91 protein-coding genes (1 of these 91 only partly in view) are annotated in these 107061 nt (G+C 66.2%); 55 read left to right on the forward strand and 36 right to left on the reverse strand.

Annotated elements, in window-relative coordinates; genetic code table 11:
• The 3 genes in view from AC07M7_RS01990 to AC07M7_RS02000 are tightly spaced (at most 19 nt apart) and all read left to right on the forward strand, a layout consistent with a single transcriptional unit that may run on beyond the window.
• Positions 1-805, forward strand: the 3' portion of a protein-coding gene (locus tag AC07M7_RS01990; RefSeq protein ID WP_495206628.1) for a Gfo/Idh/MocA family protein. 359 nt of this gene lie to the left of the window's left edge; the window shows 805 of its 1164 coding nt (coding positions 360-1164); its start codon lies off the left edge, out of view; it ends in the stop codon at positions 803-805.
• Complete coding sequence (locus tag AC07M7_RS01995; protein ID WP_495206629.1) at positions 786-1649, forward strand: sugar phosphate isomerase/epimerase family protein; 864 nt, start codon at positions 786-788, stop codon at positions 1647-1649. Before AC07M7_RS01990 ends, AC07M7_RS01995 begins: the two co-directional genes overlap by 20 nt.
• Positions 1650-1668: 19 nt before the next feature.
• Positions 1669-1965, forward strand: coding sequence for a c-type cytochrome (locus AC07M7_RS02000; protein ID WP_495206630.1), 297 nt, complete (start codon positions 1669-1671; stop codon positions 1963-1965).
• Positions 1966-1995: 30 nt separating this feature from the next.
• On the opposite strand, the gene AC07M7_RS02005 is transcribed toward AC07M7_RS02000, so the two are convergent.
• The 10 genes from AC07M7_RS02005 to AC07M7_RS02050 form a co-directional block, all read right to left on the reverse strand.
• The gene (locus AC07M7_RS02005) at positions 1996-2739 is read right to left on the reverse strand and encodes a 3-keto-disaccharide hydrolase (protein WP_495206631.1); all 744 of its coding nucleotides are present in this window, start codon (positions 2737-2739) and stop codon (positions 1996-1998) included.
• A 14-nt stretch (positions 2740-2753) separates the two neighbouring features.
• Entirely contained in the window at positions 2754-3329 is a 576-nt protein-coding gene (locus tag AC07M7_RS02010) for a gluconate 2-dehydrogenase subunit 3 family protein (RefSeq protein ID WP_295377407.1), read from the reverse strand.
• Positions 3329-5014, reverse strand: coding sequence for a GMC oxidoreductase (locus tag AC07M7_RS02015; protein ID WP_046985709.1), 1686 nt, complete (start codon positions 5012-5014; stop codon positions 3329-3331). Before AC07M7_RS02015 ends, AC07M7_RS02010 begins: the two co-directional genes overlap by 1 nt.
• A 27-nt stretch (positions 5015-5041) precedes the next feature.
• The gene (locus tag AC07M7_RS02020; RefSeq protein ID WP_211195185.1) at positions 5042-5938 is read right to left on the reverse strand and encodes a hydroxypyruvate isomerase family protein; all 897 of its coding nucleotides are present in this window, start codon (positions 5936-5938) and stop codon (positions 5042-5044) included.
• 200 nt (positions 5939-6138) lie between these two features.
• Positions 6139-6723: a single-stranded DNA-binding protein gene (locus AC07M7_RS02025; RefSeq protein ID WP_426354060.1), complete on the reverse strand. Its 585-nt coding sequence runs from the start codon at positions 6721-6723 to the stop codon at positions 6139-6141.
• Between the two features lie 192 nt (positions 6724-6915).
• Positions 6916-7464, reverse strand: coding sequence for a toxin-activating lysine-acyltransferase (locus tag AC07M7_RS02030; RefSeq protein ID WP_136638394.1), 549 nt, complete (start codon positions 7462-7464; stop codon positions 6916-6918).
• Positions 7461-17582, reverse strand: coding sequence for an SPM autocatalytic domain-containing protein (locus tag AC07M7_RS02035; protein WP_495206632.1), 10122 nt, complete (start codon positions 17580-17582; stop codon positions 7461-7463). The genes AC07M7_RS02030 and AC07M7_RS02035 overlap by 4 nt, the downstream gene beginning before the upstream one ends.
• 2414 nt (positions 17583-19996) lie before the next feature.
• Complete coding sequence (locus AC07M7_RS02040) at positions 19997-20569, reverse strand: hypothetical protein (RefSeq protein WP_478474901.1); 573 nt, start codon at positions 20567-20569, stop codon at positions 19997-19999.
• Positions 20566-21960 carry an HlyD family type I secretion periplasmic adaptor subunit gene (locus AC07M7_RS02045; protein WP_046985704.1) on the reverse strand — a complete coding sequence of 465 codons (1395 nt, stop codon included), beginning with the start codon at positions 21958-21960 and terminating at the stop codon, positions 20566-20568. The genes AC07M7_RS02040 and AC07M7_RS02045 overlap by 4 nt, the downstream gene beginning before the upstream one ends.
• 30 nt (positions 21961-21990) lie before the next feature.
• Positions 21991-24174: a type I secretion system permease/ATPase gene (locus tag AC07M7_RS02050; RefSeq protein WP_282568112.1), complete on the reverse strand. Its 2184-nt coding sequence runs from the start codon at positions 24172-24174 to the stop codon at positions 21991-21993.
• Between the two features lie 213 nt (positions 24175-24387).
• On the opposite strand from AC07M7_RS02050, the gene AC07M7_RS02055 reads away from it, so the two are divergent.
• A complete protein-coding gene (locus AC07M7_RS02055; protein WP_495206633.1) occupies positions 24388-25419 on the forward strand; it encodes a LacI family DNA-binding transcriptional regulator in 1032 nt (343 codons plus the stop codon).
• A gap of 96 nt (positions 25420-25515) precedes the next feature.
• On the opposite strand, the gene AC07M7_RS02060 is transcribed toward AC07M7_RS02055, so the two are convergent.
• Both AC07M7_RS02060 and AC07M7_RS02065 read right to left on the reverse strand, forming a co-directional pair.
• Positions 25516-27585 carry a PAS domain-containing protein gene (locus AC07M7_RS02060; RefSeq protein WP_495206634.1) on the reverse strand — a complete coding sequence of 690 codons (2070 nt, stop codon included), beginning with the start codon at positions 27583-27585 and terminating at the stop codon, positions 25516-25518.
• A complete protein-coding gene (locus AC07M7_RS02065) occupies positions 27575-29071 on the reverse strand; it encodes an ATPase domain-containing protein (RefSeq protein ID WP_046985701.1) in 1497 nt (498 codons plus the stop codon). Before AC07M7_RS02065 ends, AC07M7_RS02060 begins: the two co-directional genes overlap by 11 nt.
• 274 nt (positions 29072-29345) lie before the next feature.
• On the opposite strand from AC07M7_RS02065, the gene AC07M7_RS02070 reads away from it, so the two are divergent.
• Both AC07M7_RS02070 and AC07M7_RS02075 read left to right on the forward strand, forming a co-directional pair.
• Entirely contained in the window at positions 29346-30248 is a 903-nt protein-coding gene (locus AC07M7_RS02070; RefSeq protein WP_426354070.1) for an ABC transporter ATP-binding protein, read from the forward strand.
• A gap of 12 nt (positions 30249-30260) precedes the next feature.
• Positions 30261-33845 (forward strand): ABC transporter permease/M1 family aminopeptidase, encoded by a 3585-nt coding sequence (locus tag AC07M7_RS02075; RefSeq protein WP_495206635.1) that lies wholly within the window; start codon positions 30261-30263, stop codon positions 33843-33845.
• Positions 33846-33921: 76 nt separating this feature from the next.
• Here the strand turns inward: AC07M7_RS02075 and AC07M7_RS02080 are convergent, their stop codons facing one another.
• The 6 genes from AC07M7_RS02080 to AC07M7_RS02105 all read right to left on the reverse strand — a co-directional run bounded on the left by AC07M7_RS02080 (position 33922) and on the right by AC07M7_RS02105 (position 40705).
• The gene (locus tag AC07M7_RS02080; RefSeq protein ID WP_253078465.1) at positions 33922-34215 is read right to left on the reverse strand and encodes a hypothetical protein; all 294 of its coding nucleotides are present in this window, start codon (positions 34213-34215) and stop codon (positions 33922-33924) included.
• The gene (locus AC07M7_RS02085; protein ID WP_495206636.1) at positions 34212-34676 is read right to left on the reverse strand and encodes a GNAT family N-acetyltransferase; all 465 of its coding nucleotides are present in this window, start codon (positions 34674-34676) and stop codon (positions 34212-34214) included. Before AC07M7_RS02085 ends, AC07M7_RS02080 begins: the two co-directional genes overlap by 4 nt.
• Positions 34677-34785: 109 nt before the next feature.
• Entirely contained in the window at positions 34786-35172 is a 387-nt protein-coding gene (locus AC07M7_RS02090) for an SseB family protein (RefSeq protein ID WP_046985696.1), read from the reverse strand.
• 141 nt (positions 35173-35313) lie between these two features.
• The gene (locus tag AC07M7_RS02095; protein WP_482997561.1) at positions 35314-37029 is read right to left on the reverse strand and encodes an alpha-amylase family glycosyl hydrolase; all 1716 of its coding nucleotides are present in this window, start codon (positions 37027-37029) and stop codon (positions 35314-35316) included.
• Positions 37029-38516, reverse strand: a complete 1488-nt coding sequence (locus tag AC07M7_RS02100; RefSeq protein WP_495206637.1) for an MFS transporter — start codon at positions 38514-38516, stop codon at positions 37029-37031. Before AC07M7_RS02100 ends, AC07M7_RS02095 begins: the two co-directional genes overlap by 1 nt.
• The gene (locus tag AC07M7_RS02105; protein WP_495206638.1) at positions 38513-40705 is read right to left on the reverse strand and encodes a glucosidase family protein; all 2193 of its coding nucleotides are present in this window, start codon (positions 40703-40705) and stop codon (positions 38513-38515) included. Before AC07M7_RS02105 ends, AC07M7_RS02100 begins: the two co-directional genes overlap by 4 nt.
• A gap of 236 nt (positions 40706-40941) precedes the next feature.
• Here AC07M7_RS02105 and AC07M7_RS02110 point away from each other — a divergent pair, with 236 nt between their 5' ends.
• Entirely contained in the window at positions 40942-42993 is a 2052-nt protein-coding gene (locus AC07M7_RS02110; protein WP_495206639.1) for a glycoside hydrolase family 97 protein, read from the forward strand.
• A gap of 216 nt (positions 42994-43209) precedes the next feature.
• Positions 43210-45966, forward strand: coding sequence for a TonB-dependent receptor (locus tag AC07M7_RS02115; RefSeq protein ID WP_495206640.1), 2757 nt, complete (start codon positions 43210-43212; stop codon positions 45964-45966).
• Positions 45967-46164: 198 nt separating this feature from the next.
• Here the strand turns inward: AC07M7_RS02115 and AC07M7_RS02120 are convergent, their stop codons facing one another.
• A complete protein-coding gene (locus AC07M7_RS02120) occupies positions 46165-47778 on the reverse strand; it encodes an alpha-glucosidase family protein (RefSeq protein ID WP_495206641.1) in 1614 nt (537 codons plus the stop codon).
• A gap of 214 nt (positions 47779-47992) precedes the next feature.
• Between AC07M7_RS02120 and AC07M7_RS02125 the strand changes: the two genes are divergently transcribed.
• Positions 47993-48991, forward strand: coding sequence for a polyprenyl synthetase family protein (locus AC07M7_RS02125; RefSeq protein WP_495206642.1), 999 nt, complete (start codon positions 47993-47995; stop codon positions 48989-48991).
• A gap of 110 nt (positions 48992-49101) precedes the next feature.
• Here the strand turns inward: AC07M7_RS02125 and AC07M7_RS02130 are convergent, their stop codons facing one another.
• Positions 49102-49893 (reverse strand): dienelactone hydrolase family protein, encoded by a 792-nt coding sequence (locus AC07M7_RS02130; protein WP_136638383.1) that lies wholly within the window; start codon positions 49891-49893, stop codon positions 49102-49104.
• Positions 49894-50025: 132 nt separating this feature from the next.
• On the opposite strand from AC07M7_RS02130, the gene AC07M7_RS02135 reads away from it, so the two are divergent.
• The gene (locus AC07M7_RS02135) at positions 50026-50619 is read left to right on the forward strand and encodes an SMI1/KNR4 family protein (protein WP_046985688.1); all 594 of its coding nucleotides are present in this window, start codon (positions 50026-50028) and stop codon (positions 50617-50619) included.
• Between the two features lie 123 nt (positions 50620-50742).
• On the opposite strand, the gene murD is transcribed toward AC07M7_RS02135, so the two are convergent.
• From murD to AC07M7_RS02150, 3 genes are all read right to left on the reverse strand, one after another.
• The gene (gene murD / locus AC07M7_RS02140) at positions 50743-52152 is read right to left on the reverse strand and encodes a UDP-N-acetylmuramoyl-L-alanine--D-glutamate ligase (RefSeq protein WP_495206643.1); all 1410 of its coding nucleotides are present in this window, start codon (positions 52150-52152) and stop codon (positions 50743-50745) included.
• Complete coding sequence (gene murL / locus AC07M7_RS02145; protein ID WP_495206644.1) at positions 52133-53485, reverse strand: UDP-N-acetyl-alpha-D-muramoyl-L-alanyl-L-glutamate epimerase; 1353 nt, start codon at positions 53483-53485, stop codon at positions 52133-52135. Before murL ends, murD begins: the two co-directional genes overlap by 20 nt.
• Positions 53486-53564: 79 nt before the next feature.
• The gene (locus AC07M7_RS02150; RefSeq protein WP_046985685.1) at positions 53565-56159 is read right to left on the reverse strand and encodes a bifunctional aspartate kinase/diaminopimelate decarboxylase; all 2595 of its coding nucleotides are present in this window, start codon (positions 56157-56159) and stop codon (positions 53565-53567) included.
• Positions 56160-56234: 75 nt separating this feature from the next.
• Here AC07M7_RS02150 and AC07M7_RS02155 point away from each other — a divergent pair, with 75 nt between their 5' ends.
• Positions 56235-57107, forward strand: coding sequence for a PhzF family phenazine biosynthesis protein (locus AC07M7_RS02155; RefSeq protein WP_495206645.1), 873 nt, complete (start codon positions 56235-56237; stop codon positions 57105-57107).
• Between the two features lie 95 nt (positions 57108-57202).
• Positions 57203-58081, forward strand: coding sequence for a PhzF family phenazine biosynthesis protein (locus tag AC07M7_RS02160; protein ID WP_253079405.1), 879 nt, complete (start codon positions 57203-57205; stop codon positions 58079-58081).
• A 46-nt stretch (positions 58082-58127) separates the two neighbouring features.
• Here the strand turns inward: AC07M7_RS02160 and AC07M7_RS02165 are convergent, their stop codons facing one another.
• Positions 58128-58559 carry an OsmC family protein gene (locus AC07M7_RS02165; protein WP_014646276.1) on the reverse strand — a complete coding sequence of 144 codons (432 nt, stop codon included), beginning with the start codon at positions 58557-58559 and terminating at the stop codon, positions 58128-58130.
• A gap of 371 nt (positions 58560-58930) precedes the next feature.
• Here AC07M7_RS02165 and AC07M7_RS02170 point away from each other — a divergent pair, with 371 nt between their 5' ends.
• From AC07M7_RS02170 to AC07M7_RS02185, 4 genes are all read left to right on the forward strand, one after another.
• A complete protein-coding gene (locus tag AC07M7_RS02170; protein ID WP_012510328.1) occupies positions 58931-59329 on the forward strand; it encodes an HU family DNA-binding protein in 399 nt (132 codons plus the stop codon).
• A gap of 252 nt (positions 59330-59581) precedes the next feature.
• Complete coding sequence (locus AC07M7_RS02175; protein WP_046985682.1) at positions 59582-59890, forward strand: DUF3861 family protein; 309 nt, start codon at positions 59582-59584, stop codon at positions 59888-59890.
• Positions 59891-59946: 56 nt separating this feature from the next.
• Positions 59947-60477 carry a hypothetical protein gene (locus AC07M7_RS02180; RefSeq protein ID WP_046985681.1) on the forward strand — a complete coding sequence of 177 codons (531 nt, stop codon included), beginning with the start codon at positions 59947-59949 and terminating at the stop codon, positions 60475-60477.
• 82 nt (positions 60478-60559) lie between these two features.
• The gene (locus AC07M7_RS02185; protein ID WP_495206646.1) at positions 60560-61156 is read left to right on the forward strand and encodes a YceB family lipoprotein; all 597 of its coding nucleotides are present in this window, start codon (positions 60560-60562) and stop codon (positions 61154-61156) included.
• 72 nt (positions 61157-61228) lie between these two features.
• On the opposite strand, the gene AC07M7_RS02190 is transcribed toward AC07M7_RS02185, so the two are convergent.
• A complete protein-coding gene (locus tag AC07M7_RS02190) occupies positions 61229-61696 on the reverse strand; it encodes an SET domain-containing protein (protein WP_010483549.1) in 468 nt (155 codons plus the stop codon).
• A 212-nt stretch (positions 61697-61908) separates the two neighbouring features.
• Here AC07M7_RS02190 and AC07M7_RS02195 point away from each other — a divergent pair, with 212 nt between their 5' ends.
• The 5 genes from AC07M7_RS02195 (at position 61909) to AC07M7_RS02215 (ending at position 67210) form a co-directional block, all read left to right on the forward strand.
• The gene (locus AC07M7_RS02195) at positions 61909-62364 is read left to right on the forward strand and encodes an SUF system Fe-S cluster assembly regulator (RefSeq protein WP_046985679.1); all 456 of its coding nucleotides are present in this window, start codon (positions 61909-61911) and stop codon (positions 62362-62364) included.
• A gap of 18 nt (positions 62365-62382) precedes the next feature.
• Positions 62383-63858: a Fe-S cluster assembly protein SufB gene (gene sufB, locus AC07M7_RS02200; RefSeq protein ID WP_046985678.1), complete on the forward strand. Its 1476-nt coding sequence runs from the start codon at positions 62383-62385 to the stop codon at positions 63856-63858.
• Positions 63859-63930: 72 nt separating this feature from the next.
• On the forward strand, positions 63931-64695 hold the full coding sequence (gene sufC / locus AC07M7_RS02205) for a Fe-S cluster assembly ATPase SufC (RefSeq protein ID WP_004147524.1): 765 nt from the start codon (positions 63931-63933) through the stop codon (positions 64693-64695).
• Positions 64695-65957: a Fe-S cluster assembly protein SufD gene (gene sufD, locus AC07M7_RS02210; RefSeq protein ID WP_136638379.1), complete on the forward strand. Its 1263-nt coding sequence runs from the start codon at positions 64695-64697 to the stop codon at positions 65955-65957. Before sufC ends, sufD begins: the two co-directional genes overlap by 1 nt.
• Positions 65954-67210, forward strand: coding sequence for a cysteine desulfurase (locus AC07M7_RS02215; protein ID WP_136638378.1), 1257 nt, complete (start codon positions 65954-65956; stop codon positions 67208-67210). The genes sufD and AC07M7_RS02215 overlap by 4 nt, the downstream gene beginning before the upstream one ends.
• A gap of 15 nt (positions 67211-67225) precedes the next feature.
• Here the strand turns inward: AC07M7_RS02215 and AC07M7_RS02220 are convergent, their stop codons facing one another.
• A complete protein-coding gene (locus tag AC07M7_RS02220; RefSeq protein ID WP_495206647.1) occupies positions 67226-67876 on the reverse strand; it encodes a transposase in 651 nt (216 codons plus the stop codon).
• 208 nt (positions 67877-68084) lie between these two features.
• Here AC07M7_RS02220 and AC07M7_RS02225 point away from each other — a divergent pair, with 208 nt between their 5' ends.
• From AC07M7_RS02225 to AC07M7_RS02285, 13 genes are all read left to right on the forward strand, one after another.
• A complete protein-coding gene (locus AC07M7_RS02225; protein ID WP_046987137.1) occupies positions 68085-68624 on the forward strand; it encodes a GNAT family N-acetyltransferase in 540 nt (179 codons plus the stop codon).
• Positions 68621-68953 carry a non-heme iron oxygenase ferredoxin subunit gene (locus AC07M7_RS02230; protein ID WP_010483575.1) on the forward strand — a complete coding sequence of 111 codons (333 nt, stop codon included), beginning with the start codon at positions 68621-68623 and terminating at the stop codon, positions 68951-68953. Before AC07M7_RS02225 ends, AC07M7_RS02230 begins: the two co-directional genes overlap by 4 nt.
• A gap of 201 nt (positions 68954-69154) precedes the next feature.
• The gene (locus AC07M7_RS02235) at positions 69155-69559 is read left to right on the forward strand and encodes a hypothetical protein (protein ID WP_046987136.1); all 405 of its coding nucleotides are present in this window, start codon (positions 69155-69157) and stop codon (positions 69557-69559) included.
• A gap of 165 nt (positions 69560-69724) precedes the next feature.
• A complete protein-coding gene (locus AC07M7_RS02240; RefSeq protein WP_136638376.1) occupies positions 69725-72028 on the forward strand; it encodes a TonB-dependent receptor in 2304 nt (767 codons plus the stop codon).
• Positions 72029-72097: 69 nt separating this feature from the next.
• A complete protein-coding gene (locus AC07M7_RS02245; protein ID WP_495206648.1) occupies positions 72098-72817 on the forward strand; it encodes a tetratricopeptide repeat protein in 720 nt (239 codons plus the stop codon).
• Positions 72818-72827: 10 nt separating this feature from the next.
• Positions 72828-73505 (forward strand): Fe2+-dependent dioxygenase, encoded by a 678-nt coding sequence (locus AC07M7_RS02250; protein ID WP_046987134.1) that lies wholly within the window; start codon positions 72828-72830, stop codon positions 73503-73505.
• 164 nt (positions 73506-73669) lie between these two features.
• On the forward strand, positions 73670-74071 hold the full coding sequence (locus AC07M7_RS02255) for a hypothetical protein (protein ID WP_136638373.1): 402 nt from the start codon (positions 73670-73672) through the stop codon (positions 74069-74071).
• Between the two features lie 145 nt (positions 74072-74216).
• On the forward strand, positions 74217-76637 hold the full coding sequence (locus AC07M7_RS02260) for a TonB-dependent receptor domain-containing protein (RefSeq protein WP_136638372.1): 2421 nt from the start codon (positions 74217-74219) through the stop codon (positions 76635-76637).
• A gap of 202 nt (positions 76638-76839) precedes the next feature.
• Entirely contained in the window at positions 76840-77478 is a 639-nt protein-coding gene (locus AC07M7_RS02265; protein WP_495206649.1) for a PepSY-associated TM helix domain-containing protein, read from the forward strand.
• A gap of 40 nt (positions 77479-77518) precedes the next feature.
• Complete coding sequence (locus tag AC07M7_RS02270) at positions 77519-78037, forward strand: DUF2271 domain-containing protein (protein ID WP_032975835.1); 519 nt, start codon at positions 77519-77521, stop codon at positions 78035-78037.
• A 71-nt stretch (positions 78038-78108) separates the two neighbouring features.
• On the forward strand, positions 78109-78912 hold the full coding sequence (locus AC07M7_RS02275; RefSeq protein WP_447780937.1) for a DUF4198 domain-containing protein: 804 nt from the start codon (positions 78109-78111) through the stop codon (positions 78910-78912).
• Positions 78913-78967: 55 nt separating this feature from the next.
• On the forward strand, positions 78968-79939 hold the full coding sequence (locus AC07M7_RS02280; protein WP_495206650.1) for an FAD:protein FMN transferase: 972 nt from the start codon (positions 78968-78970) through the stop codon (positions 79937-79939).
• Positions 79936-81540 carry a sulfite reductase subunit alpha gene (locus tag AC07M7_RS02285; RefSeq protein WP_495206651.1) on the forward strand — a complete coding sequence of 535 codons (1605 nt, stop codon included), beginning with the start codon at positions 79936-79938 and terminating at the stop codon, positions 81538-81540. The genes AC07M7_RS02280 and AC07M7_RS02285 overlap by 4 nt, the downstream gene beginning before the upstream one ends.
• An 89-nt stretch (positions 81541-81629) precedes the next feature.
• On the opposite strand, the gene AC07M7_RS02290 is transcribed toward AC07M7_RS02285, so the two are convergent.
• From AC07M7_RS02290 to AC07M7_RS02305, 4 genes are all read right to left on the reverse strand, one after another.
• Entirely contained in the window at positions 81630-82241 is a 612-nt protein-coding gene (locus AC07M7_RS02290; RefSeq protein ID WP_295377295.1) for a HutD/Ves family protein, read from the reverse strand.
• Between the two features lie 34 nt (positions 82242-82275).
• Positions 82276-83001 (reverse strand): murein L,D-transpeptidase catalytic domain family protein, encoded by a 726-nt coding sequence (locus AC07M7_RS02295; protein WP_012510304.1) that lies wholly within the window; start codon positions 82999-83001, stop codon positions 82276-82278.
• Positions 83002-83019: 18 nt separating this feature from the next.
• Entirely contained in the window at positions 83020-84105 is a 1086-nt protein-coding gene (locus AC07M7_RS02300) for a L,D-transpeptidase (RefSeq protein ID WP_495206652.1), read from the reverse strand.
• Positions 84106-84457: 352 nt separating this feature from the next.
• On the reverse strand, positions 84458-84784 hold the full coding sequence (locus AC07M7_RS02305) for a ComEA family DNA-binding protein (protein WP_253079414.1): 327 nt from the start codon (positions 84782-84784) through the stop codon (positions 84458-84460).
• Between the two features lie 199 nt (positions 84785-84983).
• On the opposite strand from AC07M7_RS02305, the gene AC07M7_RS02310 reads away from it, so the two are divergent.
• From AC07M7_RS02310 to murU, 4 genes are all read left to right on the forward strand, one after another.
• Complete coding sequence (locus AC07M7_RS02310) at positions 84984-86477, forward strand: M20 family metallopeptidase (RefSeq protein ID WP_126928499.1); 1494 nt, start codon at positions 84984-84986, stop codon at positions 86475-86477.
• A gap of 70 nt (positions 86478-86547) precedes the next feature.
• A complete protein-coding gene (locus AC07M7_RS02315) occupies positions 86548-86817 on the forward strand; it encodes a GlsB/YeaQ/YmgE family stress response membrane protein (protein WP_088024918.1) in 270 nt (89 codons plus the stop codon).
• A 64-nt stretch (positions 86818-86881) separates the two neighbouring features.
• Positions 86882-87907 (forward strand): aminoglycoside phosphotransferase family protein, encoded by a 1026-nt coding sequence (locus AC07M7_RS02320; RefSeq protein ID WP_253079415.1) that lies wholly within the window; start codon positions 86882-86884, stop codon positions 87905-87907.
• A complete protein-coding gene (gene murU / locus AC07M7_RS02325) occupies positions 87904-88614 on the forward strand; it encodes an N-acetylmuramate alpha-1-phosphate uridylyltransferase MurU (protein ID WP_495206653.1) in 711 nt (236 codons plus the stop codon). The genes AC07M7_RS02320 and murU overlap by 4 nt, the downstream gene beginning before the upstream one ends.
• Positions 88615-89129: 515 nt before the next feature.
• On the opposite strand, the gene hda is transcribed toward murU, so the two are convergent.
• The 3 genes from hda to AC07M7_RS02340 are packed head-to-tail and all read right to left on the reverse strand — an operon-like array spanning position 89130 to position 92142.
• On the reverse strand, positions 89130-89837 hold the full coding sequence (gene hda, locus AC07M7_RS02330) for a DnaA regulatory inactivator Hda (protein ID WP_032130359.1): 708 nt from the start codon (positions 89835-89837) through the stop codon (positions 89130-89132).
• Positions 89837-91006: an AI-2E family transporter gene (locus AC07M7_RS02335; RefSeq protein WP_495206654.1), complete on the reverse strand. Its 1170-nt coding sequence runs from the start codon at positions 91004-91006 to the stop codon at positions 89837-89839. Before AC07M7_RS02335 ends, hda begins: the two co-directional genes overlap by 1 nt.
• Positions 91003-92142 (reverse strand): DUF2066 domain-containing protein, encoded by a 1140-nt coding sequence (locus AC07M7_RS02340; RefSeq protein WP_046982521.1) that lies wholly within the window; start codon positions 92140-92142, stop codon positions 91003-91005. The genes AC07M7_RS02335 and AC07M7_RS02340 overlap by 4 nt, the downstream gene beginning before the upstream one ends.
• A 99-nt stretch (positions 92143-92241) precedes the next feature.
• On the opposite strand from AC07M7_RS02340, the gene purM reads away from it, so the two are divergent.
• The 7 genes from purM to AC07M7_RS02375 all read left to right on the forward strand — a co-directional run bounded on the left by purM (position 92242) and on the right by AC07M7_RS02375 (position 97163).
• A complete protein-coding gene (gene purM, locus AC07M7_RS02345; protein ID WP_136640043.1) occupies positions 92242-93300 on the forward strand; it encodes a phosphoribosylformylglycinamidine cyclo-ligase in 1059 nt (352 codons plus the stop codon).
• A gap of 22 nt (positions 93301-93322) precedes the next feature.
• The gene (locus AC07M7_RS02350; RefSeq protein WP_495206655.1) at positions 93323-93811 is read left to right on the forward strand and encodes a hypothetical protein; all 489 of its coding nucleotides are present in this window, start codon (positions 93323-93325) and stop codon (positions 93809-93811) included.
• Positions 93808-94230 carry a hypothetical protein gene (locus AC07M7_RS02355; RefSeq protein ID WP_426354131.1) on the forward strand — a complete coding sequence of 141 codons (423 nt, stop codon included), beginning with the start codon at positions 93808-93810 and terminating at the stop codon, positions 94228-94230. Before AC07M7_RS02350 ends, AC07M7_RS02355 begins: the two co-directional genes overlap by 4 nt.
• A 39-nt stretch (positions 94231-94269) precedes the next feature.
• The gene (locus AC07M7_RS02360; RefSeq protein WP_426354133.1) at positions 94270-94932 is read left to right on the forward strand and encodes a DUF2238 domain-containing protein; all 663 of its coding nucleotides are present in this window, start codon (positions 94270-94272) and stop codon (positions 94930-94932) included.
• Positions 94929-95588, forward strand: a complete 660-nt coding sequence (gene purN / locus AC07M7_RS02365; protein ID WP_426354135.1) for a phosphoribosylglycinamide formyltransferase — start codon at positions 94929-94931, stop codon at positions 95586-95588. Before AC07M7_RS02360 ends, purN begins: the two co-directional genes overlap by 4 nt.
• Positions 95589-95655: 67 nt before the next feature.
• Positions 95656-96477 carry a DUF3108 domain-containing protein gene (locus tag AC07M7_RS02370; protein WP_426354137.1) on the forward strand — a complete coding sequence of 274 codons (822 nt, stop codon included), beginning with the start codon at positions 95656-95658 and terminating at the stop codon, positions 96475-96477.
• A 2-nt stretch (positions 96478-96479) separates the two neighbouring features.
• The gene (locus AC07M7_RS02375) at positions 96480-97163 is read left to right on the forward strand and encodes a DUF3108 domain-containing protein (protein ID WP_495206656.1); all 684 of its coding nucleotides are present in this window, start codon (positions 96480-96482) and stop codon (positions 97161-97163) included.
• A gap of 131 nt (positions 97164-97294) precedes the next feature.
• Here AC07M7_RS02375 and AC07M7_RS02380 read toward each other — a convergent pair whose 3' ends face one another.
• The 3 genes from AC07M7_RS02380 to AC07M7_RS02390 are packed head-to-tail and all read right to left on the reverse strand — an operon-like array spanning position 97295 to position 99144.
• Entirely contained in the window at positions 97295-97624 is a 330-nt protein-coding gene (locus tag AC07M7_RS02380) for an EF-hand domain-containing protein (RefSeq protein ID WP_426354141.1), read from the reverse strand.
• Positions 97621-98892, reverse strand: a complete 1272-nt coding sequence (murA, locus tag AC07M7_RS02385) for a UDP-N-acetylglucosamine 1-carboxyvinyltransferase (RefSeq protein WP_253079798.1) — start codon at positions 98890-98892, stop codon at positions 97621-97623. Before murA ends, AC07M7_RS02380 begins: the two co-directional genes overlap by 4 nt.
• Positions 98893-98913: 21 nt before the next feature.
• Positions 98914-99144, reverse strand: coding sequence for a BolA family protein (locus AC07M7_RS02390; protein WP_012510288.1), 231 nt, complete (start codon positions 99142-99144; stop codon positions 98914-98916).
• Positions 99145-99198: 54 nt separating this feature from the next.
• Here AC07M7_RS02390 and AC07M7_RS02395 point away from each other — a divergent pair, with 54 nt between their 5' ends.
• The 10 genes from AC07M7_RS02395 to rapZ all read left to right on the forward strand — a co-directional run bounded on the left by AC07M7_RS02395 (position 99199) and on the right by rapZ (position 106936).
• On the forward strand, positions 99199-100200 hold the full coding sequence (locus AC07M7_RS02395) for a KpsF/GutQ family sugar-phosphate isomerase (protein WP_136640036.1): 1002 nt from the start codon (positions 99199-99201) through the stop codon (positions 100198-100200).
• A 66-nt stretch (positions 100201-100266) separates the two neighbouring features.
• A complete protein-coding gene (locus AC07M7_RS02400) occupies positions 100267-100815 on the forward strand; it encodes a KdsC family phosphatase (RefSeq protein WP_136640035.1) in 549 nt (182 codons plus the stop codon).
• The gene (lptC, locus tag AC07M7_RS02405) at positions 100812-101387 is read left to right on the forward strand and encodes an LPS export ABC transporter periplasmic protein LptC (protein ID WP_004147322.1); all 576 of its coding nucleotides are present in this window, start codon (positions 100812-100814) and stop codon (positions 101385-101387) included. The genes AC07M7_RS02400 and lptC overlap by 4 nt, the downstream gene beginning before the upstream one ends.
• Before the next feature lie 104 nt (positions 101388-101491).
• Entirely contained in the window at positions 101492-102043 is a 552-nt protein-coding gene (gene lptA, locus AC07M7_RS02410; RefSeq protein ID WP_004147320.1) for a lipopolysaccharide transport periplasmic protein LptA, read from the forward strand.
• The gene (lptB, locus tag AC07M7_RS02415; RefSeq protein ID WP_004147318.1) at positions 102043-102762 is read left to right on the forward strand and encodes an LPS export ABC transporter ATP-binding protein; all 720 of its coding nucleotides are present in this window, start codon (positions 102043-102045) and stop codon (positions 102760-102762) included. The genes lptA and lptB overlap by 1 nt, the downstream gene beginning before the upstream one ends.
• 40 nt (positions 102763-102802) lie before the next feature.
• Positions 102803-104227, forward strand: coding sequence for an RNA polymerase factor sigma-54 (locus tag AC07M7_RS02420; protein WP_136638885.1), 1425 nt, complete (start codon positions 102803-102805; stop codon positions 104225-104227).
• 58 nt (positions 104228-104285) lie between these two features.
• Positions 104286-104603 carry a ribosome hibernation-promoting factor, HPF/YfiA family gene (gene hpf, locus AC07M7_RS02425; protein WP_004147311.1) on the forward strand — a complete coding sequence of 106 codons (318 nt, stop codon included), beginning with the start codon at positions 104286-104288 and terminating at the stop codon, positions 104601-104603.
• Positions 104604-104624: 21 nt separating this feature from the next.
• On the forward strand, positions 104625-105077 hold the full coding sequence (locus AC07M7_RS02430; RefSeq protein ID WP_136638886.1) for a PTS sugar transporter subunit IIA: 453 nt from the start codon (positions 104625-104627) through the stop codon (positions 105075-105077).
• Positions 105074-106024, forward strand: coding sequence for an HPr(Ser) kinase/phosphatase (gene hprK / locus AC07M7_RS02435; protein ID WP_004147299.1), 951 nt, complete (start codon positions 105074-105076; stop codon positions 106022-106024). Before AC07M7_RS02430 ends, hprK begins: the two co-directional genes overlap by 4 nt.
• Positions 106025-106051: 27 nt before the next feature.
• Entirely contained in the window at positions 106052-106936 is an 885-nt protein-coding gene (gene rapZ, locus AC07M7_RS02440; protein WP_136638887.1) for an RNase adapter RapZ, read from the forward strand.
• The last annotated feature ends 125 nt before the right edge of the window (positions 106937-107061 follow it).

A 107061-nucleotide genomic window follows, 5' to 3' on the forward strand; every position in this document is an offset into this window, starting at 1 on the left:
GCCCTTCGTCTACCGCTACCACCCGGTGGTGCGCGAGGCGCGCGCACGCATCGCCCAAGGCGATCTGGGGCCGCTGCATCTGATCCACGGCAGCTACCTGCAGGACTGGCTGCTGGACCCTGCCAGCAACAACTGGCGCGTGGACCCGGCGCTGGGTGGCGCATCGCGCGTGTTCGCCGACATCGGCTCACACTGGTGCGACCTGGTGGAATGGGTCAGCGGCGAGCGCTTCACCGAAGTCAGCGCCGCGTTCGATACCGTGATCGCCGAACGTGGCACCGACACCGGCCAGAGCTTCAGCACGCCGACGGGGGGCAGCCCGATGCAGGCGGTGACGAGCGAGGATGTGGCGGCGGCAATGTTCAGAACCGGCGCCGGTACGCTGGCGTCGCTGACGGTCAGCCAGGTCTCGGCCGGACGCCGCAATCGCCTCTGGTTCGAGATCGACGGCGCCAACGCCAGCGTGGCTTTCAACCAGGAAGACGCCGAGCGGCTGTGGATCGGCCTGCCCGACCAGCGCGAGGAAATCTTCGTGCGTGGGCCCGGCGCCGGCAGTGCCGAGCAACGCCGGCTGTCGGTGTTGCCGGCCGGTCACGCGCAGGGCTACGCGCAGTGTTTCGAAGCATTTGTTGCCGACACCTATCGCGCCATCAACGGCGAGCGCCCGCAGGGACTGCCGACCTTCGAAGATGGGCTGCGCTCGGCGCAGATCGTCGATCGTGTCATTGCATCGGCCAGGTCGCGCGCCTGGACCACCATCGGTTGGAACCCGGGAGGATCTGTTGATGAAAGCCCTTGTCCGTAGAACTGCAAGTCTCATCCTGCTGCTCACTGCCCTGCCCGCTTTTTCAGTCGAAGCCGCCAGCACGCAGCAGCCGATCGCGGTGCAGATGTACACTTTGCGCGATGCCGGCTCGCTCGAGCGGCAGTTGAAGATCGTCCACGACGCAGGCGTCCATGCGGTGGAGACTGTCGGCACCCAGAACACCAGCGCGACGGAACTCAAGCAGCTGCTGGACCGGTATTCGATCAAGGCGATCTCATCGCACGTGCCGTTGGCCGAGTTGCGCAGCAACCTGGACGGTGTGATCGCCTTCAACCGATCAATCGGCAACACGACGCTTGTGGTGCCATACCTGGACAAGAAGGATCGCCCGGCCGACGCGGCGGGCTGGATCGCGCTGGGCCAGGAACTGGGAGGTATCGCCAAGCAGGTGCGGGCCAAGGGCATGCGTCTGGCCTACCACAACCACGACTTCGAGCTGGTCGACTTCAACGGCAGGACGGGCCTGGAACTGCTGTTCGCCGCGGCCGGCCCCGACCTGCAGACCGAGCTGGACCTGGCCTGGGTCGCGCGTGCGGGCTTGGATCCGGCGGTGATGCTGGGAAAATTCCGCGGCCACATGTTCGCCGTGCATGCCAAGGACAATGCGCCGAAGGACCAGGCCGAAGACGAAGGCGGATTCGCTGCGGTGGGCCAGGGCGTGCTGGACTGGAACGCGATCCTGCCTGCTGCTGCGGCCGCTGGCGTGCACTGGTACATCATCGAGCACGACCAGCCACGCGATCCGGCCAAGGTCATCCAGACCGGCGCGGATTACCTGCGTGAACACCTGCTCGCCAACGTGCCCGCCCGTGCGCAGCGCTGACGCATCAAGGAGTCCCCACATGAAAATGATCCTGGCAATGGCCGTGGCCCTGGGCGGCATGAGCCTTGCGACAGCAGCATGGTGCAAGGATGACCCGGCCGCCGGTGCAAAGCTCTACACCGCGAACTGCGTGGCCTGCCATGGTGCGGATCGCGCGGGCATGCCGGGCGCATTCCCGGCGCTCACCGATATCGGCAAGCGCATGGCACCCGCGCAGATCAAGGAAAAGATCAGCAAGGGCGGCGGGCTGATGCCGCCCTTCTCCCAGCTGTCGCAGCAGGAAATCGATGACATCGCCAGCTACCTGGCGAAGTAAGCGGCCGGCAACCACGCCGGCCGCGTGCCACTACAGCTCGCGCACCCAGATGTTGCGGTAGCTGACCCTGGAGTCGTGCTCCTGCAGGTAGAGCGGCGCACACCCATGTGGCGCGTAGGAAGGCGCACCGATGTATTCGGTCTTGCCTGCCAGCACGGTGTCGTCCTGCACCAGCACGCCGTTGTGCAGCACCGTGATGCGCGCGGGCGACGCAAGGCCGCCGCCCGCCGAGAAGCGCGGTGCTTTCCAGAGGATGTCGTAGGCCTGCCACTCACCCGGTGCGCGCGAGACGTTCACCAACGGCATCGCCTGTTTGTAGACCGAGCCTGCCTGGCCGTTGGCATAGGTCGGGTTGTTGTAGCTGTCGAGCACCTGCAGCTCATACAGCTCCTGCAGGAAGATGCCGCTGTTGCCCCGGTTCTGTCCGTCGAAGCCCTTCGTGTCGGCGGGTGTGCGCCACTCGACATGCAGTTGGACATCGCAGAAGCGTTGCCTGGTGCGAATACCCTTGCTGCCGGGCACGACGGTCATGGCGCCATCGGCAACCTTCCAGGGCACGCGTCCGCCCTGCTCCGCCTCCCACGCGGAGACATCCTTGCCATCGAACAGCACGATTGCGTCGGACGGGGCCCTGCCTGGCGGCGTGGCCACGGTCGCAGGCACCGGCGTCCACACCTCGGTCTTCTTCGGATCGCGTGCAGCGTCGGCACCGTTCTGCGCGAAGGCGGGTGCGGCAACCAGCACGGTCACCGCGATCAGCAGCGGCTTGATCATCCTTTTGCGCTCCATCAGCTGGTCCCCCACGCCGGCGTGCCGGGAACATAGGCGAGGTCGCCATCGTAGCGCCCCGGCACCGCAACGTACTGCAGCACCCCGGTCGCGCCGACTTTGGAGGTAAAGAATCCGAAGATGGCCAGCTGCTTGAGCATCGTGAAGTAGTGTGGCATCGCCTCGCCCTCTTCAGGCGTACCGGTTTCGGTCACATCGGCATGACGTGCCTTGGCTTCCGCATCGAGCGTGCGCAGCAATTCGGTGCGGGCTACCGGTGTGAGCGATACGAACCGGCCACCCGCGCGCTTGTCGATATCGGCCAGCCCGGCGCGGAACGTCGCCTGCTGTCGGGCGGTATAGCAGTCGCTGACGAACGTCGCCATGAACAGTCCGGCGCCGGCATCCTTCGCGCCTGGCGTCCGGGTCCGCGGCAGGATGGTCTCGGCTATCTCGTCCAGCGTGCCGACATCGGCGTCGGAGAAATGGATCTTCGCAGTGGCGGCCGGGGCCTGCCCCTGCACGAGCGCAGGCAGGCCGACCATGGCCGCACCGGTGGCGGCGACGATCATTTTCAACAGTTCACGGCGATCCATCAGAGGTTCCCCGCTTTCAGTTCGCGCACCGCATGGTCGGCGGCCCGGGCCGTCAGCGCCATGTAGGTCAGCGAAGGATTCACGCAGGCGCTGGAGGTCATGCAGGCACCGTCGGTGACATACACGTTGGGCGCATCCCAGACCTGGTTGTGCTGGTTCAGCACCGAGCTCTTCCGATCACGTCCCATCCGCGCGGTTCCCATCTCGTGGATGCCCTTGCCCGGGGCATAGTCGTTGTCATGCATCTTCACGTCCTTGACGCCGGCCGCTTCCAGCATCTCTGCGGCATCGGCGGCCATGTCCTTGCGCATCGCCAGTTCGTTGGCGCGCATGGCAACGTCCATCGCCAGTACCGGCAGCCCCCACTTGTCCTTGCGCTCCCGGTCCAAGCGGATCGTATTGTCGTGGTGCGGCAGCATTTCGCCGAAGCCGGTCATGCCGATACGCCAGTCGCCCGGCACGGTCAGCGCTTCCTTAAGGTCGGCACCGATGTTGAGCTCGGCGATCTCGCGCGACCACCCCGTGCGGCTGGCACCGCCCTGGTAGCCGAAGCCGCGCAGGTAGCCGCGTTTGTCGGCCGCGACGTTGCGGAACCGCGGAATGTAGAAACCGCACGGACGACGGCCGAAGTAGTACTTGTCTTCGTATCCCTCGACGCGGCCGGAGGCACCCGCACCGAAATGATGGTCCATCACGTTGTGCCCCAACTCGCCCGACGAGGAGCCCAGCCCGCCGTCCCAGACATCGGTGGCCGAGTTCATCAACAGCCACGTCGAGTTGAACGACGAGGCGTTGAGGAAGATGACCTTGGCGGTGTACTGGTAGGTCTGGCCGGTCTCGGCGTCGATGACCTCCACGCCGCGGGCACGCTTGCGGTCCTTGTCGTAGAGCACTTCCTTGACGATCGAGAACGGCCGCAAGGTCAGGTTGCCGGTCTTCATCGCCGCCGGCAGTGTCGCTGCCTGGGTGGAAAAGTAAGCGCCGAAGGGGCAACCCAGGATGCACTTGTTGCGGTACTGGCAGTTGACGCGGCCCTGCTCGGGCATGGGCTTGGTGATGTTGGCAGTGCGCGAGTGGATCATGTGCCGGGTGCCGCCGAATGCCTTTTTGATCCGTGCGGCCACGTCCTTCTCGACGATGTTCAATGGGATAGGCGGCAGGAACTCGCCATCCGGCAACACGTCCAGCCCTTCACGCGTACCAGCAATACCGGCGAACTTCTCCACATGGTCGTACCACGGCGCGATATCGGCGTAGCGGATCGGCCAATCGGCCGCGATGCCGTCCTTGAGGTTCGCCTCGAAGTCCAGGTCGGAGAAGCGATAGCTCTGCCGGCCCCATAACAATGAGCGGCCGCCGACGTGGTAACCACGGAACCAGTCGAAGCGCTTGGTCTCGACGTAGGGCGAGTCCTGCTCGTTGGCCCACATTCCTTCCAGGTTTTCGGCCAGCCCGTAGTCGCGCATCAGCACCGGGAAATCGGCTTTCATCGCCTGGGTGGGCCGGTTTCGATGCGGGAAATCCCATGCCTCCTTCATCGCATTGACGTAGTCCTTGACGTGCTCGATGTTGCGTCCGCGTTCCAGCATCAGGACCTTCAGGCCCTTTTCGGTCAGCTCCTTCGCTGCCCAACCGCCACTGATTCCCGAGCCAACAACAATGGCGTCGTAGTGATTATCTGCCATGGGTTTCTCACCTGGGTGGATATCGTTTCAGACGTCGCAGAGGCGGATTGCCTCGCGCAATGAGCCAACGGGATCGGGCGCTGCAGGCATGAACTCCTGCGCCAGATATCCCTTGAAACCGGTGTCGCGGATTGCGCGGCAGATGGCCGGATAGTGGAGCTCCTGCTGGTCTCCGATCTCGTTCCGGCCGGGCACGCCCGCGGTGTGGTAATGCTTGAAGCAGGCATGATGCTTGCCGATGGTGGCGATGATGTCGCCTTCCATGATCTGCATGTGGTAGATGTCGTAGAGCAGGCCGAAGTTGTCCGAGCCGAGCCGCTGGCACAGCTCCACACCCCATGCGGAGTGGTCGCACAGGTAGTCGCGATGATCGACCTTGGAGTTCAACAGCTCCATCACCAGCACCACACCGCGCTTCTCGGCGTGCCCGAGGATGCGCTTGAGGCCGGCCTCTGCATTGGCCAGACCTTCCTTCGGGTCCATGCCGTTGCGGTTGCCGGAGAAGCAGATCAGGTTGCGATAACCGGCATCGGCGACCAGATCGATGTGCCGCGTGTAGCGTTCCACCAACTGGTCATGGAACTGGCGGCCAGCAAAGCCCTTGGTCAGGCCCAGCTCCGCGCCGTTGCACATCGAGCTGTACACGCCGTTGGCCTTCAGCGTCGGCCAGTCCTCCGGACCGACCAGGTCGATCGCGGCAAAACCGATGTCCTTCACTGTCGTGCAGAGCTGGGCGACCGACAGCTGCGGGAAGGTCCAGCGGGCGACGGAATGCTTCAGGTTGCCCTTGAGTTGCGCAGTGGCGGCGAATGCGGGGAGCATGCCTGCCGCCCCCAAGCCAATGCTGCCGGCAACTGCGAGACGCAGCGCATCGCGCCGCGTGAGGCCCGTCGCCGGGGCCGGTCTGATCGAATGGATGGACATCCACCTGCCGGCCTCCCAACCGGTATCAAACGCAACGATTCACAGCAATGCAATCGATTGCACCATAGGGGAGGAAATTGTCTGTTTGCAAGTCGCGGTGCACGAAAACCGATGCTGCGGGGCACAACTCCGAATGGATTCCGGAAAAAGAAAAGCCCCGCATCGCGGGGCTTTCTTTTCTGCTGCAGGCGACCGTTCGATCAGAACGGAATATCGTCATCAGCGAAGTCGTCCATCGGCGGCGCCTGCTGCGGCTGCGGGCGCTGGTTGCCACCCTGGTTGCCGTAGCCGCCGCCCTGGTTGCCGCCCTGGTTGCCATAGCCACCACCCTGGCCTCCGCGCTGGCCACCGCCGCCGCCGCCGCCGTACTCCTGGCGCGGCGCCTGCTGGCGCTGCGGGCGCTCACCGCCGCCGTAATTGCCGCCACCACCACCACCACCGCCGCCTTCACCGCGGCCGCCCAGCATCTGCATCTCGTCGGCGATGATGTCGGTGGAGTACTTCTCCACGCCGTCCTGGCCGGTGTACTTGTCGTAGCGCAGGCTGCCTTCGACATACACCGAGCTGCCCTTGCGCAGGTACTCGCCGGCGATTTCGCCGAGCTTGCCGAAGAACACCACGCGGTGCCATTCGGTACGTTCCTGCTGGTTGCCATCCTTGTCCTTGCGGACGCTGGTGGTGGCCAGGCTGATGCGGGTGATCGCCATGCCACCCTGGGTGTACTTCACGTCCGGGTCGTTGCCGAGGTTGCCGACCAGGATGACTTTGTTGATGCCGCGCGCCATAGGTAAGTGATTCCATTGTCCGGGGGCTGGTGCCTGTCATAGCACACAGCCGGAGTTGCCGATACCCGGCCGCCCATGGGTGGGCACTGCCAGAAACCCGGCATTCTATCATCGAGCCCCAGCCCACCGGGCTTGCCGCTGTTCCCCCGACCGCCAGAGTGGCGGCCGGGGCGGACGTTCACCCTTCCCGGATCAGGCCGCCTGCGACGGCACGCCGCCCAGGGTCACCTTGTCACGCCGGCCGGTGGCCGGATCGGTCCGGTGCATGGACAGGCTGCGCCCCGCGAACGGCCCGGTCAGCAGATCGCCCAGCATGGCCTCGGCCAGGCCGTTGCCGGGCTGGGCGAAGGGGGTGATGAACTCGATCAGCCACAGGCGATCGCCACTGTTCCAGTCGTCCAGTTCCAGCCGCTCGCCCTGCTCCAGCTTCTGCTCGGCCTGCTCGGACAGGTTCGCCCAGATCGCAACGCCCAGCGGCAGCTGCTCCAGCGCCTGCTGGGTCAACCCGGCGAAGGCCGCACCGGCTTCCTGCATGCCCGGCAGCGGCGGCAGTGTGCCGAAACGGAACACCCGGAACTGCTCCTTCAGCAGCGGCGGCATGAACGACCATTCCAGGTCCTTGAGCTGCATCTCACGGTGCAGCGGCGATTGCGAAAGCAGCCAGACGATCTGGCCCAGAGCCTCGGCAACAGTGCGCGGTGCCCCTTCGGCGGCGGCGGTGTCTGTCGTGGAAGTGATCATGAACGGGAAATCCTGTAGTCGGGAATGGCGGTCAACAGTTCCATGGTGGCCGGATCGCGCGCGGCCGTGCTGATGCCCTGGGCATAGGGCTGGGCGTCGAACGTGGACATCGCTTCGATCATCTGGAAGCGCTTCTTCTGCGCCAGCGCCAGATTGTCATGCAAGGCTGAGCGCTGTGTAGCCGGGCCGGACGGAATGCTTTCGTCGATGGGGGCACGCTGTTCCGACCGAGCCGATTGCTGCATACGCTCGGCGGCGGTGGGCTCAACGCCACCGAAGCGATCCCGGGATTCTGCCGCCGCCAGTTCCGCCGGGGCCTGCGACAGGTCAGCTGCAGGCGCGAAGCGTGGATCGCCGCCTCGGCGGTTGACCCGGCCGGAGGCGGCATCACCGCTGCCCAGGTCACGTCCGCCCTTGCCGGCGCCAGCGTTGAGATTCAAGCCGTCCCCGTCAGCGTCCTCCTCCCGCTCTCCAAATGCGAAGAACATGTCCGACAAGGCCGCCTGGGTGCCATCGGTACGGGTGTACTGACCGTTGGCGTAGGTGGTGTTGTCCGGCGATGTACCGGGCATCTGCCCGGTGCGGCGCGCATCAAGATTGATCGACGCCACGCCCGCCTGTTGCAACGTCAACAGTTCACCGACCTGGCTGATGCCATCGCGGTTCGCGTCGCGCCAGACCTGGAACTCTGCAAAGCGAGCGTCGTTGGCATCCAGGCGCCGGTCACCATTGCTGTCATAGGCAGCCAGGCCTTCAAGGTCGGAATGGGCCCCCTCCAGATCCATCGTGAACGAGATTTCGGCGCCGGAATCGATCGTGCCGTTGCGGTTGCGGTCCAGGACAAGCAGGCCATCGTGTGGCCCGACCCAGCCTGTCAGGTCACGCACGCCATCACCATTCATGTCGAAGCGCGTGGCGCTTTGCGCCCAGCCCACGGTCTCGACGCCGTCGCCATCCAAATCAAGTACGACTGGGCCCAGGCGCCCGCCCCACTGGTTGACGACAAACTTCAAAGGATCACTCCACAGGCCTGCAGAATCCACCGCTTGGACGACGATCTCATACCATGTGTCGTAGTAGGTCTCCTGGAAGTAGCCCGCGCCGCTACCTCGCGGATCGCCCCAGTCCCCAGATGTCTCCGTTCGGCGGCCGCCACGGCCCACAATGCGCGAATCGAAGATGTTGCTTCCGTAAGGAGTCAGGAAACCATCACCCGAGATACCGCGCGTTGTGGTACCTCCATCGAACGTGTAGGTGTCACCCGAGTAAGTATCCCAATACTGGCCGGAGACGCCAGTGAACTCCACTGCACTGGTGACATGCATGATGGCGTAGAAGTCCTCCTGGTCATTCGCAGCAAGCACCTGGTAGAAATTTCCATCCTGCCAGGTCGCGATCGTCGGCCGCTCATTGACGTTCTGCACATTGATCGTCACCCAGGTACTGCTGGACAGGCCCCCGCGATCGGTGACGGTCACCTGGATCTGGTGGCTCTGTGCGGTTTCATAGTCCAGCTGCCCGTGCAATGCGATCTGCCCGGTGGTGGCATTGATGCCGAACAGATTGCTGGCGCCGCCGGTAATGGCAAAACGGTGGTCGCGGTTGTACCACTGGCTGTCGGGGTCGGACCAGTTGGTGAACTGGAACACGGTCTGCCCTGCACCCGGCGACGATTCAGCCAGCGTCAGGCTCTGGCCCCAGGTTGTCGGCGCTTCGTTGACGTCTTCGATGCGTACCGTGATCTCGCGGTTGCCCGACACCAGCGCACCATCCGTGGCACGGACCGTGACGTTGTAGTAAGCCTCCAGCTGGCCGTCGCCGTCGCCGTCAATCAGCTGCAGGTACGGTGCAACCGCTTCGAAATCGAAGCCGCTGACGTTGTACTTGAGCTGGTTTCCGGAAATGACGAACCAGGCAAAGGGGTCGTTGATGATCTGATACGAGGGTGTGGTCCCGTCCGGATCAGACGAGGACAGCGTGGCTACCACCTGCCCGGACACGCCGGTGTTCTCGGAGGTGAGGGCCACGTGCTGCACGACGTCCGGCGTTCGTGGTGCTTCGTTGACGTTGGACACGCCCACTTGGAACACTTGGTCGCGGGTCGCGCCGTGGGTGTCGGTCACCCTCACTGTAATTGCATGCGAAGTGGCTGCCTCGTAGTCCAGCAGCCCACCATTGGCGACGCTCAGTACACCAGCAGCAGTGATGGCAAAGCGGCCGCCGGCATTGTTGACCAGGGTGAAGGTCAGGCCGTCGGTGGCATCTTGGTCCTGGCCGCTGAACCTGCCGACCTCGGTGCCGTTGCCCGTGTTCTCGGCAATGCTGAGCGAGCGGTCGGCAGTGATACCATGAGGCGCGTCGTTGACGTCCTCCAGGCGCACGGTAATGGTGCGCGCACCTGCCGAGGTCAATCCACCGGATACCGCTTTCACCGACACCGAGTACACCACCTCCTGGCGGCCATCGCTGTCAGCATCGCTCAGTGTCATGCCGGCGGCCTTCAGCGCCTCGAAATCCAGCACCAGGCCGTCACGGAACTTCAGCTGGTTACCGACCAGGGTGAACCAGCCGCGCGAGTCTCCCTCCAGCACATAGCTGTAGCTGCCATTGCCGCCGCTGGAAGCCAGGTTGGCAATCACCACACCGCCCAACGCGGCATTTTCGGCAGCGATGGCCACCGGCTGGCTGGACACGGTCGGTATCGCCGGAGCTTCATCGACGTTGGTCACCGCCACGGTGAAGGTCTTGTCGCGGGTGAGGCCACCGGCGTCGGTCACGCGCACCACGATCTGATGCGATGTGTTGGTCTCGTAGTCGAGCAGGCTGGCATTGGCCACCGTCAGTACACCCGCCGCGGAAATCGCAAAGCGGCCACCGGCATTGTCGGTCAGGCTGAAGGTGAAGCCATCGTTGTCCGCGTCGACGCGGGCGAAGTTGCCCAGCACCGTGCCATTGGCCACCGGCGCATCCGCCGTGGATTCGACCGTGCTCAACGCGCGGTCGACCGTGATGTCGGTCGGACGCGCGTTGATGGAGACCGACAGGGTCTGCGTCTTGCTGCTGGTCAGGCCGGTGGCGGTCTCCTTGGCGATGGCGGTCACGGTCAGCGCCGCAGTGCCGGTCAGATCGGCCGACCACGTGGCCGGGCCGACCAGCGCCAGACCGGCCAGCTGCGCCGGCGTCAGCGACCACACGCCGTTGCCCAGGTTCGTTCCCTTGTTCAGGGTCAGCCCGGTCGGAAGGTTGGAGATGCGGATCTCCAGCGTTTCCGACCCGTCGGTGTCGGTGAGGGCAGCCTGCACGTCCAGCGTCAGCGTTCCGCCATCAAGCGTCTTGCCGACCTGCACGGCACGGGTAATCACCGGCGCGTCCACTACCGGCGCCACATTCATGAAGAACACGCGCTCGGTCACCAGCCCACCGGCATCGGTTGCGATCAGCTTGATCGCAACGCGTCCGCTGGTGTTGCCCTTCGGCACCAGCGTCACCGTGCGCTCGCCGTTGGCTCCCGCAGTGATGGTCGGAGTATTCATCCAGGCAACCACCGTCGTGAGGTCAGTCGCATCCACCGCCACGGCACGCACGGTGACCCCGGATGCCGGGGTCAGGTCATCACCGACGGTGAACTGCAGGGCGACCTGGCCATCCTCGTTGATCGACTGATCCGGTACGATGCTGATCGACGGCAGGCCGTTGCCATCCCAATAGTGCCGCCACTGGTTCTCGAACGTGCCGTCGGCATGCAATGCCTGATAGGCCGCGACCGTGACGGGCTTGGTGCGGCCGGCCATCAGCGCGACCAGTGCCTCTGCATTGATCGTGCTGCTGGCGTGCTCGCCGGCCAGGAAGAAATCGATCTTGTAGTTGGCGCGATCATTGGCGTTGGTGGTGGTGTACCAGCCCTTGATCGTGGTCACCACGCTGGTACCGATCACCGAGATCACCAGGTCATCGCCGGTGCGGCTGAACCACAGATCATTCCGACTGATGTCGCGGTAGCCGATGACGTCGATGTCGTCGCCACTGGAATCGTAATTGCGGATCTCATCCGCACCCGAATCGCGATCGATCAGATAGACGTCACTGTCATCGCCACCGATCAGAATGTCGCTGCCGGCGCCGCCATACAGCGTATCGTTGCCGGCCTGCGCATCCAGCAGATCATCACCGTCACCACCATAGAGCGTGTCATTGCCGGCCCCACCGTAGAGCGTGTCATTGCCGGCACCGCCCTCGATGTAGTCATCACCCGCGCTACCGGTGATGGTGTCGTTGAATGCACTGCCGATGATCCGCTCGAATGCATCTTCAAGCACGTCACCGGCCGCTGCGCCGCCATGGGTTCCCGTCGCCAGGTTCAGCACCACGCCGGCCGTTGCCGATGCATAGGTCAGCGTATCGACACCGGCGCCTCCGGACAGGGTGTCGGCACCGGCACCGCCATCGAGGATATCGTCGCCATCGCCACCGCGCAGGATGTCGTTGCCGACGCCGCCGCGCAGCGTGTCATTGCCGATGGCCCCTTCCAGCAGGTCATTGCCGGCACCGCCATCGAGGATGTCATTGCCGGCGTCGCCGTACAGGCGATCATCACCGTCTTCGCCATACAGGTTGTCATCGCCATCACCGCCACGCAGCTCGTCGACGCCTGCGCCACCGTACAGCGTGTCTCGACCCAGCTCGCCCCACAGTTTGTCGTCGCCAGCCTCACCGCGCAGATTGTCATCGCCATCGCCGCCGTACAGGTCGTCGTTGCCACCGCCGCCGTTGATGATGTCGTTGCCGCCGAGCCCCTGGATCACGTCCCGGTTGGCCTGGCCGACCAGCGTTTCTCCAGCGGCAGTGCCGTACAGGTAGTCATCGCGGTTGACCACGGTGAAGACCAACTGCTTGCTGACGCTCAACCCGGCGCCGCCGCGATCGGTCGCGGTGACCGTCACGGTGACGTTGCTTCCCGCTTCATAGTCAACGATCGCACCGGCCTTCAGGCGCAGCTGGTTGCCGTTGATGATCTCGAAGCGGCTGTCGGACACGCTGTACACCATCGTGGCGAAATCACTGCCTGCCGTGGTGTCTGGATCGGTGGCCGACAGCGTGCCGAGCAGGATCGCCGGCAGCGCAGTTCCGGTGGGAACCCGATCGGTTTCGCTGAGGCTGGTGGTGGTGGCCGCGAACACCACCGCCGTCGGTGCTTCATTCTCGTCTTCGATGGCATAGGTGAAGCTGAGCGTCGAAGCAGATGCCAGGCTGCCGTCGTACGCCCTCACGCTTGCGGTCAGCAGCACCTCCTTGATGCCGTCGCCATCCAGATCGACCAAGGTCGCGCCCTGGGCGGCGGCCAGCGTCTCGAAGTCGATCGCAACGCCCGCACGCACGCGTACCTGGTTACCCACAACCTCCAGCAGACCGCCCGGGTTGGTCACCAGCTGCAGGGTCGGCGTTGTCTTGTCAGGATCCCCGATCACGAAGGTGCCCACCAGCGTACCGGCGCCCGTCTTTTCACCGGCCAGTACGGGCGCGGTGTTCGGTGGCCGCGTCGGCGTGAACGGCGCCTCGTTGATGTTGCGTATGTCGATCGTGAAGTCCTTCTCGAACCACGCGCCGGCACCGTCGGTCACGCGCACCCGGATGGTGTGCGCGGTGGCGGTTTCATAGTCCAGCTTGGTGCCATCACGAACGCTCAGCGTGCCATTGGCCGCAATCTGGAAGCGGCCACCGCCGTCATTGACGAGGGTAAAGGTGGCTGTGTCCTCGGCGCCGTCACGGTCGACATGGCCAAAGCGGCCCAACGAAAGATTGTTGGCAGCGTTCTCGTCCACCGCCAGCGGCCCCGGCGCGAGGATGTCGCTGGGAGCGTCGTTGACCGAGCGCACCACCAGATCGACGATCTGGTCGGCGGTATTGCCGTCGGCATCGGTCACCCGGACCACGAAGCGGTCGGTGCCGTGGCGGTCTGCCGCCGGCGTATAGACCCAGGCACCCGTGGCCGCATTGAGGGCAACGGTCCCCATACCGGGTGCGGTGATCACCGTGTACCCGGTGATGTTCCCGTCATGGTCGACGGCATTGACGCTGCCATTGAGCGGCACGTCCTCATCGGTGGCCAGGTACTGCGTTTCGACCAGCGGTGCCGGCTTGCTCGAGTTCTGCCAGTAGCTGCCGAGCAGGCCCTGCAAGCTGGAGGACATCCCGGCCGGCACGGACGCCGACTCTGCCGCCATTGCCGCAAGCAGCGGCTCGGCGTGGGCGAGGAACAGCGAGCCTGCACCGGTCGCGATCTCGGTGATCCGGCTGGCGCCGGAGTAGTAGCCCGCGATGGTGATCCGGGTGCTGCCTCCGATCACGCTGACCAGCAGATCGTTGCCCACCTTCTGCAGCCAGACCTCGTGGTTGGCCACGTTCTGCAGCACGATGCGATTGACGCCCAGTGCGTCTTCGATGCGGTCGTTGCCACCCTCCCGATCGAACAGGTAGGTGTCATTGCCATCACCGCCCCGCAGCAGGTCGTGGCCGGCCTCACCGGCCAGGGTGTCGTTGCCGGTGCCGCCATCCAGCAGGTCGTCGCCTGCGCCACCCACCAGGGTATCGTTGCCGGCCTCGCCGTAGAGCTGATCGTCTCCGTCCTGGCCCCCCAGGGTGTCATTGCCCTCGCCGCCCCAGGCCTTGTCGTTGCCTACATCGCCGCTGATCTGGTCGTCGCCCAGCCCACCGTAAAGCTCGTCAGCACCCGCGCCACCGGCCAGCACATCGTTGCCCGCGCCACCTTCAAGTCGGTCATCGCCGGCATCGCCGGACAACGCATCGTTGCCGTCGCCGCCCATCAGGGTGTCATTGCCGTCACCACCGATGAGCACGTCGTCGTCGCCCCGCCCATCCAGCCAGTCGTTGCCACCCAGCCCGATCAAGCGATTCGCGCGTGAATCACCACTGATCGTATCGGCGAAGCCGTCGCTGCCAACTACGTTCTCCAGCGTGCTGACGCCGTTGACTGCAACCAGGGTATCGCCATCGGCGTGCCCGCCCGACAGAGTACCCGCAGCCAGGTCCAGCACCAGCGACGCAGTGGAGGTCACATATCGGACGGTATCGCCATAGGCTTCACCCGCCACCGCGGCCTGGCCGAGGCTGATGCGATCGCTGCCGCCGTCGAGGATGTCGGCACCGGCGCCGCCCTCCAGCGTGTCATCGCCGTCGCCGCCCCGCAGCGTGTCATTGCCATCTCCACCCGCCAGCACGTCGTGACCTGCAAGACCCGTAAGCGTGTCCGCGCCATCGGACCCGAACAATACATCGTCACTCGCGCTACCGCCTTGGGAAAGCTGGCGGAACTGGCGCAGATCCAGCACCAGTCCGTCCTTCAACTGCATGAACTCGACGCGACGCTGGGCATTCGTGTGATTGGCGAGCTTGATCGTACCGTTCTGTGCGGCGAAGACATCCACCTGGAGCGTCGTCCCGCTCAGCGCCAACCGAAGATTTGAGAGGCTGAGCCCTGCTCCCAGTACCAGCGTATCCAGGCCCCCGTCGGTGGCCTGGAACACTTCGCGCACGATCTGTTGCCCATTTGGCCCGTTTCGCCAGGTCGACGAACGGAACTGCCCCTGCGCCGATGGCCACGTGGTGGAGGCTGGCGCGTTCGCCACTGGGGCGTCAAACAGGAAGTCCACCTTGTCCACGCTCTGGTAGACAACGGTGCCGGATGCGATCTCCTTGACCGTCAAACGATACTGATGCTTGTTGCCCGCCGTTGTCTCGCCAAGGCCCAGATACTCCCAGGACGCCGTGTAGGCTGATCCAAACGTCCCTGAGCTGGACATCACCTCATCCAGATAGAAGGCGCCTTCATAGATGACATCACTACCGTCGCCGACGTTGTACTCATAGGCATCGTCGCCCTCACCGCCGTACAGCGCATCCGCGCCACCGCCACCACGCAGCACATCCGCGCCGATGCTGCCGCCGAGGCGATCGGCGCCGGCGCCGCCCTCGATGCCTTCGATGCTGCTGTAGGCGTCGCCCTTGGCATCGCCGGTATTGGCGAACGTGCCTTCCAGGTAGACGCGCACCGCCGCACTGCCCGCGTAGGACGCGATGTCCACGCCACCGCCGCCGAACAGGGTGTCCGCGCCGGCACCGCCGTGTAGCAGATCATCGCCCTGGCCGCCGTACAGGATGTCGTCACCCGTACCGCCACGCAGCGTATCGTCGCCCTCGTTGCCCATCAGCAAGTCGTTGCCCGCACCACCGTCGATGACGTCATCGCCACCGTTGCCGGTCAACCAGTCCTTGCCAGCCGTTCCGGTAATCGTGTCATTGCCATCGCCGCCCCCCAGCAGGGTCATGTCGGTGAGCGCATGGCGGCCGGTCGCGGCAAACACCATGTTCTCGATCGATCCACCGAGTGCGTACCAGTCCTTGATCGTGATCCGGTCACTGGACGCCGAGAGGCGCTCCTTCTCACCATCGCGGCCGATCACCAGGCGCAGGTCATTGCCATCGCGCTGCAACATCACATCCTGGATGTCGATGCCAACGCCAAACTCCAGCGAATCAACACCCGCGTTGCGCGCAATCTGGCCATTGAGCGCGCCCTTGTGCCGGCGCAGCACCTGCGCCTCATCATTCCAGTCGTTGTGGCTGATCCAGGTGGAACCGTCGAAATAGACCACACCGTCCTTGCTGACAGTGCCATCGGCGTTGCGCACATAGCCGTTTACGTAGGCGCCCTTTTCCCAGACCAGATCCCAGTTGTCGACATAGTCGTCCATGACGATGTCATCGCCATCACCCCGCTGGTAGCGGAAGACATCATCGCCTTCGCCGCCCACCACTTCGTCGTTGCCACGGCCGCCGACCACCAGGTCCGAACCCGTACCGCCATACACCCGGTCATTGCCATCATCGCCAAACACCGTGTCATTGCCCGCGCCGCCCAGCACCTGGTCATTGCCGGAGCCGCCCATCACCCAGTCCTGGTCGCCATCGCCAGCAACGAAATCGTCGCCCGAGCCACCATTGCCGAAGTCATTGCCGGCCAGACCGCGGATCTCGTCATCGCCGGCGCCGCCATACAGGAAGTCCGCGCCGTAGGTGCCCAGGATCACATCCGAGCCACCCGTGCCGATGATGTACGAGGTCATGTCGCCGATGCGGATGTCCTCACCGTCGGCAAACCGCAGCCACTCCACGCGATGCGAGGATTCGAACCAATCCTTGATGGTCAGCTCATCACCGGTCAAGGTCGCGTTGCCGGCGGCGTCATAGCTGACCAGGGCAATGATCAGGTCGTTGCCGGCACCGCTGGCCGAGGAGCGACGCATCTGGATGTTCTGCAGCGACAGGCCGGTGCCGAACACGATCGCGTCCTCACCCCCCTTCACCGAGCCGTTGACCTCGTACTCGCCACCACCGGCCCAGTTGCGCGCCAGCTGTCCATTGGCGATCTTGGCGAGGCGGTCATTCAAGCTGTCGCCACTGCCGCGGATGGCCCCCGCCCCCTCTTCGTCGTAGACCACATCGCGGCCGTCACCGAGCCGGAACAGGTACTGGTCCGCGCCGCCCCCACCGAACAGGCGCGCTTCGCCATTGGCACCGCGATCATCGCCGGCGCCACCGCCGATGATGTCACCACCCTCGCCACCCACCAGCAGGTCGTTGCCGGCGCCACCTTCCAGCCAGTCCGAACCGGTGCTGCCATACAGGCGATCATCGCCGGCACCGCCGTCGAGATAGTTGCCGTTGCCACCACGCACAGCGATCGCCAGCGCCTGTGCGCCGGCATCACCGATGGCGAAGTTCACATTGGTGACATTGCCGGCGAACAGCACGTCATTGCCGTCACCGCCAAACAGCCAGTCATCGAGCAGGCCGCCCACCAGGGTATCGTTGCCGCTGCCTCCGAGCAGATCGTTGCCGAGGTCTCCACCCCGGACCAGATCGTCGCCTGCACCGGCATCGATGACGGCCGCGATCTCGATGCGATGCGTGGCCGAAGGGGTCTTGCCGTTGATCAGCAGGCCGGTGGTACTGGACAACGTTGCACCGTTGACGATGATGCTGTCGTTGCCGGCACTGCCGAGGATGCGATCCTTGTCTGCGGTAACGATGGTGTCGCCCAACGAGTGAACCTCGTCTCCAGTCCAGCTGACCAAAGTGCGCTTTCGTCCTCCATCGGGATCGAGCGCCAATGTCATATTGGAGGCAATCAGACCAATACCATCCACAACGCCATCTGCCAGCTGATCAAGCCACGCGGCGAACCCTCCCGTCCAATCAGATGCGGCACGCCGGTTGAGCCCAAGCTCTTCGACACGGACAAGTGTAATGGCCCACTGCGCGGCGAATCCGCTCTCGGGCGCTCCCGCAATCAGAGTGTTGATTTCCCACGGAGAGGCAATATATCTCGCATAGTCGGTAGCAACGGCCATGTCACCAAATAGATTGGTCGGACTGAAACTTGTCGGTGCATCCAGGCTGACAAGGTTCTTTCCAATGGCACGCTTGATGTATACATCTCCACCAATCATCCGATCGAGAAGATTGGACAGCGCCCGCACCGTACCGTAGGAAATTACATCCTCGGCCTTGGAGGTCGTGAATGACGGCTCCGACCAGTAGCGATACTTCTTGCCATACGTTCCATAGGTACCGCCATCTACCGTCGCGCCTGTTGCCAACCGGCTCCCGGATATCTCCAGAACCGCGTTCATGGTGCCTGCGACCTGATTGGCAAGCAGCGTAGCTCCGATACTCACGCCGCCTGAACGGGCGCGAACACCAGAGACGGCGAAGGTCGAATTCGCCTCGTCCCAGGTGACCGATGCCCAGGAGCGCGGCTTTCCGCTGGAGAACAGACTTCCGATCAATCCTCCGAATATGTACCCTACCAACGCACCAATGGCAGCGCCGATGGGGCCCGCATAGGTGGTGCCAACGGCCTGCAGCAGAGCACTCCAGGTTTGCGCCATCGTCGCACCAACATAGGCGCCCACGGCGGAGCCGATCTGAGCGCCTAGCTGTCCACCCACCGTTTCGAACTGGACGAGACTGGCGCCCAGGCGAGCGCCAATATATCCACCGATTGCGGTAAAGACCTGACCCGTTGACAAGCCATCTGTGATGCTGATCGTGGCGCCATCAGCAATCTTGATCGCGTTCTCAATGATCTGGCTGAGCGAGCTTGCAGCAACGCTCTGTCCGACCTCACCCAACGTTCCCTTGATGCCAAGCGAACTGATCAGCTCAGCCGTCAGATAGGCAGAAACCGTGCCAGCGGCGGCCCCTTGGAGGCTTGCTCGAAACTCCTCCGGGATATCAGAAAGCAGATCCAGGACGCCCGCCCGCGTCACGACCTTCGTTCCACCTGCAGCTGCAATCTCGGCCAGGTTCTTACCTACCGTCTTCAACGTGGCTGAAGCAAGCACCTTCCACAGCGGATCGTTGATCTTCAACGCAGAGGCGATCGCGCCGCCAATGGACCCGCCCAATCCCCCAGCCATGGTGATTCGCTGCAAGGTTTCACTGTCAACGGGGAGCTGCAACTGTGATGGGCTCCGCGGCTTCTGCGAAGCGTCACCCTTCCTATTGAAGACTCGCAATGGCCCACGGCCATCTGAGAAAATGAACTGGCTATCTCTTCCGCTGAAGTACAAGCCGTCTGCCTCAAGCGCCGATGCATTGCCGCCTATCGCCTCGAGATCAATCCGAACGTCACCAGGCTGGTTTCCCGCAGGCATCTGCCGCTGCATCTGCAGCTCGACTTCGATGATGTACTCCAGCTGGGGACCCAGGTAATAGTTCGGGTAATTGAGCCCCCCGGACTGGCCAAGCCCGGCGCCCGTGCCATCGTAGTAGCAGACTCCGAATCCCTCGACGTTCGGCGAAGTCCTGCTGGACTCAATGGAGTAGTTGCTGCGCATGGTGATGCCCTGTGCGAGCTTGTAACTACCATTGGGTTCCTTGACGATACATCCCGGTGGCATCGCCTGATACATCCTGGCCAGGAACGACTGCTGGTCGATGCCATTGTTGGAATTGAGCACGGCTCGTCCCCAAACCGCGTTCCACCCCCCGATCATCGCAATCGCTTCGTTTCGACGCGTGGCCTTAAGGTAAGCGTCCAAGATGGGCGTATAGTCTCTGACACCCTTCACGACCGAGAGTGCGTATACCTGCTGTCGGAATGTTTCAAGCGCTTTGGCGTTCTCAACTTCATAGATGCTATGTGCGGTTTCATGGCCGAGCACGAATGCCAGCGCATCCAACGCAGCTTCACCTCCAGCAGTGAACCGATCGCGACTTATGCGGATGACTCCGGATCCTGCGCTGTAGTGTCCTCCCTCTGTCGCACCGGAGGGAAGCAGTTCAATTCCCTTCAGGGTCCCATTCTTGGCGGATACGTTCAAACGAATCATGAGTTCGGGTGAACTCTCGATTGTCCGCCGAATGGTCTGCTCGGCCCTGGAGAACTGCCCCCCCTTTTGACGGAGACTCTGCAGTACGGCTTCAAGCTCATTGTTGATCGATGGCATGTTCAGAACTCCCGGGGACCGATGCTGATCGTTTCAACGCACTGATGGCGCTGACCATTGGTAGTGCTTGTGTATGTCCGGACCGCAACTTCCACGTTTCTGGCGCCGAGGTACCAGGTCTCGGGAAGCAGCGTTGATCTGACTGGCCCGCCCGTCATCCCGATGGCCCTGAGCCTCCGGGCAAACTGATCGGCATTGAACGTGCAGGTGTTCCTTGGCGTGGCAACGTAGGTGTCGAGAAGTGTTTGATAGCGACCGTTGCGAAACTCGGTTTGCATCCAGAAGGACCAGCCTTCGACAGTAATCCCTTCCCCTCTGCCGGAAGAGGGCAAGCCTTCTCCACGCCGCCATCTGACCCTCATTGCCTGTTCCAGCGCACTCGGCGGGATGCCCTTCCAGTGTTCCCCGCCCTGATGGGAGAGCAGTGCAACCAGGCGCTCCTGCAGATCCACCGACCTCACCGGGGCATGATCTCGTGCCTGTAGATGCCACGGGAGAAGAGCCAGTACAAGAATCAGACCAAGGAGCCGCATGGTTATACGGTCGCCATTTGAGACTTGAACACCGTTCTTCATCGCTCCCTCCCCGCCTCCTGCACACGCCGCGACAGCGGCGACAGCAGGTATTCAATGATGCGGCGATCACCGGTCTTGATCTCCGCCGTAGCGGCCAGGCCCGGCGCCAGCGCGCGACGCCTTCCATCCACCTCGATCCAGGGCTGCAGCAGGCGCACGCGGGCCGGGTAGCGCAACCCTTCCTTCTCGGTCTGTACCGCATCGCGGCCCACAGTCTCGACCACGCCATCCACCACACCGTAGCGGGTGAACGGATAGGCCTCCAGCTTCACCTCCACCGGCTGCCCGTCGCGGACGAAGCCGGCATCGCGATTGGGCAGCATCGCATCGACCACCAGCTCGCCGTCATGCGGCACCAGCACCATCAGCGCATCGGCCGGCTTCACCACACCGCCGATGGTGTGCACCTGCAGCTGCTGCACCACGCCGGTCACCGGTGCGCGCAGCACCGTGTGGCCGGCCTTGTCATGGGCCTTCTTCAATTCTTCGCCACGCAGCGCGCGCGCCGCTTCGGCCTCGGTCAGGGCATCCAATGCTTCGCGTGCGAACTCGCTGCGGCTCTTGCTCATCTGCTGGCTGGCCGCCAGTTGCGCTGCGGTCGCTTTGCGCTGCTCTTCGCGACGGATCGCCAGGTCTTGGCGCATGCCGACAACACGCTCCTTCACTTCGGCCACCTGCAGTCGCGGCACATAGTTGTCGCGGCTCAGTTCCTCCAGCTTGTTCAACTGATCGGTGGCCAGCGGCAGCTGCTCTTCCAACTTGGCGATCTCGGCCAGGATCATGCCGTGCTCGCCATCGCGCTGGCTACGCTCCTGCTGCAGCCCGCCCACGGTGGAATCGAACTCGCGCTGCTTGGCGGCCACCAGTGCCTGCTGGATGGCAACGATGCTGTCAGGCGTTCCCTCCGGTGCGATGAAGCGACCGGCCCGGCCAGCAACGTGGTCAACCACGGCCTGCGCCCGTGCCACATCGATCTGCGCGGTCAGCAACGCCTGGCGCGCCTGCTCGACTTCGGCATGGCTGACCGTCGGGTCCAGTTCGAGCAGCGGCGTGCCGGCCCTCACCGACTGCCCTTCGACCACATGGATCGCACGGACCACACCCTGGTCCGCGGCCTGGATCACCTTCACGTTGCCGCGCGGAATCACCTTGCCTTCGGCCACGGCGACCATGTCCAGGCGGCCAAGGCACGACCAGATCAATGCAATGGCCAGAAAGGCGATCAGCAACCAGAGAACGGTGCGGCCGATCGGGTTCGGTGGCTTTTCCAGGATCTCCAGCGCCGCCGGCAGGAAGTCCGGCGCCGCCGAATCGCGTTGGTCCGGCTGCGCACGCTCCGCGCGCAGGCTCTCGCGCAGGATGCCCAGGTGGTGCCTCAGTCCCTTCAACATGCGTGCTGTCCTTGGCTGGGCGCGTGGTGGTCAGTTCAGCGGGGCCGCCACGGCGGGCAGGCCCATCTGTTTGGTGTAGAGCAGTGAGTAACGGCCTCCCGCGCGCAGCAGATCCTCGTGCGTGCCGGTCTCGGTGATGCGGCCACGTTCGAGGGTCACGATGCGGTTGGCCTGGCGTACCGCCGACAGACGATGCGCGATGATGATCACGGTGCGGCCGGCGGACATCCGCTTGAGGTTGTCCTGGATGACTTCCTCGCTCTCCGCATCCAGCGCCGAGGTCGCCTCGTCGAAGATCAGGATCTTCGGATCGATCGCCAATGCACGCGCGATTGCCAGACGCTGCCGTTGGCCGCCGGAGAGATTGCCTCCACGCTCGTCGATGCGTGTGTCGTAGGCCTCGGGCAGCTCCAGGATGAAATCGTGCGCACCAGCCAGCTTGGCCACTTCCACCACCCGGCTCATCGGCATCGCCGGGTCTGCCATGGCGATGTTCTCGCGCACGCTGCGGTTGAACAGCAGGTTTTCCTGCAGTACCACACCCACCTGCCGCCGCAGCCACGCCGGATCCACCATGGACAGATCGACACCATCCACCAGCACACGGCCACGCTCCGGGGTGTGCAGGCGCTGGATCAGCTTGGTCAGGGTCGACTTGCCGGACCCCGAGGGGCCGACCACGCCGAGGATCTCACCCGGAGCGATCTCCAGACTGACCGACGACAACACTTCCTGTCCCTCAGGCCGATAGCGGAACGACACATGCTCCAGCGCGATGCGGCCATCTACTGCCGGCAGGCTGGCACGCGAGGGTGAGCTGGCCGGTTCGGTAGGGGAGTTGAGGATGTCGCCCAGCCGCTCCACGGCAATGCGCGCCTGCTGGAAGTCCTGCGCCAACTGCGCCAGGCGCAGCACCGGTCCGGCAACCTGCCCGGCAAGCATGTTGAACGCCACCAGCTCGCCCACGGTCAGCTTGCCGTCAATCACCAGCCGCGCGCCGAAGAACAGCAGCGCCACCGTGGCCAGCTTGTGGATCAGCTGCACCGCCTGCGAACCCCAGTTGGCCAGCATGCTGGCGCGGAAGCTGGCCTGGATGTAGCCCGCCAGCTGCTTGTCCCAGCGGTTCTGCGCCTGCGGCTCGACCGCCAGCGCCTTGATGGTTTCCACACCGGTTACTGCTTCGACCAGGAACGACTGATTCTCGGCACCGCGCACGAACTTCTCATCCAGGCGGCGCCGCAGCATCGGCCCGACCACCATCACCACCACGGCGTACAACGGCAGCGTGATCAGCACGATCAACAGCAATGCAGGGCTGTACAGCCACATCACGGCCAGGAACACGATGGCAAAGAACAGGTCCAGCACCACGGTCTGCGCCGAAGATGTGAGGAACTCGCGGATGGTCTCCAGTTCGCGCACGCGCGCCACCGAATCACCGACACGGCGCGCCTGGAAGTAGGCCAGCGGCAGATGGGTGAGGTGCGAAAACAGCTTCGAGCCCAGCTCAGCATCCACACGGCTGGTCGTATGCGAGAACAGGTAAGTGCGCAGCCCGCCCATCACCACTTCAAACACCGAAACCACCAGCAGGCCCAGGGCGAGCACTTCCAGGGTGGTGATGCCCTTGTGCACCAGTACCTTGTCGATTACCACCTGGAAGAACAGCGGCGTGATCAGTGCCATCAACTGCAGGAAGAACGAGGCTACCAGCACGTCACGCAGCAGGCGGCGATACTTCACCAGGGCAGGAATGAACCAACCGACATCGAAGCGCCTCGCGGCGCCGGCCACGCTTTCACGCGTGGTCATCAGCAACAGGCGGCCATCGAACTCCTGCGAGAACTCGCCAAGGGACAGCGTGACCGGGCGTCCGTCGGCCGCCGCGTCGAAGCACAACACGTTCTCGGCGTCGGCCTTGAGCACGAGCGTATAGCGTCCGTCGGCCAGGCAGGCGATGGCGGGCAGCGGATGATCGCGCAGCGCGGTAACCCGCGCCTGTACCACGCGTGCCTTGACGTCCATCCGCTTGGCCAGGCGCAACAGATCCTGTGTATCGATACGGCCTTCGGGGTGGCCCAGCTGGTGCCGGAGCTGGTCGGGGTCGGCAGGCCGATCCAGAAACCCCAACAGGGCGACAAAGCACGCCAGCGCGCCTCCATCGTCCACGCACAGCGACTCCTGCAGATCGATCCCTGATCCGTTGCTGCCCACGTCAACTGCCTTGTTGTCCCCTGGTGCGCGGACTCTATGGCCATGCCATGGCAGCTGTCCATCTGCTGAATGCGCTTTTGTGCAAATCAGGTCAAAGTGACAAATTGGTCACATTTTTTAACATCAATCCCGTTCATTCAGACAGGAGCGCACCTGCAAGCAGGGGGCCGGCCTCATGGCATCATGATCGCTGCACGTTCCCTATCAGTTCCCATGACAATCAAAGGCAAAGCCACCTCCCTGGACATCGCCCACCTGGCCGGGGTCTCCCAGCCCACCGTGTCGCGGGCCCTGCGTGGCAGCCCGATGGTCAATGCCGAGACCCGCGAGCGCATCCTGCGCATCGCCCGCGAGCTGAACTACAAGGTCGACAAGAACGCCTCCAGCCTGCGCCTGCGCAATGCCGGCACGCTGGCCCTGCTGTTCTTCGAAGACCCGACCAACGACGACTCGCTGATCAACCCGTTCTTCCATTCGATGCTGGGCTCGATCACCCGCGCCTGCGCCCTGCACGGGCAGGACCTGCTGGTTTCGTTCCAGCAGCTGTCCACCGACTGGCAGGCAGATTACGAGGACAGCAACAAGGCCGACGGCATCATCCTGCTCGGCTACGGCGACTACCACGAATCGCGCGACCGCCTGCAACGGCTGGTCGAACAGGGTACGCACTTCGTGCGCTGGGGCGCCGCCCTGCCCGGCCAACCCGGCGTGTCGATCGGCAGCGACAATTTCCAGGGCGGGCACGACATCACCACCCACCTGCTGCAGCAGGGCTGCCGCCGCATCGCCTTCCTCGGCCATGCTTCCAGCCACTACCCCGAATTCCAGGAACGCTACCGCGGCCATGTCGCGGCCCTGCGGGAACACGGCCTGGCTGCCGAGGCGGCGCTGCAGCACGATGCGATCACCACCGAAGCCTCCGGCCAGGAGGCCTGCCAGGCACTGCTGGCGCGCGGCGAGCCGATCGATGCGATCTGCGCGGCCAGCGACCTGATCGCCATCGGCGCGATGCGGGCCCTGCGCGAAGCCGGCCTGCGGGTGCCGCAGGACGTGGCGGTGACCGGCTTCGACGACATCCCCTTGGCAGCATCGGTATCTCCCGCGCTGACCACCGTGCAGCAGGACACCAAGCAGGCCGGGCAACTGCTGGTGGAGCGCCTGCTGGCACTGATCGGCCGGCAGGCAGTGGACAGCCAGAGCATCCCGGTAAAGCTGGTGGTGCGGGAATCATCGCAGCGCGGGTAGTGTCGAGCTCGCTCGACAAGCGGATGCGACTCCCGTCGGGAAAGATCAGCCGAGCATGGATCGGCTCTGCACAAAAACAGTCGAGCAGGCCCGGCTCTACGGATTGCCGCCTGCCGTTTCAGGCATCGCGGTGCGAACCGCTGCGCTGAACTCGTCAAGCAGGAACGGCTTGGCGATCATCGCCATGCCCGCATCGAGGAAGGACGAGCGCTCCTGCGCCTTCTCCGCGTAGCCGGTCATGAACAGCACTGGCAAAGTCGGCCGCGAGTGACGGGCTATTTCGGCGAGCTGGCGGCCATTGAGCCCAGGCAGGCCGACGTCAGTGATCAACAGATCGATGCACTGGTCCGAAGTCAGGATCGGAAGCGCGGCGTCCGCATCGCCCACCACCTGGGCCTGGTACCCCAGGTCCTCGAGCACCACCGTGACCAGCATGCGCACCTGCTCATCATCCTCGACCACCAGGATCGACTGGCCAGCGCCGAGCCGGATGGCTTTGGCCTGAGCGGCCACCGCTTCGCTGGTCGCGGCCTCCACCAGTGGAATGAACAGGGAAATGGTGGTGCCCTCACCGAGGCGCGATTCGATCGCTATGTGACCACCGGACTGCTGCATGAAGCCATACACCATCGACATGCCCAGCCCGGTTCCCTTGCCGATGGGCTTGGTGGTGAAGAAAGGCTCGAATGCGCGCTCGACCACTTCCGGCGCCATGCCGGCGCCCGTGTCGGCGACTGCCACCACCGCATAGTGCCCTGCCGGCACTGCCGGATACTGGCCTGCATGCACATCTGCTTCCGCAGTGCGCAGGATCAGCTCGCCGCCATCAGGCATCGCGTCGCGTGCATTGATGGCCAGGTTCAGCACCGCACTTTCGAACTGGTTGGCATCCAGCGTGGCGTGCAGCGGCACCGGGCAGGTTTCGGTACGCAGCCGCACCGTTTCCCCGATCGTGCTGTGCAACAGGTGCTGCACCGATACCAGCAACGTGTTGATCTCCACCGGCCGCGCGTCCAGCGACTGCCTGCGCGAGAACGCGAGCAGGCGCTGGGTCAATGCGGCGGCACGCTGCGCCGAGGTGGTGGCCGTATCCAGGAAACGCTCCAGATCATCCACCCGCCCCATGTCCAGGCGCAGGCGCACGATGTCCAGCGCGGACAGGATGCCAGTCAGCATGTTGTTGAAATCGTGCGCGATGCCACCGGTCAACTGGCCGATCGCTTCCATCTTCTGCGACTGCCGCAGGGCGGCCTCGCTGGCCTCGCGTGCAGCCATCTGCGCTTCCAGCTCACGCGTGCGCTCGGCCACCATGGCCTCCAGTGCATGTGCGTGCTGCTGGCTGTTGCTCAGGGCCAGCTTGGCGGCGGTGATATCGGTAACGAAGACGTGGAATCCGTCCACCCGGCCCTCGGTATCGGTGCGCGGCGAGTAACGCACTTCGCAGTCGCGCCGGCCGCGTAGTGGATGCGGCCAGGTGATCTCGAAGAGCGCCGCTTGGCCATCCAGCGCGCGCTCCATCGCCGCCCTGCGCTGCTGCCATACGGATTCGCCGATCACCTCGCGAACGTGCCTGCCGATCACCTCGCCGGTGGCGAGATCGAACCAGGTCTCATAGGCTCGGTTGGCGAAACGGAAGCACATCGAACGATCAACAAAGGCGATCAGGACCGGCATCGCATCGGCGATCAGGCGCAACTCGGTTTCACTGCGGGACAGTGCGGCCCGCCCGTCCGCCAATGCCGCCATCTGATCACGCACGAGGAACTGCTTGTCACGGGCCCGCAGTGCGCCCTGGACGGCACTGATCAGGGACATGCTGCCAAGCGGCCGGTCCATCTCCACCACGTTGATCGAAGCTGGCAACAGTGCCTCGCGGGTGGAACGGCGGTACGACCGCGCCGAGCGCAGCAGGATGAATGGAATATCCGACCAGGCCGGTTGCTGCTGCAATGCAGGCAGCATACCGTCGGCACCGCGCACCAACGCTTCCTGGGTCACCACCACCAGGCCGGTGCGATCATCCAGATGCTCGGCCAGCTCCTCCAGGTTGCCGGCGATGCGCGTTGCCAGCCCTACCCCCTCCAGTACCGCGGCAATGCTGTCGGCATCGCGTCCGAAGGGCGCCACGATGCGGACGACCGTGCAGCCTTCGTCCCTATCGGACATCGGACTGGCCCAGCAGCGCTGCGCTGTCACCCACGAATTCGGGCGTGCCGGTCAGGATGCCCTGGAAGTCTGCCAATGGCGCACTGACGGTGATGCCACGCCCGTCGATCTTCAGCTCACGGATGGTGTCTTCGTGCGCACCGCCGCGGTTCTTGATTACCGAAACGGCTTTGCGGATGCGCCCCTTGGCCTCGAAGAAACGGAACAGCACCACCGCATCGGCGATGTAGGACACATTGAGGCTGCCGGTGGACATGGTGCCCACCAGGCCATGCTGCGGATTGATCAGGAACGTCGCTACGCCCTTCTGGTTGAGATAGGACAACATCTCGTGCAGCTGCAGCATCAGCTGCTTTTCCTGTGGCATTGCCGTGACATAGCCATTCAGGCTGTCGATCACCAGCACGCTGCAGTTGCGCTGCTCGACCGCCTTGCGCAGGTTCCAGGAAAACTCACCCGGCGACACCTCGGCCGGATCCATCTGCAGGATCTCCAGCAGGCCCGAGTGCAGATGCTTGTCCAGGTCGATGTCCAGTGCCGATGCACGCGCCAGCAAGGTACCAACCCGCTCGTCGAACTCGAAGATGCAGCAGCGTTCGCCACGTTCGCAGGCCGCCCACACGTACTGCAGGGCGACGTTGGTCTTGCCGCTGCCAGCGGGACCGGTCAACAGGGTCGAGGTTCCGCGCAGGGGGCCCCCGCCCAGCAGGCGATCGATCTCGTCGACGCCACTGCTCACCGGCGAACCCACGAACCGGTCGTGGTGCTCGGAGGCGATCAAGCGGGGGAAAATCTCGAGTCCTCCACGACGGATCACCATATCGTGGTAGCCCGCAATGAAATCCACGCCGCGCAGCTTCTGTACCTGCATGCGGCGCCGGGCCGGGCCGAAATCCAGGGTCAGGCGTTCCAGCGACAGCACGCCGTGGCACAGGCTGTGCAACTGCCCATCGCGCTCTTCGCCGGTAGAGGTCAGGTCATCGACCAGGATTACCGTAGCGCTCTTGGGCGCGAAGAACTGCTTCAACGCAAGGATCTGGCGCCGGTAGCGCAGAGAGTCCTGGGCCAGCAGGCGCAGTTCGGACAACGAATCGAACACCACGCGGGTGGGCCCGATGCTGTCCACCTTGGACATGATCAGATTGACCGTCTCGTCCAGCTCCATTTCCCACGAATGCAGCACCGACTGCAGGCGACCGTTGCCCATTGCGCCTTCAGCCGATCCCAGTTCGAACAGGTGCAGGCCATCCAGCGACCAGCCATGGGCAGCGGCGACTTCGCGCAGTTCCTCGGCGGTCTCGGACAACGTGATGTACAGGCAGCGTTCGCCGCGCCGCAGGCCTTCCAGCAGGAACTGAAGCGACAACGTGGTCTTGCCGGAACCCGGTGGCCCTTCCAGCAGATACAGCCGCGCCTGCGGAAGTCCGCCGCCAAGAATGCTGTCCAGTCCCTCTACTCCGGTAACAGTCCGCATGTACGCCTGCATGGCAATGGCCCTGAGAGGCGCAAAGACTATCGGTGCCCCTGTCGACGTCCTGTGTGATCCGGCCGACCTTCCCCAACGCATTCAGGAAGACTTCACAGGCTGGCCCCCTGCCGCCCTGGCGAAGCCCCACGCACTGGAAGCCGCCCCTGCCGCGCCCTTCAACGGTGGGGTGCCCTCACCTGCTACCCGCACGGCACCATGACCAACGGCGCATGACGCCAGCCCGGTTGCGGGTGATAAACAGCGCGATCACACACGGAAAGGTGTACGTCGCATGCTGAAGATAGATTCGCTGTCCAAGACGTACGCCAACGGCGTGCACGCTCTCAACAATGTCAGCCTGGACATCCCGCGCGGCATGTTCGGCCTGCTCGGGCCGAACGGCGCCGGCAAGTCTTCGCTGATGCGTACGCTGTCCACCCTGCAGGAGGCCGACAGCGGTTCGGCCATCCTCACCATTCCCGGCGAAGCGCCGATCGACGTACTGCGCGACAAGGACGCGGTGCGCCGCCGGCTGGGCTACCTGCCGCAGGATTTCGGCGTGTACCCGAAGGTCAGCGCGCTGGACCTGCTGGAACATTTCGCGGTGCTCAAGGGGCTGACCCAGCGCGCGCAGCGCCGCGAGGTGGTCGATGGTCTTCTGCAGCAGGTGAATCTGTGGGACGCGCGCAAGCGCAAGCTCGGCACGTACTCCGGCGGCATGCGCCAGCGCTTCGGCATTGCCCAGGCACTGCTCGGCGACCCGCGGCTGGTGATCGTCGACGAGCCCACCGCCGGCCTCGACCCCGAGGAACGCAATCGCTTCCTCAACCTGCTGGCAGCCATTGGCGAGAACGTGGCGGTGATCCTGTCCACCCACATCGTCGAGGACGTGACCGACCTGTGCCCCACCATGGCGATCATGAACAAGGGCCAGGTGCTGCTGACCGGGCGCCCCGCCGAAGCCATCGATGCTCTGCAGCAGCAGGTCTGGCGCAAGCAGGTCGATCCTTCGGAACTGGCCGACCATGAAGCACGCTACGTAGTGCTGTCGACCCGTCTGGTCGGTGGCCGCCCGGTGATCCACGTGCACAGTGCCAACGATCCCGGCGACGGCTTCGCGGCGGTGGCTCCCGACCTCGAGGACGTGTACTTCCAGCGCCTGCGCCTGCAGACCCGTGCCCGCGCGGCAGCCTGAGCGGAGCACGCCATGATCCTCAACTTTTTCCGCTTCGAGCTGCGCGAGCAGCTGCGTTCTCCCCTGCTGTGGCTGCTGGCCGGCCTGTTCGCCCTGCTCGCCTTCGCCGCTGCCTCCAGCGACGCCGTGCAGATCGGGGGCGGCAGCGGCAACGTACACAGCAACGCGCCCACCGTGATCGCGCAGATGCTGGGCATCTTCACCCTGCTCGGCATGCTGGTCACCGCCCTGTTCGTCAGCAACGCGCTGCTGCGTGACTTCGAGCTCGGCACAGCCGAGCTGATCTTCGCCAGCCCGGTGAAGCGCCGCGACTACCTGGCTGGGCGCATCGCTGCCGCCCTGGCCGCCGGCTTGCTGGTCTACATCGTGATTGCGTTTGGCCTGTGGCTGGCGCCGTTCATGCCGTGGATCGATCCCGAACGCATGGGCCCGATCAGCTGGCAGGGCTATGCCTGGACCTTCGCGGTCATCGTCATCCCGAACCTGTTGTTCACCACCGCACTGCTGTCGCTGCTGGCAGCGCTGACCCGTTCGATCCTGTGGGTGTACATCGGGCTGGTGGCCTACCTGGTGCTGTACGGCGCCAGCGCGGCCCTGCTGCGCGACATCGACAACACGTGGATCGCAGTGCTGAGCGAGCCGCTGGGCATGCGTGCGCTCAGCCGCACGATCCGCTACTGGTCCACCGCCGAACGCAACAGCGGAATTCCCGAGCTGGCCGGCTACCTGCTGGCCAACCGCGCTCTGTGGCTGGGTGTGGCCGCCGCGCTGTTCGCCGCTACCTTCGCACTGTTCCGCACCGAACGCAGCGGCAGTGGCCGTCGTCGATGGGGCCGCAGGCAGGCGCAGCCGGTTGCCGATGCCAGTGCGGTCCGCCCGACCCGTGCAACACTGCCGCGCGTGGTACCGGCGTTCACCGCCACCACGGCGTGGCAGCAGTTCCTGCGCCAGGTCCGCTTCGATACACGTGGCGTGTTGCGCAGCGTGCCGTTCATCGTGCTGCTGGTACTGGGCCTGGCCAACTTCCTGCCCAGCGCGCTGTTCCGGCAGACGCTGTACGGCACCTCGATCTGGCCGGTCACCTCGCAGATGATCATGGGCCTGCAGGGTGCCTTCAGCTGGCTGCTGGTGATCATCGTGCTGTTCTTCGCCGGTGAGCTGGTCTGGAAGGAACGCAGTGCGCGCATCAACGAAGTAACCGATGCCATGCCGGTGCCGAACTGGGTGCCGCTGCTGGCCAAGTTCACTGCCCTGCTGGCAGTGATCGTCTGCTTCCAGGCAGCCGGCGCGCTGGCCGCGATGAGCGTGCAGCTGGCCAAGGGCTACACCCACCTGGAGCCGCTGCTGTACCTGCGCAGCCTGGCACTGGATTCGGTGGTCTACATCCTGATGGGCGGCCTGGCGCTGGTGCTGCAGGTGCTGACAAACAACAAGTTCGTCGGCTACGCGCTGCTGATCGTGGTGATGATCGGCCAGGGTGTGCTGGGCCTGCTGGACTACACGCAGAACCTGTACAACTTCGGCAGCTGGCCCATCGCGCCCTATTCGGACATGAACGGCTACGGTCACTTCCTGCCGGGGCAACTGGCCTTCCAGGGTTACTGGGCGCTGTTCCTGCTGACCCTGATGTGCCTGGCCTCGGCGTTCTGGGTACGCGGTGTCAGCCAGGGCTTGCGCCAGCGCCTGGCCCTCGCCGGTCGTCGCCTGCGCGGTCCGACCGGCGCCTTTGCAGCGCTGGCGGCACTGGCCTTCATCGGTGTGGGCGGCTGGCTGTACTGGAGCACCAACATCCGCAACGAGTTCCTCTCGCCCGACCAGCAGCTGGACCTGCAGGCCCGCTACGAGCGTGAGTTGTCGAAGTACCGCACTCTGCCGCAGCCCCGCATCGTGGCGGTGGACAACCGCGTGGACCTGTTCCCGGAATCGCAGTCGATGGTGATCGATGCGAACTGGACGGTGCGCAATACCCACGCCACGCCGATCCAAGACGTGCACGTCTCGATGGGCGATGACAAGCAGCTGGTCGCGGTCGACCTGGGTGGGCAGACCCTGGCGATGCACGACGCTGACCTCGGCTACCGCATCTACCGCCTGGCCGCGCCACTGCAACCGGGTGAAAGCCGCAACGTCCACTTCCGGGTTGTGCAGAAACCCAACGGCATCACCGCCGGCCAGGCGCCGAGCAACATCGTCGACAACGGCACGTTCTTCAACAGCCGCGTACTGCCGTCGTTCGGCTACAACGAAGGCGCCGAGATCAGCGACCGCAACGAGCGGCGCAAGCGCGACCTGGGTGAGCCGCGGCGCATGCCCAAGCTGGAAGACGAAGCCGCGCGTGCCAACACCTACATCTCCAACGATGCCGACTGGCTCGACTTCCGTACCACGGTCTGCACGGCGCCGGACCAGGTGGCGCTTGCCCCGGGCTACCTGCAGCACGAGACCACGGTGAACGGCCGGCGTTGCTTCAGCTACGCGATGAACCGCCCGATGCTGAACTTCTACGCCTACCTGTCGGCACGCTGGGAGGTACGCAAGGCGAAGTACAAGGACATCCCGATCGAGGTCTACTTCGACCCGGCGCACGGCTACAACGTGGACCGGATGATCGAAGCGGTACAGAAATCGCTGGCCTACTACGAAGCGAACTTCACGCCCTACCAGCACCGGCAGGTGCGCATCATCGAGTTCCCGGGCTATGCCCGCTTCGCGCAGTCGTTCGCCAATACCATCCCCTACTCCGAGGCCATCGGCTTCATCGCCGACCTGCGTGACCCGGACAAGGTGGACTATGTGTTCTACGTGACTGCGCACGAGATCGCACACCAGTGGTGGGCGCACCAGGTGATCGGTGCCAATGTGCAGGGCGCCACGGTCCTGTCCGAGTCGCTGTCGCAGTATTCGGCGCTGATGGTGATGGAGCAGGAGTACGGCCGCCAGCACATGCGCCAGTTCCTCAAGCGCGAGCTGGACGGCTACCTGTCTGGCCGCGGTGGCGAGGCCATTGAGGAGCAGCCGCTGGAGCGCGTGGAAAACCAGCAGTACATCCACTACCAGAAGGGTTCGCTGGTGTTCTACCGGCTGCGCGAGGAGATCGGCGAGCAGGCCCTGAACCGCGCCCTGAAGCGCTTCCTGCAGGACAAGGGCTACCAGCAACCCCCGTACACCACCTCACGCGAACTGCTGGGCTACATCCGTGCCGAGACCCCGGCTGATCGCCAGCAGCTGGTCACCGACCTGTTCGAGAAGATCAGCTTCTATGACAACCGGGTGCTGGCCGCCGGCGCGCGCAAGCGCGATGACGGCCGCTACGACGTGACCCTGGACCTGCACGCCGCAAAGCAGTACGCCGATGGCAAGGGCAAGGAGAGCGACGGGAAGATGGATGACTGGGTCGAGATCGGCGTGTTTGCCAACGGGCCTTCGGGCAAGGAACGCGACCAGAAGGTGCTGTATCTGCAGCGCCACCACATCACCAGCGCCGCGCCGAAGATCACGGTGACCGTGGATGAAAAGCCGGATGAAGCGGGCTTCGATCCGTACAACAAGCTGATCGACCGGGTGAGCGATGACAACCGGCGCAAGGTGACGCTGTGAAGTAATGGAGCGCCGGTGGTTGCGTCGGCGCTCCGCATGGCGCATGTAGTGCCGAGCCATGCTCGGCACAGCGCTTTCAGCGCACCGTGGCCTTCGGCCCCAGCAACGCAAGCAGCACATAGACCACGATCGAAGCGACGGTGCCGAGCACCGCCGGTACCCCGAAGGCCCAGGCCGAACGGCCCTGCTGGCGCGCCCACTGCGCCAGATGCCACGCCGCGCCCAGGTTGATCAGCCAGGCGATGACGAACACCGGCCACTGCACCATGCCTACCGCGCGCAGCACGGGCATGGACACCAGCGCGACGACGATGGCTGTGATCAGGAAGATCAGGGCCGACCGGGAATGGCGAGGTGCGGGGGCATTCATGCAGCCACCCTGCGCACCATCACCAGCACGCGATGGCCATGGCTGTCAGCTTCCTGCAGGGGCTTCCAGCCCAACCGAGCGTACAGGCCGCCATCCAGCGCTTCGGTCTGCAGATACAGATCGGAAACGCCCATCCGCACCGCCTGCGCCGCGGCCTGTTCCACCAGCGCGCCAGCCAGCCCACGCCCGCGATGACTATCGGCCACGAACACGCTGCCCAGCCAATGCTCGTATTGCGGGAAAGCCGGCATCTCCCTGCGCTTGAGCTGCACCGCGCCGACCACCTGACTGTCATCGAAGGCGGCGGTCAGGTGCGGAAAGCCTTCGGCATCCTGCGGCGGATTCAGCCGCTCCAGTTCCTGTTCAAGCGACAGACCGGCGTCCTGGCCCCATTCCGCGTGGTACCACCGGGCCAACTGCTGCCGTTCCGGTGCGTCGGCGGTTAATACTCTGAATTCCATGGCAATGCCTCTATCCCAATGTCATCCAAGGGGATCACGGACGGCGCTCGAAGGGAAGCCTTCTGCAGCGTCGAGCCATGCTCGACTCTGCAAACAGCACGGCGACGGCTCAGCCCTGGGCGAAGTCCTTCAGGATCTCGCCAACGCCACTGGGCGAGATCTCGAAGCCCAGAGGCGTACCCGGGTTGATCACGACACCGTAGCCGCTGGGCACCCGGCGCAGCACGTCCAGCGTCAGCCAGCGGATCTGGTGTTCGGCCTGCTGGCTGTAGATGCCCACCCGCGACGGATCAGTGAACACGGCCACATGCAGGGTGCCCTGCTTGTCGAACAGCAGCGGGTCGAAGCCACTGCCGTCAGGGGTGATCAGGCTGCCGGTCAGCAGCACCACCTCGGAGGCGACGAAGGCCGCCATGAAGGCGCGGATCGGCACCGCCCCGTCCATCGCCGCCTTCAGCAGGGTTTCAATCGGGGTCTGCGGGGCGAGGTCGGTCATGGCGATACGGCGGGGCGTGAGGGGCGCCTATTGTAGAGTCGAGCTTGCTCTACTGCTCGAAAAGCGTGCCAACCAAGGTTGGCACCCACCAGAGCGGTAGGCAGGTGCCAGGAATCCGGGGTTGCCGGCCAGCGGCCGGCACTACCGCCCCAGCCGCAGGTCCCGAGCCTGCTGGTCGGCCATCGCCTTGTCCAGCTCGGCCTGCAGCGCCGGCTGCTGCACGGCGGCATCCAGCACGTAGACCTTCACCCCGTGCGCCGGCACTTCCGCCTTCAGCGAGCCGTCCACCCGCAATGAACCGCCCTCCAGCGCGTCGCGCCAGTGGCCGTTCTGGACGAAACGCGCCACGGTGAAGGTCCTCGCCTGGTCACCTTTGTTCAGCAGCACCAGCGCGGTCTGCGCCACGTCGCCGTGCTGCAGCACGCGGAAGAACGCCGCCTCGTCACCCTGCAGGCGCTCGTTCACCTGCAGGCCGCGCTGCAGCGCCGGGGTGGCTGCGCGCAGCCTGGCGATGCGCTGCAGCGGCGCGAAGATCGGGCTCTGCGGCGCAGCGTCCACACGCGGCTGGCCGAAGTAGGCACGATTGCCGGCATGCTCGGCGCGACCCCGCATGAAGCCGGTTTCCGAGCCGTAATAGACCACCGGAATGCCACGCGCGGTGAACAGCCAGTTGTGCGCATCGATGAAGCCACTGTCGCTGGCCTGCAGGCGCGGCATGTCGTGGTTGTCGTAGAAGCTCATCAGCTCGTACGGATTGGCGTACGGGCCACCGCTCAGGTGCAGCGGCTCGGCCAGGGTTTCAAAGCCCTTGCCGGCCGTGCCGAAAGCCTGTTCCAGCGCACCGCGCAACGGGAAATCGAGCACGCTGACGTTGGCGTTGGCCGGCCAGGTGTGCTCGGCAATGCGCGCGGCATCGTAATCGAACGCTTCGCCGAACATGAACATGCCCGGGTGCTCGGCGCGGATGCGTTTGACGAAGGCATGCCACCACGGGTGCGGCAACCAGCCGATGGTGTCGATGCGCAATGCATCCACGCCCTGCGCGGTCCACTGCAGGTAGGCACCCACCAGGTAGTCCATCACCGCCGGATTGTCCTGGTTGAAATCGGACAGCTCGGCGAGGTTGCCGTCGAAGATCGAGCCGTTCTTGCCGTCGACCGGACCGATGTTGTTGTAGAACGCGTGCAGCGGGTTGTGCTTCGGATCCAGCTTCTGCGGTGGCAGGTTCTGGTGGTCGGCGATCAGCGTTCCGTCCTTGTCGAAGATCTGGCCGAACTGCGGCTGCCGCATCGGCATGGTCCAGGCCGGCGAACCGTGGTTGCCGACGATGTCCAGCACAACCTTCAGGCCAGCACCGTGCAGGCCTTTGGTCAGCCCGGCGAAGTCCAGGTCCTTGCTGGACAGGTGCTCATCAAGTTTGTAGAAGTTGATGCCCCAGTAGCCGTGGTAGCCGGTTTTTCCGCGATCGGTCAGCGTGCTGGTGCAGCTGATCGGCTTGCTGCCGGTGAACGCCTCGTCCGGGTTGTCGACGATGGGGGTGATCCACACCGCACCGAAGCCAAGGTTGCGGATGTACTGCGCATTGTCGAGCACGCCGCGGAAGTCGCCGCCGAGATAGCCGATGTTGCCGTCCACCTTGTCCGGACACGGCACCGGGATATCGAAGGTGCGATGCGTGCCGCCCTGGTCGCGATGGTCGTTGGACGGGTCGCCGTTGACGAAGCGGTCGGTAACCACGAAGTACACCGCGTCGCTGGCGAACGGTTCGGTGGTACCGACATAGGACGGACGTGGCGCAGCCGCAGCGTGGCCAGCGAACAGCACAAGGGATACAGCAACAGACAGAGCACCACGCATCACACCACCTCCGGACGGGATGGAACCCGCAACACGCACAGACCGGCAATCAACAGACTGCAGCCACCCAGCACCAGTACATGCATCGGCTGGCCACCCAACCATGCGCGCAGGGCGAAACCGAGCGCGCTGGCCGCGACCAGCTGCGGGATCACGATGAAGAAATTGAAGATGCCCATGTACACACCCATCTTCGCCGCCGGCACGCTGTCCGACAGCAGCGCATAGGGCAGCGACAGGATCGAGGCCCAGGCAAAGCCGACGCCGACCATCGACAGCAGCAGCCACTGCGGATCGTCGATGAACATCATCGAGATCAGCCCTGCCCCGCCCAGCCACAGGTTGACCAGGTGGCTCCACCGCAGGCCGATCGCCCGCACCATCGGCGGGATCAGCAGCGCAGCCAGTGCAGCGAAGCCGTTGTAGGCACCAAACAGCACGCCCACCCAGTTGGCGCCTTCGTTGTAGGCCGCCGATTCGACGTCGGTGGAACCGAAATGCATGCCAGCCACCGCGCGCGTGGTGAAGATCCACATCGCGAACAGGGCGAACCACGAGAAGAACTGCACCCAGGCCAGACGGCGCATGGTGACCGGCATCGCGCGCAGGTCACCGACGATGGCTGCCAGCATGTGCGTGCCCGGCAGTACCCGCGCCGCCGCCAGCAGTGCGCCGTAGCCCGCGCACAGGCCCGCCAGCACGTATAGCATCTTGTCGCCCTGCCGCCAGGCGATCAGCAGCGCCAGCACCACGCCGAGCCCCAGCCACAGCGCCATCTGCGTCCACGGCGCCGGGCCACTGATGGCAGTCCCCGCGTGGTGCGCCGGCGGCTCGGCATCATCAAAGCCAGCCAGCTCCGTCGGTGAGTACTCGCGGGTGCTGACCACCGTCCAGGTGATCGCCGCCAGCAGCACCACTGCACCGAAGTAGAACGCATAGCGCACGGTATCGGGCACTTCTCCGGCAGCTGCGGTATTGGCCACACCAAAATGGGCGAGGATGAACGGCAGGAAGCTGGCAACGATGGCACCGATACCGATGAAAAAGCTCTGCATCGCGTAGCCGACCGGTCGCTGGCGCGGTGCCAGCTGGTCACCGACGAAGGCGCGGAACGGTTCCATCGACACATTGATCGAGGCGTCCAGCACCCACAGCGTGCCAGCGGCAATCCACAGCGTTGGCGAGTTCGGCATCACCAGCAGGGCCAGTGTGGTCAGCACCGCGCCGATCATGAAGAACGGACGGCGGCGGCCCCAGCGCGTCCAGGTGCGGTCGGACAGGTAGCCGATCACCGGCTGCACCAGCAGGCCGGTCAACGGCGCAGCGATCCACAGCCCCGGCACCGCGTCCATGTCCGCGCCCAGGGTCTCGAAGATGCGGCTGGCATTGGCGTTCTGCAGGGCGAAGCCGAACTGGATGCCGAGGAAACCGAAACACATGTTCCAGATCTGCCAGAACGACAGCTGCGGTTTGGCGGGACGACTCATCGTGCGCCCTCTTCCATCGCCACCGGCGCCACCTTCAGCGCCTGCACCTGGGCCTGGTTGAGCACACCATCACGCCCGCCCTTGCCGCCGGTGTAGTGCGCGAAGTGCTGCAGCGCGCTCATGTTGAAGCCCTCTTCAAGCGTGACCGTGCACCGCCCCTTGGGCACCGCGAACGTTGCCGAGGTCGAATCCTGCACCGCTACGCTGTGCGGCAGGGTGACCGTATGCCGCTGCAGCGGCTGGCCCGGGCACTGCAGCACCAACTGCTTCACCGCTGCGGTCACGCCGGTGTTGATCGGCCCGTTCGCGTTGCGGTACTGCAGGCGCAGGCGCACCTGCCCGGCCTGGGCCGCGGTGAACTGCCAGCGTCCCTCGCCCTTCAGCACCTGCTGCGGACCGACGCAGAGCATCGGGCTGTGCAGTGATTCCAATGCACCCTCGCGCCGGGTCAGGCTGAAGCAGTGCTGCAGGCCATCGTCGCTGATGTGCACCTGGCCATTGCTGGCGGCGACGGCCCTGCCGTCCTTCCACAGAACCTGCCCAGTCGTGACCGGCACGCTCCAGCCAGCGCCATTGCGTATGGCCTGCGGTGCGGTCGGCGTGGCCGGCGCACGCGCATTGGCGTCGGCGGTTGTGCCACCGAAGCCGGTCGCGGACGGGGCAGCCATCAGCTGCACCGTGGTCGTGTTGCCTTGGGTCAGCGTCCTGCCCGCCACCAGCAGGCCATCACCCAGCTGCTGCGGGCGCTCCAGCACGTAGTGCTTGCCACCGGCGTCCAGGCTGATGCGACGCTGCGTGCCGAACAGCTCCGGCACCAGCACGGCCGGCAGCTTGGGCCGCACGTGGCCATCGTCCTGCACGCCAAACACACCTTCGAGCACCATCGACAGATAGCCGGCCACCGACCACAGCTGGCGTTCGGAGTTGACCACCGGGCCGCTCAGCCCCCCTTCCTCGACATGCACGGCCTGGCTGACCAGCTCGTAGTTCTCCATGTTGGAACCGGCGAGCGCTGCGCCCTGCATCAACGAGCGGATCTCGGCGGCGATGCGTGGTGCATCATCCAGTTGCCGCGCCGCACGCAGAGAGTACGCGCTGACGAACGGCCAGATCGCGCGATTGTGGTAGATCGGCTGCTGCGCCTCCTGCGGCCAGACCACCGGGCTGCCGGCCGGCCCCACCGGGTAGGCCGCCAGCGCACGGCGCGCACGCTCGCCCGGCAACACCTCGGCGAGGATGCCCAGCGACAGGCCGAGCAGATCAACCTTGGCATAGGGCACCGGGTGCGCGGCTTCACCGATGTAGCTCATGTACTGGCCCATGTCCTCGCGCCAGAAGCGCGCATCGATCTGCTGCGCCAACGCATCGGCCCACGCCTTGTAGTCTGCCGCTCGGCCATCGCCATGCTGGCCGGCCAGGCGTTCGGCCAGGCGCAGCGCCTGGTAGTGCAGCACGTTGGTGGACAGCGCATAGGAGTCGCCGATGAAGCGCACGTCCTCGCGGGTCCAGTCCGGATAGGTCTGCTCACGCCAGTCAAGGAACGAGGTCTCGCCGCGATACAGGCCCATCTGCGCGTCGAACACCATCGCGCGGTCCTGCGCCAGCGTACCCTGCAGCGCTTGCCAGACCTGGTCGGCAAACGCGCGATCATCCAGCAGGTGGCGCGCCGCCAGGAACCACACCACGCGGTCGCTGCTGATCGGCCAGCTGCCGCCGGAACCGGTGTCCTGCGCGACGAACAGGCCGGGCGTGTGCCCATCGCGCGCCGCCGACAGCTTGAACTGCAGCGACTGCCGCGTGCGCTGCGGGTCCAGCCGCGCCAGCGCCAGATCGGCGGCGAAGCTGACATCACGGGTCCACACATAGGGCCAGCGCGCACCAGTCTGGAAGCACTCGCACGGCACCGGCCTGCCCTCATCGAATGCAGGATCGCGGATCGCATCCACGCGGTCCTGGTCCATCTCCTGCTGGGCCAGCGCGAACAACGCATCGAACATCACGCTGCCGGTCTGGCTGCGCATCAGCATGGGCGCAATGCGCACCTCACCCTTGGGCGCGTGCAGCACGAAGCTGCCGTTGGCAGCGGCTTCGGCGCGCGCATGGCGGCCGTCGAATTGCAGGTCGGCCGCCTGCGCGGTCGATCCCAGCGCTGCCCCCAGGGCAGCGGTCAGGCAAATGATCTTCAGCATCGAAGCGGCGGACCGGCTTGCGCCCGTCGGCCTCCCTCCCTCTCTGCACCGTTGTGGGTCCGCACTGCCGTTGCCGGCGTGCGGGCGCGGCCCCTCCCTCAAGGTGCCTTGGCCCCATGGTAGACGCGGGGCTGTCGGCTGCGTCCAGCTGCATACGTATTCATGGCGTTGCGCGGTAGCGGGCCTGCCGTGCTGGCTTATGGTCCCGGTCTGCCAACGGCGCCTTGGGAGGGGAAATGCCGATGTCACCCACTGCTGTACGCGCGGTGTTCGCGCATGTGCTCGGACTGGCCCTGCTGGGCCTGGCCGCGCTGGCACATGCCGCGCCGCAGGTGGCCAGCGTCGAATCACCGGGAAAGGTGCTCAAGGTCAGTCTGGTGCTGGACGGTGGCACCGCGCGCTATCGCGTCGAGCGCTTCGGTGAGGTCGTGGTGGAGGATTCGAAGCTTGGCTTCGCCCTGCGCGACGGCCGGCTGGACCGTGATTTCGCACTGCTCGGCCAGCAGCGGCGCAGCCTCGATGACACCTGGGAGCAGCCTTGGGGCGAACGCCGGGCCACCCGCAACCACTTCAACGAGCTGACCGTGCAGCTGGCCGAGACCACCGGCAGCAAGCGCCGGCTGGATGTGGTGTTCCGCGTGTACGACGATGGCCTCGGCTTCCGCTACGTATTCCCCGAGCAGCCGAACCTGCGCGAGGCGACCATCGATGACGAGCTGACCGAGTTCGCCATCGCACAGGATTCCACCGCGTGGTGGATCCCTGCCGGGGAACCGATCCACTATGAATACCTGTACCAGCGCACGCCGTTGAACGAGGTACCGCTGGTGCACACGCCGATGACCCTGCGCAGCCACGACGGCCTGCACGTGGCCATCCATGAGGCGGCACTGGTCGACTACGCGGGCATGTGGCTGCGCCGCACCGAGGGCCAGCGCCTGCGCGCCCAGCTTTCGCCCTCGGCCGAAGGCTGGAAGGTGCGCCGCGGCCTGCCCTTCGCCACACCGTGGCGCACCCTGCAGATCACCGACCGTGCAGGTGGCCTGGTCGAGTCGGACCTGATCCTCAACCTCAATGAGCCCAATGCGCTGGGCGACGTGAGCTGGGTGAAGCCGGCCAAGTATCTGGGCGTGTGGTGGTCGATGCACCTGGACAACGAGAGCTGGGCGACCGGCCCGAAGCATGCCGCCACCACCGCCAAGACGAAGAAGGTGATCGACTTCGCCGCCGCACACGGCTTCCGCGGCGTGCTGGTGGAAGGCTGGAATCCCGGCTGGGACGGTATGTGGGTGGGCAACGGCTACGACTTCGACTTCACCCGCGCCACGCCCGATTTCGATATCGAGGCGCTGTCCGCCTACGGCCTGAAGAAGGGCGTGCACCTGATCGGCCACCACGAAACCGGCTGCGCCATCGAGCACTACGAGGACCAGCTGGGCGCCGCGCTGGACCTGTATGCGCGGCTGGGCATTGACCAGTTCAAGACCGGCTACGTCTGCGATGACGGCCAGATCGACCGCCGCAATCCGTCCGGCGGCCCGCTGTGGCGCGAGTGGCACGACGGCCAGTTCATGGCCCGCCACCATCTGAAGGTGGTGCAGGAAGCCGCACAGCGGCACCTGTCGGTGAACCCGCACGAGCCGATCAAGGACACCGGCCTGCGCCGCACCTACCCGAACTGGATCTCGCGCGAAGGCGCGCGCGGCATGGAGTACAACGCCTGGGGCCAGCCACCGAATCCGCCGGAACACGAGGTCAACCTGGTGTTCACCCGTATGCTGGCCGGGCCGATGGATTACACCCCCGGCGTCCTCAGCCTGAAGGGCCGCCACGGCCAGGCCATTCCCAGCACGCTGGCCCGTCAATTGGCCCTGTACGTGGTGCTGTACAGCCCGATCCAGATGGCCGCCGACCTGCCCGAGCACTACCTGCAGCACCGCGAGGCGTTCCGCTTCATCGAGGACGTGGCAGTGGACTGGGAGCAGAGCCGCGTGCTCGATGGCGAAGTGGGCGACTACGTGACGATCGTGCGCCGCGACCGCAACAGCCGTGAGTGGTTCCTCGGCAGCATCACCGACGAGCACGGCCGCGTGCTGCCGGTATCGCTGGGCTTCCTGGAACCGGGCGTGCGCTACCGCGCCGAAATCCACCGCGATGGCGACGGCGCTGATTTCCGCAGCAATCCGTTCGCGTTCAAGCGCGAAACACGCGAGGTGACCAGCGCCGATGCACTGACCCTGGTGCTGGCGCCGGGCGGTGGCCAGGCGATCCGGTTCACGCCGCTCTGAATGGAACGCTAGTGCCGGCCAGCGGCCGGCATTACCGCGAACAGGACCTGAAAGCGATTACAACCCTGCAAACGCCATTGAATACGTATGCAGGGTGATTCCCGCGAAGAATGCGCTGCCTACCATAGCGGCGACGACAGCGGCCACCGCGTCGCACGTCCACGGTCACTCCGGGACGTTCACGAATCGATCTGCAACATTGCCTGGGAGGGGAAAATGTTGAACCACAAGCGCAGCGCGCTGAGCATCGCGCTGGCCGTTGTCCTGGCGCCGACGCTGGCGTCGGCACAGTCCACGCAGAACACCACCACGCCGGCCGCCACCGCCGCCACCAACCTGGATACGGTGCAGGTCACCGGCATTCGCCGCGGCATCGAGAACGCGATCGCGATCAAGCAGGACGCCACCTCGGTGGTCGAAGCGATCTCCGCCGAAGACATCGGCAAACTGCCCGACGTCAGCATCGCCGAATCGATCTCGCGCCTGCCAGGCCTGGCCGCCCAGCGCGTTGCCGGCCGTGCGCAGGTGATCAGCGTGCGTGGCCTGTCACCCGACTTCGCCACCACGCTGCTCAATGGTCGCGAAGTGGTCAGCACCGGCGACAACCGCGGTGTCGAGTTCGACCAGTACCCATCCGAGCTGGTCAACGGCGTGACCGTGTACAAGACCCCCGATGCAGCGCTGGTCGGCCAGGGCCTGTCGGGCACCATCGACATGCAGACCGCACGTCCGCTCAGCTTCCCCGACCGCGTCATCGCCGTCAGCGGCCGCTACCAGAAGAGTTCATTGGGCCGCGCCGCCGACACCGACCCGTACGGCAACCGCTTCAGCGCCAGCTACATCGACCAGTTCCTGGACAAGACCCTCGGCATTGCCATCGGCTACGCGCACAGCGACATGCCGATCCAGGAAAACCAGGTGGGCCTGTACGAGCCGTGGACCACCGAGCACACCACCAACGGCAACCGCCCCGGCGTTGCCGCTGGCACCTACTTCACCGATGGCATCAAGGCACTGCGCCGCACCGGCAACAACAAGCGCGACGGTGTGATGGCCACGATCCAGTTCCGGCCGAACAACAGCTGGACCAGCACCTTCGACGCGTTCCACACCGAAGCAGAGCAGATCGACACCGCCAACCAGTTCGAGCTCAACCTCAGCAACTACAACGGCAACTACACCCCGGGCCTGCTGGTCAGCAACCCGCAGGTCAATGCCAATGGCACCTTCACCGGTGGCACCGCCAGTGGCGTGTACCCGCTGGTGCGCGGCATGTACAACAAGCGCAAGGACAAGATCGATGCGTTCGGCTGGAACAACGAGTTCACCTTCGGCAGCGTCAAGCTGGTCGCCGACCTGAACTATTCCAAAGCCACCCGCGACGAACTGAACCTGGAAAACAACCTGCAGCTGACCCCGATGCCGCAGCTGGATACGGTCGGTGTGCAGTTCCGCCAGGATGGCTTCTCGCAGATCAGCCCGGGCCTGAACTACTCCAACCCGGACGCGCTGTTCCTGACCAACACCATCTACGGTTCTGGTTACGGCAAGGTGCCGAAGGTGGAAGACCGCCTGAAGGGCGGCAAGCTGGCCGCGACCATCGCCCTGCCCGAAGCAATGGCGTCGTGGGCACCGGATCTGGATATCGGCGTGAACTATGCCGACCGCCGCAAGGTGAAGACCCAGTCCGAAGGCAACATCCTGCTCGGCGCGCAGGGCGATGCCAACATCGCATCGGATCTGCAGTACCGCCCGGTCAACCTCGGCTTCGCCGGCCTGGGCACCATCCCGGCCTGGAACGTGCCTGGCGCGGTCGGTCGCTACATGATCTTCAATCCGGTCGACAACCTGGACTACCTGATTCCCAAGTCGTGGACCGTGCAGGAAAAGATCACCACCGCCTGGGCGCGCCTGAACATCAACACCGACATCGGTGTGGTGGGCGTACGCGGCAATATCGGCGTGCAGATGCAGCACACCGACCAGAGCTCGGACTCGCGCTATTGGGACAGCTCGCAGGCGGCCGGCAACAACATCCAGCCCTACTCGGACGGCCGCAAGTACAACGACTGGCTGCCCAGCTTGAACCTGGCCTTCATGTTCCCGCATGAGCAGACCCTGCGTTTTGCTGCAGCCAAGCAGGTCGCGCGCCCGCGCGTGGACCAGATGCGCGCGGGCCTGGAGTTCGGCGTGGATACCGGTACCGGCCGCCCTGGCGGCAGTGGCGGCAACCCGCTGCTGGATCCGTGGCGCGCCACCGCGCTGGACCTGTCCTACGAGAAGTACTTCGGCGAGAAGGCCTACGTGGCCGCCGCGATCTTCTACAAGGACCTGAAGAGCTACGTCTACACCCAGTCGGTGGACAACTACGACTTCACCGGCCTGCTGGGCAACTATGTGCCGCCGCCGGGCATGGTGGTGCCGGTGCTGCCGACCGGCACCTTCTCGACCCCGGTGAACGGCAAGGGCGGCACCTTGAAGGGGCTGGAGCTGACCGGGTCGTTCCCGCTGGAGATGCTGACCGACAGCCTGCGCGGCTTCGGCGTGCAGGCCAGCGCGACCTTCAACAAGAGCGACATCACCATCCTGGATCCGGAAAGCGCCTCCAGCGTGGGCAGCGACCCGATCAGCCTTCCCGGCCTGTCCAAACGTGTCTACAACTTCACTGCCTACTACGAGCGCAGTGGCTTTGAAGCACGCGTGAGCCAGCGCCGCCGTTCGGACTTCATTGGTGAAATCGGCAACTTCAACGGCAACCGAACCCTGCGCTACGTGGTGGGCGAGAACGTGACCGATGCCCAGGTCAGCTACACCTTCAGCGACAGCAGCACCCTGCGCGGCCTGACCCTGCTGCTGCAGGGAAGCAACCTGACCAACGAGCCGTACCGCACCTACGCCGGCAGCAAGGACCGCCCGCTGGAATACATCGAATGGGGCCGCACCTACATGCTGGGCGTGAACTACAAGTTCTGACCACGACCGGGTAGTGCCGGCCGCTGGCCGGCAACGACCCATCGGAAACCCGCTGCGCAGGCAGCGGGTTTTCTTTTGCGCGAATGCCGGCAGTAGATCCACGCCATGCGTGGATGCGTTTCGCCGGAATCCCGCCCACAAAAAAGGGACGGGGCGCTTCGGCCCCGTCCCCGCAAGTACCGCCACCGGAGAAAACGGTCAGCTGCGTCGGGCGCAATACACCGCGCGCGGCGGCAGCTGGAGTTCATTGCCCTGCACCGTGCCCGCATCCGGGCCCGGTACCGCCACCTGCTGCCAGTTGCCCGGCGGCAGCGGATGGCTCACCGCCTCGGCCGACAGGTTGAACGCCAGCAGGAGGGTTTCATCTGCAAGCATACGCTCGAACAGCAGCACTGGCTCGGCGCTTTCGATGAATCGGATGCTGCCATGCAGTAGCGCAGGCTGGCTATGCCGCCAGCCCAGGAATGCCCGGAACGCGGCCAGCACCGAGTGCGGATCCCGCTCCTGCACGGCCACCGCCGCCGCCCGGTGCTCGGCCGGGATCGGCAGCCACGGCTGGCCCGTGGTGAAACCCGCCAGCGGCGCATCGGTCCACGGCAGCGGGGTGCGGCAGCCATCACGGCCCTTGAAGTTCGGCCAGAAGGTGATGCCATACGGGTCCTGCAGGGCCTCGAACGGCACCTCGGCCTCGGCCAGGCCCAGTTCCTCGCCCTGGTACAGACAGACCGAACCGCGCAGCGAGCACAGCATCGCCACAAGCATCCGCGCCAGGCGGGGATCGGCCGGGTGGCCGCCCCAGCGGCTGACCGCCCGCTCCACGTCGTGATTCGAAACCGCCCAGCACGGCCAGCCTTCGGTCATTGCCGCTTCCAGCCGCGAGACCGTGTCGCGGATGTAGGCCGCGCTGTAATCGTCCACCAGCAGCTCGAAGCTGTAGCCCATGTGCAGGCGGCCATCGCGGGTGTACTCGGCCGTGGTCGCCAGCGAGTCCTCCGAGGAGATCTCGCCCAGGCTCACCGCGCCCGGGTACTCGTCCAGCAGCGCGCGCAGCTGCTCCAGGAACGGCAGGTTTTCCGGCTGGGTGTTGTTGTAGTAGTGGTACTGGTAGGCGTACGGATTGTCCGCGCTGAAGCCGCGCCCTACCCGCTTTTCGGCCGGCTTGGCCGGGTTGTCGCGCAGCTGCGCATCGTGGAAGCAGAAGTTGATCGCGTCCAGGCGGAAGCCATCCACGCCACGGTCCAGCCAGAAGCGCACGTTGTCCAGGGTCGCATGCTGCACGTCCGGGTGATGGAAGTTCAGGTCCGGCTGGTCGACCAGGAAGTTGTGCAGGTAGTACTGCTCGCGGCGCGGCTCCCACTGCCAGGCGCCGCCGCCGAACAGCGACAGCCAGTTGTTGGGTGGGGTACCGTCCTCGCGCGGATCGGCCCAGACGTACCAGTCCGCCTTCGGGTTGGTGCGGTCCTGGCGGCTCTCGCGGAACCAGGCATGCTCGATCGAGGTGTGGCTCAGCACCTGGTCGATCATCACCTTCAGGCCCAACCCGTGGGCCTTGGCCAGCAGGCGGTCGAAGTCCTCCAGGCTGCCGAACAGCGGGTCGACGTCGCGGTAATCGGCGATGTCATAGCCGAAGTCGGCCATCGGCGATTTGAAGAACGGCGAGATCCAGATCGCGTCCACACCCAGCGCGGCGATGTGGTCCAGGCGCTGGATGATGCCGGGCAGGTCGCCTACCCCGTCGCCGTTGGCGTCGAGGAAACTGCGCGGGTAGATCTGGTAGATGACGGCTCCGCGCCACCATGGATAGTGCGACATCGACAGCCCCCCTCCGGGCGTGCGGGACCCGCCGGGAGCGGGCCGAAATCCTGATGCCGCAAGCTTAGCGGTGGGTCCCCGGGCTTGGCGCAACCTGCATACGTATTCACGCGGGCGGCAGCCTTGGCCAGGCCAAGGACGTCGGCCAGCCCGGTTTGCGCCCGAATTCACAGGCAACGCCTATAATCAGCGATGAGCCTGAAAGCCTGATCGCATGACCATCACCGAAGACACCCGTCCCGCCCTGGGCCTGCCCCAGATCCAGTCGCTTGCCGCGGCCGACATGGCCGCCGTCGACGCCCTGATCCGGCGCCGGCTGTCCTCGGACGTCGTGCTGATCAACCAGATCGCCGATCACATCATTTCCGCCGGCGGCAAGCGCCTGCGCCCGATGCTGGTGATGCTGGCCGGCCATGCGGTCGGCCAGGCCGGCCCGGATCACCACCAGCTGGCGGCGATCATCGAGTTCATCCACACCTCCACCCTGCTGCACGACGACGTGGTGGACGAATCCAGCCTGCGCCGCGGCCGCAGCACCGCCAACGCGCTGTGGGGCAACGCACCCAGCGTGCTGGTCGGCGACTTCCTGTACTCGCGCAGCTTCCAGCTGATGGTCGAGCTGGAGCGCATGTCGGTGATGCAGATCCTGGCCGATGCCACCAACCGCCTCGCCGAGGGTGAAGTGCTGCAGCTGCTGCACGTGCACAACCCGGATACCGACGAAGCGGCCTACCTGCGCGTGATCGAGCGCAAGACGGCGGTCCTGTTCGCTGCCGGTACCCGCCTGGGCGCGCTGGCCAGCGGCGTGGACGAAGCCACCCAGCAGGCCCTGTTCGACTACGGCATGCACCTGGGCTACGCGTTCCAGATCGCCGACGACGTGCTGGACTACTCGGCCAATGCCGAGGAGCTGGGCAAGAACCTGGGCGACGACCTCGCCGAGGGCAAGGCGACGCTGCCGCTGATCCACGCGATGGCGCACTCCGACGACGCCACCCGCGAGCGCCTGCGCACCATCGTGCAGGACGGCGACGCCTCGGCGATGCCGGAGGTGCTGGCCGCGATCCGCGCCACCGGCGGACTCGAGTACAGCCGTGCGCGTGCCGAGGAGTATGCCGAAGCCGCCGAGCGCGCGCTCGATGGCCTGGGCGACAACGATGCCGTGGCCGCCCTGCGCGGCCTGGCCCGCTACGCGGTGCAGCGTTCGCATTGACCAGCGGAGGTGTGCCGAGCAACGGTCGGCACCCACAATGACCGGTAGGTGCCGACCGTTGGTCGGCACTGAAACATCGGTAGGTGCCGACCGTTGGTCGGCATATCTCTTCAGCGTTTCTCGAAGCGCTCCTCGAAGAACTCATCCAGCGCCTTCCACGCGCGCTTGGCCGCCCGTTCGTTGTACTGGCAGCCCGGCGGGCTGTTGGCATCGCGCTCGGCGAAGCAGTGCACTGCCCCGCTGTAGTTGGTGAATTCCCAGTCGACCTTGGCCGCGTTCATTTCCTTCTGGAAACCGGCGATGTCCTCGGCGCTCACGCTCTTGTCATCGGCGCCATTGAGCACCAGCACCGATGGGTGCGTGCCACCGGCCTGCGCCGGCAGCGGCGAACCCAGCCCGCCGTGCAGGCTGACCACACCGGCCAGCGGCGCACCGGCACGGGCCAGCTCCAGCACCGTGGTGCCGCCGAAACAGAAGCCCACCGCGCCGATCCGGTTCGCATCGAGCGGCGTCTTGCCGGCCTGGGCCTTGAGCACGTTCACCGCCTCCAGCGCGCGTGCGCGCAGCAGCGACCGGTCATTGCGCAGCTTGGTCGCCACCGGCCCGGCCTCGGCATCGGTCTTCGGCCGCACGCCCTTGCCGTACACATCGGCCACCAGCACCACGTAGTCATCGCCAGCCAGCTGTTTGGCCTTCTCGACCGCCGATTCGTTCACGCCCTTCCAGTTCGGCACCATCACCAGACCGGGACGCTTGTCGTTGTCGCCGTCGTCATAGACCAGCACGCCACTGAAGGTCGTGCCCTGGTGTTTCCACTCCACCGGTTGCGTCTTCATTGCCGCCCACGCCGGCATCGCCGCCAGCCCCAGCATCACCGCTACACCGCATCGCCAACGATTCATGCGCCTGCTCCGCAAGAAAAAGGGGACGGAGGGGATTAAGCCGTATTTGCCCCTCCCGCGTCGCATTCTGCATTGGCGACGTGACGCAGGTGTGGTTGGATACGACTTAATCCCCTCCGTCCCCTTTTTCGCATGAACCTGGTTGATCGCTTTCTGTCTGGCCTGATTCCACGCCTGCCTGCCGACGATGCCCCTCAGTGGGGCCACGTGCAGGGCGCCAACGCCGAAGACCTGCAGCGCCTGCGTGCGCAGTGGCCGCAGGTTCCGGACAGTCTGGTCGCGTTGCTGTCGCGCGTGGATGGCACGCACTTCCGCGAGTACCCCGGCGGCGAGGTCTGCGTGCTGATGCTCGGCTCGGACGTGGAGGAAGGTGGCTATCCGTACTACCTGCGTTCGGTGGCGCAGGTCTTCGAAGACCAGCGGCAGTGGGACGACAGCATCCGCTCGATCTACGAAGAGTGGCTGGACGACGAGCCGGAGATCCTCGGCGATGGCATCGACCCCGATCTGCCGATGGACCGTCGCCTGTGCTTCTCGCACTGCATGAACAACGGCGGCACCTCGATGCTCTACCTGGATTTCGACCCGGCACCAGGCGGCACCGTCGGCCAGGTGGTGCGCTACCTGCACGATCCGGACAGCTATGCAGTCATCGCGCCGAGCTTCGATGCGTACCTGCAGCAGTTGATTGATGGCGATTACGCGTTCATCGATCAGGACGACTGAAATCCAGCCGAGCGTGGGCTCGGCTCTACAGTAAATCCACGCCATGCGTGGATGGGATGCACAGGATCCCGCCGGGGTCAGAGCCCTTTCCCGCGGAAAGGGATCCGACCCCGGACCGGTGGCTCAAACGATGCCCAACCCCGGAATCGCGCTGTTGCTGTCCGGGTCGAAGCCGGCCAGCTCGGCGAAATGGCGACCACGAGCCACGTAATCGCGGTAAGCACCAAAACTCGGCGCGCCCGGCGACAGCAGCACCACCCCGCCCTGCGTACCCAGCGCCGCGCGTGCCAGCGCCATCGCTTCGGGCAGGTCACCGGCCGCGTGCAGGCCGAAGCGGCCGGCATCGGCCAGCGGCTGCAGCATCGCGTGGATGCGCGGGCCGTTGCTGCCCATGGTCACGATCTCCACCGGCGGCACGTCGTGGGCCATGTGCTGCATGAAATCGCTCCAGTCCAGGCCGCGATCATGTCCGCCCACCAGCAGCGCGATGCGCTGGCCGGCGAAGCACTCCAGCGCTGCCAGGCTGGCATGCGGCGTGGTGCTGATTGAATCGTTGACGTAGGTCAGGCCATCGGCCACGCCGATGCGCTGCAGGCGATTCGGCAACGGACGGAAGTCCTGCACCGCCGGCGCCAGCGCCACGGCATCCAGCCCCAGCGCTTCCAGAGCGGCCAGTACCGCGCATAGGTTGCCACGGTTGTGGCGGCCCGGCAGTGGCGTGTTGCGGGTGTCGAACACCGCCTGCTCACCGCGATGCACGATGTCACCGCGCATATGCCAACCCTGCGGCTGGTTGAACCAGACCACTTCGCTGTCAGGCAGAGACAGCGCGGCCAGATGCGGATCGGCGGCGTTGAGCACGGCGATGCGCGGTGCGGCTTCAGTCACCAGCCGCAGCTTGTCGTCGATGTAACGCTGCTCGCTGCCGTGCCAGTCCAGGTGTTCCGGGAACAGGTTCAGCACCACCGCCACCTGCGGGCGGGCGCCACTGCGGGCCACTTCGCCGGTCTGGTAACTGGACAGTTCCACCGCCCAGTACTCGGGCGCGGGTTGCGGGTCCAGCGCTTCCAGCAGCGGCAGGCCGATGTTGCCGACCAGGCCGGTGCGGTGGCCGGCGGCACGCAGCAGGTGCGCGACCAGCGCGGTGGTGGTGCTCTTGCCCTTGGTACCGGTCACGCACACGGTGTCGTGCACGATGCCATCAGCACCCGCATGCTCGGCAAACCACAGAGCAGTGCCGCCGATGAAAGTGGTGCCCTGCGCGGCGGCGGCCAGCGCGATTTGCTGGTAAGGGCTGATGCCCGGCGACTTGATCACCACATCGAAGGCAGCCAGCGCCTCGGCCGACGGCTCGCCACGGACGTCCAGCGCACCGTGTGTTTCCGCACGCGCTGCCTCGACTTCGGCAGCTGGACAGAACAGGCTCAGGCCAAGCCTGGGCAGGCGCGAACGCAGCACCGCAAACGCGGCGCGGCCCTCGCGGCCCCAGCCCCACAGCGCAACGCGCTTTCCTTCAAGCTTCGAAATCTTCACGTACCCGTTCCCACAGCGCAGCCGGAATACGGTGTTCGCCCTGCAGCTGCAACAGCGGTGCCAGTTCCAGTTCGGCGGCATCCAACTGCGGCTGGATCTCATTGCAGAAGCGCTTCACCAGCACGTCTTCCTTCCACTCGGCGCGCTGCGCCAGGGTTGCCATCGCTGCGCGCGATTCGCGGCCTTCGCCTACACATTCGAACGGCTTGTGGTCCTGGAATTCCAGCAGTGCGTCGAAGCCGCCAGCCTGCTCGATGTCATCCAGCAGGTTGCGACCGAAGATGCGTACCAGGCGCGTCTTGGGCATGAACGGGGCCAGCGCCAGGAACACGAAATGGCACTTCGGGCAGACGCCGCACCAGCGGTTCACCGGGCGCTCGCCGAGGATGTGGAAGTTGCGGTTGCAGCTGGAGAAGTGCGCGTCGTAGAAATCGGTCTTGGCGAACTGGCGCGCAACCGCCAACTCGGACATCGGCCGCAGCAGCGAGTAGTACTGCAGATCGGCGGCCAGCTGCTTCTGCACATGGCTGCCGAACGCCTGCTCGAACGCCCAGCCCTTGGACCACTGATGGTTGACTTCACCGGTGCCCGGAATCTGGCTGCCGTAGCTGGCCGAACGTTCGTTGGAGAACACCACCTGGTCCACGCCCTGCAGCAGCGCGGCCAGCACCATGATCGCCGAGTTCACCGCGGTAACCGGGATATGCCCGTTCCAGGCGCCCTGGCGGTTGAGCTCGAACAGTTCCGGCGCCAGCGCGCGGCCCAGGTTCAGCGTCGGCAGGCCGGTGCGCTCGGCACAGGCGCGGATCAGCTGCGAGCCACCGATCCAGGTCACCGTCTCGTCCACGCCGGCACGGCGCAGCGCTTCGATGCTGACCAGCGAATCCTTGCCGCCGCCAATTGCCACCAGCGCGTGCGGCTGCAGGCCCAGCACCGGTGCCTGCACCGCTTCGCCCTGTACCGGCAGGCGGAAGCGCCCGCGCAGGTTCAGGCCGTTGCGGTAGGCAAATTCGCCCAGGCCATTGAGGTAGACCGTCTCCACCAGCGCAGCGGTTTCGGCATCAATGTTGTAGCTGTCGATGCTGACCGTCTCCGGCACGCCCGCCTTGTAGTAGCTGACACCGGCAATCAGGTGCAGCAGCTGCAGCGCTCGCTGCACGGCGGCGGCACGCGCCTGCTCCAGTACGAACGGCGCGCCGGGAACGGTGATGGTTTCCACCATTTCCGGGCCGTCGTCGAAGGCGTAGACCAGCTTGGCCACGCCAGTGTCCGCGGCGAATTCGCAGCGGACGAAGCGGAAGCGGGAAACCTGGTGTTTATCGAAAGCAGTCATGGTGTATCCGGTCAGGCACCTGCCCGCGCGCAGGCGCGGGAGGTGTCGGTGGGCGGGTGCAGGGCGCGGAAGGCAGCGATCACTCGATCACGTCTTCGCGCGGCATCGCCCGCTGGTTGTAGGTGTTGGACATCACGTAGCCGTAGGCACCGGCATCGGCGATCAGCATCACATCGTCCGGCGCGGTTGACACCGGCAGCTTGCGGCGCTTGCCGAACACATCGCTGGATTCGCAGATCGGGCCGACCACATCAAACGCCGCTTCGGCATAACCGCCCTGGCGGCTGAGGTTCTCGATGTCATGCCAGGCGTCGTACAGCGCCGGGCGCATCAGGGTGTTCATGCCCGCATCCAGGCCGACCCGGCGCACGCCATCCTTCTCCACCACCTGGGTGGCATGGGTCAGCAGCACGCCCGATTCGGCCACCAGAAAGCGGCCCGGTTCGATCGCCAGACGGAACGCCGGATGCAGCGCCTTGACCTCGGCCAGACCCTCGGCCCAGGCCTCCAGGTCGAACGGCTCGTCTTCGTCGCTGTACGGAATCGGAAGGCCACCACCGATGTCGATGGTCTGTACGCTGCCGATGCGGCGGGCGAAACCGGCCAGCTCATCGCACATCAGGCGCCAGTGCTGCGCGGTTTCCACACCGCTGCCCAGGTGCGCATGCAGGCCGACCACGCGGGTGCCCAGTTCGGTAGCCGCGCGCACGAACTCGTCGACGCGGGCGATCGGCAGGCCGAACTTGGAATCCTTGCCACCGGTACGCACCTTGGCGTGGTGGCCCTCGCCACGACCCAGATCAACGCGCAGCCACAGCTCGCGGTTGCGGAACAGGTCCGGCCAGCGCTGCAGCGCCTCGACATTGTCGACGGTGACGGTCACGCCCAGCGCGAATGCCGCTTCGTATTCCTCGCGCGGGCAGAAGCTGGGGGTAAACAGCACGCGCTTGGGCGACAGTTCCGGCAGATGCTGGAACACGTGCTTCAGTTCGCCATGCGATACGCACTCCAGTCCAAAGCCCTCGGCTTCCAGCAGCTGCAGGATGGCCGGATGGCTGTTTGCCTTGATCGCGTAGTAGCGCTGGTCGATCGGCTTGATCGCCGCCAGCGCGCGGGCACGGGCACGTACGGTCGGCAGATGATAGACGTAGCGTGGCGTACCGGCATCGGCCAGCTGCAGCAGGTGCGCACGCTGGCCACGCCACCACGGCGTACCACGCGGGCGCACCGTACCGGCAATCTCGCGCCAGCGCGGGCCGAACACTTCGGTCTCTTCCACCGGCATCGCGCCGCTGTCGATCAGTTCGGCGTGCAGGATCGGCAGCAGGCCATCGGCATCGGCTTCGTCGATGACGAAGGTCAGGTTCAGGTCGTTGGACGACTGCGAGATCATGTGCACGCGTTCGCGGCCGAAGGTCGCCCACACGTCCGACAGCTTGTGCAGCAGCGAGCGCATGCCCAGGCCGACCAGGGTGATCGCCGCGCACGGCACGATCACCTTCACCTTGCAGATCTGCGACAGGTCGGCCGACAGCGCGGCCAGCACATCGGTGTTGACCAGGTTCTCGGAGGGATCCAGCGACACGGTGACATTGGTCTCGGCCGAGCCGATCAGGTCTACCGACAGGCCATGCTTCTTGAACAGATTGAACACGTCGGCCAGGAAGCCGACCTGCTGCCACATGCCGATGCCTTCCATCGACACCAGCACGATGCCGTTGCGGCGGCTGATCGCCTTCACCCCCGGCACCGGTGCGGCATTGCCGTCGATGCTGGTACCCGGCAGTTCGGGACGCTCGGTATCGAGAATGGCCATCGGCACGCCAGCATCGCGGCACGGCTTGATCGAACGCGGGTGCAGTACCTTGGCACCGGTGGTGGCGATTTCCTGCGCTTCGTAATAGTCCAGCCGGGTCAGCAGCCGCGCATCCGGAACGTCCTTGGGATTGGCGCTGAACATGCCCGGCACGTCGGTCCAGATCTCCACGCGGCTGGCGCCGAGCAGCGCACCGAAGTACGCCGCCGAGGTATCCGAACCACCACGACCGAGGATGGCGGTGCCGCCGTCGGCGTGGCGCGAGATGAAGCCCTGGGTAATCAGCAGCCGGGTCGGCTGCGCGCGGAAGCGCTGCGCCCAGGCTGCGTCCGCACGCCACTGGCAATTCACCGACAGGCGCTGCGACCAGTCGCTCTGGTTCGGCTGTGGCGGCAGTGCATCCAGCCACTGGCGGGCATCCATCCAGCCGAAATCCAGGCCGCTGGCACGCAGGTAGGCCGCACCCAGGCTGGACGACAACAACTCGCCCTGGCCCAGTACCTCGGCCTGCCAGTCCAGCGGACGAGCAGCGGCGCGCGGGTCATCGAGCAGGCCCTGCAGCACGGCCAGTCGTTCGGCCAGCACCTCGGCGCCCAGCTCCAGTTCCTGCAGGAAGCCCTGGTGGCGCTCGACCAGCGCGGCCACGCGATCACGGCTGTCCGGCGCGCCATCGGCAATCGCGGTCAGTTCGTTGGTGACCCCGGACAGCGCCGACACCACCACCAGCACGCGCGAGCCGGTCTCTTCCGCGCGTTTTTTCGCCAGCTTCCCGATCGTGTCCCAGCGGTGACGACGCGACACCGAGGTGCCGCCGAACTTCAGTACGATCCAACGATCGACAAGGGGGGAAGCTGACATGGATTGGCTATGTAGAATGTGGGGAAGCCGCCCTCGGGGGCGGAACCTTTGATTCTAAGCGCAATATCCCCGTAGATGGCCGTCCTCCGTTACCTCCAGCTCGATGTCTTCGCCCCCCGCCCCGGTACCGGCAACCCCCTGGGCGCCGTGCTGGACGCCGACGATCTCTCCGGCGAGCAGATGCAGGCTCTGGCGGCCTGGCTGAACCTGTCCGAGACGGTGTTCTTCCTGCGCCCCAGCGCGCCCGGCGCCGACTACCACATCCGCATCTTCACCCCGACCCGTGAGCTGGCTTTCGCCGGCCACCCCAGTGTTGGCGCGGCCTGGACGGCGGTGACCTGCGGCCTGGCCCAACCGCGCGAGGGTGCGCTGGTACAGCAGTGCGCCGCAGGGTTGCTGCCGGTACGGGTGAGCGGCCCGGCCGAGGCGCTGCAGATCCAGCTGGCCAGTCCGCCGGCGCGGCAACGGGCGACGACAGCCGACGGGGTGCCCGAAACGCTGCTGGCCCTCGCCGCCAACGGGCATGCGCCGGAACTATGGGACAACGGCGCGCGCTGGTGGCTTCTGCCGCTGCGCGATGCCACCACCGTACGCAACCTGGTGCCGGACATGGCCGCCCTGCGTGACTGGAGCCTGGCCACCGACGCAACCGGCGTGGCCGTGTTCGCTGACGAAGCCGGTACCGACCATTCCCGCGTGGTGCGCGCGTTCTGCCCTGCGGATGCGGCCAGCGTGCCCGAGGATCCGGTGACCGGCAGCGCCAATGCCCTGATCGGCGCCTGGCTGCGGCAGCGCAACGCCCTGCCCGGCCGCGAGGGCCGCTACGAGGCCAGCCAGGGCCGCGAAGTCGGCCGCGATGGCCGCGTACAGGTAAAAGTCGATGCAGAGGGCACGGTCTGGATCGGCGGCCAGGTGCAGCCGGTCATCGACGGCAACATCCGCTGGTAGCGCCGGGCCATGCCCGGCGGCCTTGCCGCGCTGCGCACTCGCGGGGCATGGCCCCGCGCTACCGTATTCCCCTTCATTCCTGGAGTTTCAACCCGATGACCACCCGCCGTTTCCTGCAGCTGGATGTGTTCTCGCCGCGCCCCGGCGCGGGTAATCCGCTGGCCGTGGTACTCGATGCCGAAGGCCTGGACGACGCCAGCATGCAGGCCATCGCGCGCTGGACGCGCCTGCCGGAAACCACCTTCGTGTTCCCGCCGCAGGCCGCCGGCGCCAGCTATCGGCTGCGCATGTTCAGCCCGCAGAAGGAAGTACCGTTCGCCGGCCACCCCAGCGTCGGCACCGCGCACGCGGTACTGCAGGCAAACCTGGCCGCGCCGGTCGACGGCGTCCTTGTGCAGGACGGCATTGCCGGCGCGCTGCCGCTACGCGTCAGTGGCGAGGCTGCGCAGCAGCGCATCGCCATACGCACCCCGCGCGCGCAGCTGGCCGAGACCGCCGACGCCACCGATCCACGCCTGCAGGCAGTCCTGGAAGGCTGGCCGCTGGGCACGCTGCCGCCGGCACGCATGCAGGGCGGGCGCAGCTGGTGGGTGGTGCAGGTAGCCGATGAGGCCGCGTTGCGCGCGCTGCAGCCGGACTGGGATGCGGTGGCCGCACTGGCTGAGTCCACCGACAGCATGGGCGTGTTCGCCTATGCCTTCAGCGATGGCAGCGAGGGGTTCGACCTGGCGGTGCGCGCCTTCGTCGGCAACGGCCGTCGCTTCGAAGACGCCGCTTCCGGCGCCGCCAACGCCGTGCTCGCCGCATGGCTGGACCTGCGCGACGCCTTGCCCAAGGGCCGCGCACCGTTTGAAGTCAGCCAGGGTCGCGAAGTCGGTCACGATGCGCGCTTGACCCTTTTCGTCGATGAAGACGGGGAAGTCTGGTCCGGTGGGCAGGTTCAGACGGTGATCAGCGGCACCATTGATTGGTGATCCCGTACGGCGTGGTGGCGCCTGGCATGGCCCGGCGCTACCGACCTCAACCCAGCTCAGCTTCCAGGCTGATCGGCACCGCGCTCAGCGCCTTGGACACCGGGCAGTTCTGCTTGGCGTCATCGGCAATGGCACGGAACTGCGCCGCATCGATGCCGGGCACCACGGCCTTCACTTTCAGCCGGATCTGCGACAGCTGCGGGCCGCCTTCCAGTGACAGATCGACCTTGGCCTCGGTATCCAGCGAGGTCGGGGTGAAGCCGGCTTCGCCGAGCTTGGCCGACAGCGCCATGGTGAAACAGCCTGCATGTGCAGCAGCGATCAGCTCTTCCGGATTGGTGCCTTTTTCGTCGCCGAAACGGCTGTTGAAGCCATAGCGCGTCTTGTCCAGCAGGCCACTCTGCGGCGTGCTCAACTGTCCTTTGCCGGACTTCAGATCGCCTTCCCAGTGCGCGGTGGCGTGTCGCGAGATTCCCATGTGCTGCTCCTGCGTGGCGGTGATGAACGTTTACCCTCGCACGGCATGCGTTAGCCCTGCGTCGCTCCGCTGCACGCCGGACGTCACCCTGGACGCAGGCACGTGGACACTTCCTCGCCATGAGAACGCGCATTTTTCCCTTGTTTTCAGTAATTTCGCGCATCCCCGTGCGACCGGGACGAGCATTGCCGGCCGCACCGCGGTACCCCCAGCCCCCACCACCGGCCATGTACTGAATCGGCCTGGATATGAAGAAACATGCACTTTCCGCACTCCAGGCTATTGGCGGCGCCCGAGAGTTGCCCTACATTGCGCTTGCCGACGGGGTTCGGCGCCGACCAAACAACCAACCGTTCACGGAACAGGAAACCATGGCAAAGACCGCTAAGAAGGCTGCCCCGAAGAAGGCAGTGAAGAAAGTCGCGACGAAGGCAGCCGCCAAGCCGGCCGCTCCGAAGCCGATCAAGGAAGTGCTGACCAAGTCCGGCCTGGTTGCACACATCGCTGAAGCCTCCGGCGTCATCGCCAAGGACGTCCGCGCTGTGCTGGCCTCGCTGGAAAGCGCTGTCGCCTCCTCGGTGCACAAGAAGGGCGCTGGCTCGTTCACCCTGCCGGGCCTGCTGAAGATCAGCACCGTCAATGTGCCGGCCAAGCCGAAGCGCAAGGGCATCAACCCGTTCACCAAGGAAGAACAGTGGTTCGCCGCCAAGCCGGCCACCACCAAGCTGAAGGTGCGTCCGCTGAAGAAGCTGAAGGACGCTGCGCTGTAAGCGCGCGCCCCAACGCGGATTCCGACGGGACGGCTCAGGCCGTCCCGTTTTTTTGTCCGAACCGCAGGCCGCAACACAGCGTTGCCGCAGCCAGCGGATTGCCCGCACAGGCCCGCCGCCATTGGATGAGCGTGTTACCTGCCGGCACGGAACCTACCGGGTGGAACACTGCGTGCAGCGCCGGCCATCGCCGCCGGCCGTGGCCTTGCCTATCGTGGGCACATCCTCCACAGCTACGGCGAGCACACCCTCATGGCCAGCCCCTCCACCCGCTACCGGATCTCGGTGACCCCCATCGAAAAGGACGGGGTGCAGTGCACCGGGCGCTGCACCATCGAACTGGAGCACCGCGCCAGCCGCGACCTGATGCGCCTGCTGGAAGCTGCACCGCGCACCGCTGGGCTCAGCGGCGACGAGCGTGCGACAGTCGTGATCGCCACCCAGCTGCTGCGCGATATCGTGCAGCGCCATGCCGAAACCGAAGGCCACGCACTGGGCGCGATCGCCACGCAGGTGCTGCCGGCGCTGGATGCGCTGGAACAGCTGCCGTCCTCCCGCTGAGACCGACGCAGTCGATACACTGCCCTCCTTCACGTCGCCCCGGGGAGGAGGCAGGCATGCGCAGGTTCCTGTTGTTGATCGCGCCGCTGGTGCTGTTCGGCTGTTCGCGGCCGGAGGCGCAACCGGATCCAACCAGCGCTCCTGCGCCGCCGCCGGCTCCGGCCGCTGCCAGTGCAGAGGGCGAAGCGCCCGCACTGCAAGCCACCGCGGTCGACCCGCTGTTTGCCGCCGTCGCGGCCGAAGCCGAGCTCCCGGCCGCAATGCTCAATCGCTATGTCATGGCACTGCTCAACCGGGACCGCAAAGGCGCCGATGCCGCCTGGACCTTCCCGCCCAGCGATGCACGACGCGCGGACGACGCCGCGTTGCGCCAGCTGGAGGACGTCCGCAGCCTGCGCCTGACGACCGGGTCGCCGATCGCCCGCGATGGCCACCAGCCACCACAGCTGCTGGAGATCCCGGTACAGATCCGTGCAGCGACCCCCCAGGGCACGTTCCGCTTCGGCGGCTGGTACCGGGTGCACCCCAGCAGCGATGGCCGCGCCTGGCAGATCCAGTCGGCGCAACTGCGGCCAACGCTGGACTGAACCGTTGCAGCGGCATGCACGCACGATTCAGCCGGCAAGGCTACTCTTTGATCCATCCATTCCGCATTCACCGGTCACCGCCATGCGCCTGCGTTTCCTGATGACCCGCCTTGCCGCCTCCACCGTAATGATCGCCGCGGCGATCGGCGCGCAGGCCGCCCCTTCCATTTCCGGCCGCGAACTGTCGGTCGGCGCCAGCGATGTGCAGCAGTACCTAGATGGCAGTTTTCCCCGTACCCAGGACGCGCTGGGTGGCCTGATCGCACTGACCATGAGCCATCCGCAGCTGAGCCTGCCGGCCGGCGAACGACTGAACCTGGGCATGGATCTGGCGCTGGCGACCGCTGGCGGCAACCCGGCCAAGCTCGGTACGGTGAAGCTCAGCAGCGGCCTGCGCTATGACGCACAGACACAGGGCTTCCACCTGCAGCAGCCGAGCGTGGATGACTTCACTCCGGCCAACCAGGGCGGTCGTCTCGACTCGCGTACCCGTGGCCTGCTCAATGCCTGGCTGAGCGACTACGCCCAGCGCGAGCCGATCTACAAGCTGGACCCGGCCGTGGCCGGCGTGCTCGGTGCACTGCAGGTGCAGTCGGCACAGGTGAAGAACGGCAAGCTAGTGGTCACCTTCAACCAGAACCTGGGCAACCTGGTGCCGGCAGGCGTGCTGGGCAAATAAGGTAGTGCCGGGCGCTGGCCGGCACGCTTTTCACATGTGTGCCGGCCAGCGGCCGGCACTACCCGCTGCGGGTCAGCGCTTGGGCTGCAGCATGGTGCCGGTGCACTTGGGCGAGCCGCAGCGGCACTCCCAGATCTTCTTCAGCTTGGCCGTATGGCGCTCGGCCAGGGTGATGCCGTAGTTGTAGGTCAGCTCTTCGCCGGCCTTGATATCGCGCAGCGCCTCGATGAAGACCTTGTCGCCGCGGCTGTCACCGTCTTCGTCTTCCTCGATCACCGCCTCGCAGTTCGGGTCGCAGCTGTGGTTGATCCAGCGCGCATCGTTGCCCTTGTAGTTGGCATCGATCACCCAGTCGTCGTTGAGGGTGAACAGGAAGGTATGGCCACTTTCAACATCGCCGCTGTCATCGGCATCGACGTCGCCGTGGCTGCGCAGCAGGCCCTTGTACTGGATCACGCGCTCGCCCTGCTTGATCGGGGCCACGGAAAACACACCGTTGCCGTGGATGGCGGACTTGCGGGCTTGGATCTTCTTGGGCATCGGCAAGGGAGGTCTGCAGCGAAAGGAACGTTGATTCTCGCCCATTCCGGGTGATTGCGAAAATCATCCCGTTGGCTCAGCATTGGCGCCCTGGCAACGGCCCCGGTGAGTGCTCCCGGCCCGGCCCCCCGGCGCCAGCTGAATGCCCGGCTTGGATGGTGGCGAATAAAAGCGTACAATTTCAGTCCGCTTTAAGAACCGCTCGCATCCCCATGTTGCGCGTCACCAAACTCACCGATTACGCCACCGTGGTACTGACCGTACTCGCCGCCCGCCCGGGCGAGGTGCTCAGTGCCACCGAGCTGGCCGAATTCACTGGTCTGGAACCGCCGACCGTCAGCAAGGTACTCAAGCCGCTGGCCCAGGCCGGCCTGGTCGAGGGCCTGCGCGGCGTCCGTGGCGGCTACCGGCTGACCCGCGCGGCCGTCGAGATCTCGCTGTTCGAAGTGGTCGAAGCGATGGAAGGGCCGCTGGCCCTGACCGAATGCAGCCACGACCACCACCAGTGCGGCATGGCGCCCAAGTGCGGCGCGCGCAGCAGCTGGCGGCTGATCAACGACGTGGTCTCCGAGGCCCTGCGCGACGTCACCCTCGCCCAGATTCTCCCCCCTCTCCCCCTTGCCGATGACGAACAGCGCCGCACCATCGCTGTCGACGTCGTCTCCTGATCCGTAGGCAGCCCCCCCATGGCCACCGAAACCATCGAAAACGTCGCCCACGACGACACCCCCAACCGCGAGATCCACGAGCAGCTCGGCCGCAAGTATTCGGCCGGCTTCATCACGGACATCGAATCAGACTCCCTTCCCGCCGGCCTGGACGAGGACACCATCCGTGCCCTGTCGGCCAAGAAGGAAGAGCCGGAATGGATGACGCAGTGGCGCCTGGACGCCTACCGCCACTTCCTGACCATGCCGATGCCGAACTGGGCCAAGCTGCAGATCGCCCCGATCGATCTGCAGGCGCTCAGCTACTACTCCGCGCCGAAGGGCCCGAAGTACGCCTCGCTGGATGACGTGCCCAAGGAACTGCTCGACACCTACGACAAGCTGGGCGTGCCGCTGCACGAGCGCGCCAAGCTGGCCGGCGTGGCGGTGGACGCGGTGTTCGACTCGGTGTCCGTCGGCACCACCTTCCGCAAGGAACTGGCCGAGAAGGGCATCGTGTTCTGCTCGATGTCCGAAGCGATCAAGGAACATCCGGAGCTGGTCAAGCAGTACCTCGGCACCGTGGTGCCGGTCGGCGACAACTATTTCGCCGCGCTCAATTCGGCGGTGTTCTCCGATGGCAGCTTCGTGTTCATCCCCAAGGGCGTGCGTTGCCCGATGGAGCTGAGCACCTATTTCCGCATCAACGCCGGCCACACCGGCCAGTTCGAGCGCACGCTGATCATCTGCGAGGACAAGGCGTACGTGTCCTACCTGGAAGGCTGCACCGCGCCGATGCGCGACGAGAACCAGCTGCATGCGGCGGTGGTCGAGCTGGTTGCGCTGGAAGATGCGGAAATCAAGTACTCCACGGTGCAGAACTGGTACCCGGGCGACGAGAACGGCGTCGGCGGCATCTACAACTTCGTCACCAAGCGTGCCGAATGCCGCGGCGCACGCAGCAAGGTCACCTGGACCCAGGTCGAGACCGGCTCGGCGATCACCTGGAAGTACCCGTCCTGCGTGCTGCTGGGCGACGACTCGGTCGGTGAGTTCCACTCGGTGGCGTTGACCCACCACCGCCAGCAGGCCGACACCGGCACCAAGATGATCCACATCGGCAAGCGCACCAAGAGCAAGATCATCAGCAAGGGCATCAGCGCCGGCCGCGGACAGAACACCTACCGCGGCCTGGTCCGGGTCGACCGCAACGCAGATGGCGCGCGCAACTACACCCAGTGCGATTCACTGCTGATCGGCAAGCAGTGCGGTGCCCACACCTTCCCCTACATCGAGGTGAAGAACCCCGGCGCCACGGTCGAGCACGAGGCCACCACCTCCAAGATCTCCGACGACCAGCTGTTCTACTGCCGCGCTCGTGGCATCAGCCAGGAAGACGCGGTGTCGATGATCGTCGACGGCTTCTGCAAGCAGGTGTTCCGCGAGCTGCCGATGGAGTTCGCGGTGGAAGCCAAGAAGCTGCTGGAAGTCTCGCTGGAAGGCTCGGTGGGCTGACCGCCTGCTGCCCCTCGCACAACGCATTCTCTTTACCGGCGGGCCACGGCCCGCACCACGGAAACCCCCACCATGCTGAAGATCGAAAACCTCCACGCCCGCATCGGCGACAAGGAAATCCTCAAGGGCCTGTCGCTGGAAGTGAAGCCCGGCCAGGTGCACGCCATCATGGGCCCCAACGGCGCCGGCAAGTCCACCCTGGGCAATGTCCTGGCAGGCCGCGACGGCTATGACGTGACCGAAGGCAGCGTGCAGTTCGAAGGCACCGACCTGCTCGACCAGGATCCGGAAGCGCGCGCCGCCGCCGGCCTGTTCCTGGCGTTCCAGTACCCGGTGGAAATTCCGGGCGTGAACAACACCTACTTCCTGCGCGCGGCACTGAACGCCCAGCGCAAGGCACGCGGTGAGGAAGAACTCGATTCCATGCAGTTCCTCAAGCTGGTGCGCCAGAAGCTGGCCGTGCTGCACCTGAAGGACGAACTGCTGCACCGTGGCGTCAACGAAGGCTTCTCCGGTGGCGAGAAGAAGCGCAACGAGATCTTCCAGCTGGCCGTGCTGGAGCCGAAGCTGGCGATCCTGGACGAGACCGATTCGGGCCTGGACATCGACGCGCTGAAGAGCGTCGCCGACGGCGTCAACGCACTGCGCAGCGCCGACCGCTCGTTCCTGGTCATCACCCACTACCAGCGCCTGCTGGACTACATCAAGCCGGACGTGGTGCACGTGCTGGCCGACGGCCGCATCGTCAAGAGCGGCGGCCCGGAACTGGCGCTGGAGCTGGAAGCGCACGGCTATGACTTCCTGAAGGATCGCGTGGTGCGCGAGGCGGCGGTCTGATGAGCGCCCTGCTCGACTCGATGGCCCAGGCCTTCTGCGGCAGCGATGCGCGCCGCGAAGTGCTGGATGCGGCCCTGCGCGATGGCCTGCCGGCCGCCCGCAACGAAGCCTGGAAGTACACCTCGCTGCGCCAGCTGGAGCGCCGCGCGTTCGCCGCGGCACCGCTGCAGGGCCCGGCCCTGGACGTCGCGCTGCTGGAAGACATTCCGGCGCCGCGCCTGGTGTTCGTCAACGGTCGCCTGGATGCCACGCTGAGCGACGTGCAGGCGTTGCCGGCCGGCGTGCAGCTGCAGCCGCTGTCGGCCGCGCTGGCGGACGGTGAGGATGCCGTTCGTTTCCTCGGCCGCCGTTACGAGCGCAGCGAAGAAATCTTCGCCCGGCTCAACGCCGCCCTGGCCGATGAAGGCGTGGTGCTGCGCGTGGACGAAGGCGTGCAGGTCGAAGCCCCCCTGCAGCTGGTGTTCGCCAGCGTGGCCGGCGACACCGACCTGGCCTGGCATCACCGTCACCTGATCGAACTGCGTGCCGGCGCACAGCTGGGCGTGGTCGAGCACCGCTTCAGCGTCGGCGATGCCGCCCATCTGGACAACACCGTGCTGCATGCCCACGTCGCCCGCGACGCGGTACTCCAGCATGCCCGCGTCCAGGCCGGCAGCGCGCGCCAGACCAGCTTCCTGCGCACCGATGCGGTGCTGGCCCGCGACGCGCAGTACCACCGCGTCGACCTGGAACTGGGTGCCGCGCTCAGCCGCCATGAACTGAACGTGCGCCTGGAAGGTGACAACGCCCACCTGACCGCCAATGGCGTGCTGCTCGGCAATGGCCGCCGCCACGTCGAGACCCGCCTGGGCATCGACCACATCGCGCGCGATACCAACTGCGAGCTGCTGTGGCGCGGTGTTGCGGCCAACCGCAGCCGCGTTGTGTTCCATGGCGGCATCCAGATCCGCGAAGGCGCCGACGGCACCGATGCGAACCTGTCCAACAAGAACCTGCTGCTGTCGCCCGACGCCGAGATCGACACCCAGCCGACGCTGGTGATCGACGCCGATGAGGTGAAGGCAGCGCACGGCGCGACCGTCGGCCAGCTCGATGCCAATGCGCTGTTCTACCTGCGCACGCGCGGCCTGCCGCAGGCGCAGGCGCAGGCACTGCTGAGCGCCGCGTTCTGCCACGAGCCGCTGAAGGTGCTGCCCGAAGCGCTGCGCGCGCAGTTGGCACGCCGCCTGGACAAGGCGCTGGCCGAGGCAGGTGTGGCATGAACCTGTCCTCGCCGCGACCGATCGAAGAACGCACCGGCAGCCCCGACTGGGACCGCGTCCGCCTCGACTTCCCGCTGCTGATGCGCGAAGTGCACGGCAAGCCGTTGGTCTATTTCGACAATGCCAACACCGGCCAGAAGCCGGTGCAGGTGATCGGCGCGGTGGACGAGTTCTACCGCCGCTACAACGCCAACGTCAGCCGCGCAGTGCACGCACTGGGCAGCGAAGCCACCGATGCCTATGAAGGCGCACGCAACAAGCTGGCGCGCTTCCTCAACGTGCGCCCCAGCGACCTGGTGCTGTGCAGCGGCACCACCTTCGCCATCAACCTGGTGGCGTACTCGTGGGCACTGCCACGGCTGAAGGCCGGTGACGTGATCCTGATCACACGCATGGAGCATCACGCCAACATCGTGCCGTGGCAGCTGGTTGCGCAGCGCACCGGCGCGACCATCCGCGTGGCCGAGATCACCCCCGATGGTGCGCTGGACCTGGACGCGCTGCGCGTGGCGATGACCCCCGAGGTCAAGCTGCTCGCTGTCACCCACGTGTCCAACGTGCTGGGCACGGTCAATCCGGTGCGCGAGATCTGCCGTGAAGCGCGCAAGCGCGGCATCATCACCGTGGTCGATGGCTCGCAGGCGGTGCCGCACCGCAAGGTCGACGTCGCCGCGATCGGCTGCGACTTCTACGCCATCACCGGCCACAAGATGTGCGGACCGACCGGTACCGGCGCACTGTGGGCCCGTCGCGAGCACCTGGACGCGATGCCGCCGTTCCTCGGCGGCGGTGAGATGATCAAGGAAGTCAGCTTCGACGGCACCGTGTTCAACGATGCCCCGCACAAATTCGAAGCCGGCACCCCCAACATCGCCGGCTTCATCGGCCTGGGCGTGGCCGCCGACTACCTGCAGCAGCTTGGCCAGGAGAACGTGGAATCGCGCGAAGCCGAACTGCTGGCACACTTCACCGAAGAGCTGCGCCGCGTCGACGGCCTGCGCATCATCGGCGAAGCGCCGGAGAAGGCCGCCGTGGTCTCGTTCCTGATCGACGGCGCGCATGCGCATGACCTGGCGACCCTGCTCGACCTGGAAGGCGTGGCCGTGCGCTCGGGCCAGCACTGCGCGCACCCGCTGCTGCAGTACTTCGGCGTCGCCGCCACCTGCCGTGCCTCGCTGGCGTTCTACAACACGCACGCCGAGATCGAGCGGTTCATGACCGCGTTGACCAAGGTGCGCAAGCTGTTGGGGTGAGCCCGCAGACCGGGGTCAGATCCCTTTCGCCTGGCGAAAGGGCTCTGACCCCATCAACGTTGCCGCCATCCGTCGCTGCGATTGCACCGCCTTCGGTATCGAAGAGAGATCCTGCGCAGGGATACCCTGCTCGATGAACTCGGCGTAGCACCTGCACCGCTCATCCGCATCGGTGGCAATCAACTCAAAGGCCGGATGCGGCACGAGCAATGCGTTCACCCTGCCCTGCGCATTCGCGCGATAGCTCGACCAGCGATAGTCACCAGGATGCGCCACCTTCCCCGCCCGAACCGGGTTGAGCTCGATGTAGCGCTGGCAGGCCAGCAGATAGCGATCCGTATCCACCAGCGTGGAGTGGAAGCACCCTTCCCATAACGTGCCGGTGCGGCCCTGCCGATCATTCACCCGACGTACGTAGGTCCGGCTCACGGCCTGCATCATCCGTGACAGCCCGCCGCAGACATCAGGCGTTGCCAGAAGATGGACGTGATTGTCCATCAGCACATAAGCGTGGACCCGGCAGTGCTGCTGGCCTGCGTGATGACACAGCAGACGCAGGTAGGCCACGCGGTCGTCATCCGTGAAGAACACGGGCTGGCGATTGTTGCCACGTTGAACGGCATGTTGCGGGTATCCGGGCGCATCGATCCTTCGGGGGCGTGGCATGAGCGTTTCCTGGGGCTGAGGGGTCAGAGCCCTTTGCTGCATAAAGGGATCTGACCCCGAGCATCTGCCAATTCCGAACCTGTGCCAGTCGGTCCATGGCCTGCCGTTGGGTCAGTAGACGTCGGGGTCAGATCCCTTTCGCTTTGCGAAAGGGATCTGACCCCACCTCCCCATTTGCGCCCGCCCACGCCCCACCTAGAATGGGGCAATGAGCACCCTGACCTACCGGGCCGCCACGTCGGCCGACATCCCCGCCCTGATCACCCTGGTCACCTCCGCCTACCGTGGTGACGCCAGCCGTGTCGGCTGGACCACTGAAGCCGACCTGCTGGACGGCGCCCGCATCGACGCCGAAGGCATCCAGGCCGACCTGGACCGCCCGCGCTCCACCATCCTGCTGGCCGAGCGCGGGAACCAGCTGGTGGCCTGCGCCCACGTTGCCGATGTCGATGGCAAGGGCTACTTCGGCATGTTCTCGGTCGACCCGGCCCAACAGGGCGGCGGTGTCGGCAAGCAGATGATGGAGGCTGCCGAAGCGCTTGCCGCGCGCGAATGGAGCGTGCCGGTGATGCAGATGACGGTGATCGACGTGCGCGACGAGCTGATCGCCTTCTATGAACGCCGCGGCTACCAGCGTACCGGCATCAAGAAGCCGTTCCCGTATGGGGACGAACGCTTCGGCATCCCCAAGCGCGACGACCTGCGCTTCGAGATCCTGGAAAAGCCGTTGGCCGGAGCCGCCACGTGAGCGAGGCCTGGACCTTTGTCTGTGCCGGCGCCGAGCTGTTGCCGGGTGAAATGAAGAGTGTGTTCGACGAGGTGACCGGAACGCCGATCGTGGTGTTCAACCTCGACGGCGAGCTGTACGCCCTGGAAGACCAGTGCACGCATGAAGAGTTCGAGCTCTCCTCGGGCGAGTTCAACACCACCGAGGGCAGCGTGGAGTGCGTGCTGCACGGCGCGCGCTTCGACGTGCGCGATGGCCGTGCCCTGTGCGCCCCGGCCTACAGCCCGGTGCCGAAGTTCCCGGTAAAGCGCGAGCACGACGCGATCTGGACCCGCGACGACCGCGATTGAGGCGGTGCCTCCCGGCAGGGACCCGCCCATGCGCGCGCCTGCCGGGGAGCACACCCATGGGGTGGATCTACCGGATCGCCCTGAGCGGCCTTCCAGGGCCTTTCGGGGGCATCGAGATCGCACGCCCGATTGCGCACATGCGAATCATTATCGTTGATGCTATTCTACGTAACATCTTCGTAACGACTCCGCCTCCGCGCCATGGCTTCGCCCGCGCCCACCGCCACGCTGCGCCAGCTCGCCCGTCAAGGGTGGCCGCTGCTCGTGGCCGCGCTGCTGACGCTGTTGCTGGGCTGGTCGGCACTGCACGAAGGACGCGGCAACGGCCCTGCTGCCCACGGCTGGCAGGCACACGCTGACGATCTGCAGCAGGTCATGCCGATGCCGGCCCCGCCGGCGGACGAATGCCCGCACCATGCCGCGCCAGCACCGGAGCCGCCGCTGGATGGCGAGGGCACCACGCCCTGTACCGGACTGGCTCCCCCGCGCGCCGCCCTGGTCGCGCATGTTCCGCTGTGGCGTTCCGACGCCCTGCGCTGGCAGCTGCATGATCCCGCGCTGCGGTTGAACCCCGGCCACGCACCGCCCGCACCGCACGCCAGCTGAGGCGCCCTGCGGCCGTTGGCGTGTGCCTGAGGTCGTTCACCGCGTAGCCGAGCATCGGCTCAGCTCTATCGGCTCAGCTCTACAGAAACCGCTTTCTACGTGCCGTCGCGCTGTCTGCGCTTCGGCCCTCGCCCTTTCCTGATCCAAGCCACCGCCATCCAGACCATGACCCACATCACGTCCCGCAAGCACGGCCCGCGCGTTTCCCTGCTCGCTACCGCCACCCTGGCCGCCGGCTTCGCACCGCTGGTCGCACAGGCCGCCGACAACGCCGATGCCAGCTCCCGCAAGGCCACCGACCTGGACAAGGTGCAGGTGCGCGGCAGCTGGTTCAATCCGTCCTCGCCGAAGTTCACCGCTGAACTGCTGAACACTCCGAAGTCGGTGTCGATCGTGTCGGAGAAGCTGATTGCCGAAACCGGCGCGACCAACCTGCAGGATGCGCTGCGCATGGTCCCAGGCATCACCTTCGGTGCCGGCGAAGGCGGCAACCCGACCGGCGACCGCCCCTTCATCCGTGGCTTCGATTCGCAGAGCAACATGTTTGTCGATGGCTTGCGCGACGTCGGCTCGCAGACCCGCGAAATCTTCGACCTGGAGCAGGTGGAAGTGGTCAAGGGCCCGAGCTCGGCCTACGGCGGCCGTGACTCCGGTGGTGGCAGCCTGAACCTGGTGAGCAAGACGCCGAAGCTGAAGAACGAGACCAGCGCAAGCATGGGCATCGGCACCGACAGCTACGCGCGCGGCACCGTGGACGCCAACTACGTGCTGGGCGATGGCATCGCCGCCCGCCTGAACCTGATGAAGCACGAGTCGGACATCGCCGGCCGTGACGCTGCCAATGTCAGCCGTTGGGGTATCGCACCGTCGATCGCGTTTGGCCTGAACGGTCCGGCGCAGCTGATCGCCAGCCACTACCACATGCAGAGCGATGACCTGCCGGATGCAGGCGGTTTCCCGTACAACAATCCGTTCGCCAGCGGCCCGAACGTGGCCAAGAACGGCGATGGCCGCCCGATGGTGCCGGACCGCAACAACTACTACGGCCTGGTCGACCGCGACTTCCAGCGCACCCGCGCCGACATCAGCACCCTGGACGCCAGCTACGACTTCGGCGGCCACAAGCTGCGCAACATCGCGCGCCTGGGCAACACCAGCAACGACTACCTGTGGACCCAGCCGGACGACAGCAAGGGCAACCCGAACAATTACGGCACCTTGTGGCGCCGCACCAACAGCCGCGCCGTCGACGTCAAGAGCTTCGCCGACCAGCTCGGTCTGACCGGCGCCTTCCAGACCGGCGCGCTCAAGCACAGCTACAGCGCCGGCGTGGAATACAGCGACGAGAAGATGACTCGCGGCAGCTACCTGATGACGCCGGGCACCGCCAACCCGCTGGAAACCGCCGCCAACAGCTCCGTGTGCCGGGTGTCCGGCGCCGCCACCAACTACAACTGCACCGACTTCAACAACCCGAATCCGAACGATCCGTGGGCTGCCGGTCAGATCGTCTATCGCAGCAACAAGGCGCTGGACGTTGAACAGCGCACCAAGACCAAGTCCGCCTATCTGTTCGACACCATCGAGCTCAATGCACAGTGGAGCTTCAACGTCGGCCTGCGCTATGACGATTACAGCACCACGCTGACCACGCCGGTGCTCAACGCAGCGCCGACCCGCCTGCGCAACGACAACGACTTCGTGAACTACCAGGCCGGCGTAGTGTTCAAGCCGGCGGCCAACGGCAGCATTTACCTGTCGTGGGGCACCTCCTCGACCCCGCCGGGCATGGACGGTGGCGATGGCTCCGACGGCCTGACCGGGCTGGTGGCCGACCTCAAGCCGCAGGACACCAAGAACCTCGAATTGGGTACCAAGTGGGACCTGCTGGACAACCGCCTGAACCTGACCGCGGCGATCTTCCACACCGTGATGAACAATGCACGTGTGACCATCGACAACGGCACCAGTCAGAACGCCGGCAAGAAGGAGATCAACGGCTTCGAGCTGGGCTTCAACGGCCAGCTGACCGACGCCTGGAGCCTGTACGGCGGTTACACCTACCTGGACTCGGAACTGAAGGACAACGGCTTCGTCTGTGCCGTGTCCGGCCGCACCTGCCCGTCCAACGTCTACGTGCCGTCGCCGAACAACGGCAACGAGTTCCCGAACACCGCCAAGCACAGCGCCAACCTGTGGACCACCTACCGCTTCCCGATCGGCCTGACCGTCGGTGCCGGTGCGTTCTACTCGGACAAGCAGTACGGTGATGTGGCCAACACCAAGTGGATCGCCAGCTACACCCGCTTCGACGCGATGGCCAGCTACGCGATCCAGGACAACATCAGCCTGCAGCTCAACGTGCAGAACCTGACCGACAAGACCTACTTCACCAAGGCCTATGCCTCGCACTACGCGAGCATCGCCCCGGGTCGCTCGGCCACCCTGGCACTGAACGTGAAGTTCTGATGTAACTTGGCTCCACCACGGCGGCAGGCTCTCCTGCCGCCGTTTTTGTTTCCGGCGATACTCACCCCCATGGCAACCCTTACCCCCATCGACAGCGATGCTCTGGCCGAGCTGCTGCAGCACGACCCGCAGGCTGCCTTCGCGCGCGTGCGCGACGCCGCGCAGGCCGGACAGGTCGAGGCACAACTGCTGCTCGCGCAGATGCACATGGAAGGCAAAGGCACCGCACAGGACGCCCCGGCGGCACTGCTCTGGTACGAAACCGCCGCCAACAACGGCGCGCCGATGGCGATGAACATGCTTGGCCGCTGCCACGAACTGGGCCAGGGCACCGCCCCCGACCCGACACTCGCCGCAGTGTGGTACCGGCGCGCGGCCGACACCGGCCTGGACTGGGGCCTGTACAACCTGGCCAACCTGCTGGCCACCGGCCGCGGCGTGACCCAGGACCGCGCGCAGGCACTGGCCCTGTACACCCGTGCCGCACAACTGGGCCATGCCAAATCGATGAACCTGCTGGCCCGCCACCTCGAAGACGGACTGGATACCGCGCCCGATCCACAGGCAGCGCTGGCCTGGTACCAGCGCGCGGCCGAGGCCGGTGATTTCCGCGGCCAGGCCAACTACGCCTCGATCCTGCTGCAGGCCGGCCAGATCGAGCAGGCCGTGCACTGGCTGCGGCTTGCACTGGCCCACGGCAGCCCGGCGTTCATGGAGCACATCGTGCCGGAACTGGCCGCGTCGCCGCATCCGCAGGTGCGCGCACTGGTCGCACCGCCGTCCCTCTGAGGAGTCCCGCATGCTGCTGCACATCCCCGACATTCTCAGCGCCGACCAGGTCGCCGACTTCCGGCGCCGCCTCGACGCCGCCGACTGGACCGATGGCCGCGAGACCGTTGGCCATCTGGGCGCGCAGGCCAAGCACAACCAGCAGCTGCCCGAGGCCTCGCCGCTGCGCCGCGAACTGGGCGAGATCATCCTCGTCGCGTTGGCCCGGCACCCGCTGTTCTTCAGCGCCGCGCTGCCGCTGAAGTACCTGCCGCCGCGCTTCAACCGCTACAGCGGGGGCGGCACCTATGGCTTCCATGTCGATGGTGCGGTGATGAACCTGGCCAACGGTGAGCAACTGCGCTCGGACATCTCCTGCACCCTGTTCCTGTCCGCGCCCGAGGAGTACGAGGGCGGCGAGCTGATCATCAGCGATACCTACGGCGAACACGAGGTAAAGCTGCCGGCCGGCGACCTGATCGTGTATCCGTCCAGCAGCCTGCACCAGGTGCGGCCGGTCACCGGCGGCGCGCGCATGGCCTCGTTCTTCTGGGTGCAGAGCATGATCCGCGACGACGTGCAGCGGCGCCTGCTGTGGGAAATGGATGGCTCGATCGAACGCCTGCGGCAGACCGGCGGCGACGCCGAGGCGGTGCTGCAGCTGACCGGCGTGTACCACAACCTGCTGCGGCGCTGGAGCGAAGTCTGAGCCCCGTCGGGGCGGCCTGCGACATTTTGGCAATCATTCTCATTTGCAACGGCTAACAGCTCTCATTACAATCACGCCCCGTTGATGCCGGCCGCTGCCGGCAGACCCTTGGGGACCCCCGCTTGCTGCGCCCGCTTCGCCCTCGTCCACTCATCCATCGCAAGATGGGCACCGCCATGCGCGGCCAGCGTCCCGCGCTGGCCAGCCTGCTGGCGTGGGTGGCGATGCTGGCCTTGCTGCTGGGCACCCTGCCGCTGCTGCCACACGGCCAGGCCGGAATGGCCGTGCAGATGCCGCTGGAAGAGCGCGGTGGCGAAGCGCCGCTGCAGGAAGAGGCACCGGCCAAGCTGCGCCGTTGTGCTGCCGCTCCGGTGAAATCAGCCGAGAAGGCACGCCCGCCGTTGCTGCTGGCCAGCCACTGGCTGCGCACTGAGCTGGAACTCGTACCCGCCACGCCGGCCATGCCCGGCGTGCGCCTGGACTGGCCACTGGCCGCTCCGGACACGCCCTGGGCCGATGCGCCCGGGCGTCGCCAGCAACGCGGCCAGGCGCCGCCGCTCGCCTGATCCACGGCCCGACGTGACCGCCCGCGCGGTCGCGCCTGCACGCCGCTGCCTGCTTCATCCCTGCCGCCCCTGACCGGGCCTTCCGTGCCTGCCGCGCCCTTCGCGCACGGCGTCGCACCACCCTGCATCCTTCGAGGTTACTGCCATGGCCCAGCGCCATCGTGTCCGTTCGTCCCTGTCCCGTACCCTGCTGACCAGCGCCGTGCTGGCGGCCATGGCCACCCCTGCCCTTGCCCACGGTGACGCTTCCGGCGCGCCACAGACGCTGGACAAGGTGGTGGTCACCGCCTCCGGCTTCGAGCAGAAGGTGGTCGATGCACCGGCCAGCATCAGCGTGGTCAGCCGCGAAGAACTCAGCAAGCGCCCGTACACCAACCTGGTCGACGCGCTGCGCGACGTCGAAGGCATCGACGTCGGCCTGGAAGCCAGCGACAAGAACGGTCGCGCCACCATTTCCATGCGCGGCCTGCCGTCCGAGTACACCCTGGTGCTGATCGACGGCCGTCGCCAGAGCAATGTCGGCCAGCTGTATCCGAACAACTTCGGTGGCGGCCAGTTCGCCTACCTGCCGCCGCTGGACGCGATCGAACGCATCGAAGTCGTGCGCGGCCCGATGTCCACGCTGTACGGCTCGGATGCGATGGGTGGCGTCATCAACATCATCACCCGGCGCAACCAGGACAGCTGGCACGGCGCGGTGACCCAGGGCTTCACCGTGCAACAGGATGACCAGTTCGGTGATGCACGCACCACCGACCTGTACCTTAGTGGCCCGCTGCTGAAGGACCGCCTGAGCCTGGCGGTGCGCGGCAGCTACTACGACGCCAAGGCCTCCAATCCGGAGTGGGATGCACTGACCCTGCCGGACGGCAGCCTCTGGGAGCGCAGCATTGGCTTCGGCGGCGGTGGCAAGTCGGTGGCCAACACCAACTGGAACACCGGCGTACGCCTGGACTTCCGCGTCAACGACGATCACGAACTGTGGCTGGACTACGACGTGTCGCGGCAGAAGTATGACAACAGCGAGGGCCAGACCGGCACGCTGGACAGCCTGGCCAGCCTGTGGCGCGTCGGCAACGCAGTCATCCCCAACCCGAACGGCAGCGGCACCGTCACCCGCCGCGTGGTGCAGCCGCGTGTGGGCTACACCGCCTACCAGCGCTACGAGCGCGACCAGTTGTCGCTGACCCACCAGGGCCGCTACAGCTTCGGTACCTGGCAGACCTCGCTGACCCACAGCAAGAGCAGCAACCTGGGCCGTTCGCTGCCGCTGACCCTGGACGAACGCGCCAACCTGCAGACGCTGTGGAATGACGTCTGCCGCCGCACCGGTGCCGCCAACAATTGTGCGGCTGGCCGCGGCAATGCGCTGACTGCCCTCAATCCAAGTGAAATGGCACGGCTGCAGGCGTTCCTGCCGCGTCCGCTGCGCACCATGGAACTGGAAGGCTACGTGCTCGACACCATGCTCGACCTCGACTTCGGCGCGCACAAGCTGACCGTTGGCGGCCAGTACAACGACACCGACATGATCGACGGCGTGTTCGGCATGGATGGCGCCGGTTACCGCAGCAACACCAAGCAGAAGCACCGCATGTGGGCCCTGTTCGCCGAGGACAACTGGTCGCTGACCGATACCCTCACCGCTACCTTCGGCCTGCGCTATGACGACCACAACGTGTTCGGCAGCCACGTCAGTCCGCGCGGCTACCTGGTATGGAACGCCAGCGACGCGTGGACCTTCAAGGGTGGCGTCAGCACCGGCTACAAGACCCCGCGTCCGGACCAGCTGTTCCCGGGCATCACCGGCTTCGGTGGCCAGGGCGTGCTGCCGCTGGTGGGCTCGCCTAACCTGAAGCCTGAAACCAGCACCAACTATGAGCTGGCCGCCTACTACGAAGGCCAGCGCTGGGGCTTCAACGTGACCGGCTTCTTCAACAAGTTCGAGGACAAAATCGCCAGCGGCGGCACCTTCCCGAACTGCGAAGTGGCCCGCGCCGGCAGTGGCTACTGCGTAGACATCGGCCCGGGCTGGGCGGCGCTGGGCTACAGCACCTTCACCCAGAGCGTGAACATCGACAAGGCCGAGACCCGCGGTACCGAACTGGCCGCGCATGTCGACCTGCTCGACACCCTGCAGCTGCGCGGCAACTACACCTGGACCAAGAGCGAGCAGACCAGCGGCCCCGACAAGGGACGCCCGATCTCGGGCACCACGCCGGCAAAGCACATGGCCAACGCCAGCCTCAACTGGCAGATCAACGAAGCGGTCAGCCTGTCGCTGATCGGCGAGGGCCGCTACGACCGCTATCGCGACACCCTCATCGACAGTGCCGGCACCCGCCACGTGCGCTATTACGAGGACTACACGATCTTCCACCTGGGCGGCAGCTGGAAGGCCACGCCGTGGCTGACGGTCAACGCACGTGTCAACAATTTGTTCGACAAGGACTTCGTTTCACAGTCGTGCCTGCTGCTCAATCCCAGCGAGTTCAGCTGCGTGGACGACTACGCGACCAAGGACCAGCGCCGCAGCTACTGGATTTCGTTGAACGCGAAGTTCTGATCGCCGCGCACCGGTAGTGCCGGTCGCTGGCCGGCATTGCCCCGGTGGGTGCCGATCTTGGTCGGCACCACTTCATCCACGCATGGTGTGGATCTGCCGTATCCCGCCGTCGATCCGGCGGTGGGATACAGAACGACACGCAATTGCGAGCTATTCTCATCAATGATGTAATGGGCAGTCCCCGTCCGCCTCGAACCGTGCCGTGAGCCGTCCTGCCTCTTCCACTGTGCAGCAGCAACAGAACCGTGGCTTCTGGCTGCGGACGCTGCACCAGTGGCACTGGATCAGCTCGGCGATGTGCCTGATCGGCATGCTGCTGTTCGCGGTGACCGGCCTGACCCTCAACCATGCGGCGAAGATCGAAGCCAAGCCGCAGGTGCAGAACCAGCAGCTGGAACTGCCGGCTGATCTGCTGGGCCAGCTGGGCACGCGCGAGGACGGCAACGCACCGATTCCGCGCCCGGCCAGGCAATGGCTGGACACGCAGCTGGGCATCGCCATCGGTGGGCGTCCGGCCGAGTGGTCGGCCGAAGAGATCTACCTGTCATTGCCGCGCCCCGGTGGTGACGCCTGGCTGAGCATCGATCGCGAGACCGGCGCGGTGGAGTACGAATCGACGTCGCGCGGCGTGGTGTCCTACCTCAACGACCTGCACAAGGGCCGCAATGCCGGCCCGGCGTGGGGTTGGTTCCTGGACCTGTTTGCCGTGGCCTGCCTGGTGTTCTGCATCACCGGCCTGTTCCTGCTGCACCTGCATGCGCGGCAGCGACGCATGACCTGGCCACTGGTCGGCCTGGGCTTGATGATCCCGCTTCTGATCGCCCTGCTGCTGATCCACTGACTTCCACCGTGACTTCCATCCGTTCTTCCGGAGCCGCCCCATGCGCGTCACCCTGACCATCGCCCTCAGTGGCCTGCTGGCCACCTCGCCGGCTTACGCCACCACCCTCGACATCAACGTCGAAGTGCCCAAGCTCAACGTGGCCGAGTACCACCGCCCGTATGTGGCGGTGTGGCTGGAAGGCGCCGACCAGAAGGTCGCCGCCAACCTGTCGGTCTGGTACCAGCAGACCAGCAACAGCGAAGGCCATGGCACCAAGTGGCTGCCCGACCTGCGCCAGTGGTGGCGCAAGAGCGGCCGCACCCTGCAGGTGCCGGTGGACGGCGTGACCGGCCCGACCCGCCCGGCCGGCAAGCACGCGCTGTCGTTCAACGACAAGCAGCCGGCCCTGAAGCAGCTGGCCCCGGGCAACTACACCCTGGTGGTGGAAGCGGTGCGCGAAGTCGGCGGCCGTGAACTGCTGAAGATCCCCTTCACCTGGCCGGCCACCGCCGCACAGAACGGCCGCGCGCAGGGCGCCACCGAACTGGGCCAGGTCACCCTCGCCGTCAAACCTTAACCGCCTGACCGGGGTCAGAGCCCTTCCTGCGGAAGGGATCCGACCCCACCACCACCCCTGGAGTCTTCCGCATGAAGCGCACGCTCGTCCTCGCCGCCGCTCTGGCCGCTGCCCTTCCGTTCTCGGCCCTGGCCCACAAGGCCTGGCTGCTGCCCTCGCAGACCGTGATCGCCGGCAACGCGCCGTGGATCACCGTCGACGGTGCGGTCTCCAATGACCTGTTCTATTTCAATCACGTGCCGCTGCGCCTGGAGTCGGTGGTGATCACCGCGCCGGACGGCAGCACCGTGCAGGCGCAGAACGCCGCCACCGGCAAGTACCGCAGCGTGTTCGATGTCGAGCTGAAGCAGCAGGGCACTTACCGCATCGCGTCGGTCAATGACGGCCTGTTTGCCACCTACGAGCAGAACGGCGAGCGCAAGCGCTGGCGTGGTACCGCCGCCACCTTCGGCGAACTTCCCAAGGACGCGAAGAAGCTGGAAGTGAGCCAGTCGGTGGGCCGCGTGGAAACATTTGTAACCAACGGCGCACCAAACGACACTGCGCTTAAGCCGACCAACCGCGGCATCGAGCTGGTTACCGTCGGCCACCCGAACGATCTGTTCGCCGGCGAGGAAGCCACCTTCCGCGTACTGATCGACGGCAAGCCGACCGCAGGCCTGGAGTTCGAGATCGTGCGCGGCGGCACCCGCTATCGCAACGCGCAGGACGAGCTGAAGGTCACCAGCGATGCCAAGGGCGAGATCAAGGTGACCTGGCCGGAAGCCGGCATGTACTGGCTGGAGACCGGCACCGAAGACAACAAGACGTCGGTGAAGCAGGCCGCCAAGCGCCGCCTGAGCTATGTCGCCACGCTGGAAGTGCTGCCGCAGTAATGACGTGGACCGCGATGCCGGGCAGGCCCCGGCATCGCGCCTGCAGCACACCACCATGACAGATCCCCTGCTCGACATCGCCCGCCTCGGTGGCACCACCATGGGCACCACCTGGAGCGTGTCGCTGGTCGCGTCGCGCCAGCGCGACCTGTATCCGCTGCATGCCGGCATCCAGGCGCGGCTGGATGAGGTGGTCGCGCAGATGAGTACCTGGGAACCCGGTTCAGACCTCAGCCGCTACAACCGCGCCGACGCCGGCCAATGGTGCGCGTTGCCGGCCGAAACACGCCACGTTCTGGCCTGCGCACAGGCCATCGCTTCCGCCAGTGGCGGCGCCTTCGATCCCACCATCGGTCCGCTGGTTGCACTGTGGGGCTTCGGTGCACATGCCGGTGAACGCCGCCAGCCCGACGACGCTACCCTGCAGGCCACGCGTGATCGCTGCGGTTGGCAGCGCCTGCAGTGGCAGGACGATGCGCTGCTGCAACCGGGCGGGCTGGAACTGGATCTCTCTGCTATCGCCAAGGGCTTCGGCGTCGATCACGTCGCTGCCTGGCTGCGTGGACAGGGTATCTCTGCTGCGCTGATCGAAGTCGGCGGCGAACTGGCCGGCTACGGCCGCAAGCCGGACGGCCAGCCGTGGCGGGTGCTGGTGGAGTCCGCACCCGAAGAAGACGCGTACACCGATACCCCGCCACGAGTGCTGGCGCTGGACGGCAAGGCGGTGGCCACCTCCGGCGATCGCTGGCACCAGTACCAAGCCGATGGCGAGGCCTACAGCCACAGTCTCGACCCGCGTACCGGCATGCCGGTGCGCCAGGTAGCCGCGGCAGTAACCGTGGTGGCCGACGACGCCATGCACGCCGATGCCTGGGCCACGGCACTGACCGTGCTCGGCCGTGACGCGGGCATGGCACTGGCCGAGCGCGAAGGACTGGCTGCGCGCTACCTGCAGCGTGCGGCAGACGGCCCGCAGGAATTTCTCAGCAGCGCCTTCCAGCACCTGCTCGACGAGCAGGGCTCATGAGCACCCGTCCGTCGCGCGCGTGGCTCGGCAACGCACTGGTTCTGCTCCTGCTGGCAGTGATCGGCTGGGCGCTGCTGCGCCTGCATCTCGGCGAAGCGTGGTGGCGGGGCGCACCACCGGCGCGGCAGTCGCAGATCGCGGTGCTCGCCACAGTGCTGTATGCGCTGGCCTGCGCGGCACTGTGGTGGCGCGGGCGCCCGCGCGACGATGCCGCAACCGCAGACACCCCACCGATCCTGCTGGTCTGGTCCAGCCAGACCGGCTTCGCGCGTGAGCTGGCCGAGCGAAGCGCCGAGGCCCTGCGCGCTGCCGGCCTGCCGGTACGCGTGCGCGGCCTGCACGAAGTGGACACGGCGCTGCTGGCCAGCAGCCAGCGCGCGCTGTTCATCGCCAGTACCTCCGGCGAAGGGGACCCGCCCGACCATGCCCTGCCCTTCCTGCGCGGGGTGATGACCATACCGCCGCCGCTGCAGCACCTGCACTACGGCGTGCTGGCTCTGGGTGATCGCAGCTATGGCCACTTCTGCGGATTCGGCCACCAGCTCGACCAGTGGCTGCGCCAGCACGGCGCGCATCCGCTGTTCGACGCGATCGAAGTCGACAACGCCGATCCGGCGGCGCTGCGTCATTGGCAGCAGTTGCTGGGTCTACTCGGTGGTGGTGCCAGCGAACTGCCGGACTGGAGCCCGGCCGAGTACCAACCGTGGACGCTGCTGCAACGCGAGCACCTGAACCCAGGCAGCCCCGGCGGCCCCGTGTATTGGTTGCGCCTGCAGCCTCCCGCTGGCGTCGACGTGCAGTGGCAGGCCGGCGACATCGCCGAAATCGGTCCGCAGCACGCAGCCAACACCGCGCGTACCTGGTTGGATGCGCAGGGCTTCGATGCGGACACCGTGCTGGATGACGGGCAGACACTGCTGGCCCGTGTCTCACGCTCGCACCTGCCCTCGCTGGTTCCACCGGGCGACCTGCCTGCGTTGCTGGCGACCCTGCAGCCATTGCCGCATCGCGAGTACTCGATCGCCTCGGTGATGACCGACGGTGCGGTCGAGCTGCTGCTGCGCCGCCAGCTGCGCGCCGATGGCACGCCCGGCATCGGCAGCGGCTGGCTGTGCGACTACGCAGCCATCGGAGAAGCGGTGCAGCTGCGCCTGCGCCGCAACGACAATTTCCACGGCGTGGCCGCCGACGTTCCACTGCTGCTGATCGGCAATGGCACCGGCATCGCCGGCCTGCGCGCGCACCTGCACGAACGCACGCGCAATGGTGCACGGCGCACCTGGCTGCTGTTCGGTGAGCGCACCGCCGCGCACGACTTCCACTTCGGTGAAGAACTGCAGGCGATGCTGGCCGACGGCAGGCTGGCGCGGCTGGATGCAGTGTTCAGCCGCGACGGCGACGCGCATCGCTATGTGCAGGACCGGCTGCTGGCCGAAGCGGCAACGCTTCGCCAGTGGGTCGATGAAGGCGCGACGATCCTGGTCTGCGGCAGCCTGCAGGGCATGGCCCCGGCGGTGGATGCAGTGATCGAGCAGGTGCTGGGCGCCGCGGGCAAGGAAGCGCTGCTGCTGGCCAGTCGTTACCGGCGCGATGTGTATTGAGGTCGCCGCCTTCTGGTGGGTGCGAACCTTGGTTCGCACCGTGACGCGGTGTCGGTGGCCGCATTCACGCACGGCTCGGCTCTACACGGTCATGCCGCCATTGCCGCGCTGACCCGTATCGCCAACAACTCGCCGCCTCCCTGCAGCGCATGCCGTTGCCGCTCACCGGCCGCCAACCACGCGGTATCGCCCGCCTGCAGCGCCGGCAGGCCACTGTCGGCACCAAACTCCGCCTGCCCGGCCAGCAGATGCAGCGCCCAGGCCACACCCGGTTCGCAGAAGAAGAACATGGCGCCCACCAGCGGCCGGTGCAGCAGCTCGGCCTGCAGCAGCTCGCGCTTCCACATCAGGTTGAAGTCGTGGGTGGTGCCATCGATCAGTTCGCCGTGCAGCGCTTCCTCACCGGCAAAACGCACGCGCCCGTGCGGTGGCAGCACCTCGGCCACACGGCCAGCGTCGAAGCGAAGACGCACACCATTGCCCTGCAGCAGCACCAGCTCACGCTCCACGCCGGGGAAGGCAGAGAACGCGGCATCCTGCTCGATCTCGGCCACCGACAGGCGCAGCGCCCAGTCATCGCCCTGCGCCGGCAGGCGCAGGATCTCGCGGGTCCAGCCAAGTCCATTCCGCCAACGTTCGCGGCGGTAGTCCAGGCTGGAGATCACCTGGCTCGGAGTGTGCAGCAGGGAGTCGATGTTCATCCGCGCATTGCATCATGCCGCGCGCCGTCGTGCATCACCGCGTGGCGAGCGTGCCCTGGCCACCGCACTCGCCGGCCAGCAGCTGCGAGTGTTTCAACCAATCCTGGTCGGGGTAGTAAGCAAACACCATCGTGCCGCCACGCAACGCATCGATCAGCGGCTTGGCCACCGACAGCCGCACCGCCGGGCAACCCAGGCTGCGGCCCAGCCGCCCCTGCAGCTGCGCGGTAGCCGGGTTCACGTATGGCGCACCATGGATGACGATGGCTCGGTCACGCGCGCGGTCGTTGAAGCCCGGTTCCAGCCCGGCCAGGCGCAGCGAATAGCCGTTGCCGCCCATGTAGGTCTCCTGCGCGGTGAACGCGCCGAGGCTGGACATGAAACTGCCATCGCGGTTCGAGAAGTGCTCAGTGCGGTTCTCGCCGCTGTTGCGGCCATGCGCCACCCATTCCTCGAACAGCAGGCGCTGGTGGGCCAGGTCGAACACCCACAGGCGCGGCTCGGTGGACGGCCGCGAATAGTCGATCACGCTGAGGCGATCGCCATTGATGCCCAGCTCCGGCCGCTGCAGCGCACAGCGCATGGCGTGCGCCGCCAACTGCAACACGTGGCGGTCGGCCTTGGGCGCACTGCGCGACAGCAAGGCAGCCAGATCATCGGCGCTGGTGGCAAGGGCGGGCGTCTGTGCCAGCGCCGGGGCGCTGGCCGAGGTCGCCAGCAGGCCGAACGCGGCCAGCCGGCACAGGCGGGATGCAGTCATGGGCACAGCAGGGGGGACTCAGTTGCCCTTGAGGGTGGACCCTGGCGGCTCGGATTCCAAGACCGGCTGCATTCCGGATTCAGCCGGGCTTGGGCGGACCGCCGGCAGCGAGGTCACCAGCAGGGTCGTGCCCGGCACCAGCACCTGGTACAGCTGGCGGGCGAAATCGACCGGCAGCGCCATCGGCAGCGAAGGCGTGGCCAGCAGGTCCGGGGTAGCTTGGGCGCGGTCCTGGCCCAGCAGCGGATAGGCGGTCCACTGGTGCAGGCGCTGGTTCACGTCCAGCGGGCTGGGTGTGTCGCTGTAACCCTGCCCCATCACGAACAGCGTGGTGCCCTGGAAGGCCGGCAGGGCGTCGGCCTTCAGTGGCGACTCGCCGATCATCACGCCATCGCGCAGCACGTACAGGCGCTGGTCGTGCAGGCTGACCAGGATGCCGACCTGCCCCGCCGGCGCCGCGCTGTCGTTCCACCAGGCCTGCGCCGGCGCCCCGCCCTCGGTCTCCGGCAGGGCCTGGCCGCGCGCGTTGACCGGCGCCAGCACCGACGGATAGGCCAGGGTCATCGGCGAGCTCTTGGCATCGGCCACGACCACGGTGTCGCCGCGCTGGGTTTCACTGAACAGCTTCTGCGCGAAAGCCTGCGGCAGCCGCACGCAGCCGTGCGAGGCCGGATGCCCGGGCAGGCTGCCGCCATGCAGGGCGATGCCGTCCCAGGTCAGCCGCTGCATGTACGGCATCGGCGCGCTGTTGTAGAGGTTGGACTTGTGGTCCTTGTCCTTCTGCAGGATGGTGAACACACCCGTTGGCGTCTCGTGCCCGGCCTTGCCCGAGCTGATCGTGGTCAGGCCGATGGCAATGCCGTTGCGGTACACGTAGGCGCGCTGTTCATCGAGGCTGACCACCAGCACGATCGGTCCGGTCGGCGAGATTTCCGGATGCCACAGGTACTCGCCCGGCTTCAGGTCGGTCGGTCCGCGCACTTCGGCGGTGCTGGCTGCGGCAGCTGCAGGTTTGGCAGCCGACGCCGGCGCAGCGGCATGGGCCAGCAGCGGCAACGCCAGTGCAAGGGCGAGCATCAGGGTGGTGGGGCGGTGCAGAAGCATCCAGCGGGTGTCCTTTCCATGCGGAGCGGCCACCGTACACCATCGGCCTGTGGTGGCCGCGGCAAAACCAGGCGCCGGAAATGAAACTGCCCGGCGACACAGCCATGTGTCGTACCGGGCAATCGTTACGTCCTTGTCGGCCTGCTGCTGCCCCCTCGCATCCTGCGCTGTGGGGGTAGCGTTGCATCCTGCACGCGGCCGCGTCTGTCCTGTTTGTATCTCAGCCCCTTCCACAGGTCTGTGATGCCACCATCCTGGTGATTGGTGCCGCGTCCTGCGGCGGTCGGTGGTCAAGGCCTTCCTGTCCGTGACCGGTGAACCAGCCTCCTGCCGGTTCCGACGATTCCTGCTGTCAGCGCCTCGGTACGGTTCGCACCGGTACCGATCCAGGTACCGGATCCGCCGGCAACAACCTGTTGCCTACGGTGATCCGCTGTCGATTCCGTTCGACGATTGCTTTCCCTATCCCCTTCACCTGCGTCAGGTCCTCGACGCGATGAAACGGGCCGTGTCTGCGCCGGTGCTCGACGATCGCCTCGGCCTTGGCGGCTCCGACCATCGTCAATCCCTGCTGCAGCGCCTGGACATCGGCGCGGTTGATGTCGATCGGTTCGGCGGCATGCGCCCCAGCGATCCACATGACCAGCACCAGTGCCCTCAACACGACACTCCAAGGCACGACGTGTATTTCCTTGTGATTCTGGCCGTCCCGACCGGCAATCCCGTCGGTAGGAACAGTGTCCGTCACCACATGCACACAGCCTATCGGTTTCCTGGATTTCTAAAAGCCAGCCAAATACCCGACGTGATGTAGGAAAAACCCTACCCGGGCCACAGGCGTAGAATGGCCGGATCAGCCCATGCAACCGGAGTTTCAGATGGACAGCGCCAAGCTCGGCCAATTCGTCAATGACAAGTGGGACAGCGAAATCGTCCCGCAGTTGGTCGACTACATCCGCATTCCCAACAAGTCGCCGATGTTCGACGCCAATTGGGTGCAGAACGGCTACATGGAACAGGCGGTCACGCTGATGGAGAACTGGGCCAAGGCCCAGCAGCTGCCCGGCCTGAAGGTTGAAGTGGTCCGCCTGGAAGGCCGTACCCCGCTGATCTTCCTGGAAATTCCGGCTACCGGCGCCGAAACCGGCGACGACACCATCCTGCTCTACGGCCACCTTGACAAGCAGCCGGAAATGACCGGCTGGGACGACGACCTCGGCCCGTGGACCCCGGTCCTGCGCGGCGACAAGCTGTATGGCCGCGGCGGTGCGGACGACGGCTACGCCATCTTCGGCTCGCTGGCCGCCGTGCTGGCGCTGCAGGCCCAGGGCCTGCCGCACGCCCGCTGCGTGGTGCTGATCGAAGCCTGTGAAGAGTCGGGCAGCTACGACCTCCCGGCCTACGTCGACCACCTGGCCGACCGCATCGGCAAGCCGTCGCTGGTGGTGTGCCTGGATTCGGGCTGCGCCAACTACGACCAGCTGTGGTGCACCACCTCGCTGCGCGGCCTGACCGGCGGCAACTTCACCGTGAAGGTGCTCAACGAAGGCGTGCATTCCGGCGATGCCTCCGGCGTGGTGCCGTCCAGCTTCCGCCTGCTGCGCCAACTGCTGTCGCGCATCGAGGACCAGGACACCGGCCGCATCCTGATCGACGGCATGAACGTTGAAATTCCGGCCGAGCGCCAGGCGCAGGCCAAGCGCGCCGCCGAAGTGGTCGATACCGAGATCTTCGAGAAATTCCCGATGGTCGACGGCCTGCGTCCGATGAACGAGGACCTGACCGAGCTGGTGCTCAACCGCACCTGGCGCCCGGCGCTGTCGGTCACCGGCGTGGGTGGCATGCCGGCGCTGGAATCGGCCGGCAACGTGCTGCGTCCGCAGACCTCGGTGAAGCTGTCGCTGCGCCTGCCGCCGACTGCCGACGGCAAGACCTGCGGTGAGCTGCTGAAGGAAGCGCTGCTGCGCGATCCGCCGAACGGCGCGCAGGTCACCCTGGACCTGGAAAAGGCCTCCACCGGCTGGAACGCGCCGGCCATGGCGCCGTGGCTGACCCAGGCCATCGACGACGCCAGCCAGGCCTTCTTCGGCAAGCCGGCGATGTACATGGGCGAAGGCGGCTCGATCCCGTTCATGGGCATGCTGGGTGAGAAATTCCCGGGCGCCCAGTTCATGATCACCGGCGTGCTCGGCCCGCACTCCAATGCACACGGCCCGAACGAGTTCCTGCACATCCCGATGGGCAAGAAGGTCACCGCCTGCGTGTCCAAGGTGATCAGCGAGCACTACGCCGCCAGCCTGCGCGGCGAGACCAGCGGTTCGCCGGTGGCTGCCGACAGCGGCACCCGCCACGGCGACCACGGCTGCTGCTGATAGCGGCACACCGTGACGGACGCAGCCTGGCCTTGCTAGGCTGCGTCCACTCTTGGTGGGAATCACGCGCATGAATGGTCTGTTCGGCAGCAGCAGCTGGCTCTACATCATCCTGGTCGGCTTCTTCGTCGGCCTGCTCGGGCGTTTCTTCATGCCCGGCAACAACCGCATGGGCTGCCTGCTGACCATCGTACTGGGCATCCTCGGTGCGCTGCTGGCCGGCTGGTTCGGCCAGTACATGGGCTGGTACGCCGCCGGTGAGCCGGCCGGTTTCTTCGGTGCGGTGGTGGGCGCCGTCGTCGTGCTGGCGATCCTGCGCCTGTTCAGCGGTCGCCGCTGACCCTGCCCCTCCTTCCTTTCCTGTTGCCGACGTTGGCGCGCCCGGCGCGCCCGGATATGCCTGCATGACCGAACCCGCCTCCGATCCCCAGCGCAGCGCGCAGCGCCTGCAGTGGGCCCGTACCCAGCTCGATGATTCCAGTGCGGTGGTCGAACGCGCTTCGGTCGATGCCGGCATGCGCAGTTACTGGCGCACCACCAGCACGCGCGGCAGCCACATCGTGATGGACGCCCCGCCGGGGCTGGAAGATCCGCGCCCGTGGCTACGCATGCGCGGCCTGCTGCACGACAACGGCCTGCGCGTGCCCGCGCTGCTGGCACAGGATCTGGATGCCGGCTTCCTGCTGCTGGAAGATCTCGGCGGCCCGACCCTGGCGAAGATCCTCGACGAGCGCAACGCTGACGAATGGTTCGGCCGTTCGATCGAACAGCTGCTGCGCCTGCAGGCGATCCCGGTGCCGGCTGACTTCGGCCAGTTCGGTGAAGCGCTGCTGCAACGCGATGCCGGCCTGTTCGACGAATGGTTCCTGCAGCGCCACCTCCACCTGGAGCTGGACTGCGGCGAGATCGAAGGCCTGCAGCTGGTACACCGCCGGTTGATGGATAACGCCCTGGGCCAGGCGCAGCTGCTGACCCATCGCGATTACATGCCGCGCAACCTGATGCCGGTCGACGACGGTCCGGCGGTGCTGGATTTCCAGGACCTGGTGCGTGGTCCGATCGCCTACGACGCGGTGAGCCTGTTCAAGGACGCATTCCTGAGCTGGCCACTGCAGCGCGTGGACGAGTGGCTGGCGCAGTACCACGAGCGTGCGCGCAGCGCTGGCCTGCCGGTGCCCGACCGCGCCACCTTCCTGCGCGATGCAGACTGGATGGGCATCCAGCGCCACGTGAAGATCCTCGGCCTGTTCTGCCGCCTGCGCTATCGCGACAACAAGGGCCATTACCTCGACGACGCGCCGCGCTTCATCACCTATCTGGATGAAGTGCTGCCGCGCTACCGCGAACTGGCGCCGCTGCAGCTGCTGCTCGAAGACCGCATCAAGCCGGCGCTGGCCGAGCTGGCGGCACCGATGCGCGTGGCCCGATGAAAGCACTGGTCTTTGCCGCCGGCCTGGGCGAGCGCATGCGCCCGCTGACCCTGCACACGCCCAAGCCGCTGCTGGAAGTGGCCGGCAAGCCGCTGATCGTCTGGCACCTGGAGCGCCTCGCGGCATTGGGTGTGCGCGAGGTGGTGGTCAACACCGCATGGCTGGCCGAGCAGTTCCCGGCGACGCTGGGGGATGGCAGCCAATGGGGCCTGCAACTGCATTTCCTGTACGAAGGGCCGACCCCGCTGGAAACCGGCGGCGGCATCCTCAACGCATTGCCGGTGCTGGGCGACGCCCCGTTCCTGGTCGTGAACGGCGACATCTGGACCGATTTCGATTTCGCCACGCTACCGCGCGAGCCACAAGGCCAGGCACACCTGGTGCTGGTCGACAATCCGGTTCAGCACCCCGAAGGTGACTACCGCCTCGATGCGCAGGGGCTGCTGCACCACGACCGCGAAGGACCGTGCCTGACCTATGCCGGCATCGGCGTGTATCACCCTTCCGTCGTGGCCGACTGGCGCACGGTGATCGGCGATGCGCCGGGCAGCGAGCGGATGCCACCGAAGTTCTCGGTGGTGCCGCTGCAGAAGCATTTCATGGCGCAGGGCTTGATGACGGGTCAACACCATCGCGGGCGCTGGACCGACGTCGGGACGGTGGATCGCCTGCGCGCGCTGGATGTTGAGTTGGCAGCGAACGGCTGAGCCCCTCGTGGTTGGACGCTCAGATCAAAAGCCGTGCTTGGCCGGGCGGGTGGGCCATGCAGGGGACGCTGCAAGTACGTCCCTGTAAGCTCGATGGCGCCATCCATGGCGCCAACGCCCCTGCATGGCCCACCCGCCCGGCCTCTGACAGTTTCCGTGGGCGTCCAGCCACGGAAAAGGAAAAAGAAAAGCAAAAGCGGGTCGCGTCGCTACGCTCGCTCTGGTGTCGACCAAGGTCGACACCCACCACATGCAAGACGCGTCGACACCCACCAACAGCAGTGCAGTACGCAGTCCCGGCAGATCGCGGGAATCTGTCGAAGGCGGGGTGGCTCAGGTTGCGGGGGCGTGAGCGCCATGGATGGCGCGATCGAGGCTACAGGGACGTACTTGCGCCGTCCCCCGCAACCTGAGCCACCCCGCCATCCCACGGATAGCCAGCTTTTGACGTTGACGTTGCTTCGGCTTCGGCTTCGGCGGGTGCAGGGCGCAGCCCTGCAAAGCAAACCCCACCCTCAGTAACGCGGCCGGCCTTCTTCCAGCACCTGACGCAGGAACGGCACGGTGATCCGCCGCTTCGCCGCCAGCGACTCCCGGTCCAGCCAGTCCAGCAGCGTGATCAACCCACCCAGCTCGCGCCCGGTGTGCGACAGCAGCCACTCGATGGACGCTTCGTCGATGGCCAGGCCACGCCGCAGCGCACGCTCGCGCAGCACCGCTGCCCGCCCTTCCTCGTCCAGCGGCTGCAGCAGCACACGCACGCACTGGCCCAGCCGCGAACGCAGGTCGGGCAGTACCAGGCCCAGTTCTTCCGGCGCCTTCTGCGCGGTGTACAGCACGGTCACGCCCGCAGCGCGCGCGCGGTTGTGGAAATCGAACAGCGCGATCTCGTCCTCGCGGTTGCCGGCGACCTCGTCCAGGCCGTCCAGCGCCACCAGCTCGCGCGCCTCAAGCCCATCCAACGCCGCGCGTACGCGGCCGGCGGCGCTGGCCAGCGGTACGTAGGTCGGCAGTCGCCCGGCCTGCTCGGCGCTGGAGCACATCGCCAGCGCCTGGTGGGTCTTGCCCGTGCCCGCCGCACCTTCCAGGTAGACCCAATCGTGGCTGGCGCCGACCGCGATCGCGCGCAGCTGCGCCAGCGCGCCATCCGGCGCGCCGATGAAGGTCTCCAGGCGCTGGTCCCTCGGGTAATGCAGGGCCAGCGGCAGTTGCGGCACACCCATCACTTCAGGTCGGGGCCCTTGTCGTTCGGAATGATGATATGGGGGGCATCGACCACGCCATCAAGCACGATCGCCGGCTTCTCACCCACGTACAGTTCACTCTGCCGGTAGCGCTGGTGCGCATAGCGCAGCAGCACGTTGGTCACCGCTGCCACCGGCAGTGCCAGCAGCATGCCGAGGAAGCCGAACAGCTGGCCACCGGCCATCACCGCAAAGATCACCGCCACCGGGTGCAGGCCGATCTTGTCGCCGACGATGCGCGGGGTCAGCACGTAGCTTTCCAGCAACTGACCCACGGTGAACACCACGCCGACCAGGATCAGCAGCTTCAGGTCGAAGCCCTGCGCCTGCACCAGCGCGGCCACGATGGCCATCAGGATGCCGGTGGTCGCGCCCAGGTAGGGAATGAAACTGATCAGGCCGGCGATCAGGCCGATCAACAGGCCCAGCTTGAGGCCGACCAGCGACAGGCCACCGGCATAGATCACGCCCAGCGCCAGCATCACCAGGAACTGCCCGCGGATGAATGCACCGAGCACTTCGTTGGATTCGCGCGCCAGCGCGGAGATGGTGCCGATCTGGTTGCGCGGGATCACCGACGCGACACGCTCGACCAGCTTGTCCCAGTCACGCAGGAAGTAGAACGCCAGGATCGGCAGCAGCAGGATGTTGACCACCCAGGTCACCATCGCAAAGCCCGAGCGCGAGACGTAACCCATGAACGTGGTGGCAAAGCCGCCCGCCTGCTGCCAGTGGCTGCGCACCCATTCGATCAGGCGGTCCGGATCCATCCACTGCATCACTTCCAGACCGGTCTTCTGCTCGAACCAGGGAATGCCCTTTTCCATCAGCCACGCCTGCGCCTGCGGCGCAACCGCGATCAGGGTGGTGATCTGGCGCTCGATCATCGGCACCAGCACCAGCAGCAGCGCCACGATCACCAGCACCATCGCCGCGAACACCAGCACCACGCCGGTCATGCGCGAGCGGCCGGTGGCCTCGATGCGGTCCACCAGCGGGTCGCCCAGCCAGGCCAGTGCCAACGCCAGCACGAACGGAGTCAGGATCGGGGCCAGCAGCCAGACGATCCAGCCGATCAGGCCAGCGAACAGGATGTACTTCAACCGGCGCAGGAACTGCGCGATTTCGGCTTCCGGTGACAGGATCATCGCAGTCGGTACTCGTTGCTGACAGGCGGGGCCACCGGGGTACCGGTGGTGTCATCGATGGGCGTCGGCAGCGCCGGCAGCGGTGCGCTGGGCACCAGCACGCCACCGTCGCCGAGCATGCGGTTGAAGCCGGCCAGGCCGGTGGTCATCTCCAGGCTCAGCTCCAGCTGGCCGGCCGAGGCATGCAGCGGGGTGACGTTGCGCACCACCGGCACCTCGCGCAGGCCAGCGGCCAGGCGCAGGTAGTCGTCGGCGCTGTTGATGCCGGTCACCACCACGCGGTAGGTCCCGGCCTGGCCGGTGGCCACGCCGGCCTTGGCATAGCGCTTGACCAGCGCATCGGCGGCGCCGTCGGCACCAGCGGCCATCGCGCGCATGGCGTTGGCGTCCTTGCTGGTCCACTTGTTCAGTTCACGGCCGTTGTCGACGAACACCCAGTCCGCCTGCCAGCCGCCATTGGCGCGGTACAGCTTGCCGATCAGCTGCATCGGCGGCGAGTAGCGCGAGGAGGCGCGGGCCACCGCGGCGCTGTCCTGGCGCCAGATGGCACCGGCCAGGGCCTGCTCGGCGGCACCGCCGCTGGGCAGGCCCAGCTTGTAGCCGCGTTCTATGGCGCGGTTCAGCAGCGGGCGCGCGGCGTTGGCCTGCTGCACGCTGACCAGGCGCGGGCCGCTGCCGTCGTCGACGGCCAGCCACAGCACCGGCTTCGGCCGCGGCTGCGGCCACAGCGGCAGGCCCAGCGCCGACACCAGCGAATCAACATCATCCTCGCGGAAGCGGGCGACCAGCAGCGTCCGGAAGCTTGGGGCGCCGCCGGCGCCCACGCTCTGGTCCTGCTTGTAGTCGTAGCTGGCCACGTAATCCTTGGCATTGCGCAGCGCCTGCACCACGCCGGGGCGGGACATGGCGTTGCGGTCGCCGGACAACTTGCCCAGCACCACGCTCAGGGCGCGGGCCAGGGCGCCGTTGCGATCGGCCTCGGCTTGGCTGTTGACGGGCACTTCGGCCTCGTACGCGCCACTGGCGGTGGCGACATCACCCTCGGTGCGAAGGCCGCTCTGGGCCATCGTGGCCACCGGCAGGCTCAGCGCAAGGAGCAGGGTCAAAATCAGGCTGCGGCGCATCAGGACATCCATTGGCTCGACGTATCCGGGGGAATTGTTGCCCGAATACGGCCTTTGCGCCAATGCGGCCTGTTAAAATCGCCCGTTCAACCCCTGCCAGCGCCGACGCCCGTGACCAACACCCCGTCTTCCGCCCCTTCCCCCCTCACCTACCGTGATGCGGGTGTCGACATCGACGCCGGCAACGAGCTGGTCGAGCGGATCAAGCCCCTGGTCAAGCGCAGCTTCCGCCCGGAAGTGATGGGCGGCCTGGGTGGCTTCGGCGCCCTGTTCGACCTGTCCAACAAGTACCGCGAGCCGGTACTGGTGTCGGGAACCGACGGCGTGGGCACCAAGCTGAAGCTGGCCCACCAGCTGAACCGCCACGATACGATCGGCATCGATCTGGTCGCCATGTGCGTGAACGACGTGCTCGTGCAGGGCGCCGAGCCGCTGTTCTTCCTGGACTACTTCGCCACCGGCAAGCTGGACATCGACACCGCCGCCGCGGTCGTGGGCGGCATCGCCAACGGCTGCACCGAGGCCGGTTGCGCGCTGATCGGCGGCGAAACCGCTGAAATGCCCGACATGTATGCCCCGGGCGAGTACGACCTGGCCGGCTTCACGGTGGCCGCGGTCGAGAAGAGCGAGCTGAAGGACGGGGCCAGCGTCGCCGCCGGTGACGTGCTGATCGGTATCGCCTCCTCCGGCCCGCACTCCAACGGCTACTCGCTGGTCCGCCGCATCTATGACCGCGCCGGCCGCCCGGCCGAGCTGGAGCTGGAAGGCGGCGTGAAGCTGGTCGACGCGCTGATGGCGCCGACCCGCCTGTACGTCAAGCCGATCCTGTCGCTGCTGAAGTCGCACGGCGCGGCTATCCACGGCATGGCCCACATCACCGGTGGCGGCCTGACCGAGAACATCATCCGCGTGGTACCTGAAGGCCTCGGCCTGGACATCCAGGCCTCGTCCTGGACCCTGCCGCCGGTGTTCCAGTGGCTGCAGAAGGAAGGCGCGGTGGCCGACAGCGAGATGTGGCGGACCTTCAACTGCGGCATCGGCTTCGTGCTGATCGTCGCAGCGGACCAGGTCGATGCCGTATCCGAGGCTGTCCAGGCCCAGGGCCTGGACCACTGGACCATCGGCCAGGTGGTCACCGCTGACGGCGCCGAGCGCGTCCACATCGGCTGATCCCGGCAACCCAGGAGCCCGCATGGACGCAACGCCCCCCTTGTCGCCCGCTCCGGTGCCGCCGCCGCTGGCGACGGTACCGGTGTTCAGTGCGCAGGATGCCGACCACCTGCGCATGCTGGCCATCGCGCACTATGTGGTCGGCGGCCTGATCGCGCTGTTCTCGCTGATCTTCATCATCCACATCGTGCTGGGCATCGCCGCGCTCACCGGCAACCTGCCGATGAATTCCGGCGGCCAGCCGTCGTCGCCTGCGGAGCAACGCCTGTTCGGCTGGATGTTCACCATCATCGGCTGCGTCATCGTGTTCAGTGGCGTCACCCTGGGTGCGTTCGTGGCCTATGCCGGCCGCTGCCTGACCCGTCGCCGCCGCTACCTGCTGTGCCTGATCGTGGCCGGCCTGGCCTGCCTGTTCGCGCCAGTCGGCACCGTGCTGGGGGTGTTCAGCCTGATCACCCTGCTGCGCCCGCAGGTCAAGGCCGCCTTCGACCTGCCTGCCGCGGCCGCATGACCGCCTCCGGCAATCCGCCGCCGCTGCCGCGGCAGACCCTGGCGCAGCTGCAGCTGACCAGCCATCTGCAGACGCTGAAAGTGCTGTTCTACGCGTTGGCCGGCTTCCATTGGGTCGCCACAGTGGCCTTCCTCGGCCTCAGCGGCTGGGTGGCCCACTCACGCGGGCTGGACGATGCCTGGATGCTGACCACGATCTATGCCTCGATCGCCGTGCTGGCCGTCGTGCTCGGCTTCGTGCAGCTGCATACCGCGCGTCTGTTGACGGCCCGCACCGGGCTGGCCTGGTGCCGGCGCGCGGCGTGGCTGGCGGTGCTGGCCGGTCCGCTGGGCATGGCGCTGGCCGCCTATGCATGGGTGTTCCTCGGCAAGCCGGAAATGGCTGCGCTGTTCGACCGCGGCGACCACCTCAGCGTCTGAGCCGGCAGGCAGACGCCCCCCCCCTTCGATCGACCCGACATGTCCTCGCCTGCCATCGCTACCACCGCCGCTGCAAGCGCCTACCGCTTCTCCGGCCCCAAGAAGCTGGCCTTCGCCGCCGTACTGGCGGTGTTCGCGATCAGCTGGATCCATCCGCTGTGGCCGATCGAGCAAGCCCTGCACAGCACGCTGACCGTGATCGGCCTGGCCGCACTGCTGTGGGTCGACCGCCGCGGCGGTTGGCTGGGCAATGGCGCCTTCATCGCGATCTGCGGCTTCATCGCCCTGCACTGCGTGGCAGCGCGCTGGCTGTATTCCAACGTGCCCTATGACGCGTGGTCGCAGGCCCTGTTCGGCTGGTCGCCCAACGTGGCGTTCGGCTGGCAGCGCAATCATTTCGACCGCCTCATCCACTTCCTGTTCGGCGTCTGCTTCACCCCCGCCCTGCTGCAGCTGGCCCGCCACGCCTGGCCGGCGCTGCGGCTGGGCCAGGCCTTCACTCTGGCGGTGATGACGGTGATGTGTGCCAGCCTGGTCTACGAGTGGTTCGAGTGGGCCATCGCGCTGGCCCTGTCGCCGGATGCCGCCGAGGCCTACAACGGCCAGCAGGGCGACATGTGGGACGCGCATGCCGACATGCTGATGGCCACCGTGGGCAGCCTGCTGACCTGGCCGCTGATCCGCCGGAGTTCGCTGCAATGACCACCCCCACCCGTATCGCCGTGCTCGCCTCTGGCCGCGGCAGCAACCTGCAGGCCATCCTCGATGCCATCGGCAGTGGGCACCTGCCGGCTGAAGTGGTCGGCGTGTTCTCCGATCGCCCCACCGCGGAGGCGCTGCAACGCGTGGCACCGGCACTGCGCTGGGCGCATGCACCAAAGGAGTTCAGCGACCGCGCCGCCTACGAGCAGGCACTGGGTGATGCCCTGGCTGCAGTTGAGCCGGACTGGATCATCTGTGCCGGCTACATGCGCATCCTCGGCGCTGGCTTCGTGCAGCGCTTCGATGGCCGCCTGGTCAACATCCACCCGTCGCTGCTGCCGCTGCACAAGGGCCTGGACACGCATGCACGGGCACTGCAGGCCGGCGATACCGAGCACGGTGCCAGCGTGCACCTGGTCGTGCCCGAACTTGACGCAGGTGCAGTGCTGGCCCAGGTGCGTGTCCCGGTGCAGCCAGGCGATGATGCGGACAGCCTGGCCGCGCGCGTGCTGGCGGTGGAACACCCTCTGTTGATCGCCACGCTGCAGCTGCTGTGCGGCGGCCGCCTGGCTGAACGGGAGGGACAACCCTGGCTCGACGGTCACCCCCTGTTTAGCCCATTGGCCCTAGATTCCGCCGGTAACCTGAACCGGTAAGCCCATTGCACACGCCCCGCTGACTGCGGGGCTGGCATCCTGCCTCCCCCTGCGGTCCCTGTCCTCCATGAAGACCACGACCCTGTTGTCCACTTCACTGCTGTTGTCGCTTGCCATGCTTCCCGCCGCGGGCTGGGGACAGGTGCAGGCGCCTGCCGCTTCGCCGGCGCCGGTGCCCGTGGTGCAGCCGCCCGCCGAACCGGCCGTACCGATGCCGGCGGCGCTGGCCTGGGAGCCGCCGCCGCTACAGCCGTTCAGCGCCACCTACCAGGCCTTCTACAAGGGCAAGGAGGCCGGCGATGCCAGCATGCAGGTCACCCATACCGGCGGCAGCCAGTGGCGGGTGGACATGCAGGTGGTCGGTCGCCGCGGCTTCGCCAGCGTGCTCGGCCTTAACATCGAACAAAGCACGGTGTTCGAGGAGCGCGGTGGCATCTATGCACCACTCAGCCAGAGCACCGTGCGCAAGGGCCTGTTCCTCGGCAAGAAGGCCGTGGGCACCTACAACTGGCAGGCCGGCACCGCGCAGTGGACCGGTGACGTGAAGAAGGAACGCGCGCAACCGATCCCGCTGCAGGCCGGTGACCAGAGTGCGCTGCTGATCAATCTGGCGATCATGCGCGATGCCCGCCCGGGTGCCACCATGCACTACCGCTACGTGGACATGGGCAAGGTCCGCCAGCACGACTACCAGGCCGCAGCGCAGACCGAGAACGTCGAGGTCGGCGACCTGTCCTACAACGCGCTGCGGGTCTACCGGACCAACGGCGGCAACAACGAAACCATTCTCTGGATCGCCAACGGTGTCCCCACCCCGGTGCGCATCCTGCAACGCGAAGACGGCGAAGATCGCGTCGATCTGCGCCTGATCGAATACCAAGGAGTCTGAGCATGAACACCCTGGCCCGCCCCCTCACCTGGATCGCAGCGGCCGCACTGACCGTGGCCAGCCTGCCGGCCATGGCGCTGGAACCGTTCAAGGCCGATTACCTGGCCAGCTACATGGGCATGCAGGCCAACGGCACCATGACCCTGGCCAGCGAAGGTGCCAACAAGTGGCGCTACAGCCTGCAGGTGAAGAACCAGCTGGCCGATCTCAGCCAGAGCACGGTGTTCGAGGAAGTGCGTGGCCAGCTGCGCCCGCTCAGCAGCCAGGACCGTTCTGCGCTGCTGGTGAAGAAGCGCAACGTGCAGGCCAACTACAACTGGAGCAGCAACCAGGCCACCTGGACCGGCGACATCAAGCCGGACCGCGCCGGACCGATCGCATTGAAGGCCGGTGACATGGACGCGTTGCTGATCAACCTGGCGATCGCCCGTGACCTGGCTGCTGGCAAGCCGCTGACCTATCGCATGGTCGACGAAGGCCGCATCAAGAACATGACCTACCGCGTGATCGGCAAGGAGTCGATCACCGTGGGCGGCAAGAGCTATGAAGCCACCAAGGTCTCGCGTGCCGACGGCAACAAGGAACTGATCGCCTGGATCGTGCCCGAGTTCCCGGTGCCGGCGCGCATGCTGCAGCGTGAAAGCGGCCGCGATGCGCTGGACCTGACCATCAGGGCGATGAACTGATTGCAGGGGTCGGATCCCTTCCCCCGGGAAGGGCTCTGACCCCGGTTGCGACATGGTGGGGTCAGAGCCCTTTCCGTCGGAAAGGGATCCGACCCCGCGCAAAAGAAACGCCCGCTTTCGCGGGCGTTTTCTTATTTCTTCGCTTCAGCGGGCTTCTGTTCCTCGGCCGGCTTGAACTCGGTCCGGCAATCCACCCGGATCTGCTCGCCGGTGCTGCGCCAGACGAAGGTCCGGCAATGGCGGCTGCCGTCCTGGCTGTCATTGACCGACACCGCATAGAACGACTGGATGATCTCGTCACGCGAGACCGTGCCGTCGCCGTTCCAGTCCATATCTTTCTGCTCGATGCCCTGGGTGATGGCCAGGTTGGCGTACCAGGCATAGCCCAGCCACGCCAGCACGATCAGCACCAGCACCAGCAGCGCCTTGCGACGCGGGCTGAACCTGCCGCGCAGGATCATGGCACGCGCCGGATGGTGGCACCGAGCGAAGACAGCTTCTCTTCGATGTTCTCGTAGCCACGATCAAGGTGGTAGATGCGGTCGATGGTGGTCTCGCCGCTGGCCATCAGCCCGGCCAAGATCAGCGAGGCCGACGCACGCAGGTCGGTAGCCATCACCGGCGCGCCGCTCAGGTGTTCGTTGCCACGCACGATGGCGGTATGCCCTTCGACCTGGATGTCCGCGCCCAGCCGCAGCAGTTCGTTGACGTGCATGAAACGGTTCTCGAAGATCGTTTCGTTGATCACGCCGACGCCGTCGGCCACGCAGTTGAGCGCCATGAACTGCGCCTGCATGTCGGTCGGGAACGCAGGGTACGGCGCGGTGGTGAGGTTGACCGCCTTCGGTCGCTTGCCCTGCATGTCCAGGGTGATCGTGTCTTCGGTGGTCTCGATCTTCGCGCCCGCCTCGACCAGCTTGGACAGCACTGCGTCCATGGTGTTCGGGCGCGCACGGTTGACCGTGACCTTGCCACCGGTCATCGCCGCGGCCACCAAGAAGGTGCCGGTCTCGATGCGGTCGGGCAACACTTCGTGGCGGCCACCGGACAGGCGCTCGACGCCTTCGATGACCAGGCGGGCGGTGCCCAGGCCTTCGATCTTCGCGCCCAGCGCGATCAGGCAGTGCGCCAGATCGGTCACTTCCGGTTCCATCGCGCAGTTGTCGAGGATGGTGGTGCCTTCAGCCAGCACCGCGCCCATCAGCACGTTCTCGGTGCCGGTGACGCTGACCATGTCGAAGGTGAAGTGCCCACCCTTCAGGCGCTTGGCGGTGGCCTTGATGAAGCCGTTCTCGACCACGATCTCGGCACCCAGGGCCTGCAGGCCCTTGATGTGCTGGTCGACCGGACGCGAACCGATCGCGCAGCCGCCCGGCAGCGATACTTCCGCCGCGCCGAAGCGGGCCAGCAGCGGGCCCAGCACCAGGATCGAGGCGCGCATGGTCTTGACCAGCTCATACGGTGCCACGTGCTGGTTGACCGAACGCGGGTCGACCACGATCGCGCTGCCGCGAGACAGGGTGCCCTGGTCGATGGTCACTTTCGCGCCCAGTTCGCCCAGCAGCTTCACGGTGGTGACCACGTCGTGCAGGTGCGGCACGTTGGTGATCTCCACCGGCTCGTCGGCCAGCAGGGTCGCGCAGAGAATGGGGAGGACGGCGTTCTTGGCGCCGGAGATGCTCACTTCACCGTGCAGCGCAGCGCCGCCGGTCACAACGATCTTGGCCATGTATTCGGGATCTTCTGCGGTTCAGCCGGCTTCGGCGGGGGTCACGGTTTTCAGTGCCAGCGCGTGGATCGCGCCGCCCATCAGGTCGCCCAGAGTGGCATACACCATGCGGTGGCGTGCCAGCGGCATCTTGCCGGCGAAGGCGTCACAGACCACGGTCGCTTCGAAATGCACGCCATCGTCGCCCTGCACGTCGGCGCGGGCGCCGGGCAGGCCGGTTTCGATCAGATTGCGGATGGTGTCGGCGTCCAACGGGCTTTCCTAATAAAATGTACGTCCATTCTACTTCCGCTGCGTGGCGTCCGCATGGCCGAATCCCTGTTGCCCCCCCGTTCCGTCGACCCTGCCGGCCTGGTCGCCAGTGGCCGCCGCGTGTTCGAGATCGAGCGGCAGGCGCTGGATGCCGTGGCCGACCGCCTCGGCGAGGCCTTCCAGCAGGCCTGCCAGGCGATCCTTGGCAGCCGCGGCCGGGTGGTCGCCACCGGCATGGGCAAGTCCGGGCATATCGCCCGCAAGATCGCCGCCACCCTGGCCTCCACCGGGACCCCGGCCTTCTACGTGCACCCTGGCGAGGCCGGTCATGGCGACCTCGGCATGATCACCGAGGACGACGTAGTGCTGGCGCTGTCCTATTCGGGCGAGTCGGACGAGGTGCTGATGCTGCTGCCGGTGCTCAAGCGCCAGGGCAACGTGCTGATTTCCATGACCGGGCGCCCGCAGTCCAGCCTGGGCACCGCCGCTGACATCCATCTGGACGTCAGCGTGCCGGCCGAGGCCTGCCCGCTGGCGCTGGCCCCGACCTCCAGCACCACCGCCTCGCTGGCGATGGGTGATGCGCTGGCGGTGGCCCTGCTCGACGCGCGCGGCTTCACCGCCGATGACTTCGCCCGCTCGCACCCGGCCGGCAGCCTCGGCCGCCGCCTGCTGCTGCACATCACCGACGTCATGCACACCGGCGAAGACCTGCCCAGCGTCGGCGCCGACGCCAGCCTCAGCGAAGCCCTGATGGAGATGAGTCGCAAACGGCTCGGCATGACCGCCGTGGTCGACGCGGACGGCGTGCTGATCGGCCTGTTCACCGATGGTGACCTGCGCCGTGCGCTGGACAGTGCACTGGATGTGCGCACGGCGAAGATCGCCGATGTGATGACCCGCAACCCGCGCACCATCGGTGCCGACCAGCTGGCAGTCGAGGCCGCGCGCCTGATGGAGACCCACAAGATCACCGGCCTGATCGTGGTCGATGGCCAGGGCCGGGCGGTCGGTGCCCTGAACATTCATGACCTGTTGCGGGCCCGGGTGGTTTAACCGACAGTCCGTAGACCCCATTCAGTCTGTAACGCCGCACCCGCCCCCACCGAGCCTGCCGCCCTGATGCCCTGGTCCCCCCTGCCCGCCTTCCCTGCCCACCTGCATGCCGCTGCGGCCCGTATCCGCCTGGCCTGCTTCGACGTGGACGGCACCCTCACCGACGGTCAGCTGTACTACGACAAGGACGGCAACGAGAGCAAGGCGTACTTCGTGCAGGACGGCCTGGGCCTGAAACTGCTTCAGCAGCACGGCATCCACCCCGTGCTGATCACCGCGCGCAACAGCCAGTCCGCGCTCAGGCGCGGCGCCGACCTCGGCATCGATACCCAGATCGCCGTGGGCGACAAACTGGCCAGCGTGCAGGCCCTGTGTGCCCAGCACGGCATCGGCCTGGAACAGGTGGCGTTCATGGGCGATGACCTGCCCGACCTGGCACCGCTGGGCGCAGTCGGGCTGGCGGTGGCGCCGGCCAACGCGCACCCGTGGATCGCCGAGCGCGTGCACTGGCAGACCCGCGCTGACGGTGGCCGTGGCGCTGCACGCGAACTGTGCGACGTCCTGCTGGCCGCTCAGGGCCATGTCGATGCGGTGCTGGCGAGGTTCGGCGCATGAATGCTCCTTCGCTCAACTGGCGCACCCTCCTCGGTATCGGCCTGCTGCTGGCGGCCCTGCTCAGCAGCTGGGCGGCGCTGCGCAACCGGGACAAGGGACCGGCCAATGACGGCAAGGAAGTCGGCGTGGACTACATCCTGCACGACTTCCAGATCGTCGCCCTGGATGAGCACGGCAAGGAGTCCACCACCCTGCGTGCGCCGCTGCTGGAGCGCCAGCGCGGCGACCAGACCATCAATATCGCCACCCCGCTGTTCGAGATGCCGGACAAGGATGGCAAGCACTGGACCCTGCGCGCCGAGACCGGCTGGCTCAGCGCCAAGGGCGACGAGATGAAGCTGCGCGGCAACGTGGCCGGCGACAGCCCGGCCGCACCGGGCACGGTGCCGACCACCTTCCGCACCGATCACCTGGACGTGTTCCCCAAGGAGAACCGCGCCCGTACCGACGCTCTGGTGACCATGACCCGCCCCGGCATGGAACAGTCCGGCGTGGGCTTCGAGGTGGATTCGAAGAACAACACGTATCATTTCCTCAGCCAGTCCAAGGGCCGCTACACGCCCAAGCACTGATTCCGCCGCCAGCCTGCGACGTCTCCGGACAGGCGCAAGGCCGGCAGCCCCACCCGCACGCCCCCGGTCCACCCGGGAGGCCCCCACCGGTAGAACGGACCCCGATGAAGATTCCCTTTGCAGCCGTACTCGCGCTTGGTCTTCTTGTCCCCAGCGCCGCCTTCGCCAAGTCCACCGATCGCAACGAAGACATGCACATCGATTCCGGCGCGCAGTCGGGCATGCTCACCGGCGACGGCAAGACCGTGCTGTCGCAGGGCGTGGTCATCACCCAGGGCACGCTGGACCTGCGCTCGTCCGAGGCCGAGATCTACCTCAAGGACGGTGAAGCGGTGCGCGTGGTATTCACCGGCAAGCAGGCCAAGATGAAGCAGCAGCTCGACGATGGCACCTGGATGGACGCCCTGGCCGACCGCATCGACTACGACATCAAGACCGAGATCATCACCCTGACCGGCAACTACAAGGTCACCAGCGCGCGCGGCACCAATGCCGGCCAGCGCATGGTCTACAACACCCGCAGCGGTGAAATGAATTCCGGCGGCGACGGCAGCCGCGTGCGCACCGTCATTCCACCGAAGAACAAGACGCCGGCGGCGCCGGCGGCACAGCCCAAGGCCAGCACGCCGGCGGCACCGGCCGGGAGCAAGAAGTAATGCTCGTCGCCAAGGGCCTGCGCAAGCGCTACAAGCAACGCGAAGTCGTCAAGGATTTCGGGTTGACCCTCGACGCCGGTGAAGTGGTCGGCCTGCTCGGCCCGAACGGCGCCGGCAAGACCACCTGCTTCTACATGATCGTCGGCCTGGTCGCCGCCGATGCCGGCAGCATCGTGCTTGACGGCAAGGACATCACCGGCGACCCGATGTACACCCGCGCCAAGCAGGGCGTGGGCTACCTGCCGCAGGAACCGTCGGTGTTCCGCAAGCTGAGCGTGGCCGACAACATCCGCCTGGTGCTGGAACTGCGCGAGGACCTTGATTCGAAGGGCCGCGAGCGCGAATTGAACAGCCTGCTCGACGAACTGCAGCTGGGCCACGTGGCCGACCAGCTCGGTGCCAGCCTGTCCGGCGGCGAGCGCCGCCGTTGCGAGATCGCCCGTGCACTGGCGGCACAACCGCGCCTGATCCTGCTCGATGAGCCCTTTGCCGGCGTGGACCCGATCTCGGTCGGGGAGATCCAGCGCATCGTCACCCACCTCAAGCAGCGTGGCATCGGCGTGCTGATCACCGACCACAACGTGCGCGAGACCTTGGGAATCTGCGACCGCGCGTATATCCTCGCCGAGGGCAGCGTGCTCGCCCAGGGCTCGCCGGAAGCGATTCTGGACAACGCCGACGTGCGTCGCGTCTACCTTGGGGATTCCTTCAAGCTGTGACGGCAAGCGCCGGGTCCCTCTCCTTCCTTTCGGCACAGGCATGAAGACTCGGCTGCAGACATCGTTGGGACAGCAGCTGGTGCTCACGCCCCAGCTGCAACAGGCGATCAAGCTGCTGCAGATGTCCAGCACCGAGCTGGAACTGGAAATCGCGCAGGCAGTGGAAAGCAATCCACTGCTGGACTGGGCCGACAGCAGTGACAGCAGCAGCGCCGCCAACGAAACCAGTGACAACCCCGACGGCGATGCAGCGGCCGAACGTGCCGACAACGGCGACGACTGGGCGCCGGCCGAACTGGACTGGAGCGCGGCCGGCAGCGGCGGCAGCTTCGACGATGACGACGATACCGGCAGCGCCGCCGAACGCGTGGCCGAAACCGAAACCCTGGCCGATCATCTGCTGTGGCAGCTGCACCTGTCGCACCTGTCCGCACGTGATCGCAGCATCGGTGCCGCACTGATCGATGCACTGGACGACGATGGCTACCTGCGCGAACCGCTGGCAGGCATCGCCGAAACCCTGCTGCCGGCCATCCATGCCGACCAGGACGAGATTCTTGCCGTGCTGCACCGGATCCAGCGTTTCGATCCGGTCGGCGCGGCCGCGCGCACCCTCGGCGAATGCCTGCAGCTGCAGCTGGAGGTGCTGGACGACACCACACCGGGCCTGGCATTGGCGCGACAGATTGCCGCGGGCCCGCTGGAACGGTTGCCGCGCAGCGGCGTGGCCGGGCTGGCCCACGAGTTGAAACTGCCGCTGGCCGAGGTCGAGACTGCAGTGACCCTGCTGCGTTCGCTGGATCCACGGCCGGGCACGCAGATCGCCCCCCTGTCGCAGGACACCTACGTGGTACCCGATGTCGTGGTGTGGCGGCAGAACGGCGTGTGGCGCGCTGCACTGGCCGCGCATGCCGGGCCAAGGGTGGTGATCCACCGCGGCTACGAACAGCTGATCCGCCGCTGTGGCGAGGCCGATGCCGGCTACCTGCGTGCACAGCTGCAGGAAGCGCGCTGGCTGCTGAAGGGCCTGCAGCAGCGCGGCGAAACCCTGCTGCGGGTGGTACGCAGCCTGATCCTGCAACAGGCTGGCTTCCTTGAATTCGGCGAACAGGCGCTGCGGCCGCTGACCCTGCGCGAGATCGCCGCCGAGCTCGGCCTGCACGAATCGACGGTGTCGCGCGCGATTGCCCGCAAGCACGTGCGTACGCCACGCGGCACCCTGCCCCTGCGCGCCTTCTTCGCCTCGGGCATCGATACCGAAGGCGGCGGCGAGGCATCCAGCACGGCCATCCAGGCGATGATCCGGCGCCTGATCGACGACGAGAATCCACGCAAGCCGCTTTCTGACGCCAAGCTGGCTGACCTGCTCAAATCGTCGGGAATTCCAGTAGCGCGGCGCACCGTGGCGAAGTATCGTGAAGCCATGAACATCTCCGCCTCGCACGAAAGGGTCAGAATCGCTTGACGCGCCGCCGCGCCCGGCGGAGAGGTTCATTGGCACATCCGAACACAGGAGAAACCCGATGCGCATCGAAACGTTTGGCAAAGATGTCGAAGTCACCCCGGCCCTGCAGTCCTATGTAGAGGAGAAGCTGGCCCGGATCGGCAAACACTTCGACCAGCACTGCGAAGCGCGGGTGACCCTCAAGCTGCAGAAGACCGAACACCACGTCGACGCCAGCCTCAACATTCCCGGCCAGACCCTGCACGCTGAGGCCAATGCCCAGACCATGTATGCCGCGATCGACCTGCTTGCGGACAAGCTTGACCGTCTGGTGATCAAGCACAAGGAGAAAAAACAGCAGCACGCGCCACTGCCGGTGGGCGACAATGGTGGCTGATCGCCACCGTTCCCCGCAGACATGCCCCTGACTGACCTCCTGGCGGCCGTGCAGACCCAGCTCTGCACGGCCACCGACCGCGACAGCGTCCTGAAGGCCGCCGCCGGGTTGCTGGCCTGCCGCCAGGCCAACGCTGAACAGATCTACCTGAACCTGTGCCAGCGCGAAGCGCTGGGCAGCACTGCGATCGGCCACGGTATCGCCATCCCCCACGGCCGCGCGCCGACCCTGGACCGCCCCCGTGGCGCGCTACTGCGGCTGGCCACCCCGGTCGACTTCGGTGGCGATGAGCCGGTGGACCTGGTGTTCGCGATGGCCGTTCCTTCCCACTACACCCACCAGCACCTGATGCTGCTGTCCGAGCTGGCCGAGCTGTTCTCGACGCCCGCCATCCGCGATGCCCTGCGCGCGGCCGGCGATGCGCGGGCCCTGCGCCAGGCCCTGGAGCTGACCCCACCTGCGAGCGCCGCATGAATACCAGCATCACCGCCCGTGAACTGTTCGAACAGCAGCGCGAGCGGTTGGGGTTGCGCTGGGCCGCAGGCAAGTCCGGCGAGAAGCGTGAGCTGGAGGCTGGCAACACGGTGTCGCGTCGCCCTTCGCTGGCCGGATACCTCAACGCGATCTATCCCAACAAGGTGCAGATCCTGGGCACCGAGGAACTGTCCTGGCTGGATGCGCTGGAACCGCGCCAGCGCTGGGAGACCATCGAGAAGATCATGCAGTCGCATCCGCTGGCGCTGGTGCTGACCCGCAACCAGCCCTGCCCGGAAGACCTGCGCGCGGCGGCGGACGAATCCGGTACGCCGCTGTGGCTGTCGCCCAAGCGCGGCCACGAACTGCTGAATCATCTGTCCTACCACCTGGCGCGCACACTGGCGCCGCGGGTGATCCTGCATGGCGTGTTCATGGAGATCTATTCCATCGGCGTGCTGATCACCGGCGAGGCCGGCTCGGGCAAGAGCGAGCTGGCACTGGAACTGCTCAGCCGTGGCCACCGCCTGGTCGCCGACGATGCGCCGGAGTTCACCCAGATCGCCCCGGACGTGCTCGACGGCACCTGCCCGGAGCTGCTGCAGGACCTGCTGGAAGTGCGCGGGCTGGGCGTGCTGAACGTGCGCGAGATGTTCGGCGACACGGCTGTAAAGAAGAACAAGTACCTTCGGCTGATCGTCCACCTGACCAAGCCGATGACCGAACCCACCCCACATGGCTACGAGCGCCTGACCGGCGATTCGGGAACCCGCCATGTGCTGGACCTGGATGTTCCGCTGATCACCCTGCCGGTGATGCCCGGCCGCAACCTGGCCGTGCTGACCGAGGCGGCCACCCGCCTGCACATCCTTCGCACCAAGGGGATCGACCCGGCGGCCATGTTCATCGCCCGCCACAGCAACCTGCTGGAACGGCGAACACCCTGATTCCCCCGTCCCTCGAAGAGCCTGTCCATGAGCACCGCAATCCCCTCCGCCCCGACCCTGATCATCGTCAGCGGCCTGTCCGGCTCGGGTAAATCCGTCGCCCTGAAGACCTTCGAGGACCAGGACTACTACTGCTCGGACAATCTGCCGATCAACCTGCTGCCCGATTTCGTGCGCAGCCTGCTGGCCAACCATGACGGCAGTGCTCCGCGCCGCCTGGCGGTGGGCATCGACGTGCGCGGCCAGTCCGACCTGAGCCAGCTGGACAACTGGCGGCAGCTGGCCACCGATGCCGGCGTGGAAGTGAAGGTGCTGTTCTTCGAAGCCAGCGACGAAGCGGTGCTCAAGCGCTATGCCGACACCCGCCGTCGCCACCCGTTGAGCCAGTTGGGCCTGTCCCTGCCCGAAGCGATTGCCCGCGAGCGCGAGCTGACCGCGCCGTTGCGCCGCGAAGCCGATGCGGTGATCGACACCAGCGCGCTCAACGTGCACCAATTGCGGCGGCGGATCATCACCGAGTTCGCACTGGACCATGCCACGCGCCTGTCGCTGCTGTTCGAATCGTTCGCCTACAAGCGCGGCGTGCCGGCCGAGGCGGACTTCGTGTTCGACGCGCGCGTGCTGCCCAATCCGCACTGGGATCCGGACCTGCGCGCGCTGAGTGGCCGCGAACCGGGCGTACGTGATTACCTGGAAGCGCAACCGGACGTGCAGCGCTACCTGGCCCAGCTGATGGACTTCCTCGATACCTGGCTGCCGAAGCTGGGGGATGGCACGCGCAGCTACGTGACCGTGGCGTTTGGCTGCACCGGCGGCAAGCACCGCTCGGTGTTCCTGGCCGAGCGCATGGCCCGGCATGCCCGCGAGATGGGCTGGGAAGACGTGGCGACCTACCACCGCGAACAGGATTGAGGGGGGTCGGCCGGGCTGCGCCCGGCACCCGCAGAAACCACGGCAACGTCAACGGCAAGAGCCGGATTACGTGGGATGGCGGGGTGGGTCCGGTTGCGGGGGACGCCGTAAACCCATCCATGGGG

This window comes from Stenotrophomonas sp. GW821-FHT09E08, from assembly GCF_059416125.1.

Bases quoted from the DNA above. Each gene is read 5' to 3' on its own strand.
- AC07M7_RS01995 (WP_495206629.1), top strand. From the start codon at position 786: ATGAAAGCCCTTGTCCGTAGAACTGCAAGTCTCATCCTGCTGCTCACT.
- AC07M7_RS02000 (WP_495206630.1), top strand. From the start codon at position 1,669: ATGAAAATGATCCTGGCAATGGCCGTGGCCCTGGGCGGCATGAGCCTT.
- AC07M7_RS02005 (WP_495206631.1), bottom strand. From the start codon at position 2,739: ATGATCAAGCCGCTGCTGATCGCGGTGACCGTGCTGGTTGCCGCACCC.
- AC07M7_RS02010 (WP_295377407.1), bottom strand. From the start codon at position 3,329: ATGGATCGCCGTGAACTGTTGAAAATGATCGTCGCCGCCACCGGTGCG.
- AC07M7_RS02015 (WP_046985709.1), bottom strand. From the start codon at position 5,014: ATGGCAGATAATCACTACGACGCCATTGTTGTTGGCTCGGGAATCAGT.
- AC07M7_RS02020 (WP_211195185.1), bottom strand. From the start codon at position 5,938: ATGTCCATCCATTCGATCAGACCGGCCCCGGCGACGGGCCTCACGCGG.
- AC07M7_RS02025 (WP_426354060.1), bottom strand. From the start codon at position 6,723: ATGGCGCGCGGCATCAACAAAGTCATCCTGGTCGGCAACCTCGGCAAC.
- AC07M7_RS02030 (WP_136638394.1), bottom strand. From the start codon at position 7,464: ATGATCACTTCCACGACAGACACCGCCGCCGCCGAAGGGGCACCGCGC.
- AC07M7_RS02040 (WP_478474901.1), bottom strand. From the start codon at position 20,569: ATGAAGAACGGTGTTCAAGTCTCAAATGGCGACCGTATAACCATGCGG.
- AC07M7_RS02045 (WP_046985704.1), bottom strand. From the start codon at position 21,960: ATGTTGAAGGGACTGAGGCACCACCTGGGCATCCTGCGCGAGAGCCTG.
- AC07M7_RS02055 (WP_495206633.1), top strand. From the start codon at position 24,388: ATGACAATCAAAGGCAAAGCCACCTCCCTGGACATCGCCCACCTGGCC.
- AC07M7_RS02060 (WP_495206634.1), bottom strand. From the start codon at position 27,585: ATGTCCGATAGGGACGAAGGCTGCACGGTCGTCCGCATCGTGGCGCCC.
- AC07M7_RS02065 (WP_046985701.1), bottom strand. From the start codon at position 29,071: ATGCAGGCGTACATGCGGACTGTTACCGGAGTAGAGGGACTGGACAGC.
- AC07M7_RS02070 (WP_426354070.1), top strand. From the start codon at position 29,346: ATGCTGAAGATAGATTCGCTGTCCAAGACGTACGCCAACGGCGTGCAC.
- AC07M7_RS02075 (WP_495206635.1), top strand. From the start codon at position 30,261: ATGATCCTCAACTTTTTCCGCTTCGAGCTGCGCGAGCAGCTGCGTTCT.
- AC07M7_RS02080 (WP_253078465.1), bottom strand. From the start codon at position 34,215: ATGAATGCCCCCGCACCTCGCCATTCCCGGTCGGCCCTGATCTTCCTG.
- AC07M7_RS02085 (WP_495206636.1), bottom strand. From the start codon at position 34,676: ATGGAATTCAGAGTATTAACCGCCGACGCACCGGAACGGCAGCAGTTG.
- AC07M7_RS02090 (WP_046985696.1), bottom strand. From the start codon at position 35,172: ATGACCGACCTCGCCCCGCAGACCCCGATTGAAACCCTGCTGAAGGCG.
- AC07M7_RS02095 (WP_482997561.1), bottom strand. From the start codon at position 37,029: ATGCGTGGTGCTCTGTCTGTTGCTGTATCCCTTGTGCTGTTCGCTGGC.
- AC07M7_RS02100 (WP_495206637.1), bottom strand. From the start codon at position 38,516: ATGAGTCGTCCCGCCAAACCGCAGCTGTCGTTCTGGCAGATCTGGAAC.
- AC07M7_RS02105 (WP_495206638.1), bottom strand. From the start codon at position 40,705: ATGCTGAAGATCATTTGCCTGACCGCTGCCCTGGGGGCAGCGCTGGGA.
- AC07M7_RS02110 (WP_495206639.1), top strand. From the start codon at position 40,942: ATGCCGATGTCACCCACTGCTGTACGCGCGGTGTTCGCGCATGTGCTC.
- AC07M7_RS02115 (WP_495206640.1), top strand. From the start codon at position 43,210: ATGTTGAACCACAAGCGCAGCGCGCTGAGCATCGCGCTGGCCGTTGTC.
- AC07M7_RS02120 (WP_495206641.1), bottom strand. From the start codon at position 47,778: ATGTCGCACTATCCATGGTGGCGCGGAGCCGTCATCTACCAGATCTAC.
- AC07M7_RS02125 (WP_495206642.1), top strand. From the start codon at position 47,993: ATGACCATCACCGAAGACACCCGTCCCGCCCTGGGCCTGCCCCAGATC.
- AC07M7_RS02130 (WP_136638383.1), bottom strand. From the start codon at position 49,893: ATGAATCGTTGGCGATGCGGTGTAGCGGTGATGCTGGGGCTGGCGGCG.
- AC07M7_RS02135 (WP_046985688.1), top strand. From the start codon at position 50,026: ATGAACCTGGTTGATCGCTTTCTGTCTGGCCTGATTCCACGCCTGCCT.
- murL (WP_495206644.1), bottom strand. From the start codon at position 53,485: ATGACTGCTTTCGATAAACACCAGGTTTCCCGCTTCCGCTTCGTCCGC.
- AC07M7_RS02150 (WP_046985685.1), bottom strand. From the start codon at position 56,159: ATGTCAGCTTCCCCCCTTGTCGATCGTTGGATCGTACTGAAGTTCGGC.
- AC07M7_RS02155 (WP_495206645.1), top strand. From the start codon at position 56,235: ATGGCCGTCCTCCGTTACCTCCAGCTCGATGTCTTCGCCCCCCGCCCC.
- AC07M7_RS02160 (WP_253079405.1), top strand. From the start codon at position 57,203: ATGACCACCCGCCGTTTCCTGCAGCTGGATGTGTTCTCGCCGCGCCCC.
- AC07M7_RS02165 (WP_014646276.1), bottom strand. From the start codon at position 58,559: ATGGGAATCTCGCGACACGCCACCGCGCACTGGGAAGGCGATCTGAAG.
- AC07M7_RS02170 (WP_012510328.1), top strand. From the start codon at position 58,931: ATGGCAAAGACCGCTAAGAAGGCTGCCCCGAAGAAGGCAGTGAAGAAA.
- AC07M7_RS02175 (WP_046985682.1), top strand. From the start codon at position 59,582: ATGGCCAGCCCCTCCACCCGCTACCGGATCTCGGTGACCCCCATCGAA.
- AC07M7_RS02180 (WP_046985681.1), top strand. From the start codon at position 59,947: ATGCGCAGGTTCCTGTTGTTGATCGCGCCGCTGGTGCTGTTCGGCTGT.
- AC07M7_RS02185 (WP_495206646.1), top strand. From the start codon at position 60,560: ATGCGCCTGCGTTTCCTGATGACCCGCCTTGCCGCCTCCACCGTAATG.
- AC07M7_RS02190 (WP_010483549.1), bottom strand. From the start codon at position 61,696: ATGCCCAAGAAGATCCAAGCCCGCAAGTCCGCCATCCACGGCAACGGT.
- AC07M7_RS02195 (WP_046985679.1), top strand. From the start codon at position 61,909: ATGTTGCGCGTCACCAAACTCACCGATTACGCCACCGTGGTACTGACC.
- sufB (WP_046985678.1), top strand. From the start codon at position 62,383: ATGGCCACCGAAACCATCGAAAACGTCGCCCACGACGACACCCCCAAC.
- sufC (WP_004147524.1), top strand. From the start codon at position 63,931: ATGCTGAAGATCGAAAACCTCCACGCCCGCATCGGCGACAAGGAAATC.
- sufD (WP_136638379.1), top strand. From the start codon at position 64,695: ATGAGCGCCCTGCTCGACTCGATGGCCCAGGCCTTCTGCGGCAGCGAT.
- AC07M7_RS02215 (WP_136638378.1), top strand. From the start codon at position 65,954: ATGAACCTGTCCTCGCCGCGACCGATCGAAGAACGCACCGGCAGCCCC.
- AC07M7_RS02220 (WP_495206647.1), bottom strand. From the start codon at position 67,876: ATGCCACGCCCCCGAAGGATCGATGCGCCCGGATACCCGCAACATGCC.
- AC07M7_RS02225 (WP_046987137.1), top strand. From the start codon at position 68,085: ATGAGCACCCTGACCTACCGGGCCGCCACGTCGGCCGACATCCCCGCC.
- AC07M7_RS02235 (WP_046987136.1), top strand. From the start codon at position 69,155: ATGGCTTCGCCCGCGCCCACCGCCACGCTGCGCCAGCTCGCCCGTCAA.
- AC07M7_RS02240 (WP_136638376.1), top strand. From the start codon at position 69,725: ATGACCCACATCACGTCCCGCAAGCACGGCCCGCGCGTTTCCCTGCTC.
- AC07M7_RS02245 (WP_495206648.1), top strand. From the start codon at position 72,098: ATGGCAACCCTTACCCCCATCGACAGCGATGCTCTGGCCGAGCTGCTG.
- AC07M7_RS02250 (WP_046987134.1), top strand. From the start codon at position 72,828: ATGCTGCTGCACATCCCCGACATTCTCAGCGCCGACCAGGTCGCCGAC.
- AC07M7_RS02255 (WP_136638373.1), top strand. From the start codon at position 73,670: ATGGGCACCGCCATGCGCGGCCAGCGTCCCGCGCTGGCCAGCCTGCTG.
- AC07M7_RS02260 (WP_136638372.1), top strand. From the start codon at position 74,217: ATGGCCCAGCGCCATCGTGTCCGTTCGTCCCTGTCCCGTACCCTGCTG.
- AC07M7_RS02270 (WP_032975835.1), top strand. From the start codon at position 77,519: ATGCGCGTCACCCTGACCATCGCCCTCAGTGGCCTGCTGGCCACCTCG.
- AC07M7_RS02275 (WP_447780937.1), top strand. From the start codon at position 78,109: ATGAAGCGCACGCTCGTCCTCGCCGCCGCTCTGGCCGCTGCCCTTCCG.
- AC07M7_RS02280 (WP_495206650.1), top strand. From the start codon at position 78,968: ATGACAGATCCCCTGCTCGACATCGCCCGCCTCGGTGGCACCACCATG.
- AC07M7_RS02285 (WP_495206651.1), top strand. From the start codon at position 79,936: ATGAGCACCCGTCCGTCGCGCGCGTGGCTCGGCAACGCACTGGTTCTG.
- AC07M7_RS02290 (WP_295377295.1), bottom strand. From the start codon at position 82,241: ATGAACATCGACTCCCTGCTGCACACTCCGAGCCAGGTGATCTCCAGC.
- AC07M7_RS02295 (WP_012510304.1), bottom strand. From the start codon at position 83,001: ATGACTGCATCCCGCCTGTGCCGGCTGGCCGCGTTCGGCCTGCTGGCG.
- AC07M7_RS02300 (WP_495206652.1), bottom strand. From the start codon at position 84,105: ATGCTTCTGCACCGCCCCACCACCCTGATGCTCGCCCTTGCACTGGCG.
- AC07M7_RS02310 (WP_126928499.1), top strand. From the start codon at position 84,984: ATGGACAGCGCCAAGCTCGGCCAATTCGTCAATGACAAGTGGGACAGC.
- AC07M7_RS02315 (WP_088024918.1), top strand. From the start codon at position 86,548: ATGAATGGTCTGTTCGGCAGCAGCAGCTGGCTCTACATCATCCTGGTC.
- AC07M7_RS02320 (WP_253079415.1), top strand. From the start codon at position 86,882: ATGACCGAACCCGCCTCCGATCCCCAGCGCAGCGCGCAGCGCCTGCAG.
- murU (WP_495206653.1), top strand. From the start codon at position 87,904: ATGAAAGCACTGGTCTTTGCCGCCGGCCTGGGCGAGCGCATGCGCCCG.
- hda (WP_032130359.1), bottom strand. From the start codon at position 89,837: ATGGGTGTGCCGCAACTGCCGCTGGCCCTGCATTACCCGAGGGACCAG.
- AC07M7_RS02335 (WP_495206654.1), bottom strand. From the start codon at position 91,006: ATGATCCTGTCACCGGAAGCCGAAATCGCGCAGTTCCTGCGCCGGTTG.
- AC07M7_RS02340 (WP_046982521.1), bottom strand. From the start codon at position 92,142: ATGGATGTCCTGATGCGCCGCAGCCTGATTTTGACCCTGCTCCTTGCG.
- AC07M7_RS02350 (WP_495206655.1), top strand. From the start codon at position 93,323: ATGGACGCAACGCCCCCCTTGTCGCCCGCTCCGGTGCCGCCGCCGCTG.
- AC07M7_RS02355 (WP_426354131.1), top strand. From the start codon at position 93,808: ATGACCGCCTCCGGCAATCCGCCGCCGCTGCCGCGGCAGACCCTGGCG.
- AC07M7_RS02360 (WP_426354133.1), top strand. From the start codon at position 94,270: ATGTCCTCGCCTGCCATCGCTACCACCGCCGCTGCAAGCGCCTACCGC.
- purN (WP_426354135.1), top strand. From the start codon at position 94,929: ATGACCACCCCCACCCGTATCGCCGTGCTCGCCTCTGGCCGCGGCAGC.
- AC07M7_RS02370 (WP_426354137.1), top strand. From the start codon at position 95,656: ATGAAGACCACGACCCTGTTGTCCACTTCACTGCTGTTGTCGCTTGCC.
- AC07M7_RS02375 (WP_495206656.1), top strand. From the start codon at position 96,480: ATGAACACCCTGGCCCGCCCCCTCACCTGGATCGCAGCGGCCGCACTG.
- AC07M7_RS02380 (WP_426354141.1), bottom strand. From the start codon at position 97,624: ATGATCCTGCGCGGCAGGTTCAGCCCGCGTCGCAAGGCGCTGCTGGTG.
- murA (WP_253079798.1), bottom strand. From the start codon at position 98,892: ATGGCCAAGATCGTTGTGACCGGCGGCGCTGCGCTGCACGGTGAAGTG.
- AC07M7_RS02395 (WP_136640036.1), top strand. From the start codon at position 99,199: ATGGCCGAATCCCTGTTGCCCCCCCGTTCCGTCGACCCTGCCGGCCTG.
- AC07M7_RS02400 (WP_136640035.1), top strand. From the start codon at position 100,267: ATGCCCTGGTCCCCCCTGCCCGCCTTCCCTGCCCACCTGCATGCCGCT.
- lptC (WP_004147322.1), top strand. From the start codon at position 100,812: ATGAATGCTCCTTCGCTCAACTGGCGCACCCTCCTCGGTATCGGCCTG.
- lptA (WP_004147320.1), top strand. From the start codon at position 101,492: ATGAAGATTCCCTTTGCAGCCGTACTCGCGCTTGGTCTTCTTGTCCCC.
- lptB (WP_004147318.1), top strand. From the start codon at position 102,043: ATGCTCGTCGCCAAGGGCCTGCGCAAGCGCTACAAGCAACGCGAAGTC.
- AC07M7_RS02420 (WP_136638885.1), top strand. From the start codon at position 102,803: ATGAAGACTCGGCTGCAGACATCGTTGGGACAGCAGCTGGTGCTCACG.
- hpf (WP_004147311.1), top strand. From the start codon at position 104,286: ATGCGCATCGAAACGTTTGGCAAAGATGTCGAAGTCACCCCGGCCCTG.
- AC07M7_RS02430 (WP_136638886.1), top strand. From the start codon at position 104,625: ATGCCCCTGACTGACCTCCTGGCGGCCGTGCAGACCCAGCTCTGCACG.
- hprK (WP_004147299.1), top strand. From the start codon at position 105,074: ATGAATACCAGCATCACCGCCCGTGAACTGTTCGAACAGCAGCGCGAG.
- rapZ (WP_136638887.1), top strand. From the start codon at position 106,052: ATGAGCACCGCAATCCCCTCCGCCCCGACCCTGATCATCGTCAGCGGC.